We start from the raw sequence: 114,944 nt of genomic DNA, 5'->3' as shown, positions 1-114,944 counted from the left end.
GCGGGTGGTGGGGTTGGCGATGGTCTCCAGGTAGAGGAGCCGGGTGGTGGGCCGCAGGGCGGCGGCGACCTCCTCCGGGTCCGTGCCGGAGACGTGGCTGACCTCGACGCCCCAGCGGGCCGCGAGGTCGGTGAGCATCGCGTACGTACCGCCGTACAGGCAGCGCTGGGCGATGACGTGTCCGCCACCGTGGAGCAGGCCGAGGAGGACGGTGTTGATGGCGCCCATCCCGGAGGCGAAGGAGAGCGCGCCGGCGGCTCCCTCCAGGCGGGCGACGGCGTCCTCCAGGGTGCGGACGGTGGGGTTGCCCATGCGGCTGTAGAGGAAGGAGTCGCCGGAGCGCATGGAGTCGGCGAGGGCGTCGGCGGACTCGAAGGCGAAGACGTGGCCCTGGTGGAGCGGGACGCCGAGGGGCACGCTGCCGGTGACCTCGACCCGGGGCGGGTGGACGGCGAGGGTCTCGGGTCGCAGGCCGTCGGACGTGGCGGAGTGATCGCGTTCGCTGCTCATGGGGCCAGTCTCGGCGGGGGGTTCACCGGCTCCCAGGGCCAATCGCGCGGGAGTGGATTGGTTCGGGGCCCGGCCGGGGGCCGGTCGGAAGCGCGTCCGGCGCTCGTGCGAGGGTCGGGGGAGCCGGTTCGCGAAGGGGAGCGCCATGCACACCACCGTCACGCCTTTCACGTTGCGCCCGTGGCGGGAGGGGAAGGGGTACGGGCGGCGGTCCGGCTGGCGGGGCGCGTCGGTGGAGTTCGGCGAGGTCACGGTGGAGGTGCCGCTGCGGCAGACCGTGCCGGAGACGGTCGTCTCGGAGCTGCGGGGCGGCCTGCTGCCGGAGGCGTCGTACGAGACGCGGGGCGTCCACACGGACCTGATCCGGCTGCCGACGCTGAACCGGGCGACGCTCCGGCTCGGCGGCGCGCTCGTCCGCGTGGAGCGGAACCGCTTCGGCGTGACGGCCCGGCAGCGGGGTCTGCGGCTGCGGTACGGCGGCGACGACTACCGCCTGTGGGCGCGCGGCCGCCGCTCCTGGACGCTCGCCCGGCGGGCCGACGCGGAGGACCCGGGCGTCCGGGTGGAGGTGCGTGGGGCGGGGCGGCTCGGGCAGCGGCGCCTGGAGGTCACGGTGACGGGCCGGGCGCTCGCGGCGGACCTGTCGCTGGCCCTGGTCTTCGCGGGCGTGGACCGCGCGGCGCTCACCCGGGGCGGGGCGGTCCGCGCGGCCCTGGCGCGGGTCACGGGGTTCTGGGCGGAGACGCGGGCCTAGGAGCGCGCCGCGGGTCCTGCCGGACGGTCCTGACCGGATGTCCCGGGAGCCTGGCGGGGCTCGTACGCGACCCGGTCGATGGGGTCCTCGTGCGGGTACGCGAGCCGGGGCAGTCCTTCGACGGCGAGTTCGCCGCGCAGCCAGGCGAGGAGGACCCCGGTCAGGGTGCCGGTGAGCGGGGGGCCCACGCGCGCGTGGCGGGGGTCGATCGCGAGCGGCCAGGTCTCGGGGTCGTCGCCGTCGGCGAGCCAGCCGAGCTGGTCCCCGTCGATGCTGGAGGCGAAGGGCAGGAAGCCGCGGGGCTCGGGCCAGGCGGCCAGCGGATGGAACTCGGGGTAGTCGGCCCGCAGGGAGCGGTAGTTGTCGCCGTACCACTCGGCCCAGGGCGCGAAGTCGTACCGGTCGGCGCCCCAGGGGAGGGGGAAGCGCAGCCAGTCGCACCAGACGCCGCCGCCGTACGTCTCCATGAAGCGGACGTACGCGCTGGGCAGGGCCGTGCCGAGCTGGTCGTACGTCCACTCCCAGTCGCGCCCGCCGAGGTACGGCTCCGCGGGCGGCGGGACGAGGGCGGTGAGGGTGTCGAGGCCGGTGCCGCCGCCGGTGAAGGCGGCCCGCTGTTCCGGGGTCGGGGCGGCGCGGCGCGGCGGCGGGGTCCAGGCGGAGGTCACGTCCTCGGCGAGGGCGCTGCGGGCGAGGGTCCGGGGGAGGCCCTCGTCGACGAGGAGGGCCAGGGTGGGCAGCAGGGTGGTGCCGGGGCGGCGCCAGGGGTCGCCGCCCCGGCGCTCCTCGTGCGGGTCGTGGAGCACGACCGGCCACGCGTCGGGGTCGTCGGAGGCGCCGGTGTCCCAGAAGAGGGTGCCGGAGGTGCGGGTGGAGCCGAAGGGGAGGACGCCGGGCGCCGCCCGCCGGGACTCCTCGACCCAGCGGCCGTAGTCGAAGGTGCCGTGGCCGGCGCCGTACGGGGTCTGGATCCAGAGGCGTTCGCCGAGGTCGACCGGGCCGTAGGCGGTGGCGACCGCCTTGTAGTCGGCGGGCAGCCGGAGCCCAAGCCACTCCTCCACCGCGTCCCAGTCGACCGGTATCGCGGGTCCTGGGGGCGGTGGTCCGAAGAGCGCGGCGAAGGCGGTGACGGCGTCCCGGGGAGCGCCGCTCACCGGGCCCCGGCGCGGCGGGGCGCGGCGACGCCGAGGACGCGGTCCTTGAGGGCCGGGAACTCCTCGCGGATCGCGGCGGGCTTCGCCGGGTCCAGGACGACCCGCAGGGTCTCCTCGCCGGGGCCCGCCTCGGCCAGGACCTCGCCCCAGGGGTCGACGACCATCGAGTGGCCGGCCTGCTCGACGCCCGCGTGGGTGCCGGCCGTGCCGCAGGCGAGGACGTACGCCTGGTTCTCGACGGCCCGGGCCCGGGCGAGCAGCCGCCAGTGGGCGCGGCGGCGGGCGGGCCAGCCGGCGGGGACGACGAAGGCTTCGGCGCCGGCGTCGACGAGGCCGCGGAAGAGCTCGGGGAAGCGCAGGTCGTAGCAGGTGCCGACGCCGACGGTGAGGTGCGGCAGGTCGAAGGTGACCAGGTCCTCGCCGGCGGCCATGAGGACGGCCTCGCCCTTGTCGAAGCCGAAGCGGTGGATCTTGCGGTAGGAGGCGGCGAGTTCGCCGTCGGGCGAGAAGACGAGGGAGGTGTTGTAGAGGGCGCCGCCGGCGGCCTCGACGAAGGACCCGGCGTGCAGCCAGACCTCGGCGTCGCGCGCGGCGGCGGCCATCGCCTCGTAGGTGGGGCCGTGGAGGGGTTCGGACTCGGGCCCGAAGAGGTCGGCGGCGAAGGCGCCCACGGGCCACAGTTCGGGGAGGACGACGAGGTCCGCGGCCCCGTGCTCCTCCCGTACGAGGCGGGCCGCGCGGGCCCGCCGGTCGGCGACCGGTTCGTCCGGGTCTACCGCGATCTGGATCAGCGAGGCGCGCACACTACCACCGTCCTGGCGTTGAAGCCGTCAACACCGGCCTACGATCGTCACACGAAAGCACTGCCGGGGTGCTCCCGGGGAGCGTAACTTAGCGTCCGAGCCTCCCATTCCACTGTCGCCCAGTCGTGTTTTCAGCCCGCACCGAAGAACGTCGAGGGGTCCCGTGACCGTCCATCCCAGCCTCCAGAACTACGCCGACGCCTGGACCCACTCCATCGAAGCGATAGCCGAGCTGGTGCAGCCGCTCGTGGAGGGCGAGTGGAACCGGGCGACTCCGTGCCCGGGCTGGTCGGTGCGCGACATCGTGTCCCATGTGATCGGCATGGAGACGGAGATGCTCGGGGACCCGCGGCCGATCCACTCGCTCCCCCGTGACCTGTACCACGTGCGCACCGACTTCGCCCGCTACATGGAGGTGCAGGTCGACGTCCGCCGGCACCACACGGCGCCGGAGATGACCTCGGAGCTGGAGTACATCCTGATCCGCCGGGCCCGTCAGCTCCGCAACGAGAACCGCTCTCCCGAGCACGTCATCCGGGCCCCGCTGGGCGGGGAGCAGACCCTGGAGCAGGGCTACCGGCTGCGGGCCTTCGACACGTGGGTGCACGAGCAGGACCTGCGGGTGGCGCTCGGTGCGCCGGGGAACCTGGACTCGCCGGGGGCGCTCGTGGCGCGGGACCTGCTCCTGGAGGCGCTGCCGAAGGTGGTCGCGAAGGACGCGGGCGCTCCGGCGTCCTCGGCGGTCGTGGTGGACGTGACGGGGCCGGTGGAGTTCCTGCGGACGGTGCGGGTGGACGCGGAGGGGCGGGGTTCGATCGACGGGGCGCCTTCGCTGGGTCCGGCGGTGACGCTGGCGACGGACTGGGAGACGTACGCGCGGCTGGCGTGCGGCCGGGTCCGGCCGGCCGATGTGGCCGACCGGATCAAGGTGGAGGGCGACCAGGACCTGGCCGGGGCGATCCTCGACCACTTCGCGGTGACGCCGAACTAGAGAGCCGCGGTCTCCCTGGTGATGCCGGAGTGGAGAGCCGCGGTCTCCATGGCGACGCCGGAGTGGAGAGCCGCGCTCCCTATACCGGCACGTGGACGGCTTCCACGCGGCTGGCGACGAGGCGTTCGCGCTCGCGCCGGTGGGTGCGGGACTTGAGGCGGAGGATCTGGACGACGCCGAGGGCTTCGAGGACGAAGACCGAGGAGAACGCGATCCGGTAGTCGTCGCCGGTCGCGTCGAGCAGCACGCCGACGGCGAGCAGCGTCGTCATCGAGGCGACGAAACCGCCCATGTTGACGATGCCGGAGGCGGTGCCCTGACGCTCCGGCGGATTGGCCGGGCGGGCGAAGTCGAAGCCGATCATGGACGCCGGGCCGCAGGCCCCGAGGACCAGGCAGAGGGTGACGAGCAGCCACATCGGCGCGTGGTCGCCGGGGTACGCGATCGTGGCCGCCCACAGCAGGGCGGTGGCGGCGACCGTGCCGAGGGCGAGCGGGGCGCGGGCGCCGCCGTGCCGGGCGATGATCTGGCCGTAGGTGAGGCCGACGGCCATGTTGGAGAGCACGACGAGGGTCAGCAGCTCGCCCGCGGTGCCCCGGGACAGGCCCTGCGCCTCGACGAGGAACGGCAGCCCCCACAGCAGCAGGAACACCATCGCGGGGAACTGGGTGGTGAAGTGCACCCACAGGCCGAGCCGGGTGCCGGGTTCGCGCCAGGACTCGGCGATCTGCCGGCGGACGTAGGCGGCGCCCGCGTGGCGGACGGGGGCGGGCTCGTACCCCTCCGGGTGGTCCTTGAGGAAGACCAGCAGCAGGACCAGGACCAGGACGCCGGCGAGCGAGCTGCCGACGAAGGTGGTGGTCCAGCCGAGGCCGTGCAGGGCGCGGGAGAGGACGACGGTCGAGATCAGGTTGCCGGCCATGCCGATGAGGCCGGCGAGCTGGGCGATGAGCGGTCCGCGGCGGACCGGGAACCAGCGGCCGCCGAGCCGCAGGACGCTGATGAAGGTCATGGCGTCGCCGCAGCCGAGGAGGGCGCGGGAGGCGAGGGCCATCGGGTACGACGGGGAGAGCGCGAAGCCGAGCTGGCCGAGGGTGAAGAGGACGACGCCGAGGGCGAGGACCTTCTTGGTGCCGAGCCGGTCGACCATGAGGCCGACGGGTATCTGCATGCCCGCGTAGACCAGCAGCTGGAGTATGGAGAAGGTGGAGAGCGCGGAGGCGCCCACGTGGAAGCGGTCGGCGGCGTCGAGTCCGGCGACGCCGAGCGAGGTGCGGAAGATGACGGCGACGAAGTAGACGGCGACGCCGACGCCCCAGACGAGGGCGGCGCGCCGGCCGCCGGGCGGGTCGCCGGGGAGGGTGACGGCGGAGCCGTAGCCGTTGCGGGCCCCCTTGCGACCGTTCACCTGCCCTCACCCCGGACCAGGCTGCCGACGCGGCCGAGGTGGCCGCGGACCGCGGCGGCGGCGCCGTCCGCGTCGCCGGCCCTGAGGCGGTCGAGGATCTCGGCGTGCTCGGTGATGTTCTGGGCGACCCGGTCGGGGTGGGCCTGCATCACGGCGACGCCCATGCGGAGCTGACGGTCGCGGAGCTGGTCGTAGAGGCGGGAGAGGATCTGGTTTCCGGCGTGCTTGACGATCTCGGCGTGGAAGCAGCGGTCGGTGACGGCGACCTCCGCGAGGTCACCGGCGCCCGCCCGCCGCTGCTGCTCCTCCAGGAGCTCTTCGAGGCGGGCGAGGAGCGCGGGCGGCGCGGGGACGGCACGGCGGACGGCGAACTCCTCGACGAGGAGCCGGGTCTCGACGACGTCGGCGATCTCCTGGGCGGAGACGGCCAGGACGAGGGCGCCCTTCTTCGGGTAGAGCTTCAGCAGCCCTTCCATCTCCAGCTTGAGCAGCGCCTCGCGGACGGGAGTGCGGGACACCCCCACGGCCTGCGCCAGCTCCCCCTCGGTGAGCAGGGTCCCGCCTTCGTAACGGCGGTCGAGGACGGCCTGTTTGACGTGGCTGTAGACCCGGTCGGCGGCGGGCGGCTGCTTGAGCGCTGATGGCATGCGCACAGCATAGATACAACAGGGATGCGACAGACAGCCGCGTCCGCATCCTGGACTCCTTACATCCGGTTGCCCGCCCCGAAACGGAACATCCGGTGGTGGACGGATGCCACCACCGGATGTTTCACGTGAAACAGACCAACCGGGTCACTACGACCAGGTCATGAGCCGCTTCGGCTGCTCCAGGACCGCCGCCACGTCGGCGAGGAACTTGGAGCCCAGCTCGCCGTCGACCAGGCGGTGGTCGAAGGAGAGCGCCAGCGTGGTGACCTGACGCGGCTTCACCTTGCCCTTGTGGACCCAGGGCTGGAGCTTGATCGCGCCGACCGCGAGGATCGCGGACTCGCCCGGGTTGAGGATCGGCGTACCGGTGTCGACGCCGAAGACGCCGACGTTGGTGATGGTGAAGGTGCCGCCCTGCATCGCCGCCGGGGTCGTCCTGCCCTCGCGGGCGGTGGCGACCAGCTCGCTCAGGGAGCGGGACAGATCCGGCAGGGTCTGGGCGTGCGCGTCCTTGATGTTCGGCACGATCAGACCGCGCGGGGTGGCCGCGGCGATGCCCAGGTTCACGTAGTGCTTGAGGACGATCTCCTGCGCCGCCTCGTCCCAGGCCGCGTTGACCTCCGGGTTGCGGCGGACCGCGACCAGGACGGCCTTGGCGACGAGCAGCAGCGGGTTGATCCGCAGGCCGGCCATGTCCTTGTCGGCCTTGAGCTCCTCGACCAGCTTCATCGTGCGCGTGATGTCGAAGGTCACGAACTCGGTGACGTGCGGGGCGGTGAAGGCCGAGCCGACCATCGCCGCCGCCGTGGCCTTGCGGACGCCCTTGATCGGGACGCGGGTCTCCCGCGCCTCTCCCGAGGAGACGGCGGCGGGGGCCTGCGCCGGGGCGGCCGGAGCCGCGACCGGGGCCGGCGCGGCGGGGGCCGCCGGGGCTTCCGGGGCGACCGGGGCGGCCGCGCGGTGCACGTCCTCGCGGGTGATGACCCCGTCCGGACCGGTCGGGACGACCGAGGCCAGGTCCACGCCGAGGTCCTTGGCGAGCTTGCGCACCGGCGGCTTGGCCAGCGGACGCGGTCCTGCCGGAGCGTGGCCGTTCAGCTGCTCGGGGACCACCGCGACGGGGGCGGAGGCGGCCGGAGCGGCCTTGCGGGCCCGGCGCTTGGTGGAGCTCGCGGCCACGCCGTAGCCGACGAGGACCGGCTGGCGGCCCTCCGGCCGGGGCTCCGGCTCCGCCGCGGGGGCCGGGGCCTCCACGACGGGGGCGGCGGCCGGGGCCGGCACCTCGGCCGGCGCGTCGCCGCCGACGTTCACCGAGATGATGACCTGGCCGACGTCGACCGTGGTGCCCTCGGGGAAGACCAGCTCGTGGACGGTGCCGTCGAAGGGGATCGGCAGCTCCACGGCGGCCTTGGCCGTCTCGACCTCGCAGACGACCTGCCCGTCGGTGACGGTGTCACCGGGCTGGACGTACCACTTGAGGATCTCGGCCTCGGTCAGGCCCTCGCCCACGTCGGGCATCTTGAATTCGCGGATCGTCATCGTGCTCTCCTCAGTACGCCAGCGAGCGGTCGACGGCGTCGAGCACGCGGTCCAGGCCCGGCAGGTACTCCTCCTCCAGGCGCGCCGGCGGGTACGGCGCGTGGTAGCCGCCGACCCGCAGGACGGGGGCCTCCAGGTGGTAGAAGCAGCGCTCGGTGATCCGGGCGGCGATCTCCGCGCCGGAACCGAAGAACACCGGTGCCTCGTGGACGACGACCAGGCGGCCGGTCTTCTCGACCGAGGCCTGGATGGTGTCGAAGTCGAGCGGGGAGATCGAGCGGAGGTCGACGACCTCGACCGACTTGCCCTCCTCGGCGGCGGCCGCGGCGGCCTCCAGGCAGGTCTTCACCATCGGGCCGTAGGCCACCAGGGTGAGGTCGGTGCCCTCGCGGGCCACCCGGGCCTTGTGGAGCTCGCCGGGGATCGCCTCGGTGTCGAGCTCGCCCTTGTCCCAGTAGCGGCGCTTGGGCTCGAAGAAGATGACCGGGTCGTCGCTCTGGATCGCCTGCTGGAGCATCCAGTAGGCGTCGGAGGAGTTCGCCGGGGTGACGACCTTGAGGCCCGCGACGTGCGCGAAGAGCGACTCGGGGGACTCGGAGTGGTGCTCGACGGCGCCGATGCCGCCGCCGTACGGGATGCGGATGACGACGGGCATCTTCACGGTGCCGAGCGAGCGGGCCCGCATCTTCGCCAGCTGGGTGACGATCTGGTCGTAGGCGGGGAAGACGAAGCCGTCGAACTGGATCTCCACGACGGGGCGGTAGCCGCGCAGGGCGAGGCCGATCGCAGTGCCGACGATGCCGGACTCGGCGAGCGGGGTGTCGACCACCCGGTCCTCGCCGAAGTCCTTCTGGAGGCCGTCGGTGATGCGGAAGACACCGCCGAGCTTGCCGACGTCCAGGCCCATGACGACGACCTTGGGGTCGGTCTCCAGGGCCTTGCGCAGCGACTCGTTGAGCGCCTTCGCGAGGGGAAGCTTCTGCACAGCCATGATTACTCGGCCTCTCCGTTCGCGAAGGACGCCTGGTAGGCGGCGAACTCCGCGCGTTCCTCGTCGACGAGCGCGTGCCCGTCCGCGTACGTGTGGTCGAAGATCGCCATGTGCTCCGGGACCGGCATGGCGCGGACGACCTCGCGGACGTGCTTGCCGAGGGTCTCGCTCTCGGCCTCCAGCTCCTCGAAGAAGGCCGCGTCGGCGTGGCCCTCGTTCTCCATGTACGTCCGCAGGCGCAGGATCGGGTCCTTGGCCTCCCACGCCTCGCGCTCCGCGTCGCGGCGGTAGCGGGTCGGGTCGTCGGAGGTGGTGTGGGCGGCCATCCGGTAGGTGAAGGCCTCGACGAGCGTCGGACCCTCGCCGCGGCGGGCGCGCTCCAGGGCCGAGCGGGTGACGGCCAGGCACGCGAGGACGTCGTTGCCGTCGACGCGGACGCCGGGGAAACCGAAGCCGCGGGCGCGCTGGTAGAGCGGGACGCGGGTCTGCTTCTCGATGGGCTCGGAGATGGCCCACTGGTTGTTCTGGCAGAAGAACACGACCGGGGCGTTGTAGACCGCCGAGAAGACGAACGACTCGTTGACGTCGCCCTGGCTGGAGGCGCCGTCGCCGAAGTAGGCGAGCACGGCGGAGTCCGCGCCGTCCTTGGCGATTCCCATGGCGTAGCCGGTGGCGTGCAGGGTCTGCGAGCCGAGGACGATCGTGTACAGGTGGAAGTTGTTGCTGTTCGGGTCCCAGCCGCCGTTGTTCACGCCGCGGAACATGCCCAGCAGGTTGGTGGGGTCGACGCCGCGGCACCAGGCCACGCCGTGCTCGCGGTAGGTGGGGAAGACGTAGTCGTCGTCCCGCAGGGCCCGGCCGGAACCGATCTGGGCGGCCTCCTGGCCGAGCAGCGAGGCCCACAGGCCCAGCTCGCCCTGGCGCTGGAGCGCGGTCGCCTCCGCGTCGAAGCGGCGGGTGAGGACCATGTCGCGGTAGAGACCGCGCAGCTCCTCGGCGCTCAGGTCGATGTCGTAGTCGGGGTGCTGGACGCGTTCGCCCTCGGGCGTCAGCAGCTGAACGAGCTCGGGCTCCCCGGCCGGGGCCGGGGCGGCCTTCTTTGCGCCGGCGCTGGCGCCGGTGGTGCGCTTGGCGCCGCTGCTGCGTCGCGTCGTCTTGCGCGCGGCAGTGCTCTCCACGGTCACGTGCGTGCTCCTCCGTCGGTCCGGCCCCCGGGTTCGCCGGCAAGGCCAGTGCGGCTCTCCGCCTTATCCGTACCCTGCGCACGGGGTGGGTGCGACGCGGCCGGGGTCGGGCGTGACAGTTGTCCCGGCGAGCGCCGTCATAGGCACGTTACCCATTGCGCGGCATTCCTGCGAAACCCCACTTGACCTGCGATTTTGCTTGGATTTCCAAGTAAATCGAGAAAAGCGGAAGCTCGCCCAGGTCAGCGCGCCGAGCAGCGGCCCGACGTCGTCGTCGGAACATCCGGCACCGTAACCCGCGCACCCCGGGCACCGGAAGAGCCAATATGTGAGACTGACTGCGTGCGCGAAGAAGGAAAAATCCGGGTATTTCTGCTGGACGACCACGAAGTCGTCCGGCGCGGCGTCCACGAGTTGCTTTCCGTGGAGGACGACATCGAGGTGGTCGGCGAGGCCGGAACGGCGGCCGACGCCCTGGTCAGGATCCCCGCGACCCGCCCCGACGTGGCGGTGCTCGACGTGCGGCTGCCGGACGGCAGCGGTGTCGAGGTCTGCCGCGAGGTGCGCTCCCAGGACGAGTCGGTCAAATGTCTGATGCTGACCTCGTACGCGGACGACGAGGCGCTTTTCGACGCGATCATGGCCGGGGCCTCGGGTTATGTCCTCAAGGCCATTCGCGGCAACGAACTGCTGAACGCGGTCAGGGACGTGGCGGCCGGCAAGTCGCTGCTCGACCCGGTGGCGACGGCGCGGGTCCTGGAGCGGCTGCGGGACGGCAACAACCCGAAGGGCGACGACAAGCTCGCCCACCTCACCGAGCAGGAGCGCAAGATCCTGGATCTGATCGGCGAGGGCCTGACCAACCGGGCCATCGGCGAGCGCCTCCACCTCGCGGAGAAGACCATCAAGAACTACGTCTCCAGCCTGCTGTCGAAGCTCGGCATGGAGCGCCGTTCGCAGGCCGCCGCCTATGTGGCGCGGATGCAGGCCGAGCGGCACTGACCCGGCGGCGGGGCACCGGACGTCCGGTGTCCCGGCCGGAGGGAGCGGTCCGGGCCCGCGGCCGGCATTCGGGACCTACGTCCCCACCGGCGCGGGGCCGGGGCCCCTTTCCCGACGGGGTGCCGGTGGCGGAGAGTGGAACCATGTCCACCGAGGAGATCCGCGCCATCGAACTGCTCGGCCGTGCGTCGTACGGCCGGGTCGCCACGAGCATGCGGGCGATGCCCTTCGTCGCTCCCGCCCGGCACATCGTCTCCGACGGCAGCGTCCTGATCCGCATGCACGAGGGGCTGGGCTACCACCAGGCGTGCAGCGGCAGCGTCGTCGCCTACGGGGCGGACGACCTGGATCCGGAGTCCGGCACGCTGTGCTCGGTGCAGTTCACCGGCACCGCCGAGATCGTCGAGCCGACCGAGGACGAGCTGGCCGCCTTCGGCCCCGAACCGGTGAGCGTGGACGGCGAGCCCTTCGTCCCCGTCTACATGCGGATCGAACCCCAGTTCGTCACCGTGCACAGCATCGACTACGGCCCGGCGGCCGCCTCCGCACCGCGCCATCTTCACCACGCAGCGTGACCACGTGATCTAACATCTGCGGAGTGCCGCGCTCATCTGAACATTCCGCTCCTCCGGTCGGCGCCCTGCTGCGCCGCCACCCGCACGCCGGCGAGCCCCTGTCCTGCGTCCCCGTCACCGAGGGCCTGCTCAACCGCGGCTACCGCCTCGCCACCACCCGCGGCCGCTACTTCCTCAAGCAGCACCTCGACGCCCCCACCGCCGACCGGGCCACCATCACCCGCCAGCACCGCGCCACCCAGCGGCTGCACGCCCTCGGCCTGCCCGTGGCCCCGCCGCTGCCCGACAGCCGCGGCCGCACCGTCGCCGTCATCGACGGCCGCTGCTACGCCCTGCACCCCTGGGTCGAGGGCCGGCACCGCGACGGCGCCCAGCTCACCACCGGCGGCTCCCGCCGCCTCGGCGCCCTCCTCGGCCGCGTCCACACCACCCTCGACCGGGTCATGGAGCCCCCGCCGCCCGGCGACCGGCACGACAGCGCCCGCCCCGAGGACACCTTCACGGACATCGCCGAGCTGATCCGCCTCGCCCGCGCCCACCGCCCGCACGGCAGCTTCGACGCGCTCGCCGAGCACCGGCTGCGGGAACGGCGCCGGCTGCTCGCCCAGCACGCCCACCGCCGCCCTCCGGCGCCCGCCACGGCCGGCTGGGTGCACGGCGACTTCCACCCGCTGAACGTGCTCTACCGGGGCGCCGAACCGGCCGCGATCGTCGACTGGGACCGCCTCGGCGTGCGCCCCCGCGCGGAGGAGGCCGTCCGGGCCGCCGCGATCTTCTTCGTGCGGCCCGGGGGCGAGCTGGCGCTGGAGAAGGTGCGGGCCTACGCGCGCGCGTACCGGCGGGCCGCCGGCGCCGACGGCGCCGAGCTGGCGGCGGCGGTGCACCGGGTGTGGTGGGAGCGGCTCAACGACTTCTGGACGCTGCGCTGGCGCTACCAGCTGCACGACCACAGGGCCGACCCGCAGTTCCCCGCGGTGTCGGCCCTGGCCGTGTGGTGGACCCGGGAGTACGACGCCGTCCGCGACGCCTTCTCCGCCTGACGCCCGCCGCCCCCCGGGGAGGCGGCTACGGGGTGGATCCCGTGTCGCCCTCAGGGCCGCCGGTCGGCGGGGTGTCCGGGTCGCCGTTGTCCCCGCCGGTCGGGTCGGGCTCGCCGGTGGAGCCGCCGTCCGTCGGCGCGGTCGTCGTGCCGCCCGTCGGCGTCGGCGCGGTCGTCGGCTCGTCCGTCGGCGTGGGCGCCGTGGTCGGCTCGTCCGTCGGCGTGGGCGCCGTGGTCGGCTCCTGCGTGGGCGTCGGCGCGGTCGTCGGCTGCTGCGTGGCCGGAGGCCACGGGTTCTGCGTGGTGCCGCCGTCACCGCTCGTCGGCGGCTCGTACGTCTCCTCGGACGGCTCCTCGGACGGCGTGGGCTCCTCCGAGGCGGTGGACGGCGAGTTCGACACCGTCGTCGGCGTCGTGATCGGGTCCTTCTGCTTGTCGCCGCCCCCGGCCATCTGCACGGCGAAGACGACGCCGGCGACGATCGCGACCACAGCGAGGGCCGCGAACAGCACCATCCGGGTGCGCTTGCGCCCGTCGCCGCCGTCCTGGCCGCCGTAGCCGCCGTTCGTGCCGTAGCCGCCGGTGCCGCCCGTGCCGTCGTCGTACCCGCCGCCGTAGTAGCCGCCGTCGTCGGGGTTGGGCAGCGGGACGAGGCGGCCCTGCGCGGTCTCGCCGAGCGGCGGGTGCCCCATGGCGGTCGTCGCGGCCACGCCCTGGCCGGGCGTGTGCCCGCCCTCGTACACGGTCACCGGGCCGGTGCTCCAGGTGCCCGTGTGGCCGCCCTGCTGCTGGAGCATCTCCAGGCCGTACTGGATCAGCCCGCGCATCTCCTCCGCGCTCTGGAACCGGTCGTCCGGCTCCTTCGCGAGCGAGCGCATCACCAGGCCGTCGAGCTCCGGCGGCGTCGAGCCGCGGACCTCGGACGGCGGGACCGGGATGTCCTGCACGTGCTGGTAGACCACCGACAGCGGCGTCTCGCCCGTGAAGGGGGGACGCAGCGCGAGGAGCTCGTAGAGCAGGCAGCCGGTGGCGTACAGGTCCGAGCGGTGGTCGACGGCCTTGCCGAGCGCCTGCTCCGGGGAGAGGTACTGCGGGGTGCCCATGACCATGCCGGTCTGCGTCATCGTCGCCTGGGCCCCGTGCAGCGCGCGGGCGATGCCGAAGTCCATGACCTTCACGGCGCCGGTGTTCGTGATGATCACGTTGGCCGGCTTGATGTCGCGGTGCACGATGCCGTGCTGGTGCGAGTACGCCAGCGCCTCCAGGACGCCGGAGACGATCACGAGCGCCTGCTCGGGGCCGGGCGCCTCCGCGCTGACCAGCAGGTCACGGATGGTGCGGCCCTCGACGAGCTCCATCACGATGTACGGCACCGGGCGGCCGTCCACGACGTCCTCGCCGGAGTCGTACACCGCCACGATCGCGTGGTGGTTGAGGCCCGCGACCGACTGTGCCTCGCGGGTGAACCGCGCCTTGGAGACCGGGTCCTCGGCGAGGTCGGAGCGGAGCAGCTTCACCGCGACGGTGCGGCCGAGCCGTACGTCCTCGGCGGCGAAGACCTCGGCCATGCCGCCGCGCCCCAGACGGTGCGTCAGGCGGTAGCGGCCGTCGCCGACCACGCGGCCGAGTCCCCACGACTCCCCGCCGGCGCCCGGCACACCACCACCTGCGTCGGATCCGGGTTCCATGAGTCCTCGCCGTCGTCTGTGCGTGCCGTGTCCAGTCGTCACGCTACAGGCTTCGTACGACATCACGGTCCGCGATGACCGGCCATCCAACCCTTCTCGTGTACGCCTGTGCAAATTCCGTGAGTTTGGCCCCGCCCCCCGGCGGCGCGGGCCGTACGGAGGGTCACGGAACGGGCACGCGGCTTGACGTGTCAGGGGCCTCGGGCAGACTTGGCGCAGAATCGGCCGGATATCGAGGTCCGGCCGGAGACGACAGACCGACGCCGCGGGGCGCAGGGGGACAGCACACATGAGCCACGACGGCGCTCAGGGCGGCCGCTACGCGGGCGGTTCGGTCGCGAACGGCCGCTACCAGCTGCGCGACCTCCTCGGCGAGGGCGGCATGGCCTCGGTCTACCTCGCGTACGACAGCGCGCTGGACCGCCAGGTCGCGATCAAGACGCTCCACACCGAGCTGGGCCGCGAGGCCTCCTTCCGCGAGCGGTTCCGCCGCGAGGCGCAGGCTGTGGCGAAGCTCTCGCACACCAACATCGTCTCGGTCTTCGACACCGGCGAGGACACCCTCGACGGCGGCATGATGCCGTACATCGTCATGGAGTACGTGGAGGGGCAGCCGCTCGGCTCGGTCCTCGCCTCCGACGTCCGCCAGTACGGGGCGATGCCCGCCGACAAGGCGCTGAAGGTGACGGCGGACGTGCTCGCCGCCCTGGAGGTCAGCCACGAGATGGGGCTGGTCCACCGCGACATCAAGCCCGGCAACGTGATGATGACCAAGCGCGGCGTCGTGAAGGTCATGGACTTCGGCATCGCCCGCGCCATGCAGTCCGGCGTCACCTCGATGACCCAGACCGGCATGGTCGTCGGCACCCCGCAGTACCTCTCCCCCGAGCAGGCCCTGGGCCGGCCCGTGGACGCCCGCTCCGACCTTTATTCGGTCGGCATCATGCTCTTCCAGCTGCTGACGGGCCGTCTGCCCTTCGACGCGGACTCCCCCCTCGCCATCGCCTACGCGCACGTGCAGGAGGAGCCGGTCGCCCCGTCCTCCGTGAACCGCTCCGTGTCGCCCGCGATGGACGCGCTGGTCGCCCGCGCCCTGCGGAAGAACCCGAACGAGCGCTTCCCGAGCGCCGCGGCCATGCGCGACGAATGCCTGCGGGTGCTCTCCGCCGGCCAGTCCGCCGCCCCCGTGATCGTCCCGGGAGCCCCGGTCAGCAGCGGCTCGGGCGTCGGCTCGGCCGTCTTCCCGCCGGTCGGCCAGACCCCGCCGCCGCACCAGCCCGCCCCGCACGTCCAGCAGCCGTACCAGCCGCCGGCCCCGCAGCCCGGCCCGTACGGCCCCCCGACCCCGGCCCCGACGCCGATGCCCGGCCCCGCGTACGGCTACCCGCAGCAGGCGCCGACGCCGGCCCCCGGCTACCAGACCCCGCCGCCGGTCTCGTACGCGCCCGCGCCGACCTCCGCCCCGGCAGCCCCGGCCCCGCGCCGGAACATGCCGATGGTCCTCGGCGCGGTCCTCGTCGCCCTGATCGCCGTCGGCGGTGTGCTCATCGCCCTCAAGCCGTGGGAGAAGGAGCAGGACCCCACGGCGGGCGGCACCGGCGGCGTCACCGGCGCCCAGACCGGCGGCACCGAGCAGACCCAGACCGACAGCCCCGGCCACAAGGGCCCGGACCTGTCGAAGACGATCGACGTCAAGAAGTGCACCGAGCCGCGGGAGTCGAGCGACGACCCCGACAAGTTCGAGGTGCCGGACTTCACCTACAAGAACCTCGCCTCGGTGAAGGACTGCATCCGCGCGGCCGGCTGGAAGGTCAAGAAGCAGAACCCGACGGACGAGAACACCTACGGCGAGGACACGATCCTCGGCCAGTACCCGCCGGCCGGCGAGGACATCTCCCCGAAGGACGCCGAGTTCACGCTGGAGATCTCCACGGGCAACCCCCAGAAGTAACCGTGCCGGCAGCCCCGGAAGGGGCAGCCCGGATGCCGGAATCATCCCGGTATGTGACGCTGAGTCGGACAGCTCGGCGGCACGGCAGGGGAGGGTTTCCCGGTGACTCCCACACGCGGCGGGACCGACGGAAGCGGTGACGGCGGAAGCGGTGACCGCGGGACCGCCGGACACGGTGACGGCGACGGCGGACGCGGGACCGGCGGACGCGACGGCGGCGGAAGCGGTGGCAGCGGAAGCGGTGACGGCGTACGGCGGCGCGTGCGCGCGCGGGTGCTGACGCGTCTGCGCGGGCGGGTACCGGTGCGCGTACGGGGCCGGGCGCCGGCACGGACACGAGTGCGGGTACGGATGTCGGCAGGGGTCCCGGTACGGACACGAGTGCGGGCGCGGGTGGCGGCAGGGGTACGCGGGCGGGGCACCGGGCAGGCCCCCCGGTCCCGCGCCGCCCTCCGCCGGGCCGCGCTCGCCCCCGCCCTGGCCTGCGTCTTCACCCTGTACGGAGTCTCCGGCGCCCCCTTCGCCACGGCCTCGGCGCCCCCGGCCGGAGCCTCCGGATCCCCCGCCGGACGCGCCGCAGGCCCCGCGCGCGCCCCCGCCCACGGGCCCACCGCCGGGCCCACCGCGACGGGCGCGTCCGCCTCCGCCGTACCGTCCTCCTCCGCTTCCGCGCCGCCCACCGCGACCGGCGGGCCCACCGCGACCCGTCGGCCGGATACGGCCCCGGGCCCGGACGCCTCCGCAGGAACCGGCCGCCCGCCGGCCCCCGCCCCCACCGGAAGCGGCGTCCCCGGCACCACCGCGCCCGTCCCCACCACGACCGCCGGCCCCGCCGGCACCGCGCCCGCCGGGACGCGCGGCCCCCGCCCCGGCAAACCGGCCGACCGCACCACCGACGCCCCCGCGCCCACCGGCTCCCCCTCCCTCGCCGGCCGGCCCGCCGGCGAGGGCCACGCCCGGCCCGGCCGCCCCGAAACGGCCGCGCCCACGGAGAGCGGCGCCCCGGCCGACCCCGCGCGTGACAGAACCGCAACAGAATCCCCCGCCGTCGACCGCCTCCCCGAGGAGGAGGCCGAGGTACTCGGGGAGGAGCCGGCCGCCCGCCCCGAAGCGGCCCGCGCCAGCCGCCCCGCCGCCGCCCCGCGGCTCGCGGTGCGAAACTCCGCCACCGCCTCTGACCAGCGCGTTCCTCTGCTGACCCTCGGCGTGGGGCTGACCCTGATGGGCCTCGGCCTCGGCTTCCTCGGGCTGCGGCTGCGCCGCCGCTGACCCCTCGCCCCGCCCCGCCCGCTCCCTCCTGGGACGGACCCCCGGGTCCCCCTCACGATGGTTGTCGCCCTCGGCATACCCGGTATACATACTCGGTATGTCGATCCGCCACGGGCTTCTCGCCCTGCTCGAACACGGCCCCCGCTACGGCTCCCAGCTGCGCACCGAGTTCGAGTCCCGCACCGGTGCCACCTGGCCCCTCAACGTCGGCCAGGTGTACACCACCCTGGGCCGGCTCGAACGGGACGGGCTCGTCGGCCAGAGCGGCGAGGACGGCGCCGGCCACGCGCTCTACGCCATCACCGACGCGGGCCGCGCGGAACTCCGCACCTGGTTCGAGAAGCCCGTGGACCGCACCAGCCCCGCCCGCGACGAGCTCGCCATCAAGCTCGCCATGGCCGTCGGGGCACCCGGCGTCGACATCCGCGCGGTCATCCAGTCCCAGCGCCGTCACACCGTGAAGGCCATGCAGGACTACACCCGGCTCAAGGCCCAGGCCCTCGTCGCCCTCGAAGGCACCGGCTCCCACGAACGCGACGACGTGGCCTGGCTCCTCGTCCTGGAGCAGCTGATCTTCCAGACCGAGGCCGAGGCCCGCTGGCTCGACCACTGCGAATCCCGGCTGATCCGCCTCTCCGCCACCGCCCCCGCCACCGCTCCCGTCACCACCACCGAGCCCACCGCCGCCGCCTCCGCCGTCGTGGAGCCGGGACGCGGGCCGGGAGCCCCGCACGCGCCCGGCGCGAAGGCGGGCGGCGCGGGGGACGGGGGCGGGCCGGGGGGCCGGCGGGGGGCCGGGGCCGGGGGCCGGGCCCGCTGACCGAGGGCCCGCGCCCCGTACCGCACACACGTCTTCTTCCACACCGCTCGCATCCGTGCGCGGCCGTCCGCCGCCGCGCGCCCAAGGGGGACCCCTCCATGACCACACCGCTCGCCGCGCAGCCCGTGCTGCGCCTGCAGAACCTGACCCGGGTCCACGGGTCCGGCGCCACCGAGGTGCACGCCCTGCGCGGCATCGACCTCGACGTCCACCCCGGCGAACTCGTCGCCGTCATGGGCCCGTCCGGGTCCGGCAAGTCCACGCTGCTCACCATCGCCGGCGGCCTCGACACCCCGACGTCGGGACAGGTGATCGTCGAAGGCACCGACATCACCACCGCCGGGCTCAAGGAACTCGCCGCCCTGCGCCGCCGCAGCATCGGCTACGTCTTCCAGGACTACAACCTCATCCCCGCGCTGACCGCCGCCGAGAACGTCTCCCTGCCGCGCGAGCTCGACGGCATGTCGGCCCGCAAGGCCAGGGTCGAGGCGCTCGCCGCCCTGGAGGAGATGGGCCTCGGCCACCTCGCCGACCGCTTCCCCGACGAGATGTCGGGCGGTCAGCAGCAGCGCGTCGCCATCGCCCGCGCCCTCGTCGGCGACCGCCGCCTCGTCCTCGCCGACGAGCCCACCGGCGCCCTCGACTCCGAGACCGGCGAATCCGTCCTCGCCCTGCTCCGCTCCCGCTGCGACGCGGGCGCCGCCGGCGTCCTCGTCACCCACGAGCCGCGCTTCGCCGCCTGGGCCGACCGGGTCGTCTTCCTCCGCGACGGCGCCATCGTCGACCAGACCGTGCGCAGCGAGGCCGACTCCCTCCTGACGGGCCGGGTGGCGGACGCGTGAAGACCTGGCTCCACTCCTGGCGGGCGGCCGTCCGCATCGCCCGCCGCGACGCCTGGCGCGCCAAGGGCCGCAGCTCGCTCGTCCTCGCGATGATCGCCCTCCCCATCCTCGGGGTCAGCGCCGCCGATCTCACCATCCGCAGTTCCGAACTCTCCGTCTCCGAGCAGCTGGAGCGGTCCATCGGCGCCGCCGACGCCGTCTTCCGCGACCCCGGATTCGGCGGCGCGCCGGTCTTCCAGAGCCCCGAGGGCGACAACGTCTACCCGGCGAAGGAGGAGGAGAACGCCCCCTGGCCCAGCGGCTCCACCGACCCCTCCAAGGTGATACCGGCGGGTGCCCGCTGGATCACCGACACCCAGGGCGCCGCCAAACTGACCACCGTGCACGGCCTGCTCCAGACCGACGTGCGGGAGCTGAAGGCCGACGACCCGATCGCCCGGGGCATCACCACCCTCCTGGACGGCCACTACCCGCGGAAGGCCGACGAGGTGATCGCCACCTCCGCCTTCCTGGAGCAGAGCGGCCTCTCGATCGGATCGACCGTTTCCGCTCGCAATTTCGACCGGCCGTACCGGATCGTGGGCTCCTATGAACTGCCCGACAGCCTGAAGTCCGCGCAGATCACCGCGCTCCCGGGGGCGTTCCTCGCCCCGTACGGGAAGGCCGCGGAGAAGGCCGGCTCGCTCGCCCCCGGTTCCTCCACCAGCTACCTCGTGCAGCACGCCGGTGGTTTCACGTGGAACACCGTGAAGGAGATCAACGCCAAGGGCGTCAGCGTCGTCTCCCGGACCGTCCGGCTCGACCCGCCCGCCGACTCCGAGGTCCCGCTCTACCAGCGGCCCGACTGGCGCGACTACGAGTCCAGCGGCGGCGCCGACGCCATGCTCCTCGCCTCCCTCGCCACCGTCGTCGGCCTGGCGATGCTGGAGATCTGCCTGCTCGCCGGCCCCGCCTTCGCGGTCGGCGCCCGCCGCTCCCGCCGCCAGCTCGGCCTCGTCGGCGCCAACGGCGGCTCCCGCAGCCACATCCGCGCCATCGTGCTCAGCGGCGGCCTGGTCATCGGCGTCGCCGCGGCGGTCGTCGGCACGGTGCTCGCCGTCGTCCTCACCCTGGCCCTCCAGCCTTTCCTGGAGGACTTCATGGGGCAGCGGTTCGGCGCCTTCGACGTCCGGCCGCTCGAACTCCTCGGCATCGCGCTGCTCGCCGTCCTCACCGGTCTGCTCGCCGCGATCGTCCCGGCCGTCACCGCCTCCCGGCAGACCGTGCTCGCCTCGCTCACCGGCCGCCGCGGCGTCCGCTCCACCAGCAAGGTGCTGCCCGTCCTCGGCCTCGTGGCGCTCCTCGTCGGCGCGGCCATCGCCCTGTACGGCTCCGTCGTCACCGACCAGTTCATCATCGTGGCCGGCGGCTCGGCCCTCGCCGAGCTGGGCGTGGTCGCCATGACCCCCGCCATCGTCGGGCTCTTCGGCCGGGTCGGCCGCTGGCTGCCGCTCTCGCCGCGGCTGGCCCTGCGCGACGCCGTCCGCAACCGGGGCCGTACGGCTCCTGCCGTCGCCGCCGTCCTCGCCGCCGTCGCCGGCACCGTCGCCGTCGCCACGTACACCTCCAGCAGCGACGCCCAGTACCGGGCCGAGTACACCGCCAGCCTCCCGCACGGCGCCGTCTCCTTCTTCCAGATGGAGGACGGCGGCCGGGACGTCCCCGCCGTCGCCGACGCCGTCCAGCGCTACCTGCCGGTCGAGACCCGCGCCGACGTCTCCCGCGTCGCCGTCGGCAAGCCCGGCTGCCCGCCCTGGGGCGGCGGCGACGGCTGCGGCCAGTACGAGGTGATGGTGCCGCCCGCCAACGTGTGCCCGATGTGGGTCGCGACCACCGACGGCAGCGACCCGGCCGAGAAGTTCACCCCCCAGCAGCGCCGCACCATGCTCCGCGAGGACTGGCGCTGCAAGCAGAGCGACGGCGGCGGCGCCATGTACGTCGACGGTGGTCTCCTCGTCGGCGACGCCCGCCTCCTGAAGATCCTCGGCGTCACCGACCCCGCCGCCGCCCGGGCGCTCGCGGACGGCAAGGCCGTCTCCTTCAGCAAGCCGCTGCTGGCGAAGGACGGCACGATCGGCATCAAGCAGATCACCGACATGAAGGCCTACGAGAAGGCGACGGCGAGCAGCAAGCCGGCCCCCGGCAAGGTCTCCTCCGTCCCCGCCCACCTGGTGACCGGTGACCAGAAGACCTACGGCCTCCAGGTGCTGATGACCCCCGCGACCGCCAAGGCCGCCGGGCTCACCACCGTCCCCGTCGGCGCCTACTTCAGCACCGACCGGCTGCCCGGCACCGAGCAGCGGCAGAAGCTCGACGCCGAAGTCGCCAAGCTCGGCGCCGGGATCGACCTCACCGTCGAGGAGGGCTACGTCTCCGACGACAGCATCTTCCTGCTCGCGCTGACCGTCTTCGCCGGCCTGGTCACCATCGGCGCCGCCGGCATCGCCACCGGCCTCGCCCAGGCCGACGCGGAGGCCGATCTGAAGACGCTGGCGGCCGTCGGCGCCCCGCCGCGCGTGCGGCGCACCCTCAGCGGCTTCCAGTGCGGGGTGGTCGCGGCGATGGGCGTCGTCCTCGGCTCCCTGGCCGGACTGCTGCCCGCCATGGGTCTGCGGCTCACCGAGGAGCGCCAGCAGCTCCGCTTCCACGAGCAGGCCATCGCCGAGGGCTGGGGCGGCGACCTCACCCCGCCGTACGTGCCGATCGTGGTGCCCTGGGAGACGCTGGCGGCCCTGCTCGTCGCCGTCCCGCTGGGCGCGGCGCTGCTCGCCGCCCTGGTGACCCGGTCGAAGGGGGCGGTGGCCCGCCGCGCGGCGACCTGACGTCTTTCCGTGCCCCTATCGTGCCCGGGGAGGAGGGTGGATCACCCTCCTCCCCGGGCACACCTGGTGGTGAAGCACGCGTGCGAGAGAATGGCGGCATGGAGATGCCGAGGAATGACAGGTCGCAGGAGAGCCCCCAGGTCCTCATCGTGGGACAGGACGGGATGGCCCTCGGCGGCGCCCAGGGCGACGACGAACCCCGCGAGGTCCCGGTGACGGAAATGGTCGAGCAGCCTGCGAAGGTCATGCGGATCGGCAGCATGATCAAGCAGCTTCTGGAGGAAGTCCGGGCGGCGCCTCTCGACGAGGCCAGCCGGATCAGGCTCAAGGAGATCCACGCCAGCTCGGTGAAGGAGCTGGAGGACGGCCTCGCGCCGGATCTGGTCGAGGAGCTGGAGCGGCTCTCGCTCCCGTTCACCGACGAGGCCATCCCCTCCGAGGCGGAACTGCGCATCGCGCAGGCCCAGTTGGTGGGATGGCTGGAGGGCCTCTTCCACGGCATCCAGACGGCTCTGTTCGCCCAGCAGATGGCGGCCCGGGCCCAACTGGAGCAGATGCGGCGGGCCTTGCCCCCCGGCGCCTCGCACGACGACGACGAGGAGGGCGGCCACGGGCACGGCCGCGCGGTCGGCTCGGGACCGTATCTGTAAGGCACTTCCCGTACGTGACGGGCCCGGCGCACCACGCGTGCGCCGGGCCCGTCTCCGTGTGCCTCAGGGGGCCAGCAGCAGGACCTTGCCGACGTGGGCGCCGGACTCCAGGACGCGGTGGGCCTCGGCGGCCTCCGGCATCGGGAGCGTCCGGTCGACGACCGGACGGACCGTGCCGCCCTCGACCAGCGGCCAGACGTGCTCGCGGACGGCCGCGACGATCGCCGCCTTCTCCTCCAGCGGGCGGGCGCGCAGGGTCGTCGCCATCACGGCGGCGCGCTTGGCGAGCAGTGCGCCGAGGTTCAGCTCGGCCTTGACGCCGCCCTGGAGGCCGATGACGACCAGGCGGCCGCTCACGGCGAGCGCCTGGACGTTCCGGTCCAGGTACTTGGCGCCCATGATGTCCAGGATCACGTCCGCGCCGGCCCCGCCGGTGGCCTTGTGGAGCTCCTCGACGAAGTCCTGGGCGCGGTAGTCGATCAGCACGTCGGCGCCGAGTTCGGCGCAGCGGGCGAGCTTCTCCGGGCTGCCGGCGGTGACGACGACCTTCGCGCCGACCGCCTTGGCCAGCTGGATCGCCATCGTGCCGATGCCGCTGGCCCCGCCGTGCACGAGCAGCGTCTCGCCCGGGCGCAGGTGGGCGATCATGAAGACGTTGGACCAGACCGTGCAGGCGACCTCGGGGAGCGCGGCGGCCGTGGCCAGGTCGACGCCCTTCGGGACCGGCAGCAGCTGGCCGGCCGGGACGGCGACCCGCTCGGCGTAGCCGCCGCCGACGAGCAGCCCGCAGACCTCGTCGCCGACGGACCAGCCGGAGACTTCGGGGCCGAGGGCCGTGATCCGCCCGGCGCACTCCAGGCCCGGGTAGGGCGAGCTGCCGGGCGGCGGGTTGTAGAAGCCCTGCCGCTGGAGGACGTCGGCACGGTTGACGGCGCTCGCCACCACCTCGACGAGGACCTCGCCCTCGCCGGGCACGGGATCGGGCACCTCGGCCCAGACGAGGGCGTCGGGGCCGCCGGGTTCCGGAATCGTGATCGCATGCATGGCGGCGAGGCTACTCCCGGGCCCGTCCTCCGTCCGCTCAGTCCTCCGGCGGCGTGGTGAGCGGGGTGACCGGGGCGGCCCGGACGATGGTGATGACCCGGTCCGTGAGCTGGAGCGGGCTGGCCACCGGGTCGTCGTAGCCGAGCAGGCGGTGACCGCGCAGCACGCTCACCACCAGGTCGTCGGTCTCCCGGACGCTCCGGCCCGCCTCGGCCTTGGTGACCGGGCGCTCGACCAGGTCGAGGCCGGAGCCCTGCTGGATCAGGTCCTCCATGACCGTGCCCGCGCTGGGGCTGAGCACGGAGAGGCCGAGGAGCCGGCCGGCGGCGGAGGCGCTGGTGATGACCGCGTCGGCGCCGGACTGGCGGAGCAGCGGAGCGTTCTCCTCCTCGCGGACGGCGGCGACGATCTTGGCACCCTTGTTGAGCTGGCGGGCGGTCAGGGTGACCAGGACGGCGGTGTCGTCGCGCTGGGTGGCGATGACGATCTGGCGGGCGCGCTGCACCTCGGCCCTGAGCAGGACGTCGCTCCGGGTGCCGTCGCCGACGACGCCGACGAAGCCGTCGAGGTTGGCCGCCTCGATGACCTTCTCGGAGGGGTCGACGATGACGATCTGGTCCTTGCGCAGGCCGGTGGCGCAGAGGGTCTGGATCGCGGACCGTCCCTTCGTACCGAAGCCGACGATCACGGTGTGGTCGCGCAAGGTGGTCCTCCAGTGCTTCAGCCGGAATTCCTCCCGGGTCCGTTCGGTGAGGACCTCGAGGGTGGTGCCGACCAGGATGATCAGGAACAGCACGCGCAGGGGCGTGATCACCAGGATGTTGACGAGTCGCGCGGAGTCGCTGTACGGGACGATGTCGCCGTATCCGGTGGTGGAGAGGGTGACGGTCGCGTAGTAGGCGCAGTCGAGGAAGTCGACGGTGCCGTTGGCGTTGTCGTGGTAGCCGTCGCGGTCCGCGTAGACGATGAGGACCGTCAGGAACAGGACCCCGAGGGCCATGAGGAGACGGCGGCCGACCTGGCGGAGCGGGTCCACGTGCCGGCGGGGGAGCGCTACCCGCGAACCGGTGACCTTCTCGTCGGCATGGCGGGCCATGACATCACGGCTGGGAAGTTTCACGTGAAACATGCTCCTTGGGCGGGCGCCGCGGGCGACACGGGGGTCGGCGTCCCGGCCGGCGGCTCGGTCGGCCAGGGGAGGGCGAGCAGTTCGAGGCGCTGTCCGGACTCGGCTCCCCCGGGCGGGACCACGGCCATCGCGTCGGCGGCGGCGATACCGCGCAGCATGGCCGGTCCGTTGTAGCGCAGGGGCACGACGAGCCCGTCCCGGTGGACGACGGGGACGAGCCGGGTGTCGTGCGGGTGGCCCTGGACGCCGTCACGGAGGGGGGCGGAGGCCGGGGAGGCGGGGGCCGTGCCCTGTGGGGTGGTCCCGCCCGGCGCGGGGGCCGTGCCCGGTGGGGCGGTCAGCGCGGCCAGCAGGGGCGCGGCGAGGGTGAGGAGGCCGGAGACGGCGGCCAGGGGGTTGCCCGGCAGTCCGACGAGATGGCGGCCGGCGTCCAGCCGGGCCAGCAGCATGGGGTGGCCGGGGCGGACCTTCACCCCGTCGACCAGGAGGGTGGCGCCCGCCTTGTCGAGGACCCCGTGGACGTGGTCCACGGGCCCGGCGGCGGTGCCTCCGGTGGTGACGACGAGCTCGGCGGCGGACGTGGTGACCGCCTCGTGGAGCGCCTCCGCGTCGTCGCCGATCCGGCGGGTCGCCAGGACCTCGGCGCCCAGCGCCGTCAGCCAGGGCCCGAGCATCGGGCCGAGCGCGTCCCGGATCAGCCCCTCGTGGGGGAGCCCGGCCGTCAGCAGCTCGTCGCCGAGGACCAGGACCTCCACCCGGGGGCGCGCCAGCACGGCGGGCTCGTCGTACCCGGCGGCGGCGGCGAGGCCGAGGACGGCCGGGCCGACGAGGGACCCGGCGGGCAGCAGCTCGTCGCCGGTCCGGCACTCCTGGCCCCGGGGGCGGATGTCCTGCCCGGGCACGACCTCGCGGAGGGGGTGCAGCAGAACCGTTCCGTCCCCGGGCTCGGTGCGGGAGTGCTCGGCGCGGACGACGGCGGTGGCACCGGCCGGGACGCGGGCGCCGGTGGCGATCCGTACCGCCTCCCCGGACGCGAGGGCGGCGGCCCCGGCGTGCCCGGCGAGGACGGACTCCTCGCGCACCCTCCAGGGCCCCGGTCCCGCGACCGCCCAGCCGTCCATGGCGGAACTGTCGAAGGGGGGCAGGTCGGTGAGGGCCCGCAGCGGTTCGGCGAGGGTCCGGCCGAGCGCCTGCCCGAGCGGTACGCGGACGGGCGGGCGGCCCACCGCCGCAAGGGCCCCGGCTCCGGCACGGGCGGCGAGGGCGCGCGCCTCGGACCAGGGGGTGGCCCGGTGGTGCCCGTGCCCCCGCTCGGACGCGGGGGCCGGGGCGGGGGGAGTGGCGGGTTGTCCGGGGGTCATCCGGCCTCGTCCTGTTCCGCCTGCCCGGCCTGCTCGGCGGCCCACTGCCCGGCGAGGGCGGCTGCCTTGCGGGCGGCCTCGGCGACCGCCTCGGCCGGGTCCGTGCCGTCCTCGGCCGCCTTCGCCGCGGCGTAGCCGACGAGGAAGGTCGTCAGGGGCGCGGCGGGGCGGGCGACGCCGTGGGCGGCGTCCCGGGCCAGATCGAGCAGGGCGCCGGTGTCGACGTCCAGGTCGAGGCCCAGTTCGGTCTTGACTGCGGTGATCCATTCGTCCAGCACGGTTCCATGGTCCCTGATGCGGGCGCGGGCCGTGGCGATGTCCTCCCAGGTGTCGCAGTCGAAGGAGGCCGACGGCTCGTCAGGACCCGCCGGGACCCGGACGGTCCGCAGCCCGCCGGTGAGGAACCTCAGGGGGAGGCCGTCGAGGCCGCGGTGCGCGTGGCGCAGGCCGTCGAGCTCGCGGCGCAGGGGGCCGGTCCGGTAGACGGCGACGAGCGGCTGGTCGCGCCCGTCGGCATCGGTGAGGAGCGCGGCCTCGGCCCCGGGCCCGGCGTCGAGCCCGGCGAGCAGCCGCAGGACGGTCGCCTCGCCGAGGAACGGCAGGTCGGCGGAGAGCACGAGCAGGACGTCGGGGGCCGGCGCCCCGTCCCCGTCGCCGCCCCGCTCCCCGCCTTCGGCTACGGCTCCGTCCCGGAGCACGTCGGCCCCGGCGTCGAGGGCCGCCAGCGGGCCGCTGCCGATCCGCTCCTCGCGGGTCCAGTCGACGGGCCGGACCGTGGGGCGCGGGTCGCCGACGACCACGGTGCGGCGCGCCCCGGCGCAGGCGGCGAGCACCCGGTCGAGCAGGGCCCGGCCGCCGACCCGTACCCCTGGCTTGTCCACGCCGCCGAGGCGCCGTGCGGCGCCTCCGGCGAGCACGACGGCGTCATATGCGGTGGTCACCCCAGCAGTATGGGCCGCCGCCGTCCGCCGGTGCCCGGCCGCTCTCCTGTCGAGACGGACCGGGCCCGGGGCGCACCGGCGCGCGGCCCTCGCCGGTCAGACCGTGCGGAGGAGCACCGCCGGCTGTTCGACGCAGTCCGCGACGTACCGCAGGAAGCCGCCGGCGGTGCCGCCGTCGCAGACGCGGTGGTCGAAGGTGAGCGAGAGCTGCACCACCTGACGGACGGCCAGTTCGCCCTGGTGGACCCAGGGCTTGGGGATGATCCGGCCGACGCCCAGCATCGCCGCTTCGGGGTGGTTGACGATCGGCGTGGAGCCGTCCACCCCGAACACCCCGTAGTTGTTGAGGGTGAAGGTGCCGCCGGTGAGGTCGGCCGGGGTGAGGGTGCCCTGCCGGGCCGTCTCGGTGAGCCGGGCGAACTCCTCGGTCAGCGACTCGGCGGTCCGGGTCCCGGCGTCCCGGACCACGGGGACGACGAGTCCGCGCGGGGTCTGGGCGGCGAAGCCGAGGTGCACCGAGGGCAGCCGGACGATCTCCCGGGCGGCCGTGTCCACGGTGGCGTTCAGCTCCGGGAAGCGGGCCAGGGCGTGGGCGCAGATCCGGGCGAGGAGCGCGAGGAGCGAGATCTTCGGGCCGCCCGCCGCGTTCATCGCCGCCCGCGCGGCCATGAGTTCGGTGGCGTCGGCGTCCACCCAGCAGGTCGCGTCGGGGATCTCGGTACGGCTCCGGGAGAGCTTGTCGGCGACGGCCCCGCGCAGCCCGCGCAGCGGAATCCGCTCCCCGGCGGACGCGGCGGGAGCGACGGCCGGGACGGACACGGGGGGAACGGCGGGGGTCGCGGCCGGTGCGGTCGCCGCGGGCGCTTCGCGCGCGGTGAGGGCCCGCTCGACGTCGGCGCGGAGGATCAGGCCCTCGGGCCCCGAGCCGCGCACCTCCCGCAGGTCGAGGCCCCGGTCGCGGGCCAGCTTCCGCACGAGCGGGGAGATGACCGGGACCGGCCCCTCGGGCCCGGCGACGGCGACCGCCGCCGCACGCGCGGGTGCGGGAGCGGGGGCGGGTGCGGCTTCCGGGGCCGTCGCCCGGGCCGTGGGGGTGGGGCCGGCCGTCACGTTCGGCGTGGGGTTCGCGACGGCCGGGGACTGGGGGCGGATCCGGCGCCGCCGGGCCGCGGGGCCCGCCGTGCCGTAGCCGACGAGCACGTTGCCCGAGTACTCCGACGAGACGGCGGAATCGGCGGAGGGGGAAGCGGCGGAGGCGGCCCCGGCCGTCTCCGGCGTGGGCCCGGCGGCCGTCCCGGCACCGGCGGAGGCTCCGACGGCGACCGTCAGGAGCGGTGCTCCGACGGGCAGTTCGGTGCCCTCCTCGCCGAAGCGGGCGGTGACCACGCCCCCGTACGGACAGGGCACCTCGACCATCGCCTTGGCGGTCTCGACCTCGACGACCGGCTGGTCGATCGCGACGACGTCCCCGACGTCCACCAGCCAGCGGACGATCTCGGCCTCGGTGAGCCCCTCGCCGAGGTCGGGGAGCTTGAACTCCAGTACCTGTGCCATCAGTTCCCCGCCTCCCACTGGAGCCGCGCGACCGCGTCCAGGACCCGGTCGACGCCCGGCAGGTGGTGCCGCTCCAGCATCGGCGGCGGGTAGGGGAGGTCGAAGCCCGCGACCCGCAGCACCGGGGCCTCCAGGTGGTGGAAGCAGCGCTCGGTGACCCGGGCGGCGATCTCGGCACCGGGGCCGGCGAAGCCGCCGGACTCGTGGACCACGACCGCGCGGCCGGTGCGCCGCACCGACGCGGCGACGGTCTCGTCGTCGAAGGGCACGAGCGAGCGGAGGTCCACGACCTCCAGGTCCCAGCCCTCGGCGGTGGCCGCCTCGGCCGCCTCCAGGCAGACCGGCAGCGAGGGACCGTAGGTGATCAGCGTGGCGCTGGTGCCGGACCGGCGGACCACGGCCTTGCCGATGGGCTCCACGCGCGCGGGTGCCTCGGGCGACCAGTCGGACTTCGCCCAGTAGAGCCGCTTGGGCTCCAGGAAGACGACCGGGTCGTCGGAGGCGATGGCGGCCCGCAGCAGGCCGTAGGCGTCCTCGACGGTGGCCGGGGTGACCACGTGCAGTCCGGGGGTGGCCATGTAGTAGATCTCGGAGGAGTCGCTGTGGTGCTCGACGCCGCCGATCCCCCCGCCGTACGGCACCCGGATCACCATCGGCATCGGCATCGCGCCGCGCGTCCTGTTCCGCATCTTCGCCACGTGCGAGACGAGCTGCTCGAACGCCGGGTAGGCGAACGCGTCGAACTGCATCTCCACCACCGGCCGCAGGCCGTACATGGCCATGCCGACGGCGGCGCCGAGGATGCCCGCCTCGGCCAGCGGCGTGTCCGTGCAGCGGTCCTCGCCGAACTCCTTGGCGAGCCCGTCGGTGACCCGGAAGACCCCGCCGAGGGTGCCGACGTCCTCGCCCATGACGTGGACGGTCGGGTCCTCGGCCATCGCGTCGCGCATGGCGCGCTGGAGCGCCTGCGCCATCGTGGCCGGCTTGGTCCGGCCCGCCGCCTTGGCGGCCGCGCCGGTCGTCGCCGTCGTCATCGGCTCTCGCCCTCCGCTTCGAGTTCGGCCCGCAGCTGCGCCGCCTGCTCGCGCAGCTGCGCGGTCTGCTCGGCGTAGACGTGGGTGAAGAGGTCCATCGGGTCGAGCACCGGGTCGGCGTTCATCCGCTCGCGCAGGTCGGCCGCCATCGTCTCGGCGGCCTCGGCCGCCGCCCGGCGGCCCTCCTCGTCGAGCAGGCCCCGCGCGGTCAGCTCCCGCTCCAGGAGGAGCACCGGGTCGTGCGCCCGCCAGGTCTCGACCTCGCCGTCCGCGCGGTAGCGGGTGGCGTCGTCGGCGTTGGTGTGGGCATCGATCCGGTAGGTGATCGCCTCCACCAGGGTCGGGCCGCCGCCGCGCCGCGCGCGGGCCACGGCCTCGGTGAGCACCTGGTGCACCGCCACCACGTCGTTGCCGTCCACCAGGCGGCCCGGCATGCCGTATCCGACCGCCTTGTGGGCGAGCGAGGGGGCGGCGGTCTGCTTGGCGAGCGGCACGGAGATCGCGAAGCCGTTGTTCTGCACGAAGAAGACCACCGGCGCCTGCCAGACGGCGGCGAAGTTCAGCGCCTCGTGGAAGTCGCCCTCGCTGGTGCCGCCGTCGCCGACCATGGCGAGCGCGACCACGTCGTCGCCCTTCAGCCGGGCCGCGTGGGCGAGGCCCACGGCGTGCGGCAGCTGGGTGGCGAGCGGGGTGCACAGGGGCGCGATGCGGTGCTCGCGCGGGTCGTACCCGGTGTGCCAGTCGCCCCGCAGCAGGGTGAGGGCCTGCACGGGGTCGAGGCCGCGGGCGACGGCCGCGAGGGTGTCGCGGTACGACGGGAAGAGCCAGTCCCGCTCCTCCAGGGCGAGGGCGGCGGCGATCTCGCTCGCCTCCTGGCCGGTGGTGGACGGGTAGACCGCGAGCCTGCCCTGCTTCGTCAGGGCGGTCGCCTGGGCGTTGTACCGGCGGCCGCGGACCAGCTCCGCGTAGAGCCGGCGCAGCAGCGCGGGGTCGGCGTCGGCCACCGCGTCCGTGCCGAGCACGCGCAGCGGCTCGGTGTCGGGCAGCAGCGGGGCGGGATCGGTCCGCGGCCGCCAGGCGGGCGGCGGCGCGGACCGGTGGGCCGTCTCGGCGAGCGGCTCCTGGACTGTCGAACTGCGCTGTTGCAACGAGTCCACCTCCTCGTGGGAGCGGGCATAAGACCCGAAGGCGGGTGGCGCGGGTGTGGCGCGCCTCACCTACCGATTGTTCGGTCGTGGAGGCATTTTGGCTACAGGCACCTCCAGCCTGTGGACAAACGGTTCTCCACAGCCTGGGATAGAGGCAGGTCGTCCACCGGAGAGAGGCGGGGGGACATGACGGATGAACAAATGGCCGTCGCCCGGGGCGGGGCCCCGGACGAAACGGCGGGGGACGTGACGGGCGAGGTGCTGAGCGCTCCCCCGGACACGCCGGCGCACGCCCTCCCGGCACGGCCGCTGGACCCGATAGACCGGGACATCCTGCGATTGCTCCAGACGGACGGACGCGCCTCGGTGCGGTCCGTGGCCGAGCGGGTGCACGTCTCCCGGGCCAACGCGTACGCCCGGATCAACCGGCTCATCGACGACGGCGTGATCCGCGGCTTCAGCGCCCGGGTCGATCACGAGCGGGCGGGCCACGGCGCCTCCGCCTACATCACGCTCAAGATCGTCCAGAACTCCTGGCGCACCGTCCGCGAACAGCTCAAGGCGCTTCCGGGCGCCGCGCACATCGCGCTGGTCAGCGGCGACTTCGACGTGCTGCTGCTGGTGCACACCCCGGACAACAGGACCCTGCGCGAGCTGGTCCTCACCCGCCTCCAGGCGATCCCCGAGGTGCTCTCCACCCGCACACTCCTCGTCTTCGACGAGATGGACCTGAACGCCGACCCGAGGCCCTGAAAGGTCGCGCCGGGGCCCCGGCCCACGTCCCGGGGCCTCCGCCACCACGCCCCGGGGCCCCTTGAGGGGCCTGAGCACCGCCCCGGGACTTGAGGGCCTTGAGCACCGCCCCGGGCCCTGGAGCGCCGCCCCAGGGCTCTCAAGGCCCCCTGGACGCGACGAGGGCCCCGGGAGAACGTCCCGGAGCCCTCCCGCCCGCCGCACAAGGCCCTCACCGGCCCCGCACCGGCCCCTCAGCGCGCCTTCCGCAGCCCGTCGAAGGCCAGGTGGGCGACGGTCTCGGCGAGCTGGTCGCGCTCCGTCTGGTCCGGATGCGGCCGGTACCACTCCACCAGCGAGTTGATCATGCCGAAGAGGAGCCGGGTCGCGAGCCGGATGTCCACGTCGGCCCGCAGGTCGCCGTCGGCCGCCGCCCCCCCGAGCAGCTCGGCCACCCGGTGGTCGAACTCCCGGCGCCGCTCCATGGCCCACCGCTCGGTCGCGGTGTTCCCCCGCACCCGCAGCAGCAGCGTCACGTACGGCAGCTCCGATATCAGCACCTCGACGGTCCGCCGGGTCACGTACTCGACCCGCTCCACCGCCCGGCCGCGTACCGCGCCCGGCTCCTCCAGGATTCCGAAGAGCCCGTCGAGCGCCCGGCTGACCGCCCGCCGCAGCAGCTCCTCCTTGCCCGTCACGTGGTGGTAGATCGAGGACTTGGAGATCCCCGCCGCCTTGGACAGGTGCTCCATGGAGGTGCCGTCGTAACCGCGCTCGTTGAAGACCTTCACGGCGACCGAGAGCAGCGTCTCGGGCGTGTAGGTGTCACGTCTGGCGGTGGTCATGTCACTCGCCACCCATCTCGGTGTAGGTCCGGCGGTACAGCGCCAGGGAGGGTGCGTAGCGCCCGGTGGGCACCCGCGCGTGCAGCTCGTCGAGGACTTCGTGCGCCCACGAGGCACCGAGCCTGCGCCGCCACTCGAACGGTCCGACCGGGTAGTTGACCCCCAGCCGCATCGCGGTGTCGATGTCCTCGGCGGTGGCGACCCCCTTGGCGACGGCGTCGGCCGCGAGGTCGATCAGCATCGCCACCGTACGGGCGACGATCATCCCGGGCACGTCCCCGATGACGCTGACCCGCTTCCCGAGCGCCTGGAACAGGCCGATCGCCCCGCGCAGCGTCTCCCAGGCCGTGACCTCGGAGGCCGAGAGCGCCACCCTGGTCGCCGCCCGGTAGTCGAGGGAGAGGTCGAAGTAGACGACGTCGCGGAACTCGGCCGAGGTCTGGCCGTCGGCGAGCGCCAGCTGCCCGCCGCTCGGGAGCACGATGCGGGTGCCGCCGTCCTCCTCCGCCTCGTGGACGGTGATCCCGGCCTCGCGGGCCAGGACGATCAGCTCGCGGGCCGGGCCGAGGTCGCCCTCGACGGTGATCTCGGCGGGCGCCTGCGCCGGCGGGGCCAGATGGGCGGCCGGCCGCTCCGCGCCCTCCTCGTACGAGAACCAGCCGTGGCCGGTCTTCCGGCCGAGGCGGCCCGACTCGACCAGCCGCCGCTGCGCCAGCGACGGCGTGAACTTCGGGTCCTGGAAGAAGGAGTCCCACACGGAGCGGGTGACGGCCTCGTTGACGTCCTGCCCGATCAGGTCGGTCAGCTCGAAGGGGCCCATCCGGAAGCCGCCGCACTCGCGCAGCACCGCGTCGATGGTCGCCGGATCGGCGCCGCCCTCCTCGTACACGCGGAAGGCCTCCGCGTAGAAGGGCCGGGCGATCCGGTTGACGATGAAGCCGGGGGTGTCGGCGCAGCGCACCGGCGTCTTGCCCCAGGCCTTCATCGTCTCGTACGCGCGCGTGGCGGCGGTCTCGTCGGAGGCGAAGCCGCGGACGACCTCGACGAGGGGGAGCAGCGGCGCCGGGTTGAAGAAGTGCAGGCCGACGAAGCGGCCGGGCAGCCGCAGGCCGCCCGCGATGGCGGTGACGGAGAGGGAGGAGGTGTTGGTGGCGAGGAGGGCGTCGTCGCCGACGGTCTTCTCCAGGTCGGCGAAGAGCCGCTGCTTGACCGCCAGGTCCTCGACGATCGCCTCGACGACGAGGGCCGCGTCGGCGAGCTCCGCCAGGTCGGCGGCGGCGTGCAGGCGTCCGGCGGCGGCCTCGCGGTCGGCGGCGGCCATCCGCCCCTTCTCGACCAGCCGGTCCAGGCGGGCGCCGATCGCGGCGACGGCCTCGGCGGCCCGGCCGGGCGCGCTGTCGTAGAGCCGTACGGGATGGCCGGCGGCGAGCGCCACCTGTGCGATCCCCTGGCCCATGGTGCCGGTGCCGACGACGGCGACGGTCCTGTCCCGTCCGATCGCCCTGCCCGCGGCCCTTGCGTCGTCCATGGTGGCGCTCCCCCTGACGGTCCCGTTGGCGTGCGCGGCGGCGCCCCTGTCGGCGCTGCCTCCGGCGCCCGCGCCGGTGCCCTTGTCGGCGCTCGTCCCGGCGCTCGTTCCGGCGCTCATAGGAGTGATCCTCCCCGATGGGTTTTCCACAGGATCGACAGACCCCCTTGTCCCGACCGATCGTTCGGTTACTCTAACTCCGTAAGCGTCTCCCTGCCCAGCTCGACGAGGAGTTGGTCCATCCATGGCCACCGCCCAGCCGACCGCCGACCTTCTGGCCGAGAAGCACCGGTCCACGCTCGATCAGGCCCTCGCCACCATCCGCACCCGCGCCTACTGGTCGCCGTACCCGGAGCACCCGAAGGCCTACGGGGCGGACGGCTCACTGGACGCCGCGGCCGGCCTCGCCGCCCACGAGGCGGTGCTGAACGGCCGCTTCGACCTCGACCAGCCGGGCACCGACGGCTGGACCGGCGGCGAGATCTCGCCGTACGGCCCCGCGCTGGGCGTCGAGTACCCGCACGCGGACGTCGACGTGCTGCTGCCCGCGATGCGCGCCGGTCTGCCCGCCTGGCGGGACGCCGGGCCGGAGACGCGCGCCCTGGTCTGCCTGGAGGTCCTGGCCCGGATCTCGGCCCGCACCCACGAGTTCGCCCACGCGGTCATGCACACCAGCGGCCAGGCGTTCATGATGGCCTTCCAGGCCGGCGGCCCGCACGCGCAGGACCGCGGCCTGGAGGCGGTGGCGTACGCGTACGAGGAGCAGACCCGCACCCCCGCCGGCCGGGCCGCCTGGTCCAAGCCGCAGGGCAAGCGGGACCCGCTGGAGCTGAGCAAGGAGTTCACGCCGGTCGGCCGCGGCGTCGCCCTGGTCATCGGCTGCAACACCTTCCCGACGTGGAACGGCTACCCGGGCCTGTTCGCCTCCCTCGCGACGGGCAACGCGGTCCTGGTGAAGCCCCACCCGCGCGCGGTCCTCCCGCTGGCGCTGACCGTGAAGGTCGCCCGCGAGGTCCTCGCCGAGTCCGGCTTCGACCCGAACCTGGTGGCGCTGGCCACCGAGCGGCCGGGCGAGGGCATCGCCAAGACCCTGGCGGTCCGCCCGGAGATCCGGATCATCGACTACACCGGCTCGACCGAGTTCGGCGACTGGCTGGAGGCCAACGCCCGCCAGGCGCAGGTCTACACGGAGAAGGCCGGCGTCAACACGGTGCTGATCGACTCCACCGACGACTACAAGGGGATGCTGTCCAACCTGGCGTTCTCGCTGTCGCTGTACAGCGGCCAGATGTGCACCACCCCGCAGAACCTGCTGATCCCCCGGGACGGCATCGCCACCGACCAGGGCCCCCGGTCCTACGACGAGGTGGTGGCCGACCTGGCCGCCGCGGTCGGCGGCCTCCTCGGCGACGACGCCCGGGCCAACGCCCTGCTCGGAGCCCTGGTCAACCCGGACGTGAAGGCCCGCCTGGAGGCGGCCGCGAGCCTGGGCGAGGTCGCCCTGGCGTCCCGCGAGGTGCCCAACCCGGACTTCCCGGAGGCGGTCGTCCGCACCCCGGTCATGGTCAAGCTGGACGGCACCAAGCCGGACGCGGAGGCGGCCTACCTCTCCGAGTGCTTCGGCCCGGTCTCCTTCGCCGTCTCGGTCGACTCCACGGCGGACGGCCTGGAGCTGCTGCGGCGCACGATCCGCGACAAGGGCGCGATGACGGTCGGCGCGTACACGACCTCCGCCGACACCGAGCGGGCCGTGGAGGAGATCTGCCTGGAGGAGTCGGCGCAGCTCTCGCTCAACCTGACGGGCGGGGTGTACGTGAACCAGACGGCCGCCTTCTCCGACTTCCACGGCTCGGGCGGCAACCCGGCGGCGAACGCGGCGCTGTGCGACGGCGCCTTCGTCTCCAACCGCTTCCGGGTGGTCGAGGTGCGCCGCCAGGCCTGATCCGGCGGTCCGCCCGGAGTGCCGGTCCCTACTCGGGGGCCGGCACGTCCGCGTAGCGCTGGATCCACGCGTGCATGGCGATGGCGGCGGCCGCCCCGGCGTTGATCGACCGAGTGGAGCCGAACTGGGCGATCGAGCAGACCGTCCGCACGTGGCGGCGGGCCTCCTCGGTCAGTCCGGGGCCCTCCTGCCCGAAGAGCAGCACGCAGCGGCGGGGCAGCACGGTCCGCTCCAGCGGCACCGAGCCCGGCAGGTTGTCGATGCCGATGATCGGCAGGTCCTCGGCCGCCGCCCAGGCGGTGAGCGCCTCGGTGTCGGGGTGGTGCCGCACGTGCTGGTAGCGGTCGGTGACCATGGCCCCGCGCCGGTTCCAGCGCCGCCGCCCCACGATGTGCACCTCCTTGGCCAGGAAGGCGTTGGCGGTCCGCACCACCGATCCGATGTTGAAGTCGTGGCCCCAGTTCTCGACGGCCACGTGGAAGTCGTGCCGACGGGTGTCCAGGTCGGCGACGATCGCCTCCCGCGTCCAGTACCGGTACCCGTCCACGACGTTGCGCCGGTCGCCCCCGGCCAGCAGCTCGCGGTCGTAGCGCGGGTCCTCGGGCCACGGCCCGGGGTGCGGGCCGACGCCGATCTCGGGGCCGTACCCCTCGTCGTACTGGAGCGGCTCGGCCCCGGCCGGGGCGGGGTGTTCTTCGGTGGTGCTCACCCGACGAGGGTACGGGGAGCGGCCCCGCCGCCGGAGTCCCCGTCGGCGCCCCCGGCGGGCTGCCCGCCGGAGTCCCCGCCGACGGACGCCCGGGGCGCCTCCTCCGCGGGGCGCTGCGGGGGCAGCCCGGCCGCGGCGGGCCCGCGCCGCAGCAGCCGGTCGCGGCCCCGGGCCAGGCGCGCGCCGAGCCACACCAGGAAGACCGTGGGGAGGAAGACGGCGTCGGCGGCGATCATCGCCATCGAGAAGGCCGGCAGACCGAGCAGGAGCGCGATGCCCGCGTGCTCCAGCATCATCGCGACGAGCAGGACGTTCTTCACCTTGCGCTTGAACAGCGTGAACGGGAAGGCGACCTGCACGATCACCGTGCCGTAGCTGAGCAGCATGACCATGATCCCGCTGGAGGCGAGCAGCTCGGAGAGGGCCGGCCAGGGCGTGAAGTAGTCCAGGTGCAGCGGGTAGAAGAGGGCGGTGCCGTCCTGCCAGCGCGAGCCCTGGATCTTGTACCAGCCGGCGGTGGCGTAGATGAGGCAGACCTCGGCCATGAGGACCGTGAGCGCCGCGTTGTGGACGAGGTTCGCCAGCACGTCCAGGAGGACGCGGGGCTCGCCGGGCGCGTACTGCCCGACCAGCCACCACAGCCCCTGGCCCAGCCAGAGCACCCAGAGCAGCACGTAGATCCACCACTCGCCGGTGACCGGGCTGAACCAGGTCGCGGCGACCAGGAAACCGCCGAGGACGACCCAGAGGGCCGGGCCCGCGAGCTCGGTCCTCCCGGCGTCGCCCGTCTCGCCCCGGGCCGCCTCGCGGGCGGCCCGCCGGGCGTCCAGGGACCAGACCTGGCCGCAGCGGACCAGCGTGAGGTAGATCGAGACGAGGTGCACGACGTTGTCGCCGCCGTCGCCGAGGAAGACGGACCGGTTCTGCAGCGACAGCGCGCCGACCATGAAGACCACCGACACGGCCCGGGTGTGCCAGCCGAGGAGCAGCAGCACGGCGGCCACCACCGCCAGCCCGTAGACCACCTCGAACCAGAGCCGCCCGTCGGACCACATCAGGACCGTGAAGGCCCGGTTGTCGGCGATCAGCCGGCGGGCCAGGTCGAAGGACCAGGGGCCGTCGGGGCCGTACATCTCGTGCCGGTGCGGGAACTCCCGCACCAGGAAGAACAGCCAGGTCAGCGAGAAGCCGATCCGGACGATCGCGGTCTGGTACGGGCCCAGCGCGCGCGAGGTGACGGTCTGCGCCGCCCGGGCCAGCTTGCGGTCGAAGGGCACGCGCGCCGGAGCCGCGGCCGGTGCGGGGCTGGGGGCGGTCATCGGCTCGTCTCCGTACGGCTGCGGTCGGCGTCGGTGATGTCCCACCAGGGCATCAGGCGGCTGGAGGGCTCGGTGGAGCGCTTCTCGGTGCTCCAGTGCGGGGCGGGCACGGGCCGCGCGGTCCGCCGGAGCTGGATCCGCTCCACTGTCCCGCCGACGTCCGCGCGCGACGCGGGCCCCTCGATGCGGAGCAGCACGATGCGGCGCATGTACGCCTCCGAGAGCCGGCCCCGCACGCCCTTGGGGCGGCCCTCGTCGTCGTGCGCGTTGCCGTACCAGTCGATCGCCCGGCGCAGCTGGTTCTGCTGGGTGTGGCTGGGGAAGACGTTGCCCCGGATGTCCTCGACGTCCTGGGCGGTCAGGTCGATCCAGCCGGTGGTGCGGCGGGAGCCGTCGGCTCCGGCGACCTCGGCGCGGACCTGCACCGAGACGTTCTGCTGGAGCGGGTTGGGCGCGAAGAGCTTCCAGTTCTGCTCGAACTCGGGGTAGATCCAGTCGTCGACGGCCTGTCCGTGCCGCTTGGTGACCGTGTTCGACGGCGCCACGTGCAGGAAGACCATGCCCAGGTGCAGACAGGCGAGGACCGCCACGGCGGCGAGCGCCACCGCCGCCACCACCTGGTACGGCATGGACAGCGCCAGGATTCCCCCGGTCGGCCGCCGCTCCCCGCCGCCGTCGATGTGCGCGCTCATCCCACCCCGATCCCGGGCTTCCCGCCCCGATCCCGTCCCACCGGTGGCCCGCTCGTCTGCGCCTCGAACGGAGCAGGCGGTTATCCACAGGGTTGACACCATACGGGCCGCCGTCCCACCATTGAAGTCGTTCAACCGAACGATCGGTCGGTAGGGGGTCTGATGACCGCAGGGACGGCAGGGACGGCAGTGACCGCGGAAGCGCCCGGCACGGACGCCGCGGACGCGGCGGCACGGGCCGCCCGCGAGGCGGTGTTCGACGCCGCGGTCGCCGCCGACGAGCGCATCGAACCGCGCGACTGGATGCCGGAGGCGTACCGCGCCTCCCTCGTCCGCCAGATCGCGCAGCACGCCCACTCCGAGATCATCGGCATGCAGCCCGAGGCGAACTGGATCACCCGCGCGCCCTCGCTGCGCCGCAAGGCCATCCTCATGGCCAAGGTCCAGGACGAGGCCGGCCACGGCCTGTACCTCTACAGCGCCGCCGAGACCCTCGGCGTCAGCCGCGACGAGCTCCTCGACAAGCTCCACACCGGCCGCCAGAAGTACTCCTCGATCTTCAACTACCCCACCCTCACCTGGGCCGACGTCGGCGCCATCGGCTGGCTCGTCGACGGCGCCGCCATCACCAACCAGGTCCCCATCTGCCGCTGCTCCTACGGCCCCTACGCCCGGGCCATGGTCCGCGTCTGCAAGGAGGAGTCCTTCCACCAGCGCCAGGGATACGAAGCCCTGCTCACCCTCTCCCGCGGCACCGAGGCCCAGCACGCCATGGCCCAGGACGCGGTGGACCGCTGGTGGTGGCCGTCCCTGATGATGTTCGGCCCGCCGGACGACGAATCGACCCACACCGCGCAGGCGATGGCCTGGAAGATCAAGCGCCATTCCAACGACGAACTGCGCCAGCGCTTCGTCGACATCGCCGCCCCGCAGGCCGAGTCCCTCGGCCTCACCCTCCCCGACCCCGACCTGAAGTGGAACGAGGAGCGCGGGCACTACGACTTCGGCCCCATCGACTGGGCCGAGTTCTGGGACGTGCTCAAGGGCAACGGCCCCTGCAACGACCAGCGGATCAACCAGCGCCGCCAGGCCCACGAGGACGGCGCCTGGGTCAGAGAGGCCGCCGCGGCCTACGCGCGCAAGCACACCGGACAGCACGGGGAGGCACAGGCATGAGCAGCGACACTTGGCCCTTGTGGGAGGTGTTCGTGCGCTCCCGCCGAGGGCTCTCCCACACCCACGCCGGCAGCCTCCACGCCCCCGACGCCGAGATGGCCCTGCGCAACGCCCGGGACCTCTACACCCGCCGGATGGAAGGCGTCTCCCTCTGGGTGGTCCCCTCCGCCTCCATCACCGCCTCCTCCCCGGACGAGAAGGACCCCTTCTTCGAGCCGGCCGCCGACAAGCCCTACCGGCACCCGACCTTCTACGAGATCCCGGAGGGGGTGAAGCACCTGTGACCAGCACCGACACCACCGGCACCCCCGACACCACCGGCACGGCCACCGACCCGGCGGTCACCGCCGCCGCCCTCGCCCTCGGCGACGACGCCCTCGTCCTCGCCCAGCGCCTGGGGGAGTGGGCCGGCAGCGCCCCCGTCCTGGAGGAGGAGGTCGCCCTCGCCAACATCGCGCTCGACCTCCTCGGACAGGCCCGCGTCCTCCTCTCCCTCGCCGGCGACGAGGACGAACTCGCCTTCCTCCGCGAGGAGCGCGACTTCCGCAACGTCCAGCTGGTCGAGCAGCCCAACGGCGACTTCGCCCACACCATCACCCGCCAGCTGTACTTCTCCACCTACCAGCGGCTCCTCTACGCGGCCCTGGCCACCGGCGACACCCCACTGGCCGGCCTCGCCGCCAAGGCCGTCAAGGAAGTCGCCTACCACCAGGACCACGCCGAGCACTGGACCCTCCGCCTCGGCGACGGAACCGAGGAGAGCCACCGCCGCATGCGACAGGCGTGCGACGCCCTCTGGCGCTACACCGGCGAGCTCTTCCAGCCCCTCGACGGCCTCGGACTCGACACCACCGCCCTCGAAGCGGCCTGGCTGGACTCCGTCACCGCCGTCCTCACCCGCGCCGGCCTCCCCGTCCCCACCGGCCCCCGCACCGGCGCCTGGCGCGCCGGAGCCGGCCGCCAGGGCCTCCACACCGAGCACTTCGGCCGGATGCTCGCCGAGATGCAGCACCTCCACCGCAGCCACCCGGGGGCGACATGGTGACCACCGCCACCACCCCCCTGGAGGCGGAGCTGGCCCGGATCGCCGGCGCCGTCCCCGACCCCGAGCTGCCCGTCCTCACCCTCGCCGAACTCGGCGTGCTGCGCGGCGTCCACGTCACCGGCCCCGGCCGCGTCGAGGTCGCCCTCACCCCCACCTACACCGGCTGCCCCGCCGTGGAGACGATGTCCACCGACATCGAGCACGCCCTCCACGAACACGGCATCCCCGAGGTCACCGTCGTCACCGTCCTCGCCCCCGCCTGGTCCACCGACGACATCAGCGAGGAAGGCCGCCGCAAACTCACCGAGTTCGGCATCGCCCCGCCCCGCCCCCAGGGCCCCGCCGGCGGACCCGTCGCCCTCACCCTGGCCATCCGCTGCCCCCACTGCGGCTCCACGGACACCGAGCTCCTCAGCCGCTTCTCCTCCACCGCCTGCAAGGCCCTGCGCCGCTGCACCTCCTGCCGCGAGCCCTTCGACCACTTCAAGGAGCTGTAGATGTTCCATCCGCTCCCGGTGAGCAGGGTCGAGCGGCTCACCGACGACTCCGTGGCCGTCACCTTCGAAGTCCCCGAAGCCCTCCACGAGACCTTCCGGCACCGCCCCGGCCAGCACCTCGCCCTGCGCCGCACCGACGAGTCCGGCCAAGAGGTCCGCCGCACCTACTCGATCTGCTCCGCCGCCGCCCCGGCCGGCGAGCGGCCCGAACTCCGCGTCGGCATCCGCCTCGTCGACGGCGGCGCCTTCTCCACCTGGGCCCTCAAGGAACTCGCCCCCGGCCACACCGTCGACGTCATGGCCCCCACCGGCCGCTTCGTCCTCGACCCGCGCCCCGGGCACTTCGCCGCCGTCGCCGGCGGCAGCGGCATCACCCCGGTGCTCTCCATGGCCGCCACCCTCCTCGACCGCGAACCCGAGGCCCGGTTCTGCCTGATCCGCAGCGACCGCACCGCCGCCTCCACGATGTTCCTCGACGAGGTCGCCGACCTGAAGGACCGCCACCCGGACCGCTTCCAGCTCGTCACCGTCCTCTCCCGCGAGGAGCAGCAGGCCGGCCTCCCCTCCGGCCGCCTCGACGAGGAGCGGCTCGCCGCCCTCCTGCCCGCCCTCCTGCCGGTCACCGGCATCGACGGCTGGTTCCTCTGCGGCCCCTACGGCCTCGTCCAGGGCGCCGAGCGGGCCCTGCGCGACCTCGGCGTCGACCGCGCCCGCGTCCACCAGGAGATCTTCCACGTGGACGACGGCTCGGGCCCCGCGCCCGTCCCCACCGCCGACACCCCGGCCCACGCCACCCTCACGGCCACCCTCCACGGCCGCTCCGGCACCTGGCCCGTCGAGCGCGGCGAGACCCTCCTCGACACCGTCCTGCGCGCCCGCGCCGACGCCCCCTACGCCTGCAAGGGCGGGGTCTGCGGCACCTGCCGGGCCTTCGTCGTCGGCGGCGAGGTCCGCATGGACCGCAACTTCGCCCTCGAACCGGAGGAGACCGACGCCGGCTACGTCCTGGCCTGCCAGTCCCACCCGGCCACCCCCGACGTGGAGCTGGACTTCGACCGCTGAGCCAGCCCGCCCGGCCCGCCGGTCCCATTCCCTTCCGCTAGAACCTGTTCTATCTTGACGGCCCGTCAGCACAGTGCTGCCTGACGGGCCGCCGGACACCGAAGAACAGCAACGGACAGCAACGGAAGGGCAGGGCCATGGACTTCACGTTCACCGAGGAGCAGCAGGCAGCCGCGGAGACGGCCCGCACCGTCTTCGCCGACGTCGCGCCCGACGCCGTACCCAGCCCCTCCCTCACCCCGACCGCCGTCGCCGACGACCTCGACCGGGCCCTGTGGAAGCGGCTCGCCGCCACCGACCTCCTCGGCCTCCTCGTCGCCCCGGAGCACGGCGGCACCGGCCTCGACGCCGTCGCCCTCTGCCTCGTCGTGCGCGAATCCGCCCGGGTCCTGGCCCGCGTCCCCCTCCTGGAGACCGCCGCCGTCGCCCACGTCCTCCAGCACCACGCGCCGGCCGACACCGCCGCCGCGCTCCTGCCCGAGGTCGGCGCGGGCCGGCTCGTCCTCACCGCCGCCGCCCACGGCACCACCGGCCACGAGCCCGCCGAGCGGGCGGTCACCGCCCGCCCCGACGGCACCCACTGGATCCTCGACGGCACCACCGACCACGTCCCGTGGGCCCACCACGCCGACCTGACCGCCGTCCCCGCCCGCACCACCGACGGCCGCACGGTCCTCGCGCTGCTCCCCCGCGGCCACGAAGGACTCACCCTCGACGCCCAGTACGGCACCCACGGCGAACGCCTCGCCCGGCTACGGCTCGACGCCGTACGGCTCCCCGCCGACCGCGTCCTCGACTCCGCCGGCGCCTGGCCGGCGCTGCGCGCCCTGCTCACCACCGGCACCTGCGCGCTCGCCCTCGGCCTCGGCGAGCAGGTCCTCACCATGACCAGCCAGTACACCGGGAAGCGCGAACAGTTCGGCCACCCCGTGGCCACCTTCCAGGCCGTCGCCGTCCAGGCCGCCGACCGCTACATCGACCTCCGCGCGATGGAGGCCACCCTGTGGCAGGCCGCCTGGCGCGTCTCCACGGCCGCCGACGCGGCCCTGCCCGTCGAAGCGGACCTCGCCGTCGCCAAGATCTGGGCCTCGGAGGGCGTGCGCCGGGTCGTCCAGACCGCCCAGCACCTGCACGGCGGCTTCGGCGCCGACACCGACTACCCGCTGCACCGTTACCACGCGTGGGCCAAGTACCTCGAACTCTCCCTGGGCCCGGCCGCCGCCCACGAGGAGGCCCTGGGCGACCTCATCGCCGCCCATGCCCTGGACTGACCAGGAAGGGTACGACTCAGGCGACGAACCCGGGCCCGTTGTCCGCGACCACGGGACGCCCGGCGCCCTCCCAGGCCACCATCCCGCCGTCCACGTTCACCGCGTCGTAGCCCTGCTGCACCAGGTACTGCGTGACCTGCGCCGAGCGGCCGCCCACCCGGCACATCACATAGGCGCGGCCGCGCTCGGCGAGCACCTCTCCGACCTCGGCGAACCGCGCCACGAAGTCGCTCATCGGCACGTGCACCGCGCCCTCGACCCGTCCGGCCGCCCACTCGTCGTCCTCCCGCACGTCGAGCACCAGGGCATCGGCGGGGACGGACGCGGCGGGCACCGACGGCAGCGGGGCGAAACTCATGGGAACGACCTTCTCTCCTGTACGGCGGAACCGCCTCGACCTGGGAAAACCTACTGCACCAGCGTGGCCAGCTCGGCCTCCCGCTCGGACACCTGCCCGCGGAGCTGCTCGGCGATCTCCTCCAGGAGCCGGTCCGGGTCCTCCGGCGCCAGCCGCAGCATCGAGCCGATGGCGCTGTCCTCCAGCTCCCGCGCCAGCGCCGACAGCAGGTCCTTGCGCTGCGCCAGCCACTCCAGCCGCGCGTACAGCTCCTCGCTCTCGCTGAGCCGCTCCTCGGCCGGCACCGGGCCAGCCTCCCACTCGTCGGCGAGCTCCCGCAGGACCGTCTCGTCGCCCCGCGCGTAGGCGGCGTTCACGCGGGTGATGAACTCCTCCCGCCGCTTCCGCTCGTCGTCCTCCCGCGCCAGGTCGGGATGGGCCTTGCGGGCCAGCTCACGGTAGAGCCGGCGGACCTCCTCGCTGGGCCGCACCCGCTGCGGCGGCCGCACCGGCCGATCGGTCAGCATCGCGGCCGCCTCCGGGGAGAGCCCGTCGGAGTCGATCCAGTCGTCGAAGAGAGCCTCGACACCGGGCAGCGGCAGCACCGCGGCCCGCGCCTCCTGGGCCCGCCGCAGATCCTCCGGGTCACCGCTCCTCTCGGCCCGCGCCTCCGCGATCGACGCGTCCAGCTCGTCGAGCCGCGCGTACATCGGACCCAGCTTCTGGTGGTGCAGCCGCGAGAAGTTCTCCACCTCGACCCGGAAGGTCTCCACGGCGATCTCGAACTCGATCAGCGCCTGCTCGGCCACCCGCACGGCCCGCTCCAGCCGAGCCTCCGGCCGCTCGTCCCCGGCCCTCGACCCGGCTGCGGCTTCCGTCCCCGGCTCCGCTCCCGACCCACTCACCGACTCCGCCTTCGAATCCGGCTCCGGCTCCTGGCCCTGGTGCTGGTCCTCGCTCACGTTCACGCCCGCCCACGTCCTCGTTCCGGCCCGACCCCTCAAGCCTAGGTCCTCACCGGGGGCCCCTCCCCCCTCCCTCCCCTCCCCCTCCCCCCGTTTTCGTCGTGTCGTGCGGCAGGCCGGAGCCAGCAGCCCGCGTCCCGCCGTCAGACCCCGAGTTCCGCGGCCATGCGGCCGGTGCGGATCGCCGTGAGCAGGTCGGCGTGGTCGGCGGTGGTGCGGTCGGCGTAGGTGACCGCGAAGGCGGCCACGGCTTCGTCGAACTCCTCGTTCTTGCCGCAGTAGCCGGCTATCAGGCGGGGGTCGGCGCTGTGGGCGTGGGCGCGGGCGAGGAGCGCGCCGGTCATGCGTCCGTAGTCGTCGACCTGGTCGGCGGTGAGCGCGGCGGGGTCGACGCTGCCCTTGCGGTTGCGGAACTGGCGCACCTGGAAGGGGCGGCCGTCGACCGTGGTCCAGCCGAGCAGGATGTCGCTGACGACCTGCATGCGCTTCTGGCCGAGGACGACGCGCCGGCCCTCGTGGCCGGGTTCGGGGACGGCGAACCCGGCGGCGGGCAGGTGGGGCAGGAGCGCGGACGGGCGGGCCTCCTTCACCTGGAGGACGAGAGGTTCGCCGCGGTGGTCGAGGAGCAGGACGACGTAGGAGCGGGTGCCGACGCTGCCGGTGCCGACGACCCGGAAGGCGACGTCGTGGACGGTGTAGCGGGCGAGGAGCGGGCGGCGGTCCTCGGAGACGGTCTCCAGGTACGGGCCGAGGGCGGTGGTGACGGCCGCGGCCTCGGCGTCGGGCACCCGGCGCAGGACGGGGGGCGCGTCGACGAAGCGGCGTCCGCCGCCGTCGGTCTCGGCGACGGCCTCGGTGGAGCGGGCGGCGAACCGGGCGCTGGTGTTGTTGCGCGCCTTGGCGGAGACGCGCTCCAGGGTGCCGAGGAGGTCGCGGGCGTCGGTGTGGGAGACGAGTTCCTCGTCGGGTATCGCGTTCCAGGCGTCGAGGGCGGGGAGCCGGGCGAGGAGGCGCATGGTGCGCCGGTAGGCGCCGACGGTGTCGAAGGCGGCGGCCCGGCAGGTGTCCTCGTCGGCGCCGACGACGCGGCCGGCGAGGACGAGGGAGGTGGCGAGCCGCTTGAGGTCCCATTCCCAGGGGCCGACGACGGTCTCGTCGAAGTCGTTGAGGTCCATCACGAGCCGGCCGCGGGCGTCGCCGTAGAGGCCGAAGTTGGCGGCGTGGGCGTCGCCGCAGAGCTGGGCGGCGACGCCGGTGACGGGGGTGCCGACGAGGTCGTGGGCCATGAGGCCGGCGGAGCCGCGCAGGAAGGCGAAGGGGTTGGCGGCCATGCGGCCGACGCGGAGGGGGGTGAGCTCGGGAACCCGGTCGCGGCTGGACTCCTCGACGGCGCGGACGGCGTCGGGGCGTCCGGCGGGGAGGGTCAGCTCCGCGTGGGAGGAGCGGGGGGCGGTGGTGCGCAGCTGTTTGCCGACGGCACCGGGGGAGCGCTCCGTGGTGCCGCGCCGTACGAATCCGGGCACGTGCGGGATGCGCTGCCCGTCCGTTCCGCCACGCTGTCCCGGCACGACGGCCTGGATCTCGTCCATGGGACGACCTCCCCCGATGACTGGTCGGACGGTGGGTCCGACGACTTCCGGGGCTGACGGTACAGCCGGTCTTGATCGGCCGTCTCCCCCTGTGGACAACGGCCTGTGGAAAACAGCCGATCCCCTGGTCAGAGGGCCACCACCGGTCAGACGGCCACGGCCTCCTCCATCTCCTCCTCCCTCTCTTCCCTCTCCTCCTTCGTCTCGGCCGCTGCCTCTGCCTCCCGCTTCGTCTCCTTCCGCGACTGCCCGTGGGCGGCGGCCAGGGCGTTCCGCTTGGCCTCGGTGCGGCCGGCGAGGGTGACGAGGAGGATTCCGGCGAGGAACCAGAGGGCGAGGACGAGGACGTTGCCGCCGAGGCCGTGTCCGTCGAGGTAGACGTGGCCGCGGATGCCTTCGACGAGGCCGGCGCCGTTCCAGAAGGCGTGCAGGGAGCCGAAGAAGCCGGGCTGGAGCTCGGGGCGGTAGATGCCGCCGGAGCTCGTGAAGTTGAGCATGACGAAGAGGACCATCACGCCGAGCGTGGTCCACCGGCGGAGGTAGGTGTGGAGCCCGATGCCGATGAGGAGGACGCCGGCGGCGTAGAGCCAGGAGAGCGCCCAGACGCCGGCGAGGCCGTGGTCGACGAGGTGGAAGACGGGTCCGGCGAAGAGGGTGCCGATGAGGCTGACGACGAGGGAGGTTCCGGCGGCGAGCAGGGCGCGGATCCGCATGGGGAGGGCGGCTCCGGCGGCGCTGATGACGGCGACGGAGGCGTAGGCGCCGATGCTGACGGCGACGAGCAGGAAGAAGACGCCCTGGCCGGTGGGGTCGCCGGAGGCGGTGGGGGCGAGGTCGGTGACCTTGAGGGGGGCGTCCTGGCCGGCGGCGACCCGGGTGAAGACCTTCTCGACGGCCATGGCGCTGGTGTCGGAGGAGGCGGAGGCGACGAGGAGTTCGGGGTGGTCGCCGGGGATGTAGGCGCCGTAGCTGTCCTGCTGCCGGAGGGCGATGGCGGCGGTGGCGCGGTCGGGGACGGTGCGGACGTCGAGGGCGCCGTCGGCCTCGTCCTGGAGGGTCTGGGCGAGGACCTGGGTGGCGGGCCCGGAGCCGACGATGTCGACGCGCAGGTCGTGGGGCTGGGGGGCGTGGAAGGCGCCGAGGTAGGCGAGGCCCATGCCGAGGCACATGAGGAGGGGGGTGAGGAGGTGCCCGAGGACGTGCCGCAGGGCGCCGGCGGTGGGGTTCGGTCCGGTGGACACGTGACCTCCGAAGACGTTGGTTGGCTTTTACAACTAAAGAACCGTTGTACTATACAACCGAAAGTCCGTTCAGGGCGAGCGCGCCAAGGGAGCCCACATGTCCGACGCCGACACCGGAGCGACGCCCGACACGGCGCACGGGGCACCGCGCGAGGCGTCCGTGGACGTCATCCAGCGCGAGCTGACGGCCTTCGCACGCCGGGCCCGCGCCGCCGCGGCCCGGGTCCACCCGGAGATCCCGCTCGTCTCGTACACGCTCCTCGCCCACATCGCGGAGCAGAGCGGCTGCCGCGCCACGGATCTCGCGGCGCACTACCTCCTGGACAAGTCGACGGTCAGCCGTCAGCTGGGGGGCCTGGAGAAGCTGGGCCTGGTGGAGCGCCGGCCCGCCCCCGAGGACCACCGGGTGCAGGTGCTGCACCCCACGGAGGCCGGTCTCACCGTGCTCGCCGCCGCCCAGGCCAACCGTCTCGCCGCCTACCAGGAGCGCCTGCGGGACTGGTCGGGCGAGGACCTGGCCCGCTTCGCCGGCTACCTCCTCCGCTACAACGCGGCGGGCCCCGCCGATCTCCCCGACCCCCGCTGACCGCCCCACCGGCCGTCACGGGCGATCCTGACCGTCACGGCCGTCCCGGGCGGTCCCTGCGCTACAGCCCCGCGTCCCGGGCGAGCAGCGCCGCCTGGACCCGGTTCTCGCACTGGAGCTTGGCGAGGATCCGGCTGACGTAGGTCTTCACGGTCGCCTCGCTCATGTGCAGCCGACGGCCCGCGTCGGCGTTGGAGAGTCCTTCTCCGAGGACGGCCAGCACCTCCCGCTCCTTCTCGCCGAGTGCGGCGATCCGGCCGCGGGCCTGTTCGGCGCGTGCGGTCTCGCGGCCGGAGGCGAGCCGTTCGACGACGTGCCGGGTCGCCGCCGGCGAGAGGTAGGCGTCGCCCGCCGCCGCGGCCCGGACGGCCCCGATCAGTTCGGCGGGGGCGGTGTCCTTCAGCAGGAAGCCGGCACTGCCGTGCTCCAGCGCCCGCAGGACGTTCTCCCGCTCGCCGAAGGTGGTCAGGACGATCACCCGTGCCGCCGGTGCGGCCCTGCGCAGCTCCGGGAGGGCGGAGAGCCCGTCGAGGACCGGCATCTGGATGTCGAGCAGCACGACGTCGGCGGCGTGCGCGCGGGCCGCGTCGACGGCCTCGCGGCCGTTCGCGGCCTCCGCGACCACCTGGATGTCCGGATCGGAGTTGAGGATCATCCTGATCCCCGCCCTGATCAGCGGCTCGTCGTCGGCGACCACGACCTTGACGACCCGTCCGGGCCGTCCCGTCCGCTCTGACAGCACTGCGCCTCCCCCAACGCTCCGGTACGGGCCGCCGAGGCGCTACTGCCTCACGACGTACGACTTCTTCTCGATCAGCTTGCCGTCCTTGAAGCAGAACCGGAAAACGGGGTCCTCCTCGAATTCGTCGCCCATCTCGGTGGAGAGCACGACGAGGCAGGTGCTGCCCTCCGGTCTGGCGGGCCCTCCCTTGTCGGTGATCCCCAGCGCCGCGAGGGAGTCGGAACCGGGCAGCGAGGACCGGACGTCGGCCTCGGCCGTGCCGAGCGCGATCGACTCGTACTTCTCGGGCGTGACCATGTTCTCCTGGAAGGATCCGATGAGGTGGTAGAGGCCGAATCCGGCCGCGACGAGCAGGACGACGAGCGCCGCGAAGGCGATGCCGCAGCCGAGCGCGACCGATGCCCCGGTGCTCCGTTTCTTGCTCCCGTGCAGCGCCATCGCCAACTCCCGCTCCGTGAAGGTCCAGTCGGGATCTCCGGCCGGTACGGGACGACCCTTTCCGACGAGGGGCCTCGTCGACTGCTGCCGGAAGTCGTCGGCCGCATCGACCAAAGGCGCGGATTCGCCGGGCGGCGCGGAACCGTACGGCAGCATCCCGGCGACCCGGAACCCTCCGCCGTCGGCGGGTCCCGCGTGGCACATGCCGCCGACGAGCCGGGCCCGTTCGACGAGGCCAGCCAGGCCCTGGCCGCCGCTGACGACGCCCTCCGCAGGGCCGTCGGCCGGCTCCTCGTTGAAGATCTCGACGACGAACGTGTCGGGCTCGTAGCGCAGTTCGACGCTGATCGGGGCGCCGGGGGCGTACTTGTAGGCGTTGGTGAGCGCCTCCTGGGCCATGCGGTACGCGGCGTGCCCGGCGGCCGGCTCCAGGGGCCGCTCGTCTCCGCTGCGCCGCAGCGTGACGCGGGTGCCGGCCGCGCGTGCGGAGGCGACGAGCCCTTCGATGCCGGCGATCCCGCGGGCCGCCCGGCCGCTCTCGTCGCCGGCGGCCACCGGCCCGGTGTCGGGGTCGGGGGCCTCGGTGCCGTCCCGGAGTATGCCGACGACCTCCCGCAGTTCGTGCATGGCGGTCACGGACGCGTTCCGGAGCACGCCGACGACCTGCCGCTGCCGTTCGGTCAGCTCGCGGTCGACCTCCAGCGCGCCGGTCTGCACGGCGATCAGGGCGAGTTGGTGACCGAGGCTGTCGTGCATGTCCTGGGCGATGCGCTGCCGCTCCCTAAGACGGGCGTTCCGGCCGATCATCGCCCGCTCTCTCACCAGTCGTACGTTGCGCTCCTGGAGGGCGTGGAGGAGGGTGCGGCGCTGGGCCCAGTAGCGGTGCGCGAGGCCGGGCGCGAGGGTGGTGCCCAGGTAGTAGAGGGTCGCCATGAAGGCGAGGGTGAGCAGTCGCTGCCTGTCCCAGCTGACGAGCAGGGTGCAGCCGACGTTGAGGACGTAGGCCGCGACGTAGGCGTGCAGGGCCCGGCCGACACCGACGATGTGGCCGCCGGCGGACCAGCCGAGGACGAGCAGCAGCGCGCCGAGTCCGGGGACGGCGGGGGAGAGCGCGGCGGTGAGGACGAGCACGCCGGCGGGGAACCGGCGGCGCAGCAGCGACAGTACGGCGGCGCCGACGGCGACCGCGACGAGCTGGGGGCCCTCGCCGCCGAGCAGTTCCTCGGTGCCTGCGGCGAGCAGGGCGACGACGGCGGTGAGGGCGGTTTCCCCGACGGTCCTGCGCCGCGACCACTTCCCGGCGGGCGCGAGCCATCTCCACGCGGCGGCCGTCCTGGCCCCGATCCCGCGCCCGTCCCCCGTCTTCCCGTCCCCCGTCTTCCCGGCTTCCGTCCGTCCGGCGGCCGTCTTCCCGGCCTCCGTTCCCACCCGCGTCGCTTCCACGCTCGAACCCTAGGCAGCGGCGCGGCCCCGAGGCGTCCCTCTTTCGTCGCGGCCCGGAACGACGAAAGACGGGGTGTCACCTGTCCGGACAACGCGGAAGCCCCGTAGGTCTGGGACCTACGGGGCTTCCGTCTGGTGCGCGAGGGGGGAGTTGAACCCCCACGCCCTTTCGGGCACTGGAACCTGAATCCAGCGCGTCTGCCTATTCCGCCACCCGCGCATTGGGTGGTCTCCCGGTCTCTCACCTTTCGGTGCGAGCTCCTGGCGACATCTGAAGATTAGCACGTCGGAGACGGTGGATTCACATCCGTTGTTTCGGCCCCCCGCGAGCAGAACAGAGGAGAGGAGGAGAGGGCGTCGCCGCCCCTCCGGCAGAGACCGCGCGACAGACCGAGGAAGAGATCTTCGTCCGCCCTCCCCCCTCCTCCGCCCGGAGCGGAGGAGGGACCGGCCCGGGGATGCAGAGGCACAGAGGCGCAGAGGCGCAGAAGCACAAGGACAGACGGCCGGGGGGACGAAGGGACGGAGAGGCTCAGGGGTACAGAGGCGAAGGGCCGCAGGGCTGGAGGGGAGAAGTAAGGAGAAGAAGGAGAGAAGGGACACAGGGGAAAGAGGGGAGAGATGGGAGAGACAGGGGAGAAGCGGGAGGTTGCGGCGCCGGCCGCCCCGATGGACCCGCTCGCTCCCGCCCTCCGCCCCTCCTGTCGGACAGCCGCGTGCGGGACACTGTCCACAGGCCCCCTCTACGATCCCTGGGGGGAGGGCCTGTGAGAGGTGACACTCGTCCACAGGGCAGAGAAGGGGAACCAGCCGATTTCCCGACGCGTGGATACGATCAGTAAGCAGTACCAGGACGGCAACGACGGAGGAGGTGCCCCATGGGAGTCCTGAAGCGTTTCGAGCAGCGTCTCGAAGGTCTGGTCAACGGCACCTTCGCCAAGGTGTTCAAGTCCGAGGTCCAGCCGGTCGAGATCGCCGGCGCGCTCCAGCGCGAGTGCGACAACAACGCGCAGATCTGGAACCGCGAGCGGACCGTCGTCCCCAACGACTTCATCGTGGAGCTCAGCGCGCCCGACTACGAGCGCCTGAGCCCCTACTCGGGACAGCTGGGCGACGAGCTCGCCGGGCTGGTCCGGGACTACGCCAAGCAGCAGCGGTACACCTTCATGGGACCGATCAAGGTCCACCTGGAGAAGGCCGACGACCTCGACACCGGTCTGTACCGGGTGCGCAGCCGTACGCTCGCGTCGAGCACGTCCCAGCCGCAGCCGCACGGCGGGCAGCAGCACCAGCCCCACCAGCAGCAGGGACAGCCCCAGGGCGGCTACGGGTACCCCCCTCAGGGGCCCCCGCCCGGCGCTCCGCCGATGCCCCCCTCGCCGCCCGGCGGCGCGGGTCACCGGCCCGCCGGTGGCGGCCGTCCCCCGGCGCCCGGCGGTACCCAGGTGCGCCGCTGGATCGAGATCAACGGCAACCGCCACCAGATCTCCCGCCCGACCCTGGTCCTCGGCCGCAGCACCGACGCGGACGTGAGGATCGACGATCCCGGCGTGTCCCGCCGGCACTGCGAGATCCGGACCGGAACGCCCTCGACGATCCAGGATCTCGGATCCACCAACGGCATCGTGGTGGACGGGCAGCACACCACCCGCGCTACGCTCCGCGACGGCTCGCGGATCGTCGTGGGCAGCACCACCATCGTTTACCGGCAAGCCGAAGGGTGAAGCGGGGGCAATGTCAGAGCTGACCCTGACGGTCATGCGGTTGGGTTTCCTGGCCGTTCTGTGGCTGTTCGTCATCGTGGCCGTCCAGGTCATCCGTAGTGACCTGTTCGGCACACGGGTGACCCAGCGCGGTTCGCGCCGCCAGGAGGCGCGTCCCCAGCAGAGCGGGCGCCAACCGGCCGCTCCGCCGCAACAGCGCGGCCAGCAGCCGCAGCCGTCCGGCGGCGGCGGCCGGTCGCGGCGCGGCGCGCCGACCAAGCTGGTCGTCTCCGAGGGCACCCTCACCGGCACCACCGTCGCCCTCCAGGGCCAGACGATCACGCTGGGCCGGGCGCACGACTCGACGATCGTGCTGGACGACGACTACGCGTCCAGCCGGCACGCCCGGATCTACCCCGACCGGGACGGCCAGTGGATCGTCGAGGACCTCGGGTCCACGAACGGCACGTACCTCGACCGGACCCGCCTCACCACCGCGACGCCGATTCCGCTGGGGGCGCCGATCCGCATCGGCAAGACCGTCATCGAGCTGCGGAAGTAGTACGACAATGAGCGAGCTGACCGGAGCGACCGGAGGGTGGGCAGTGTGGGTCGAGACCGGCTGTACCCCGATGCAGCGGCGACAGGGCAGGTGGGCATGAGTCTGTCCCTGCGATTCGCCGCGGGCTCGCACAAGGGCATGATCCGGGAGGGCAACGAGGACTCCGGCTACGCCGGTCCCCGTCTCCTCGCGATCGCCGACGGCATGGGCGGCCAGGCCGCCGGCGAGGTCGCCTCCTCCGAGGTGATCTCGACGCTCGTCGTCCTCGACGACGACATCCCGGGCTCCGACATCCTCACCTCGCTGGGCACGGCGGTGCAGCGCGCCAACGACCAGCTCCGGATGATGGTCGAAGAGGACCCGCAGCTGGAGGGCATGGGCACCACGCTCACCGCCCTGCTGTGGACCGGGCAGCGGCTCGGCCTCGTGCACGTCGGCGACTCCCGCGCGTACCTGCTGCGCGACGGCGTCCTCACCCAGATCACCCAGGACCACACCTGGGTGCAGCGGCTCGTGGACGAGGGCCGGATCACCGAGGAGGAGGCCACCACCCACCCGCAGCGCTCGCTCCTGATGCGCGCGCTCGGCAGTGGCGACCACGTCGAGCCCGACCTCTCCATCCGTGAGGTCCGCGCCGGCGACCGGTACCTGATCTGCTCCGACGGCCTGTCCGGCGTGGTGTCCCACCAGACCCTGGAGGACACCCTCGCCAGCTACCAGGGCCCGCAGGAGACCGTGCAGGAGCTGATCCAGCTCGCGCTGCGCGGCGGCGGCCCCGACAACATCACGGTGATCGTCGCCGACGTCCTCGACGTCGACGGTGGCGACACCCTCGCCGGCCACCTCAGCGACACCCCGGTCGTCGTCGGCGCGGTCGCCGAGAACCAGCAGCAGCTGAACGACGGCGGCGCGATGCAGACCCCGGCCGGCCGCGCCTCCGGGCTCGGCCGCCCCGCCCCGCACCACCAGCCGCCCGCCGGCGGCTTCGGCCCGCCCGGCAGCGGCGACGACCACGGCTACGGCGGCCCGCCGCACGGCGCCTTCGACTCGTACACCGAGGACGACTTCGTCAAGCCGCGCCGCAAGCGCCGGTGGATCGGGCGCACCCTGATCCTGCTCCTCGCGCTCGGCCTGCTCGCCGGCGGCGCGTACGGCGGCTGGCGCTGGACCCAGACCCAGTACTTCGTGGGCTCCAACGCCGAGCACGTGGCGCTGTACCGGGGCATCAGCCAGGACCTCGCCTGGGTGAAGCTCTCGGAGGTCGAGAAGGACCACCCCGAGATCGAACTCAAGTACCTCCCCGCCTACCAGCGGAAGCAGGTCGAGGACACCATCGCGGGCGGCAGCCTCGCCAAGGCCCAGACGAAGATCTCCGAGCTGGCCGTGCAGGCCTCGGCCTGCAAGAAGACCGAAGAACGCCGCGTGGCCAAGGAGAAGGCCGACAAGGAGAAGGCGGCCGAGAAGCCGGCCGACGGCGCGGACGCCAAGCCCGAATCCAAGCCCACCACAGCCGCTCCGACCCCGGGTCCCACCCTCACCGCGGAGGAGCAGAAGCTGGCCTCGAACTGCGGCAAGCAGTAAGCACCCGTAGGGGGCCTTTCACCACCATGAGCGTTGTCACCAACACGACCACCATCGGCGCGATCGAGGCGCCGAGCCGCCGCAACACCGAGCTGGCGCTGCTCGCCTTCGCCGTCGCGATCCCGGTGTTCGCGTACCTCAACGTGGGGCTCGCGCTGGACGGCGAGGTGCCCTCCGGCATGCTCGGCTACGGGCTCGGCCTCGCGCTCCTCGCGACCGTCGCCCACCTCGTCGTCCGCAAGTGGGCGCCGTACGCGGACCCGCTGCTGCTGCCGCTCGCGACCCTGCTCAACGGCATGGGCCTGGTGCTGATCTGGCGGCTGGACCAGTCGCCGCGGCTGATCTCCCTGGCGAAGCGCAGCTACGGGGCCTTCAGCCCGTCCGCGCCGAACCAGATGATGTACTCGGCGATCGGCATCGCCATGTTCGTGGGCGTGCTGCTGCTGCTCAAGGACCACCGGGTCCTCCAGCGGTACACGTACATCTCCATGGTCGTGGCGCTGGTGCTCCTGCTGCTGCCGCTGGTCCCCGGCCTCGGGACGGACGTCTTCGGCGCCAAGATCTGGATCCGCATCGGCGGCTTCTCGATCCAGCCCGGTGAGTTCGCCAAGCTCGTCCTCGCCGTCTTCTTCTCCGGCTACCTGATGGTGAAGCGGGACGCGCTGGCCCTGGCCAGCCGCCGCTTCATGGGGCTCTACCTGCCGCGCGGCCGTGACCTCGGCCCGATCCTGACGATCTGGGCGGTCAGCCTCCTCATCCTGGTCTTCGAGAACGACCTCGGCACCTCGCTGCTGTTCTTCGGCATGTTCGTGATCATGCTCTACGTGGCGACCGAGCGGACCAGCTGGATCGTCATGGGTCTGCTGATGGCCGTCGCGGGCGCGGTGGTCGTCGGTTCCACGGCGAGCCACGTGCAGTCCCGCGTGGCGGCCTGGCTCGACCCCTTCGAGTGCCTCAAGACGGCTCCCGAGGGCTCGAACATGGCGTACGCCTGTGACCAGATGACGCAGGTGCTGATGTCCTTCGGCTCCGGCGGCATCCTCGGCACCGGCCTCGGCCAGGGCAACTCCGACCTCATCCAGTTCGCCGCCAACTCCGACTTCATCTTCGCCACCGTCGGCGAGGAGCTCGGTCTGACCGGCGTGATGGTCTTCCTGCTGCTGTACGGCCTGATCATCGAGCGCGGCATCCGCACCTCCCTCGCCGCCCGCGACCCCTTCGGCAAGCTGCTCGCGATGGGCCTCTCCGGCGCCTTCGCGCTGCAGATCTTCGTCGTCGCCGGCGGTGTGATGGGCCTCATCCCGCTCACCGGCATGACGATGCCGTTCCTCGCGTACGGCGGTTCGTCCGTGATCGCCAACTGGGCCCTGATCGGCATCCTGATCCGGATCAGCGACACCGCGCGCCGTCCGGCGCCCTCCCCCGCACCGAATCCCGACGCCGAGATGACCCAGGTGGTCCGTCCGTGAACAAGCCGCTGCGCCGGGTCGCGATCTTCTGCGGCCTGCTCGTCCTCGCCCTGCTCCTGCGCGACAACTGGCTCCAGTTCGTCCGTGCCGACGAGCTGAACGCCAACCCCAAGAACCGGCGCATCCAGATCGAGCGCTACTCGAACGAGCGCGGCAACATCATCGTCGACGGCAAGCCGATCACCGGCTCCGTCGACTCGGGCGACAAGTTCTACAAGTTCAAGCGGACCTACGCGGACGGCCCCATGTGGGCCCCGGTGACCGGTTACGCCTCGCAGGCGTACGACGCCAACCAGATCGAGAAGATCGAGGACGGCATCCTCACCGGCAACGACGACCGGCTCTTCTTCGACCGCACCCTCGCCATGTTCACCGGCGAGAAGAAGAAGGGCGGCGACGTCGTCACCACCCTCAACGGCGCCGCGCAGAAGGCCGCCTTCGAGGGCCTGGGCAACAACACGGGTGCCGTCGTCGCGATCGAGCCGTCGACCGGCAAGATCCTGGCGCTCGCGTCCACCCCCTCGTACGACCCGGCCTCCTTCGCCGGCTACTCCGACAAGGACGAGAAGGCCTGGGTCGGGCTGGAGAAGGACAAGAACAAGCCGAAGCAGAACCGCGCCCTGCGCGAGATCTACCCCCCCGGCTCGGTCTTCAAGGTCGTGACGGCCGCCGCCGCGCTGGAGTCCGGCAAGGTCAAGGACATCGACGCGGCGACCGACACCCCCGAGGGCTGGAAGATCCCGCTCTCCACGCTGCCGATGAAGAACCACTCGGGCGGCTGTGCCAACGCCAGCCTCAACGAGGCGCTGCGGGTCTCCTGCAACTCGGTCTTCGCCAAGCTCGGCGACGACGTCGGCGTCGAGAAGATGAACGAGATGGCGGAGAAGTTCGGCTTCAACGCCGAGCAGTTCACCCCGGTCCGTTCCGCCGCGTCGGTCTACGACAAGAAGGCCGACCGCGGTGGCAACGCGCTCTCCTCGATCGGCCAGTTCAACACCGCGACCACCCCGCTCCAGATGGCGATGGTCACGGCGGCGATCGCGAACGACGGCAAGCTGATGAAGCCGTACATGGTCGACCAGCTGCGCGCGCCGAACCTGGACGTGATCAAGCAGAACGAGCCGGAGCAGATGAGCCAGCCCGTCTCGCCGGAGAACGCCCAGAAGCTCCAGGCCATGATGGAGAACGTCGTCTCCAAGGGCACCGGCGCCAAGGCCGACCTGAACATGAACGGCGTGAAGGTCGGCGGCAAGACCGGTACCGCGCAGCACGGCGAGAAGAACGCCAAGCGGCCCTACGCCTGGTTCATCTCGTACGCCAAGACCGACCAGGGTTCCCCGGTCGCCGTCGCCGTGATCGTCGAGGACGCCGAGGGCGTCGGCCGTGAGGACATCAGCGGTGGCGGTCTCGCCGCGCCGATCGCGAAGGCGGTCATGAAGGCGGTCCTGAAGAGCCGCGGCTGATCTTGCGAAGGGCCGGTGCCCGCCAGGTACCGGTCACGTATCAGCTGCCCTCCGCGCGTGGTGCGGCTCTTCGGGGCCGGTACCGTATGCGCGGACAGCACACACCGCCGGACCACCCCAGGGTGCGGTCGGGACAGACGGAGAGGGCTGGATTAGCTATGGAAGAGCCGCGTCGCCTCGGCGGCCGGTACGAGCTGGGCTCGGTGCTCGGCCGTGGTGGCATGGCCGAGGTGTACCTCGCCCAGGACACCCGGCTCGGTCGCACCGTCGCCGTGAAGACGCTGCGGGCCGACCTGGCCCGTGACCCGTCCTTCCAGGCCCGGTTCCGCCGCGAGGCACAGTCCGCCGCCTCCCTGAACCACCCGGCGATCGTCGCCGTCTACGACACCGGCGAGGACTACGTCGACGGGGTCTCCATCCCCTACATCGTGATGGAGTACGTCGACGGCTCGACCCTCCGCGAGCTGCTGCACTCGGGCCGCAAGCTGCTGCCCGAGCGCACGCTGGAGATGACGGTCGGCATCCTCCAGGCGCTGGAGTACTCGCACCGCGCCGGCATCGTGCACCGCGACATCAAGCCCGCGAACGTGATGCTGACCCGCACCGGCCAGGTCAAGGTCATGGACTTCGGCATCGCGCGCGCCATGGGCGACGCGGGCATGACCATGACGCAGACGGCCGCGGTCATCGGCACGGCCCAGTACCTCTCCCCGGAGCAGGCCAAGGGCGAGCAGGTCGACGCCCGCTCCGACCTGTACTCCACCGGCTGCCTGCTGTACGAACTCCTCACCGTCCGGCCGCCGTTCATCGGTGACTCTCCCGTGGCCGTCGCCTACCAGCACGTCCGGGAAGAGCCGCAGCCGCCGAGCAACTTCGACGCCGAGATCACGCCCGAGATGGACGCCATCGTCCTCAAGGCGCTGGTCAAGGACCCCGACTACCGTTACCAGTCCGCCGACGAGATGCGCGCGGACATCGAGGCGTGCCTCGACGGGCAGCCGGTCGCGGCCGCCGCGGCGATGGGCATGGCGGCCCCGGCGTACAACGGCTACGGATACCCGCCGGAGGACCAGGCGACCACCGCGCTGCGGCAGGCCGACCCGGTGGGCCAGACCTCGATGATGCCGCCGGTCCCGCCGGACGGCGGGGGCTACGGCGGGTACGACGGCTACGACGACCGTCCGGACCGCCGGCGCGGCGGGCAGAAGAAGTCGAACGCCTCGACGATCCTGCTGGCGCTCTGCGGCGTCCTGGTGCTGGTCGGCGCGATCTTCATCGCCCGCTACCTCATGGACACCAACGACACCCCGCAGCAGACGCTGGTGCCCCCGCTGGTCGGCCAGACCATGGAGGAGGCGAAGCGGTCCGCGACCAACGCCCAGGTGCAGGTCGCGGAGGCGGGCAAGGAGCGCTGCGACCAGCCCACGGGCGCGATCTGCCGCCAGGACCCGGCCGCCGACGGCGCCGGCAAGATGGCGGTCAACGACACGATCCAGGTGTGGGTCTCCGAGGGCGCGCCGCTCGTCGAGGTCCCGGACGTCCAGGAGCAGTCGCTCCAGCGGGCCAAGGAGACCCTGGAGGGCAAGGGCTTCAAGGTCAAGGTCGAGGAGGAGGAGTCCGAGGAGGACCCCGGCACCGTGCTGCGGCAGAACCCGCAGAACGGCACCAAGGCCGAGAAGAACTCCGAGGTGACCCTCACCGTCGCCAAGCAGAAGCTGACGCAGCTGCCGGACGTTCGGAACCGCGACATCAGCCTGGCGCTCCAGCAGCTGAACGGCCTCCAGTTCACCAACGTGAAGCAGGAGGAGGTCGACAGCGACCAGCCGAAGGGCATGGTGCTGGAGCAGAACCCGGCGGGCCCGAGCAACCAGCCGCTGGACGTCGAGATCACGCTGAAGGTCTCCAAGGGCCCGCAGGTGACTCCGGTCACGATCCCCGGTGACCTGGCCGGCAAGACGCTGAAGGAAGTCCGGGACTGGTTCCAGAGCCAGGGCGTCTCGGTCGTGGTGGCCGGTGTCGACAAGGACGACGCCCGCGTCGTGCAGTCGGCTCCCGCCGGCGGGCAGACGGTCAACAAGGGCGGTTCGGTCACCCTGTTCACCGCGGACGTGGGCGGCGGCAACCCGGGCGGCAACGGCGGCCAGCCGGGCGGCGGCGGCGACAACAACGGTGACAACAACGGCGAGAACAACATCGGCGGCTGGTTCGACTAGCGGGCCGCCCCCGCGCGCGACGCGGAAACGGAGAGCCCCGGAGTCCTTCGCAGGACTCCGGGGCTCTCTCCTTGTGCGCGTCCTCCTCAGCGGAGCTCGGCCGGCGGGGTGCGGTCCGCGTCGACCTTCTCCGTGCGGGCCAGCTCTCCCCAGACGATGTACCGGTAGTCCGAGGTGTACATGGGGGTGCAGGTGGTGAGGGTGATGTACCGGCCGGGCTCGGTCCTGCCGGACTCCTCGGGGACGGGCTGGAGGACGTCCACGTTGTACTTCGTGGTCTCCGGGAGGGTCTTGTAGACCTTGTAGACGTACCAGGTGTCCTTGGACTCGAAGACGATCGGATCGCCGTTCTTCAACTTGTGGATGTTGTGGAACTTGGCGCCGTGGCCGTCCCGGTGCGCGGCGAGGGTGAAGTTGCCCTCCTTGTCCTGCGGGAGCGCCGACTTGACCGGCTCGGTGTAGTAGCCGGCGACGCCGTTGTTGAGGATCGAGCTGCCGGTGCCCCGCTTCACCAGGATCTCGTCGCCGCCGAAGGCGGGGACGTGGAGGAAGCCGAGCCCGCCCTTGGTGTCGAGCGCCCCGGGGCCCGGGTCGGCCCATTCGCCGCGGATCTGCGCGCCTTCCTTGTCGGCGGCACGGTCGGCGAGCACGTTCGTCCACCACAGCGAGTAGACGACGAAGAGCCCGAGCACGAGGCCGGCTGTGATGAGGAGTTCACCGAAGACGCTGATGAGCCCGGCGATCCGGTTGCGCGCACGTGACACTGGGTCGGCCCTCGTCCCTTCTGGAGGTGTGGGGTCTCAGCGTCTCTGATCAGCCGAGCGGCCCCATCCGAACCGTAGGGTCCGGTATGGGTGCTGTCCACCTGGGTGAGGAGGCGTGGGCGTGGAGGTGGAACCCCGCGCCCGGCGCTGCCCCTTGTGGTCGATGCCGGCCGGTGCCGGGTGTGCTGATCGTGGTCACGCCCTGGTGCCGGTGGGCTGCGCGGGGCGGTGGGTGCGGGGCCGGTGGGGCCGGTCTTGGAGCGGTCCGACCGGGCAGCCTCGGGGAGGGCGGTGTTGAGGTTCGACCGGCGCTGCGAGGCGTGCCGGATCTCCTCCGCCAGCCGTTCCGCCTTGCTGTTCAGGGTGGGGTCGGCGAGCGGCGCGTAGTGGTCGGACTGTCGGACTTGGAGCGCAGGTGCTCGCCGATACGGCGGAGCCGGTGCTGTTTGGCCGGCACACCACCGGCCCGGAACTGTCCGCCCGCCCCGAGCGCGGTGATCCGCCCGTCGCCGTGGAGCCGGACGGCGCCCGCGCTGAGGAGGGTGTTCAGGCCCCGGTCCACCCCGAGTGCGACCGCGTGCCCGGCGCGACGGGCCTTGGGTACGGGGTGACGGGGTGGGTGTGGGCGAGGTCGCCCCGGATTCTCCCGGCCTCGGTGCGCAGGGCGGGAAGGTGGAGCACCGCGTTCGCGGGCACCGTGGGCGGCAGCGTGATCGGGCGGGCCACCCAGGTCCAGTCCGCGTACGTCCGCGGAGCCGGCCGGGTCGGAGGCCGGATCCGCAGCAGCCCTCGATGTCCGCCCTCGGAGCGCTCGATCGTGGCCTGCTGGCCGCCGCACGCGGCGAGCAGCAGCATCCGGCCCAGGCGACGCAGCGCCATCCACGCCTTCGCCGGCAGCCCCCGGCCATCCGCTTCCACACCCGAGGCCAGCGCGTCCACGTCGGCGGCGTTCCCATGCTCCGACAGCAGCGCACCGGTCATCCCGGCCGCCAGATCGGCACGCCGGCCCAGACGTTCCGCGAGAACGGTGGGCGTGAGGACTTCGCCGGTCCTCTCCACCACTCCCCCCCGCCGGCGGTGCCGTCATCAGATCGACGACGCCATCGGGGAGAGGTCGCCTGTTCGATGCAGGAACCTGCGAACGACACGGGTCACGCTCGCCAGAGATCGCGAGGAGGGCACTTCAGCCCACGAGCGCGGTCGGCTTCCCCTTGCTGCGCGGGCGTTCCTCGACCAGCTTTCCCCAGACGATCATGCGGTAGGTGCTGGTGAACTCGGGCGTGCAGGTGGTCAGGGTGATGTAGCGGCCGGGTCCGGTGAAGCCGGAGCCCTTGGGGACGGGGTCGATGACGGAGATGTTCGAGGGCTCGGTCTGCGGGAGGATGCTCGCCATCTCGTAGGTGTAGTACGCGTCCTGGGTCTCGACCACGATCGGGTCGCCGGGCTTGAGGCGGTTGATGTAGCGGAACGGCTCGCCGTGGGTGTTGCGGTGGCCGGCGACCGCGAAGTTGCCCTGCTTGTCGGCGGGCATGGCGGTCTTGAGCTTGCCCTCGCCGTAATGGCCGACCATGCCCTTGTCGAGGACCTTGGGCTTGCTGATGCCCTCGGCGACGGGGACGACGACGTCCAGCTTGGGGATGTACATGATGGCGAAGCCCTCGCCGGGGGCGAAGACGTCCGGCTTGCTCTCGCCCTTGGCCCAGGTGTCCTCGATCTTCTCCTTGGCCTGGTTGGTCTCCTGGCCGGCGAGGACGTTGGTCCACCACAGCTGGTAGGCGACGAAGAGCAGCATGACGACGCCGAGGGTGATGAACAGCTCGCCGACGACGACGCCGACGCTGTCCTTGGCCGCCTTGGCCTCCCGGGCGGCGCGGCGGGCCTCGACCCGCGAGAGGGGCCGGCCGGCGGGGGTACCGGGGGCCGGTCCCGCGGCCGGGCGGCCCTTGCCGCGGCCCTGCTTCGCGGCGGCCCGGCGGCGCTCGGCCCGTCCGGGCCCGGGAAGGGGCTCCACGGGCGCCGGGGCCTCCTCGGCGACCTGGGGGAGCTCCCGCGTCCCCTCGGCCCCGTACGGCTCGCTCATGGGCTCGTGGACGGCTTCCTGGGGCGCCGCGTGCGGGACCTCGTGGACGGGAGCCGCGGTCTCGTAGCCGTAAGCGGGCCCGGGGCCGTGGTCGTACGAGCTCCCGGGAGCGGTCTCGTACGAGGTCCCGGCGCCGCTCTCGTACGAGGTCCCGGGTGCGGTCTCGTAGGGGGCTCCGGCGTCGTGCCCGTACGGCTGCCCGGCAGGGTACGGATACGGGTACGGGCCCTGCTGCTCATAGCCGTACGGGCCCTGCTGCTGGTGGTCGTACGGAGCCTGCTGTTCGTGGCCGTACGGAGCCTGCTGTTCGTGGCCGTACGGGTCCCGCTGTTCGTGGCCGTGGGGTCCGGGTCCGTGTTCCTGGGGTATCGGCTCGGCGCCGGGCTGCTCGGAGGCCCGGAACCACGGCGAGCCCGTGGTCACGCGAGGGCCTTGCCCACCACCGGCGCGAGACCCGCCGACCGGCCGACCGCTCCCTCGTCTCCGCACCGCGTCAGCCAGTTGGCGAGCATCAGGTGGCCGTGCTCGGTGAGCACCGACTCGGGGTGGAACTGGACGCCTTCGACGGGCAGTTCGCGGTGGCGGAGGCCCATGATGATGCCGTCCTCGGTCCGCGCGGTCACCTCGAGCTCGGCGGGCAGGTCGGCCGGCTCGGCGGCGAGCGAGTGGTAGCGGGTGGCCGTGAACGGCGAGGGGAGGCCGGCGAAGACGCCCTTGCCGTCGTGGACGACGGGCGAGGTCTTGCCGTGCAGCAGCTCGGGGGCGCGGTCGACGACGCCTCCGTAGGCCACGGCCATCGACTGCATGCCGAGGCAGACGCCGAAGACCGGCACCCCGGTGGCGGCGCAGTGCCGCACCATGTCGATGCAGACGCCGGCCTGCTCGGGGGCGCCGGGGCCGGGCGACAGCAGCACGCCGTCGAAGCCGTCCTGGGCGTGGCTCAGCTCCACCTCGTCGTTGCGGAGCACCTCGCACTCGGCACCGAGCTGGTAGAGGTACTGCACGAGGTTGAAGACGAAGCTGTCGTAGTTGTCGACGACGAGAATTCGCGCGCTCACTGGCCGTCCACCGTCACATCGTTGAACGGAAGCAGGGGCTCCGCCCAGGGGAACACGTACTGGAAGAGGACGTAGACGGTCCCGAGGACCAGTGCGAGGGAGATCAGCGCCCGCACGAACGCGTTCCCCGGCAGGTGCCGCCAGATCCAGCCGTACATGACGTCGTCGCCCCTTCCGTTCGTTACGGGCACCAGAGTACGGGTCGGTGGCGCCCTCGGGGGGAAGCTGTCCGAAGCCTGTGGACAACCGCCGGCGGGTGGTCCGCCCGGCGGGCTACGCGGCGGGCCTGGCGTGGTGGAGGTCGACCGCGCCGGTGTAGCCGGGGAGGGTCACGTCCTTGTGGTCGTCGACCTTCCAGCCGAGCCCGTAGGCCTTCACGTACAGCTGGTAGTTCTGGAGCGCCGGGGAGTTCGCGAGGGCCTTGTCGAGCTTCCCCCGGTCACCGATGGCGGTGATCTTGTAGGGGGGCGAGTAGACGCGGCCCTGGAGGATCAGGGTGTTGCCGACGCAGCGGACCGCGCTGGTGGAGATGAGCCGCTGGTCCATGACGCGGATGCCCCGGGCGCCGCCCTCCCAGAGGGCGTTGACGACGGCCTGGAGGTCCTGCTGGTGGATGACCAGGTCGTTGGCCTGGGGCTCCGGGTAGCCGGGCGCGGCCTGGGCGCCGGGCGGGGCGTCGTCGAGCGTGACGGTGAGGCCGGTGCCGGAGATCTCGGTGGTGCCGGCGGCGGCCTCCAGGGCCTTCAGGCGGCGGTCCTCGGCCGCCGTCGAGCCGTCGTCGCGGGCGGCGAGGGAGTCGACCTCGCCGCGCAGGGCGGCGGTGGACTCGTCGAGGCCGGCGTTCTTGTGGCTGCGTTCCTCGATGAGGTCCGAGAGCCTCAGCAGGGAGGCGTCCGTGCGGATGTTGGTGCCCTTGGCGGTGTTGAAGCTGGTCACGAAGAGCAGGCCCGCGAGGGCGAAGACGGCGAGGGTGAGGAGCCGGACGGGGCGCCAGCGGGTGGCCCGGTCCGGTCCGGCCGGGGGTTCGCCCGGAGTGCCGGCGGAATTGCTCAACGTACCCTGATCCCCTTCTGCGCCGCGGAACCACTACGCTAACGGACGCCCGGGGGGCGCAGTCGACCTGCTACGTCACATCCCGGCGACAGCCACAGTTCCCTGCGCGGTCACGCAGCGCATCGACAGGAGAGTCCCTCGTGCCGAAGTCACGGATCCGCAAGAAGGCCGACTACACGCCCCCGCCGGCGAAGCAGGCCGCCAACATCAAGCTGACGAACCGCAGCTGGGTCGCCCCGGTGATGCTGGCCCTGTTCGCCATCGGTCTGGTGTGGATCGTGGTCTTCTACGTCACCGACGGTTCACTTCCGATCGAGTCGATCCGGAACTGGAACATCGTGGTCGGCTTCGGCTTCATCGCCGCCGGGTTCGGTGTCTCCACACAGTGGAAGTGAGCGGTTTAGCGGCGCTTATCGGGTCCGCCCGCCTGCCGTCAAGCTCACCCCAGAGTTTATCCACAGCGTTGTGCACAGCACTGGATAACTTAAGAAGATCTGTGGATAACTCGCACCGGGTTGACACCGGTATGACTGCGATCGGCTTTCCACAGCAGAGCTGAGCCCCCTGCCTCCCGGGAGAAATCCCAGGTCAGAGGCAGGGGGCTTACTCGTTTTCCGTAAGGTGGGGAGAACTTGCCCACGCTGTGGATAACTCTGGGGAAAGCTCACTTCCCCAGCTCATCCACAGACCTGTGTACTCAGGTGAGCGCGAACGTGCGGCCCGCCACGACGCCCACGTCGATCAGCAGCAGTAGTCCACAGGCGCCGTACTGGATCAGCTCCCGGCGGGACCGGGGCGCCCGGACGAACACGTACGTCACCAGCGCGCCGGCCACCAGTCCACCCACGTGCGCCTCCCAGGAGATCCCCGGACGGGTGAACGTCATCAGCAGGGACAGGGCCACGAAGAGAGCCACCGGCCGCATGTCGTGACGCCGCCGCCGGGCCAGCACCGCCCAGGCGCCGATGAGGCCGTAGACGATCCCCGAGGCGCCGAGCGAGGGCTGGTTCGGCGCGGCGACCACATAGGCGAGGACGGAGCCGGAGAGGCCGGAGAGCAGGCACAGCAGCGCGTACCGGGACCGGCCCAGCTCGGGCTCGACGATCCCGCCGATCACCCACAGGCCGAGCAGGTTGAAGAGGATGTGCCACGGCTCCTGGTGCAGGACCGTGGAGGTGAGCAGCCGGTACCACTCGCCGGCCGCGACCCCGAACGGCTCTGCGAGCACCGGGTCGAAGAAGCCGATCAGATAGAGCTCGTCGACGAACCGGTCGCCGAGGACCAGCACCAGGCCGTAGACCAGGACGCAGACCCCGATGAGGATCTTGGTCACCAGCCGGTCGTCGGTCCTGACCCGGCCGCCCGCGAGCGTCCTGGCCTGGTTGGCGTCGGCCGCGTGCCCGGTGCCCGAGCCGCCGCGGACGCAGTCGGGGCACTGGAAGCCCACGGAGGCGGAGATCATGCACTCCGGGCAGATGGGCTTCTCGCAGCGGGTGCAGCGGATGCCCGTCTCGGTGCCGGGATGGCGGTAGCAGTGCGGCGTTCCGGACTGCGTGTCCATGGGCGGGGTCCCGTCCTTCCCGGTCAGCGCTGCTCGATCACCACGGACTCGACCACGACGTCCGTCAGCGGCCGCTGGGTCTGCGCGTCGGTGGGGACCTTCGCGATCGCGTCCACGACCGCCCGGCTCCTGGGGTCCACGACCTCGCCGAAGATGGTGTGCTTGCGGTTGAGCCAGGTCGCGGGGCCGACCGTGATGAAGAACTGCGAGCCGTTGGTGCCCGGCCCGGCGTTGGCCATCGCCAGCAGGTACGGGCGGTCGAACCACAGCTCGGGGTGGAACTCGTCCGGGAACTCGTATCCGGGGCCGCCCGTGCCGGTGCCCAGCGGGTCGCCGCCCTGGATCATGAAGTCGCCGATGACCCGGTGGAAGACCGTGCCGTCGTAGAGGGGGTCGGTGGAGACCCGTCCGGTGGCCGGGTGGGTCCACTCGCGTTCGCCCGAGGCGAGTTCGGTGAAGTTCCGCACCGTCTTCGGCGCGTGGAACGGCAGCAGGCGCACCTCGATGTCGCCCGCGCTGGTCTTGAGGATCGCGTACGGCATGGCCACGGTCCGCCTTCCCTCCCTGGTCGTGCGTCACGCCGCGGAACGGATCGCCTCACGCGTCCGCGGCCCTGGCGAGTCGATCCTCGCATGCCGGAGCGGCCCCGAACGGCCCGTTCGCATCCCCCGCATGCCCCGGATGCCAGCCCCGCATGCCGGACTTCGTCCCGGCAGGCATGATGCCGAAAAGGATGGAAAGGCGAAAAACCGACATCGCTCGCCACCGAGGAGGAGGAACCCGTGACTCGCATGGACAGCGTGCGCGCCGCTACGGATTCGGCGAAGGAAAGCGTCCTGCACGCCGCGGACGCGGTGGCGCCGTACGCCGGCACGGCCAAGGACCAGGCCGCGCACTATGCGCACGAGGCGCGGGTGCGGCTCGCACCCAAGGTGTCGAGTGCCGCTCGGCAGGCACGCGCGCAGGCGCGGGTGCAGTACGCGGCGTACGTGGCGCCGCACGTGCCGCCGCGGGTCGACGACGCCGCGCATCGCGCCGCGGCTCGGACCCGCTCGGTCGCCCATCAGGTGGCCGACTACACCGTTCCGCGTGTCGAGCACGCGGTCGCCGCGACCGGTCCCGTCCTGGAGGAGGCCGGGTCGCGTTCCACTGCCGCCTGGGCCGCGTTGCGCGGTCAGGTGACGCCGGACGACGTCCGGAAGATCGTGAGGAAGCAGGAGCGCCGGGCCAGGGCCGGGCGTCTCGTCAAGGGGCTCGCCGTGCTCGGCGTGCTGGTCGGCGGCGCGGTCGCCGCCTGGAAGTGGTGGGACAGGCAGGCCAACCCCGACTGGCTGGTCGAGCCGCCGGCTCCCACGGAGGTGGACGAGGGCTCGGGCATGCCGTCCGCGTCGGACGGGCTCTCGGGCGATCGGGCCGAGGCCGGTGCGCGGGTGGTCGCGGAGTCCGGGAGCGTCACGGAGTCCGGGACCGAGGTCGGGAGCGTGTCCGGGATCGAGCCGGAGCCTGAGCCTGAGCCGGGGGCCGGGTCCACGGAGCCGGACGAGCGCCGCTGATCGGCGGCCGGTCCGTTCATCCCGTTCATCCCGTTCGGGCCGTCCATCCGGTTCGAGCCATTCAGGCCGTTCAGTTCCTTGAGGCCGTTCAGTTCCTTGAGGCCGTTCATCCCGTTCGGCCGGTCGGTTCCGGACAGCCGGTCCGTTCCGGACGGGTCGGGTGCGGGGAGGGAGGCGTCGCGCTCTCTCCGCACCCTAGGCGGCCGTCGCGAGCGCCAGCCGGGTCAGCGTGGCCGGGTCGTTCGCGAGCGGCTCCGTGGCGGCGGAGCGGAGGGTGCGGGCGGCGGGCGAGGAGCCGTGCGCCTCGGCGCCGATGCGCTGCTTGATCGTGGGCGGCAGCGAGCCCCGGCGGACGGGCGCCCAGGGCTCCGCCCGCCTCTGCGCCACGACGGTCGCGGTGCGCTCCGCGGACGTACGGGCGAGGGGAGCGGCCGGCTCCTCGGGCTGGGTCACGGGGGCCTGGCCGTGGGCGGCGGCGGGGGCCGCCAGGCCGACGGAGGCGAGCAGGGCGAAGAGGACGGAGATGAATGCGGTCCAGAACTGCTTGACCTTGGCGGTGGCCATGGCCCCTCACTTTCGTGTGTTCGGCGTTCGACGGGCGCGTACGGAAAGGGATCCCCGCGCTCCCCGAACGGATCTGTCCGGGTTGCGCGCTTTACATACCTTTCTCATGATGTGTACGCACGCCGGGATCCGGCGGAGCGACGCCGCGGCCGCGCAGTTCTTCCGATGAACACCACCCGTCCGGCTCAGCGCCCGGGCGGCGCCCCTAGCTCAGCCGGCGCTTGAGGCAGCCGCTGAGCGGGGCCTCGACCAGCCGGTACACCAGGTACGACAGCACCAGCATCCCGGCCGTCGTCGCGCCGACGAGGACCCACGGGTGGACGCCCCGGGCCGAGAAGTGGCCGAAGACCTCCCAGCCGATGAACTCGTGCAGCAGGTAGAGGGGGTAGGTCAGCGCCCCCGCGACGGGCAGCCAGCGCCACTGGACGCCGGACAGCTTCCCTGTCGCGATCAGCGCCATGAGGCCGAAGATGACGGCGAGGACCGCGATCACCGGCCAGCGGGCCTGCCCTCCGACGCGGGAGACGTGCTCGAACTGCTCCACGGCGGGCGCGAGGGAGACGCAGAAGGAGAAGCCGACGATGCCGAAGAGGAGCAGGTTCGGGCGGAAGCGGTACATCAGGTAGAACGCCGTCCCGGCGATGAAGAACCAGCTGTGCTCGGGCATGACCAGGGTCCTCAGCGGCCCGGGACCGGCCTCGGTGACGAGGAGCGAGACGGCTCCCCAGACGCAGCAGAAGAGGACCACCCGCCGGTACGTCAGGCCGATCCCGACGAGGACGGCGAAGAGCAGGTAGAAGCGGATCTCCGCGAAGAGGGTCCAGTAGACCGCGTCCACGGGCCGGACCCCGAGCGGCTCCTGGAGCATGGTCAGGTTGGTGAGGACGTCGTACCCGGGGAGGCGCTGCCGCTCGCCCGGGATCAGGGCGAGGGTGACCGTGGTCGCGAGCACGGCGAACCAGTAGGCCGGGTAGAGCCGCACGACGCGGGAGACGAAGAAGGCCTTCAGCGGCCGGTCCCAGGCGCTCATGCAGATGACGAAGCCGCTGATCACGAAGAAGAGCTGGACGCCGAGGTAGCCGTACGAGGAGAAGCGGGAGACCCCGGGGAAGACCTCCTGGGCGGGGCGGTCCCAGGCCGCCGCGCCCAGGGCCGTGTAGTGGTAGGCGACGACCATGAGCGCGGCGCCGAGGCGGAGCCCGTCGAGGACGTACAGCCGCCCTCGCTTCCGCGAGGACGACGACGGGACCGGCGACGGGAGCGGCGACGGGGCCGGCGACGGGTCCGGGGACGGTTCCGGGGACGGGGACGGCGGGGCGGACCGCGGCTCCTGGCTCGCCGCTCGGTCCGCGGACGGCGCGGACTGCACCACGTTCGACACTCGGGAAGACCCCCACCTCGACATCGCCATCGCGCCACCCCGGGGCGGGCGGCGTCGGCGCGGAGCCGACCTCGGAAAGGCCGTGGATCACCACAAGGCGTGAACCTCGTGATTCAGAACTCGACAACCCTCTGACGACCCGGCACGCAGCAGTCGCCTGCCCCGGATCCCGCCCGCGACTTAGTGATCCGCGTCACACCCCGTCACAGCCGTCGCCCGCCCGGTGTCTTGAGGTCGAACCCCTGGAGGGGCCGGTACGGGACGAGGGAGAGACACCATGAGCGGGAACACCGAAGTGGTCGTGATCGGCGGCGGGTACGCCGGAGTCATGGCGGCCAACCGACTCACCGGGCGCGACGACGTGACCGTGACCGTGATCAACCCCCGTCCGTCGTTCGTCCCCCGCCTCCGCCTCCACCAGGTGGTCGGCGGCAGCCACTCCGGCGTGGTCCGGTACGAGGAGGTGCTGGCGGAGCGCGTCCGGCTGGTCGTCGGCTCCGTGGCCCGGATCGACGTCCACGCGCGCGTGGTCGTCCTGGAGTCGGGTGCCACGGTCGGCTACGACCGCCTGGTCTACGCGGTCGGCTCCACCGGCGCCCGGCCGGAGGTCCCCGGCGTGGCCGAGCACGCCCACCAGGTCGCCGAGCTGGAGTCGGCCGAGCGGCTGCGGACCGCCGTCGCCGCCCTGCCGGCCGGGGTCCCGGTCACCGTCGTCGGCGCCGGCCCGACCGGCATCGAGACCGCCGCCGAGCTCGCCGAGGGCGGCCGTCCGGTGACGCTGCTCTGCGGCGGGGTCCTCGGCCCCTACCTGCACCCCAGGGTCCGGCGGTCGGCCGCCCGCCGGTTCGCCGCGCTCGGCGTCACCGTGCTCGACGGCCCCGGCAGCAGGGTCACCGAGGTGACGGCGGAGGCCGTCCGCCTCGCCGACGGCCGCACGGTGACCGGCGGCCTCACCGTCTGGACCGCCGGCTTCGGCGTCCCGGACCTGGCCGTCCGCAGCGGGCTGAGCACCGACGCCGCCGGACGGCTGCTCACCGACGAGACCCTCACGAGCGTCGACGACGAGCGGATCGTCGCGGCCGGGGACTGCGCGGCCCCCTCGGACCTGCCCTTCCGGATGAGCGCCTACGTCGCCGGCTGCCTCGGCGCGCACGCCGCCGACACGGTGCTGGCCCGGATCGCGGGCGAGCGCCCCGCGCCGGTGGACATGGCGTTCAACGCGATGTGCCTCAGCTTCGGCCGCGGGACGGCGATTTTCCAGATCGCGCACAAGGACGACCGGGCGATGCGACTCTACGTCGGCGGGCGTGCGGGGGCGAGGCTCAAGGAGCTGGCCTGCACGCTCAGCGTCAAGCACCTGACCGAAGAGGCCCGCAAGCCCGGTGCGCACTCCTGGCCCAAGGGCGGCGAGCACCGGCCGCGGCGGCTGCGGGAGCGCGCGGTCCGCACGACGGACACCGCCGCGCGCGCGGTCTGACCCGGCGGACCGAGAAACGGGGAGACGGAACATGACCGGCGAACACACCACGGACCCGGCGACGGACGCCTTCGTCGCCCACCGGAACCTGCTCTTCACGGTGGCGTACGAGATGCTCGGCTCGGCGGCCGACGCCGAGGACGTCCTCCAGGAGACCTGGCTCCGCTGGACCGGCGTCGACCTGGAGCAGGTCCGCGACCGGCGGGCGTACCTCGTCCGCATCACCACCCGCCAGGCCCTCAACCGGCTGCGGACCGTACAGCGCCGCCGCGAGGCGTACGTCGGCCCCTGGCTGCCGGAGCCGCTGCTCACCGCGCCGGACGTGGCCGAGGACGTCGAGCTGACCGAGTCGGTGTCCATGGCGATGATGCTGGTCCTGGAGACCCTCACCCCGACCGAACGGGCCGTCTTCGTCCTGCGCGAGGTCTTCGAGGTGGGGTACGAGGAGATCGCGGCGGCCGTCGACAAGACCCCGGCGGCCGTCCGCCAGATCGCCCACCGCGCCCGCCGGCACGTCGACGCCCGGCGTCCCCGCACCACGGTCTCGGCCCGTGAGGCGCGGGCGGTCGTGGACTCCTTCCGGCAGGCGCTGGAGACCCGCGACCCGCAGGACTTCCTGGCCCTGCTCGCCCCCGACGTCGTCCTCGTCAGCGACGGAGGCGGGATCAAGCGGGCCGCGCTGCGCCCGGTCGTCGGCGCCGACAAGGTGACCCGCTTCTACCTCGGCGGCTCCCTCAAGCACGACGCCACGGTCACCACCGAGCCGACCGTCGTCAACGGCGCCCCGGCGCTCGCCGTGCTCCTCGACGGCGAGCTGGACGGCGTGATGGCGCTGCGCGTCGAGGACGGCCGGATCAGCGGCCTCTACTACGTCCGCAACCCCGAGAAGCTCACCCACGTCATGGCCGAGACCTCCCTCACCCTCCACTGACGCCCTCCCGCCCCCGGAAAGGACCCGGATGACACCCGGACCGAACCCCGTGACCGCGAAGCCCGTGACCGGGACCCCCGTGACCGGGGCCCCCGCGACCGCCCGGCCCGGCACCGCCTTCCACCGGACCGTCAGGGCCGCGGTCGCCCTCCAGACCCTGGCCCTCTTCTTCCAGGCGGGCACGGCCGGGGCCCTGCTCGTCTCCTCGCGGGGCGCGCTCCTCCACGACGTCGGCTCCCGGGTGATGTACGGCGCCTCGATGCTCTACGTGGTGGCCGCGGTGGTGGCCTGGCGGCCGGGCGGCGGCAGCCCCCGGCCGATCGCGTACGCCTCCGGCCTGCTGGTCCTCGCCTCGGTGCAGGTCGCCCTGGGCGTCGCCCACCTGCCGGCGTTCCACGTGCCGCTGGGCGTCGCGATGGTCGTCCTCAGCACCCTGGACCTGGCCCGCACCCTGACGGGTCCGGCCGGGACGCGGGCGCGCGAGGAGCCGCCACGGACCGCGTGACCCACGCGAAAAGCCCCTCCGCGCTGCGTACCCGCAGTTCGGAGGGGCTTTTCCTTCCGGTGGAGCCTAGGGGAGTCGAACCCCTGACATCTGCCATGCAAAGACAGCGCTCTACCAACTGAGCTAAGGCCCCGGAACGAGGACAGCGTACCGGTTCTCCCCCTGTCCCGGGCAAAAGGAGGGGACTCCCGAGGAACGACCACGCTCCGTAAGATGCTGACCGAGGTTCGCAGTGGCGAACCGCAGGGATGGGGAGAAGTGATGGACGCAGCGCAGCAGGAAGCCACGGCAAGAGCCAGAGAGCTTCAGCGCAGTTGGTACGGGGAGCCGTTGGGGGCGCTCTTCCGCCGGCTGATCGACGACCTCGGGCTCAACCAGGCCAGGCTGGCCGCCGTGCTCGGGCTCTCCGCGCCCATGCTGTCCCAGCTCATGAGCGGCCAGCGCGCCAAGATCGGCAACCCGGCCGTGGTCCAGCGCGTCCAGGCCCTCCAGGAGCTCGCCGTGCAGGTCGCCGACGGCAGCGTCAGCGCCGCCGAGGCCACCGACCGCATGGACGAGATCAAGAAGTCCCAGGGCGGCTCCGTCCTGACCGGCACCAGCGGCCAGACCACCAACGGATCCGGCGCCCCGACCGTGCGCCGCGTGGTCCGCGAGATCCAGTCGCTGTTGCGCTCCGTGGCCGCCGCGGGGGACATCATCGACGCCGCCGACTCCCTCGCCCCGGCCCACCCGGAACTGGCAGAGTTCCTCCGGGTGTACGGCGCCGGCCGCACCGCCGACGCGGTCGCCCACTACGAGGCGCACCAGAACTGACACGGCACACGCACGACTGACGACGGACGACGGGGAGCGGGCGCAGCGCGATGGGTGAGGTCTTCGCCGGCAGGTACGAACTGATCGACCCCATCGGGCGGGGCGGGGCCGGCGCGGTCTGGCGCGCCTGGGACCACCGCCGGCGCCGCTACGTGGCGGCCAAGGTGCTCCAGCAGAGCGACGCCCACACGCTGCTCCGCTTCGTCCGGGAGCAGGCGCTGCGGATCGACCACCCGCACGTCCTCGCCCCGGCCAGCTGGGCCGCCGACGACGACAAGGTCCTCTTCACGATGGATCTGGTCTCCGGCGGCTCCCTCGCCCACGTCATCGGCGACTACGGCCCGCTGCCGCCCCGCTATGTGTGCACCCTCCTCGACCAGCTGCTCTCGGGCCTGGCGACGGTGCACGCGGAAGGCGTCGTCCACCGGGACATCAAGCCGGCCAACATCCTGATGGAGGCCACCGGCGCGGGCCGTCCGCACCTGCGCCTGTCGGACTTCGGCATCTCGATGCGCAAGGGCGAACCCCGGCTCACCGAGACCAACTACGTGGTGGGCACGCCCGGTTACTTCGCGCCGGAGCAACTCCTGGGCGCCGAGCCCGACTTCACGGCGGACCTGTACGCCGTCGGCCTGGTCGCGCTCTATCTGCTGCACGGCACCCGGCCGGACTCGCAGGCCCTGGTGGAGCACTTCCTGGCCCATGGCACCCCGCCCGCGCCCGCCACCGTCCCGGAGCCGCTGTGGCAGGTGCTGGCCGGGCTGCTCCAGCCCGATCCGCAGGCCCGCTTCCGGACGGCCACGGGCGCCCGGAAGGCGCTGAACGCCGCCGTGGAGACGCTGCCCGAGCCGGAGGCCGGCGAGGAGCGGGTGGAGATCTCCGACCAGATCGGTCCGCTGCCGGCCGGCTTCGGCCCCGAGGGCCCGGCCGTCCGCCCGGTCCAGGACGCCCCGCCGCCGGTCCAGGACGCCCCGCAGGCCCCTCACACCCCGCAGGCCCCGCAGGTCCCGGCCGCCGCGCCCGCCCCCGTACCGCCCGCGCCGGCGTCCGTGCCCCAGGCGTACCGGGAGCCGTACCAGGCCCCCCAGAGCAATCCGTACCAGCAGTACCAGCCGGTGCCCGCGGCCTCCGAGACGGGCAGCTTCCATCTGCCCCCGCCGGTCGCCCATCCCGTGCCCCCCTTCGGTCCCTCCGCTCCGCACTCCCCTACGAATCCATACACCGCCCAGCCCGGCCGGGTTCCCGTCCACCACCCCGAGCCGACCCTGACGTCGTCCCCGGAACGACGTCCGGGACCGCCCCCGAAGGTGGCGGTCCCGGTACTGCTCCTCGCGCTGGTGTCGCTCGCGGTCGGCTTCTGGGCGCTGACCCAGGTCTGAGTCAGCGGGCCGCCCTGCGGGCCAGCAGCGTCCAGGCGCCGAGGCCGACCAGCAGGACGGTGCCGAGGCCGAGGCCGCCCGCCGCGACGGCCACCATCGTGGAATCGGTGGCGGCCGCCGCGCCCGTCGCGCCGTTCTTCGCGGCCTCCCTGTCGTCGGAGGTCACCTGGAAGACGCCGGGGTCGCCGTCGTACCCGGGGCCCGGCTTCCTGTCCCCCCGGACGATGGTCCGCAGGACCAGCGGCACCGGCTGGTCGCCGTACTCCTGGGCCATCTCCGGGCTGAGGGTGGCGGTGAGGTAGTACCAGCCGGCGAACCGCATGCCGCTCGTGGCGGTCTCGTACGAGGAGCGGTTCCTGTGGTCGACCGGCCGCTGCGGGTCGAGGGCGACCGTGGCGGGATCGCCGCTGAAGTTGACCGTCCGGAGGTCGACGAAGCCGCGCGCCGGGTTGTCGAGCCCGAGCGCGAGCGCGTAGCTCACCGAGTCGTCGCCCGCGTCGCTGCTGCCCAGCTCGGCACTGGCGAACAGCTGCTGGCCCCAGTCGAGGGGCACCCGCCAGAAGAGCGTCTGGCCGGGCCGGATGCTCGCCCGCCACTCGCCCGTGTCCAGGGAGACGGCGTCGTGGAAGCCGTTGCCGCCCTGGCGCTCCCTCGGCTCGCCGGCGACCGGGGCGGGCGTCCCCGAGGGCCAGGCGTCGGGCAGCTTGTCCGGGCCGTTCTGCTTCAGCAGCGGCTCGGTGACGTGCTGGAGCTCCAGTTCCCAGTCGTCCGGGGCGGAGGCGGCGTCCGACTCGCGCTCGACGACCGCGTAGTACGTGCCGGCCTCCTGGCAGGAGGAACCGTCCGGGTGGACGATCCGGCGCGCGTAGCCGGCCAGCGGCCGGACGTACTCGCCGGACCCGAAGTTGACGTCCTGGTAGCCGCAGTCGGTGCCTGAGCCGTCCTGGATGGTGATCTTGAAACCGTCGCCGTAGGCGACCTTCCCGCCCGGCTCGGGGACGGCGACCGCGGAGACGTACGAGTTCCTCAGCGTGTCCAGATTGAGCCGGTAGTAGAGCTTGCCGTCCTTCTTGAGGGTGTCCCGGTAGGTCTTGCCGGGCTCCAGCACCGACGCCAAGGCGCTGGAGGAGGCGCCCGCGATCCGCCGCGCCCCGGGGTCGAAGGAGTACGCGGGCGGGGGAGCGCCCTCGGCCGCCGACGCGGGCAGGGCGGTGAGCGTGCCCACCGCGGCAGCGGCCGTGAGGAGCGCCGCGACCTTCCGCGTCCCGGCCGCGGTCCTCCCCCGACGTCCGGTCCCGTCCCCCGCCGTGGCCCCCGCCTGCGTGCTCACGCGCTTCCCCTCGTCGTGTACGTCACCGTGCCCCGCCGCCGGCCGCCAGGGCCGCCGTGCCGGACCATCCTGCCCCGCTCGCGCCCCCGGTGTCCGCACCGGGGGCGGATTCGTCCCCGCCCTTCGCGCCCTCGGAGGCCGCCACGCGCGCGTGGCGCCCGTGGCGGGCCGTGGCGGCCCCTCGGGCGGCCTCGCGGAGGGAAAAGGCGCTGGAAGTGGCTCCCGGTCGTGAGGGCGGCCACGGCGGCCTCGAAGCCCGACGCGGTCGAGCACCCGCCGCGGCCGAGCACCCGTCACGAGGGCTCCGCCGGGCGCGGTCCCGGTGCCTCCGGCCGCCGTCGAGGGGATCCGCCCGCGCACGCTTGCCCGCGGTTTCGCTCACGCAATCCGGTGATTCGCTTCGGTGAACTCAGGGGCTTCGCGTCACGACGGGGAGCGGCCCGCGCCGCACGGGCCCGCACCAGGGCCGGAAACGCCGAGGTCCCGGCCGCGCGGTGCGCGCGGCCGGGACCTCGGTTCTCAGCTGGGGTGGGTCTCAGACACCGGAGCCGGACGGGACCGAGTCGGTCGCCTCCGTCCACAGGTCCTGCTCGGCGCGATCCGCCTGGATCTGGCGGTACACGAGGAGCCCGCCGATGGCGGCCAGTGCGACCAGGAGCAGCTTCTTCACCGCGCGACCTCGTCTTTCGTTGACGTAGGAGACTTCTGACGCCCACTCTACACATCGACCGATACCGATCGGTGACCTGTACGAGCGCCAAACCTCACACAACGAAATCGACCCGGACGGTGGAACCGTCCGGGTCGATCACTTCTGTGGGGCTAACAGGATTTGAACCTGTGGCCTCATCCTTATCAGGGATGCGCTCTAACCAACTGAGCTATAGCCCCGCCGCGCTTTGCGGTGTGTGTCCCGCGCGCTGACTCCTGAAGATTAGCGCACGTGGGGGCCAGTCCCAAAATCGCCCGGGCCGAAGGCCCCGGGAGACGCGCGGTCCGGCCCCCGGGCGCGCTACTCGTCCTCGGCGAGCGTGAGCTCGACGCCGCCGACGAAGCCGGCGGACAGGTTGTAGATGAACGCGCCGAGGGTCGCCAGCGCCGTCATCAGGACCACGTCGATCACCGCGATCACCGAGGTGAACATCAGGACCCTCGGCAGCGACAGGAAGGACTGCAGGTCGAAGCCGTTGGACTCGTTCGAGCCCGTGGCCTCGCTGATCGTCCCGCCGACCGTCGAGAAGACGCCCATGGCGTCCATGACCATCCACAGCACGGCCGCCGCGACGACCGTGCAGATGCCCAGCGCGATGGAGAGCAGGAAGCTCACCTTCATGACCGACCACGGGTCGGCCTTCGCCACCCGCAGCCGCGCCTTGCGGGTGCGGGGCGTGGTGCGTGCCCCGGTCCGCGGCCGGCGCACGGCTCCGGTGTTGCCGCCCCGCGCCTGGCCGGCCGGCGCCGGAGCGCCGTACGCCTGCGGCGGGTGGTACGGGCCACCCTGCTGCTGCGCGCCCTGGCGCTCGCCCGGCAGAGCCCCGTTGTAGGCCTCGTAGGGGGGCTGCTGCCCCCGAGTGTCCGTCACCGCACCCCCCTGGGAGTCCGTGGCCGAGCCACGGGCGCCGTACGCTCCAGCACCTGCAGAAGCTCCGGCAGCCGACGATCCGGCGCCCGTGGCTCCACTCACGCTCTACTCCTCGTGATCCCCGGCCGAGGGCTCCGTGCCCTCGACCGATGCCTCGGCCTCGGCTGCCTCGAAGGCACCCTCGGCGTCGTCGACCTCTTCGTCCTCGCTGCCGGCCTCGGCGTTCCGTGCGATGCCGACGACGGCATCGCGCTTGCCCAGATTGATCAGCTGGACGCCCATGGTGTCACGGCCGGTCTCCCTGACTTCGCTGACTCGCGTGCGAATCACACCGCCGGAGAGCGTGATGGCGAGGATCTCGTCGGTCTCCTCGACCACCAGCGCGCCCACGAGCGAGCCGCGGTCCTCCACGATCTTGGCGGCCTTGATACCGAGGCCGCCGCGGCCCTGGACGCGGTACTCGTCGACGGGGGTGCGCTTGGCGTACCCGCCGTCCGTCGCGGTGAAGACGAACGTACCGGGCCGGACGACATTCATCGAGAGCAGTTCGTCGTCCTCGCGGAAACTCATGCCCTTGACGCCCGAGGTGGCGCGGCCCATCGGGCGCAGCGCGTCGTCCGTGGCGGTGAAGCGGATCGACTGCGCCTTCTTGGAGATCAGCAGCAGGTCGTCCTCGGCGGAGGCCAGCTCGGCGCCGATCAGCTCGTCGGCGACGCCTTCGGCGCCGTTGTCGCGCTCGCGCAGGTTGATCGCGATGACGCCGCCGGAACGCGGCGAGTCGTAGTCCTTCAGCGCGGTCTTCTTCACCAGGCCGGAGCGGGTGGCGAGGACCAGGTAGGGCGCGGCCCCGTAGTCGCGGATCGCCAGGATCTGGGCGATCTGCTCGTCCGGCTGGAAGGCCAGCAGGTTGGCCACGTGCTGGCCGCGCGCGTCCCGGCCGGCGTCCGGCAGCTCGTACGCCTTGGCCCGGTAGACCCGGCCCTTGTTGGTGAAGAAGAGCAGCCAGTGGTGGGTGGTGGAGACGAAGAAGTGGTCGACGATGTCGTCCTGCTTCAGCTTCGTCCCGCGCACGCCCTTGCCGCCGCGCTTCTGCGAGCGGTAGTCCTCGGTCTTCGTCCGCTTGACGTAGCCGCCGCGCGTGATGGTGACGACGATGTCCTCTTCGGCGATGAGGTCCTCGATGGACATGTCGCCGTCGAAGGGCACCAGCTTGGAGCGCCGGTCGTCGCCGAACTTGTCGACGATCGCGGCCAGTTCCTCGCTGACGATGATCCGCTGCTTCTCGGGCGAGGCGAGGATCGAGTTGTACTCGTTGATCTTCGCCTGGAGCTCGTCGTGCTCGGCGATGATCTTCTGGCGCTCCAGGGCGGCGAGCCGGCGGAGCTGCATCTCCAGGATCGCGTTGGCCTGGATCTCGTCGATCCGGAGGAGGCCCATGAGGCCCTCGCGGGCGACCTCGACCGTGTCGCTGCGCCGGATGAGGGCGATGACCTCGTCGATCGCGTCGAGCGCCTTGAGGAGGCCGCGCAGGATGTGGGCGCGCTCCTCGGCCTTGCGCAGCCGGAACTTCGTCCGGCGGACGATGACCTCGATCTGGTGCGTCACCCAGTGGCGGATGAACGCGTCCAGGGAGAGGGTGCGCGGCACCCCGTCGACGAGCGCCAGCATGTTGGCGCCGAAGTTCGTCTGGAGGTCGGTGTGCTTGTACAGGTTGTTGAGGACGACCTTGGCGACGGCGTCCCGCTTGAGCACGATGACCAGGCGCTGGCCGGTCCGGGACGAGGTCTCGTCGCGGACGTCGGCGATGCCGCCGATCTTGCCGTCCTTCACCAGGTCGGCGATCTTCTGCGCGAGGTTGTCCGGGTTGACCTGGTAGGGCAGCTCGGTGACCACCAGGCACTGGCGGTTCTGGATCTCCTCGACCTCGACGACCGCGCGCATCGTGATGGAGCCGCGGCCGGTGCGGTACGCCTCCTCGATGCCCTTGCGGCCGACGACGAGCGCGCCGGTGGGGAAGTCGGGGCCCTTGATCCGCTCGATGAGCGCGTCGAGGAGCTCCTCGTGGCTGGCCTCGGGGTGGGCCAGGTACCACTGGGCGCCCTCGGCGACCTCGCGGAGGTTGTGCGGCGGGATGTTGGTCGCCATGCCGACCGCGATGCCGGCGGAGCCGTTGACCAGCAGGTTCGGGAACCGGGCCGGGAGGACCGTCGGCTCCTGGTTGCGGCCGTCGTAGTTGTCCTGGAAGTCGACGGTCTCCTCGTCGATGTCCCGGACCATCTCCATCGACAGCGGCGCCATCTTGCACTCGGTGTAGCGCATGGCGGCGGCCGGGTCGTTGCCCGGGGAGCCGAAGTTGCCGTTGGAGTCGACGAGCGGCATGCGCATCGACCAGTGCTGGGCGAGGCGGACGAGCGCGTCGTAGATGGAGGTGTCGCCGTGCGGGTGGTACGTACCCATGACGTCGCCGACGACGCGGGCGCACTTGTAGAAGCCCTTCTCGGGCCGGTAGCCGCCGTCGTACATCGCGTACAGCACGCGCCGGTGGACGGGCTTGAGGCCGTCGCGGACGTCGGGCAGCGCGCGGGACACGATGACGGACATCGCGTAGTCGAGGTACGAGCGCTGCATCTCGGTCTCGAGCCCGACGGGCTCGATCCGCAGCTGCGGGCCCTCTTCGTCGGTGGTCACGGGGGGGTTCTCGTCGGCCATTGCTGGTCGTCAGTCCTTTCGTACGGTCAGCTGGGACCGACTCAGATGTCGAGGAAGCGAACGTCCTTGGCGTTGCGCTGGATGAACGATCGGCGTGCCTCGACGTCCTCGCCCATCAGCACCGAGAACAGGTCGTCGGCCTGGGCGGCGTCGTCCAGCGTCACCTGGCCGAGGACGCGGTGTTCGACGTCCATGGTGGTGACGCGCAGCTCCTCGGCGTTCATCTCGCCGAGGCCCTTGAAGCGCTGGATCGAGTCGTCCTTGATCCGCTTGCCCGCCTGCTTGCCGAGCTCGACGAGCGCGTCGCGCTCGCGGTCCGAGTAGGCGTACTCGAAGTCCTCCCGGCCCCACTTGATCTTGTAGAGCGGCGGGCGGGAGAGGTACACGTGCCCGTGCTCGATCAGCGGCCGCATGAAGCGGAAGAGGAAGGTGAGCAGCAGGGTGTTGATGTGCTGGCCGTCGACGTCGGCGTCCGCCATCAGGATGATCTTGTGGTAGCGGAGCTTCTCGATGTCGAAGTCCTCGTGGACGCCGGTGCCGAAGGCGGAGATCAGCGCCTGGACCTCGGTGTTCTGGAGGATCTTGTCGATGCGGGCCTTCTCGACGTTCAGGATCTTGCCCCGGATGGGCAGGATGGCCTGGTACATCGGGTTCCGGCCGGACTTGGCGGAGCCGCCGGCGGAGTCGCCCTCGACGATGAAGATCTCGCACTTGGTGGGGTCGTTCGACTGGCAGTCGGAGAGCTTGCCCGGCAGGGAGGCCGACTCCAGGAGGCCCTTGCGGCGGGTGAGGTCGCGGGCCTTGCGGGCGGCCACGCGCGCGGTGGCGGCCTGGATGCCCTTGCGGATGATGTCCGCGGCCTCGTTCGGGTTCCGGTCGAACCAGTCCGTCAGGTGCTCGTGGACGACCTTCTGGACGAAGGTCTTCGCCTCGGTGTTGCCGAGCTTGGTCTTGGTCTGGCCCTCGAACTGCGGCTCGCCGATCTTGATCGAGATGATCGCGGTCAGGCCCTCGCGGATGTCGTCGCCGGTGAGGTTGTCGTCCTTCTCGCGAAGGAGCTTCTTCTCGCGCGCGTACTTGTTGACGAGCGTCGTCAGCGCGGCGCGGAAGCCCTCCTCGTGGGTGCCGCCCTCGTGGGTGTGGATCGTGTTGGCGAAGGAGTACACGCCCTCGCTGTACGACGAGTTCCACTGCATCGCGATCTCGGCGGAGAGCAGGCGCTCCTTGTCCTCGGCCTCGATGTCGATGACGGTCGGGTTGATCAGCTCGCCCTTGCGCGAGTTGAGGTACTTCACGAAGTCGACGATGCCGCCCTCGTAGTGGTACGTCACCGTGCGGGCGGCCGGCTCCGCGGCGGCCTCGGCGTCGGGGTCGTCGGCGCCGACCGTGGCCTTGGCGGAGTCGCGCTCGTCGGTGAGCGTGATCGTCAGGCCCTTGTTGAGGAAGGCCATCTCCTGGAAGCGGCGCGAGAGCGTCTCGAAGGAGTACTCGACCGTCTCGAAGATCTCGGGGTCGGACCAGAAGGTGACCGAGGTGCCGGTCTCCGAGGTCTCCTCGTGCTGCGCGAGGGGCGCGGTCGGGGCGCCCATCTTGTAGTCCTGGGTCCAGCGGTGGCCGTCGGTCTTGATCTCCACCGACACCTTGGTGGACAGCGCGTTGACGACGGAGACGCCCACGCCGTGCAGACCGCCGGAGACCGCGTAGCCGCCGCCGCCGAACTTTCCGCCCGCGTGGAGGACCGTCAGCACGACCTCGACGGCCGGCTTGCCCTCGGACTCGACGATGCCGACGGGGATGCCGCGGCCGTTGTCGACGACGCGGACGCCGCCGTCGGGCAGGATCGTCACGTCGATGGTGTCCGCGTGGCCGGCCAGGGCCTCGTCGACCGAGTTGTCGACGACCTCCTGCACCATGTGGTGCAGGCCGCGCTCGCCGGTCGAGCCGATGTACATGCCGGGGCGCTTGCGCACCGCATCCAGGCCCTCCAAGACCTGGATGTTGCTGGCGGTGTACTGGTTGTTCTCGTTGGGGTTGCCGGAATCGGCCACGAAGCGCCCTTTCTGGCACAGCACAGGCCGTGCTCCGGGCATAGGGGAGCCGGCTGCGTCGTTCGACAGTTCCGCAGTGTGGCGGGATTGTCTTCCAGTCTACCGGTACCGCTGACACTCATGGGGGTTTGCCGGTACCTGAATGCGCATGTGCCGCCCTCCGCGGCCCCGAGACGACTCCCCATATCCGGGCAGGGGCTCCAGGGGCCCCTGACGGCCACCTAGCGCTTCGGCCGGTGACGGCCCGTGGCGTCTCGTGGTGGAGCCTCGTCCCGAGGGGGCGGAACCGGCGGGCGCGGGCCCTCGCACGGCCTGCCGCACCCGCGCCGCGAGGGCCCGCAGCGGGGTCGGGGCCGGGACCGGCTCAGCCGTACGTGTCCCCGGGCCCGACCGATCCCGGCGCCCGCAGCGGGCCGAACCGCCGCGCTCCCGCACCGGGCCCCAGCACCTTGATCAGCCGTACCGTCCCGTGCCCGAGGTCCTCGTTCAGCCGGGCGACCAGCGTCGGCGCGAGCAGCCGCAGCTGCGTGGCCCACGCCGTCGAGTCGCACTGCACGGTCAGCACCCGCGCGTCCGGCTCCTCTTCGTACTTCACCGGTACGCAGTGCTTGGCCAGGTCCTCGCCGACGATCTGCGGCCACCGGCCCATGACCCCGCCGACGGCGGCCGGGGTCTCCCAGCCGCGCTCGGCGAGCAGCCGGTTGATCGCGGAGCCGAGGGCCATCGGGTCGCGCCCGTCGGCGCGCGCGCCGGAGCGCAGTCCGCCGCCGCGCCTGGCCTGGTTCTTCTGTTGCGCGGCCGCCCCGCGCGCGCGTGCCTGCTCCTTGGCGGCGCGCAGCGCGACCCGGGCGAGGTCCACGCCCGAGGGTTCGGGAGCCGCGGGCTTGTCCACAGGCTGTGGGGAAGTTTCGCCGGGTACGCCGCTCATACGCGCTCCACCGTCCCTCCGGCCACCGCGTACCGCGTCCCGGCCAGCACCTCCGGCACGTCGTCGTCGACGGCGGCCGTCACCAGCACCTGCTCGCCGTGGGCCACCAGCTCCGCCAGCCGCTCGCGCCGGCGCGCGTCCAGCTCGGCGAAGACGTCGTCGAGGACCAGGACCGGCTCGTTGCCCTCGGCGCGCAGCAGGTCGTACGAGGCGAGGCGGAGCGCCAGCGCGTACGACCAGGACTCGCCGTGGCTGGCGTACCCCTTGGCCGGCAGGTCGCCGAGGCGCAGCAGCAGCTCGTCGCGGTGCGGGCCGACCAGGGTGACCCCGCGCTCGATCTCCTGCTTGCGGGCCTCCTCCAGGGCGGCGATCAGCTGCTCGTACAGCTCCTCGCGGGTGTGCCCGGTGCCGGGGGCGGAGGGGCGGTACTCCAGCAGAATCGGTCCGCCGCCGGGCGCGAGCTGTTCGTACGCCTTGTCCGCGAGCGGCTGGAGGGTGTGGACGAGATCGAGCCGCTGGGCGAGCAGTTCGGCTCCGGCCCGGGCCAGGTGCTGGTCCCAGACGTCGAGTGTGGACAGGTCCATGCCCCGGCCGCCGTGGCGGCGGGCCATGGCGGCGGACTTCAGCAGGGTGTTGCGCTGCTTCAGCACGCGCTCGTAGTCGGAGCGCACGCCCGCCATGCGGGGCGCGCGCGCCGTGATCAGCTCGTCGAGGAAGCGCCGGCGCTCGCCGGGGTCGCCCTTGATCAGCGACAGGTCCTCGGGCGCGAAGAGCACGGTCCGCACGATTCCGAGCACGTCACGGGGTTTGACCTGCGAGGACCTGTTGATGCGGGCGCGGTTGGCGCGGCCCGGGTTGAGCTCCAGCTCGACCAGCTGGGAGCGCTCGCCCTGGGTGACGGCGGCGCGGATGACGGCGCGCTCGGCGCCCATCCGCACCAGCGGGGCGTCCGAGGCGACGCGGTGGCTGCCGAGGGTGGCGAGATAGCCGACGGCCTCGACGAGGTTGGTCTTCCCCTGGCCGTTCGCCCCCACGAACGCGGTGACGCCCGGGTCGAGGGACACCTCGGCCCGGGCGTACGAGCGGAAGTCGGCCAGCGAGAGGTGCGTGACGTGCATGGTGGGCGCCGGCCTTCCCCCGGTCGCTGCGCACCGGGTGGTGCACAGCCTGTGGATTGCTACTTCTTCTCGACCGCGTGGCCGCCGAACTGGTTGCGCAGCGCGGCGATCATCTTCATCTGCGGCGAGTCGTCCTGCCGGGACGCGAACCGCGCGAACAGCGACGCGGTGATCGCCGGCAGCGGTACGGCGTTGTCGATGGCGGCCTCGACGGTCCACCGGCCCTCGCCGGAGTCCGACGCGTAGCCGCGCAGCTGGTCCAGGTGCTCGTCCTCGTCGAGGGCGTTGACCGCGAGGTCGAGCAGCCAGGAGCGGATGACCGTGCCCTCCTGCCAGGAGCGGAAGATCTCGCGGACGTTCTCCACGGAGTCGACCTTCTCCAGCAGCTCCCAGCCCTCGGCGTAGGCCTGCATCATGGCGTACTCGATGCCGTTGTGGACCATCTTCGCGAAGTGGCCGGCGCCGACCTTGCCGGCGTGGACGGCGCCGTACGGGCCCTCGGGCTTGAGCGCGTCGAAGACGGGCTGGACCTTCGCGACGTCCTCGGCGGAGCCGCCGTACATCAGGGCGTAGCCGTTCTCCAGGCCCCAGACGCCGCCGGAGACACCGCAGTCGACGAAGCCGATGCCCTTGGCGGCGAGCTCCTCGGCGTGCTTCTCGTCGTCGGTCCAGCGGGAGTTCCCGCCGTCCACGACGATGTCGCCGGGGGAGAGCAGCTCCGCCAGCTCGTCGACGGTGGACTGGGTCGCCGCACCGGCGGGGACCATGACCCAGACGACGCGCGGACCCTTGAGCTTGCCCACAAGCTCTTCGAGGCTGTGGACATCGGCGAGGTCCGGGTTGCGGTCGTATCCGATGACGGTGTGGCCTGCGCGGCGGATGCGCTCGCGCATGTTGCCGCCCATCTTGCCGAGACCGACGAGACCGAGCTCCATCAGAGTGTTCCTTAAGCGTCGTGTGCGGTTCCTACCCGGGTCCGAGCCTACGCCCGGACCCGGCCGCACACCTGTGGGGTCAGCCGCTCAGTCGAACCCCTCGGAGCACAGGTCAGCCGCTCGGCCGAGGAGCACCTCAGCCGCTCAGCCGCACCGGCGTACCTCGCCACCCGGGGGGCGACCCCCGGACCCCCGGCAGAGGGTCAGCCGCTCAGCCGCACCGGCATGATCAGGTACTTGTAGGCCTCGTCCGCCTCCGCGTCCACGGCCGGGCGGCCGCTCAGCAGCGCCGGCTTGGTGGAGGTCGTGAAGGAGAGCTGGGCGACCGGGGAGTCGATCGCGCTCAGGCCGTCCAGCAGGAAGGTCGGGTTGAAGGCGATCGAGATGTCGTCGCCGTCCAGCTGCGCGTCGACCCTTTCCACAGCCTGTGCGTCGTCGCTGGAGCCGGCCTCCAGGATGAGCACGCCCTGCTCGAAGCTGAGGCGGACCGGGGTGTTGCGCTCGGCGACCAGGGCCACGCGCTTGACGGCCTCCACGAAGGGGGCGGTCTCGATCACCGCGACCGAGTTGAACTCGGTGGGGAAGAGCGTGCGGTACTTCGGCAGGTCGCCTTCGAGCAGACGGGTCGTGGTGCGGCGGCCCGCGCCCTCGAAGCCGATCAGGCCCTCGCCCTTGCCGGAGCCGGAGAGCGCCAGCGTGACGGTGTCGCCGCTGGTGAGCGCCTTCGCGGTGTCCAGGAGGGTCTTCGCGGGCACCAGGGCGACCGCGGAGGCGTCCGGGGACTCCGGCTTCCACAGGAACTCGCGGACCGCGAAGCGGTAGCGGTCGGTGGAGGCCAGGGTTACCGTGTCGCCCTCGATCTCGATGCGCACACCGGTGAGGACGGGCAGCGTGTCGTCCCGGCCGGCGGCGATGGCCACCTGGGCGGCGGCCGCGGCGAAGACCTCGCCGGGGACGGTGCCCGTCGCGGTGGGCATCTCCGGCAGCGCCGGGTACTCCTCCACAGGGAGGGTGTGGAGAGTGAAGCGGGAGGAGCCGCAGACCACGGTCGCCCGTACACCGTCTGTGGAGATCTCCACCGGACGGTTGGGGAGGGCGCGGCAGATGTCGGCGAGGAGGCGGCCGGAGACGAGGACGGTGCCGTCCTCCTCGACCTCGGCCTCGACGGAGACGCGGGCGGAGACCTCGTAGTCGAAGCTCGAGAAGCTCAGCGCGCCGTCCTCCGCCTTCAGCAGGAGGCCGGCGAGCACAGGCGCCGGCGGACGGGCCGGAAGGCTGCGGGCCACCCACGCCACCGCCTCCGCGAGTACATCGCGCTCCACCCGGATCTTCACCGGAACCGCCTCCTGCTTGTTGCTGGCTCTTCGTCGACTGCGGGATCCAGTCTGACGTACGCCGCCGACACTCGGTGCGGCTCGGGGTCAAGTCGTGACGAGAGCGGCTCGGGGCTCCGGCGCCGAGTTGTGCACAGGCCCCGCTTCAAAGCGATTCCCGGGCTAACTATGAGTGGCAGTAGTAGTAGGGCCTGTGGAAACCGTGGATAACGTCGTCCACGCAGGTCAGAGCCGGTTTTTTGTCCACTGCCCCTGTGGGTGGAACCAGTGGAAAACCACGGTTCTCTGTGGACACCGGAAAGTTCTGCACACCCCATACACAGGCGAGGGGGAGTTCTCCCCAGCGCTGTCCCCAGCTTTCCCCAGGTTCCCCACAGCCCAAACGTCTCCCTTGGTGTGACGCCTTTCACTCCAAGCGGTGAGAGGGGGTGTTTTGTTGCCGAACAGTGGACAGCGGTGTGGAGAAGCTGTGGGCAACAGGCTCGTGCCTGTGGGCAGCCGGTGGACAACTCTCCGGGCCCCCTGTGGACGAAGGATTCATCCACAGCCTGTGGAAAACAGTTGCCAACAAATCCACACCCCCCTGAGCTGGAGCGATGGCCGGTCGTCGGCCTCGCCTGTGGACACGATCCGGATAACTCGACAGTCCCCACCCTGTGGACGGGAGATCATCCCCCAATCTGTGGAGAACCCGCCACCGAAACGGAGCAATCGAACACAGCGGCCCGGCTCCTGACGGATGCTCGCCACGTCGGCGGCCCCGCGGGAACGCCGAAGGGCGCTCCAGGAGGTGTCCCGGAGCGCCCTTCGATCCATCCACAGCCGCTGTACCGCCGCCGCACGGTGGCTGCGGGGCGCGGGTCTGTGGCGTGGAGCGGCTGTACAACGGCGGTGGAGCGGTCGTGCAACGGCTGTGGAGCGGTCGTACGGAGCCGCTGTCAGCCGTTCTTGATGCGGTTGGTCAGCTCGGTGACCTGGTTGTAGATGGAGCGCCGTTCCGCCATCAGGGCGCGGATCTTCCGGTCCGCGTGCATGACGGTCGTGTGGTCGCGGCCGCCGAACTGCGCGCCGATCTTCGGCAGCGACAGGTCCGTCAGCTCCCGGCACAGGTACATGGCGATCTGGCGGGCCGTCACCAGCACGCGGCTGCGCGAGGAACCGCAGAGGTCCTCCACCGTCAGCCCGAAGTAGTCGGCCGTGGCCGCCATGATGGCCGGCGCCGTGATCTCCGGCGACGAGTCCTCGCCGCCCGGGATCAGGTCCTTGAGGACGATCTCGGTCAGCCCCAGGTCCACCGGCTGCCGGTTGAGGCTCGCGAAGGCCGTCACCCGGATCAGCGCGCCCTCCAGCTCGCGGATGTTCCGCGAGATCCGGGAGGCGATGAACTCCAGTACCTCCGGCGGGGCGTTCAGCTGCTCCTGCACCGCCTTCTTGCGGAGGATCGCGATGCGCGTCTCCAGCTCCGGCGGCTGCACGTCGGTGGTGAGTCCCCACTCGAAGCGGTTGCGCAGCCGGTCCTCCAGGGTCACCAGCTGCTTGGGCGGCCGGTCCGAGGAGAGCACGATCTGCTTGTTCGCGTTGTGCAGGGTGTTGAAGGTGTGGAAGAACTCCTCCTGCGTCGACTCCTTGCTCGCGAGGAACTGGATGTCGTCGACGAGCAGGATGTCCACGTCGCGGTAGCGCTTGCGGAAGGCGTCGCCCTTGCCGTCGCGGATCGAGTTGATGAACTCGTTGGTGAACTCCTCGGAGCTCACGTACCGCACGCGCGTGCCGGGGTAGAGGCTCCGCGCGTAGTGCCCGATGGCGTGCAGCAGATGGGTCTTGCCCAGCCCCGACTCGCCGTAGATGAAGAGGGGGTTGTACGCCTTCGCCGGCGCCTCGGCCACCGCGACCGCGGCCGCGTGGGCGAAGCGGTTCGAGGAACCGATGACGAAGGTGTCGAAGAGGTACTTGGGGTTCAGCCGCGCGTGCGGCTCGCCGGGCCCGCCGGAGCCGGAGCCCGTACCGGAGCCGCCGAGGGAGCCCTGGCCGACGCCGGGCCCCACGCCCTGGCCGCCCGGGCCGGGACCGGGGCGCGGACCGGCGCCCGGGGGCTCGGGAACCTCGGAGCGCTCGGGCCGCTGCGGCTGCTCGTAGCCGCGGGAGGGCTCGTCGTAGCGCGGGCGCCCGGACGGCTCAGGGGCGGCCGGGCCGGTGTACGGGGCGCGCTCCGGGAAGCCGCCGAGGCGCGGCTGCTGCCAGGCGAGGTCCTCCTGGGACCGCGGCCAGGCGCCCGGCTCGGGGCGCGGCTGCTGCTGGTAGTCCGGGTAGGCGGGGCGCGCCGTGGGCAGCCCGTCGTCGGGCAGCGCGCGGTGACCGTACGCGTCGTACTTCTCGTACGGCTCGGGCTGCGGACGCTCGTCGTAGCGCGGCTGCGGCGGCCGGCCGGGGGAGGGCACGGGGGGCGGCTCGCCGACGGAGTCGTCGACGGTGATCGCGATCCGGATCGGGCGGCCGCACTCATGGCTGAGGGTCTCGCTGATCAGGGGGGCCAGCCGGCCCTCCAGGACGCGCTTGCCCCATTCGTTGGGGACGGCGAGCAGCGCGGTGTCCGCGACCAGCGCGAGCGGCTGGCAGCGCTCGATCCACTGCTTGTCCTTGGGCTCGATGCCCTGCTGTCCTTCTCCGAGCAGCTGGTCGAGCACGCGTGGCCACACTGCGGCAAGATCGGCAGGTACGTCAGCCACGGGGCACGCTTTCTCGCAGGTCCCACGAAGGTGTGGTTCTCGGGACGATAAGAACAGAACGGAAGAGTTAGTCGAGTCCAGCCACGGTAGTCGGGGCGGCTGACGTGGTTCAAGTTGTTGTCCACAGCCTGTGCACAAGCGACCCCTCCGCCGGGTCGGTTTGACCGGATGGCGTAACCGCGCGTACCGTAACCAGGTCGAGTTGTCGATGGCTGCTGCCGCCTGCCTCCGATGGGCGAAGGTCACCGTAGTGTGGCTGTGAAGCGGTGCACTCGGGCGTATTGCGAGCTACTCGTGGGCGCACGGTGACAGCCAGGCGATGTCCCGCCACCACCCGAATCATTTCTGGAGCCCCCGAGTGAGCAAGCGCACCTTCCAGCCGAACAACCGTCGTCGCGCGAAGACCCACGGTTTCCGCCTGCGCATGCGTACCCGTGCCGGCCGCGCCATCCTGGCGAACCGCCGTGCCAAGGGTCGCGCGAGCCTGTCCGCCTGATCCACCTAAACAGGTCATGACGTGCTGCCTACCGAGAATCGGCTGAGGCGGCGCGAGGACTTCGCAACCGCGGTACGTCGAGGACGCCGGGCCGGTCGCCCCCTCCTCGTCGTCCACCTACGTAGCGGTGCAACGGACCCGCACGCGCCTGGGGAGAGCGCTCCCCCGACGCGTGCGGGTTTCGTCGTGAGCAAGGCCGTGGGCGGTGCGGTCGTCCGCAACCAGGTGAAGCGTCGTCTGCGCCACCTCGTCCGCGACCGGCTCTCCGCGCTGCCCCCCGGTAGCCTGGTGGTCGTACGGGCGTTGCCCGGAGCCGGTGACGCCGACCACGCCCACCTGGCCCGCGACCTGGACGCCGCCCTCCAGCGGCTGCTGGGAGGGGGTACGCGATGAAGTACCCGTTCCTCGCCCTCATCAAGCTGTACCAGTGGACGATCAGCCCGCTTCTGGGCGACGTCTGCCGGTACTACCCGTCGTGTTCCCACTACGGATTCACGGCCATAGACCGGCATGGCGCGATCAAGGGCATCGCCCTGACCGCCTGGCGCATCCTGCGGTGCAACCCGTGGTCGCCCGGCGGTGTGGACCATGTCCCCCCGCGGAAGCGTCCGCGCTGGCACGAGATGCTCAGGAACGCGCTGCGCGGCGACAAGGGCGGGATCTCCGCCGAGACGAGCCCGGCCGCAGAGACCTCGCCCAATGCTCAAGGAGCCTGATTAGTGGACACGATTGCCAGTCTGTTCAGCTTCATCACCTGGCCCGTTTCCTGGGTCATCGTCCAGTTCCACAAGTTGTACGGGGCGATCTTCGGCCCCGACACGGGCTGGGCCTGGGGCCTGTCGATCGTGTCCCTCGTGGTGCTGATCCGCATCTGCCTGATCCCGCTCTTCGTGAAGCAGATCAAGTCGACGCGGAACATGCAGGCGCTCCAGCCGAAGATGAAGGCGATCCAGGAGCGCTACAAGAGCGACAAGCAGCGTCAGTCCGAAGAGATGATGAAGCTGTACAAGGAGACGGGCACCAACCCGCTCTCCTCGTGCCTTCCCATCCTCGCCCAGTCGCCGTTCTTCTTCGCCCTGTACCACGTGCTGTCCAACATCGCGTCGGGCAAGGAGATCGGTGTCCTCAACCAGAACCTGGTCGACAGCGCCCGTGAGGCGCACATCTTCGGCGCCCCGATCGCGTCGAAGTTCATGGACTCCCCCGAGGCCGTCGCGGCCCTCGGCGCCTCGCTGACCGACGTCCGCATCGTCACCGCGATCATGATCGTCCTGATGTCGGCCTCGCAGTTCTTCACCCAGCGCCAGCTGATGATGAAGAACGTCGACCTCTCGGTGAAGACCCCGTACATGCAGCAGCAGAAGATGCTCATGTACATCTTCCCGGTGATCTTCGCCGTCATGGGCATCAACTTCCCCGTCGGTGTCCTCGTCTACTGGCTGACCACCAACGTGTGGACCATGGGCCAGCAGATGTACGTGATCAACCAGAACCCGACCCCGGGCAGCAAGGCGCAGGACTCCTACCTCCAGCGCCTGCTGAAGAGCGTCACGCAGCACGGTGAGATCCGCAGCCGTCGCCACAAGGCCGTCGTCAAGGCGATCGTCGCCAAGGGCTCCGACCGCAACGAGAACGAGCGCCGCTTCATCGGCGGTCTCGCCAAGGCCGGCTTCGCCGCCCAGGCCGACGGCAGCGTGGTGAAGAGCGACGCCGCCGTGGCCGAGGCCGAGGGCACCGCCGCCCCCAAGCGGCAGCAGCCCAAGCGCCAGACCAAGGCCCAGCGCCAGGCCGCCGCCCAGGCGAAGGCCGACGAGGCGGTCGAGGAGACGGCGGAGGAGTCCGCGGGCGAGGCCGCCCAGGACACCGAGCCGAAGACCTCGCTGGAGAAGAAGCCCGAGACGCCCGCCAAGGGCGGCCCGCAGGGCGGCCGCAGCCGCGCCAACTCCGGCAGCTCCCGCCAGCGCAAGGGCCAGCAGCGGCCCAAGCACCCGTCCTCCAAGAAGTAGAAGCGTCCACGTAGCTAGAAGGAGTCCATCCGTGACGGAAGGCACCACCTCCGCCGCCGAGGGTGGCGACACCCTGACCCGCCTGGAGCAGGAGGGTGAGATCGCGGCCGACTACCTTGAGGGTCTGCTCGACATCGCCGACCTCGACGGCGACATCGACATGGACGTCGAGGCGGACCGGGCCGCGGTCTCGATCATCAGCGACTCGCACAGCCGCGACCTGCAGAAGCTCGTGGGCCGGGACGGCGAGGTGCTGGAGGCGCTCCAGGAGCTGACCCGCCTGGCCGTGCACCGGGAGACCGGTGACCGCAGCCGCCTGATGCTCGACATCGCCGGCTTCCGCGCGCAGAAGCGCACGGAGCTGGCCCAGATCGGCGCCAAGGCCGCGGACGAGGTCAAGTCCTCCGGCCAGCCGGTCAAGCTGGACCCGATGACCCCGTTCGAGCGCAAGGTCGTGCACGACGCGGTCGCCGCCGCCGGTCTGCGCAGCGAGTCCGAGGGCGAGGAGCCGCAGCGCTTCGTCGTCGTCCTCCCTGCCTGACCCCTCTCATCGCGTCGGCCCCGTCTGTTCGCAGACGGGGCCGATCTTTGTCAGCCTGATAGTTCAGCCACTCAGCCACCACAGTGCGCTCGCACGTACGCGTGCGGTACGGAAGGACGGTCCCCGTGACGGAGGCAGCGGAGCTCCCCGAGGCGCCGGAACAGGCGCGGAAAGTCTTCGGCGAGTACTTCCCCGAGGCCGTGCGGTACGCGGAGCTGCTCGCGGACGCCGGTGTGAAGCGGGGGCTCATCGGCCCTCGTGAGGTTCCGCGGCTGTGGGAGCGCCACCTGCTGAACTGCGCCGTCCTCTCGGAGGTCGTTCCCGAGGGCGTCACGGTCTGCGACGTCGGCTCGGGTGCCGGCCTGCCCGGCATCCCGCTGGCCCTGGTGCGGCCCGATCTGAAGATCACGCTCCTGGAGCCGCTCCTGCGCCGCACGAACTTCCTCCTGGAGGTCGTGGAACTGCTCGGCCTCGACCACGTGACCGTCGTGCGGGGCAGGGCCGAGGAGATGCTCGGCAAGTTCCCGCCGGTGCATGTCGTGACCGCCCGTGCCGTGGCGCCCCTGGACCGGCTGGCCGGCTGGGGCGTTCCGCTGCTCCGCCCCTACGGCGAGATGCTGCTGCTGAAGGGCGACACCGCGGAGGAGGAGCTCGACGGGGCACGCTCGGCGCTCGCCAAGCTGGGTGTGGTGGAGACTTCGGTGCTCCAGGTAGGCGAGGGGATCGTCGACCCGATGTCCACGGTGGTCCGGGTCGAGGTCGGCGAGAGCCCGGGCGGGGTGCGCTTCGCCGCCAAGCGGGCCAAGGCCGCCCGGACGAGCAAGACCCGCCGACGCCGCTGAGCGTCGCATTCGTCCGCTTTCACGGAGTGTCGAACGGTCCCGGCAGGGCCGCAGGGGCATCGTGTTTCACGTGAAACATCGCTCACTGCTCCAGGGGATCATCAGCCGCGGGCGCGCGGCGGCCACCCCCCGGGACCGCAGACCCCGTGTGAAGCCACCCGCGAGGGTTACGGAGTTTTCCACAGAGGTGGATTCACCCACAGATCCACCGACCTCGCTGGTTCCGGACCCCGAAGGCATGGCAGGCTCTTCCCATCGCGAGCTTGATGCCGAGGAGAGTGAATCCTTGCGGTCCGACGCCAACATCGCGGGACCGATGACCGATCCGGTCCCCGGTCCCCGAACCGAATCGGCTGGGGAAGATGTTTCACGTGAAACGCTGCCCCCGATGGACGACACCCCCATTGGCCGTGCTGCCCAGCTGGCCGTAGAGGCGCTGGGGCGCGCCGGGGAGGGACTGCCCCGTCCCGAGCAGACCCGCATCATGGTGGTGGCCAACCAGAAGGGCGGCGTGGGCAAGACGACCACGACGGTCAATCTGGCGGCCTCCCTGGCGCTGCACGGCGCCCGGGTCCTCGTCATCGACCTGGACCCGCAGGGCAACGCCTCCACGGCGCTGGGCATCGACCACCACGCCGACGTCCCCTCGATCTACGACGTCCTCGTCGACAGCAGGCCGCTCTCCGAAGTGGTCCAGCCGGTCCTGGACGTCGAGGGTCTCTTCTGCGCCCCGGCCACGATCGATCTCGCCGGTGCGGAGATCGAGCTGGTGTCGATGGTGGCGCGCGAGAGCCGGCTCCAGCGGGCGATCCAGGCGTACGAGCAGCCGCTGGACTACGTCCTGATCGACTGCCCGCCCTCCCTCGGCCTGCTCTCGGTGAACGCCCTGGTGGCGGGCGCCGAGGTGCTCATCCCGATCCAGTGCGAGTACTACGCGCTGGAGGGCCTGGGACAGCTCCTGAAGAACGTCGACCTGGTCCGCGGGCATCTCAACCCGACGCTCCACGTCTCGACGATCCTGCTGACCATGTACGACGGCCGGACCAGGCTCGCCTCCCAGGTCGCCGAGGAGGTCCGCACCCACTTCGGGCAGGAGGTGCTCAGGACCAGCATCCCGCGGTCCGTCCGCATCTCCGAGGCCCCCAGCTACGGCCAGACCGTGATCACCTACGACCCGGGCTCCAGCGGGGCCCTGTCGTACATCGAAGCGGCGCGCGAGATCGCCTACCGGGGCGTCGCCGTCCACTACGAGCCCCAGCAGCACGGCCGCGTGGGGCACCAGAACAACCAGCACAGCATGGCGGAGGAACTTCAGTGAGCGACCGACGTAGGGGACTGGGACCGCGGGGGCTCGGCGCGCTGTTCGCCGGTGCTCCCCAGGACCAGCAGGCGCCGGAGGCCGGTGCCGTCTCCACGCTCCCCGGGAGCGGTGCGGCACGCCTGTTCCCCCAGGGCGTCCCGCAGTCCGAGCCGGTGCTGGCACCGGCGGAGCCCGAGCCGGCACTGGTCGCCGGGGCGTACTTCACCGAGATCCCGATCGGTGACATCACCCCCAACCAGCACCAGCCGAGGAAGGTCTTCGACGAGGACGCTCTCGCCGAGCTGGTCACCTCCATCAACGAGGTCGGCCTCCTCCAGCCCGTGGTCGTGCGCAAGATCGAGGGCGGGCGCTACGAACTGATCATGGGCGAGCGGCGCTGGCGAGCCTCCGACGAGGCCGGCCTGCAGACCATCCCGGCGATCGTCCGGGACACCGACGACGACAAGATGCTCCTGGACGCCCTCCTGGAGAACCTGCACCGGGCCCAGCTGAACCCGCTGGAGGAGGCCGCCGCCTACGAGCAGTTGCTCACCGACTTCAGCTGCACCCACGACCAGCTCGCCGACCGGATCGGTCGCTCGCGCTCGCAGGTCTCCAACACCCTGCGGCTGCTGCGGCTCTCCTCGGCGGTGCAGCGTCGGGTCGCCGCCGGAGTGCTCTCCGCCGGGCACGCCCGCGCCCTGCTCGGCGTGGAGGACCCGGAGGCCCAGGACCAGCTGGCGCAGCGGATCGTCGCCGAAGGACTCTCGGTGCGGACGGTCGAGGAGATCGTGCGGCTGATGAGCTTCGAGGAGCCCGCGGTCACCAAGGCGAAGAAGCCCCGGGCCGGCGCTCGGGTCTCGCCGGTCTTCTCCGACCTGGCCACCCGTCTCTCGGACCGCTTCGAGACCCGGGTGAAGGTCGACCTGGGGCAGCAGAAGGGCAAGATCGTCGTCGAGTTCGCCTCGGTGGAGGACCTCGACCGGATCCTCGCGACGCTGGCCCCCGGTGAGAACAAGGTCATGGACCAGCTGAAGGCCGACCAGGAGTGGGAGCAGGGCGAGGAGGAGTAGCCCTCCCTCGCAGTCCCCAGGGCGGGGAGCGTTCCGGGTGTCACCGGGAGGCTCCCCGCCCTTTGCCCGTGTGCGGTGTCGCCCCGAAAGTCCGATGGATACGATTCCGAGAGCCGTATCCGTGCTCGGTGGCCGCCCGGCGGCCAGGGAAGCGAGGGCAGCCGTGGGGCGTCGGCTCGTACCGCTCACGCTGGACAATCTTCCGCACCTCCCGAAGCGCTGCCGCTCCTGCGTCTTCTGGGAGCTCGATCCCGTGAGCGGAGAGGCCGCGGTGAAGGCGGCCCGCGCGGAGGCGGAGAAGGAGGCGTGGATCTCCGCCGTCCTGCTGGAGTGGGGCTCCTGCGGCCGGGTCGTCTATGTGGACGAGGTGCCGGTCGGGTACGTCCTCTACGCTCCCCCGGCCTATGTGCCCCGGTCGACGGCCTTCCCCACGAGCCCCGTGGCGGCCGATGCCGTCCAGCTGATGACGGCCTGGATCATGCCGGAGTACCAGGGGCAGGGGCTGGGCCGGGTGATGGTGCAGACCGTCGCCAAGGACGTGCTGCGGCGGGGGTTCAAGGCGATCGAGGCGTTCGGCGACGCCCGCTGGAAGGAGCCGGCCTGCGTGCTGCCGGCCGATCACCTGCTCGCGGTCGGCTTCAAGACCGTACGCCCGCACCCCTCCTTTCCCCGTCTCCGGCTGGAACTGCGGACGACGCTCTCCTGGAAGGAGGACGTCGAGCTGGCCCTGGACCGGCTGCTCGGCGCGGTGCAGAAGGAACCCGCGCTCCGGCCGCTGTGACTTCCGAACGCGGAACGGCCCGCCCCGGGAGAGGGGCGGGCCGTTTCACGTGAAACAGCGTGGGGTCACTTCGCCGAGACGAAGGGCTCCAGGTCACGCAGGATGGCCGCCTTCGGCTTGGCGCCGACGATGGTCTTCACGACCTCGCCGCCCTGGTACACGTTCAGCGTCGGGATGGACATGACGCCGTACTTCGCGGCCGTGGCCGGGTTCTCGTCGATGTTGAGCTTCACGATCTCGATCTCGCCGTGCTCGGCGGCGATGGCCTCCAGCGACGGGGCGATCTGACGGCACGGGCCGCACCAGGCGGCCCAGAAGTCCACCAGGACGGGCTTGTCGCTCTTGAGGACGTCCTCTTCGAAGGAAGCGTCGGTCACGTTCTTCAGGGCGCCGGCCACGGCGGCCTCCTTAACTTCGCGGGGTGTGGGTGAAGGGAGCTCGGGTCAGACCGCGGGGGTCTCGGCCAGCTTCTCGCTGTCGGCGAGGGCGGCCAGGAAGCGCTCGGCGTCGAGCGCGGCGGAGCAGCCGGTACCGGCGGCCGTGATGGCCTGACGGTAGGTGTGGTCGACGACGTCACCGGCACCGAAGACGCCCGTGAGGTTGGTGCGGGTCGACGGGGCGGCGACCTTGAGGTAGCCCTCCTCGTCGAGGTCCAGCTGGCCCTTGAACAGCTCGGTCCGCGGGTCGTGGCCCACGGCGATGAAGAGACCGGTGACCGGCAGCGCGCTGGTCTCGCCCGTCTTGGTGTTGCGCAGGGTCAGACCGGAGAGCTTCTGCTCGCCGTGGATCTCGGTGACCTCGTTGTCCCAGGCGAACTTGATCTTCGGGTCGGCGAAGGCGCGCTCCTGCATGGCCTTGGAGGCGCGCAGGGTGTCACGGCGGTGGACGATGGTCACCGACTTGGCGAAGCGCGAGAGGAAGGTCGCCTCCTCGATCGCGGTGTCGCCGCCGCCGACGACGGCGATGTCCTGGTCCTTGAAGAAGAAGCCGTCGCAGGTGGCGCACCAGGAGACGCCGCGGCCGGAGAGAGTGTCCTCGTTCGGCAGGCCGAGCTTGCGGTGCTGCGAGCCGGTGGTGACGATGACGGCCTTGGCGCGGTGCACGGTGCCGGCGGTGTCGGTGACGGTCTTGATGTCGCCGGTGAGGTCCACGGCGACGACGTCGTCCGGGACGAGCTCGGCGCCGAAGCGCTCGGCCTGCGCCCGCATGTTGTCCATGAGGTCCGGGCCCATGATGCCGTCGCGGAAGCCGGGGAAGTTCTCGACCTCGGTGGTGTTCATCAGGGCGCCACCGGCGGTCACGGCGCCTTCGAAGACCAGCGGGTTCAGCGACGCTCGGGCCGTGTAGAGCGCAGCGGTGTAACCTGCGGGCCCGGAGCCGATGATGATCACGTTACGGACGTCGCTCACGGGTTTCTTCCTCGTCTCTGCGGACTGCCTACTGCCTACGGGGCGGTGTCTCGGTCACTCTCACCCCACCCAACGGATCCTAAGGGGCGAGCATTCCCGAGAGCGCCGCGCGGCGCGTGCGTGAGACGAACCGTGAGACGGCGGCGGGACGCGGCGGTGCTCAGGGCTTCGGGTAGGAGGCCGTTCGGAGCAGCTTCGCCGGTGTGTTCCCGGTGCAGGAGGCGTCGACGACGTACGCCTGCACGCGGTCGCCGTCGGTCCGGTCGGGGAGGACGAGGAGATAGGCGGAGGCGCCCTCGTACTCGCCGCGCTCGGAGGCGAGGACGGCCTCCTGGCGCCCGGTGCCCGCGAGGACGCACGGGGGGAGGGCGCCGTCGCTGTTCCGCTGGGCGGTGCCGACGTTCCCCGTTTCCTCGGCCGTGAGCGACTCGGGTCGATCCGCCTTCGGCGCGCGGGCGGAGGGGTTCCCGTCGGCGAGCAGGCTCTCGACCCTGTCCTCGACCGATTCTCCGGAGAAGGTGTTCAGGGACGTGCTGGTGGTCGTGTCGGCCGCGACGCCGTGGGTGTCCGCGCCGTTCTGGGAGAGCGCGTAGAGGCTGTACGCGCAGACGGCGGCGACCAGCGATCCGGCGATGCCGGAGAGGACGGCGATCCGGCGGCGGGTGCGGCCGCGTCCGGGGCCGGTGGCCGCCCGGGGAGCCGGAGGGCGCCCGCCGGACGGGCGGGCCTTGGGGGCCGGGGGGACTGTTTCACGTGAAACCGCGGGTTTGGCGGACGTTGTTTCACGTGAAACGGGCCGGGTGGATTCGGGCGCGGTGGCGTCGAGGAGTGCCTCGGCCGCGAGGGCGGCGTCGATCCGGCCGGCGATCTCGGCGGGCATGCGCGGCGGCCCGGGCAGGGTGCCCAGGAGGCCGCGGATCTCCTCAAGGGAGCTGCGGACGTCCGCGCAGAGGGCGCAGCCGTCGAGGTGCCGGCGGACCGTCGCGGAGCGGCTCGGGGAGAGCAGGCCCTCGGTCAGGTCGGAGATCTCCGAGACGTCCGGGTGCTGTGCGGCGTCGGCCTTCTCGGTCGTGTTCACGCGCCCCCACCTCCACCCTTCACAGCAGCTGGATCAGTCGGTCCGGTTTCCGTCGGCTCCGACACCGGTGGGACGGATGCCCCCGGCGTCCGGTTCCTTCCCCCTTCGGGGGGCTCGTTACCCACGGTGTCCACGCGCAGATGAGTGAGCATCGGCAGCAGCCGGGCCCGCCCGCGCGCGCAGCGGCTCTTCACGGTGCCCGTGGGAACGCCGAGGATACGGGCGGCCTCGGCGACCGGGTATCCCTGCATGTCGACGAGGACGAGCGCGGCGCGCTGGTCGGGGGCGAGCGTCGCGAGGGCGGCGAGCAGCTGCCGGTGGAGGTCCTGGCGCTCGGCGGGGGCCTCGGCGGACTCGTGCGGTTCGAGGAGCTGCTCGAAGCGGGCGGTGTCGTCCACGGGCGAGGTGCGTCGGGTGGCGCTCTTCCGGAGGCGGTCCAGGCAGGCGTTCACCGTGATGCGGTGCAGCCAGGTCGTGACGGCCGATTGGCCCCGGAAGGTGTGGGCGGCCCGGAAGGCGGACAGGAGGGCGTCCTGGACGGCGTCGGCGGCCTCCTCGCGGTCCCCCAGGGTGCGGAGCGCCACCGCCCACAGTCGGTCGCGGTGGCGCCGTACGAGCTCACCGAAGGCGTCCGGGTCCCCGGCGACATGACGGGCCAGGAGTTCCCGGTCGTCTGCGGCGTCTATCGGACGGTCCAACGGTGTGCCCCCTCCCCTGTCGTCAGCCCATGACCTTGACTTCGGTCAGCTGGCCGCGGAACTCGCCGTTGGTGAGCGGCAGTTTCGTCAGCCAGACCAGAACGTAGCGGGTCGTGACGGGCTTGGTGAGCTTGGCCTTCACCTGGCTGCCGGCCCTGGACACCTGAGTCGTGAACCCCTCCGGCCCGGACGGTGCCGTGGAGGCGCCGTCCGGTGCCGTGCGGATCTCCACCGAGGTGTGTCCCACGAACGACAGGTCGACCTCACTGACCTTCTGGGCCGTGCCCAGGTCCAGCACCAGCCCGACGCCGGACTTCAGGTTGCCGAAGTTCTCGCTGGTGTAGTTCAGCGTGTGCCAGAAGGTGCTCGTGTCCCCGTCGAAGGCGTTCTTCACGGCTTCGGGGTTCTCCGCGCCGCTGCCCTTGGGGAGCGGATCGAAGTCTTTGGCGGACACGATCGTGACCGGCTTCGGCGGCTCCGGCTTCTCGTCGACCGGAGGCTGGACGATCTGCGGCTCCTCCTTGGACTCCTGGGGGAGGAGACGGTCGGCGATCTGCCAGCTTCCGAGGCCCAGCGCGGCGATGAGGAGGGCGCCGACCGCCCACTTCAGCGCCTTGCCCGTGCGGCTCTCCAGCGGCGCCGGCGGGACCGGCAGGGGCTGGGTGGGCACGGGGCGCGGCTGCGGGCGTCCGTACGTGCCCTGCTGGTACGTGGTGCGCTGGTACTGGGCGGGCGGGGGGAACTCCGGCTCCGGCGGCTTGACGCGGGGCATCGCGGCCACGGCCTTGGCGAGTTCGTCCGGCGTGGTGCAGGGCGGCTCCTGACGGGACGCCGTGGCCCCGTCGTTGGCGAGGGCGCGCATGGCGATCTCGGAGAGGCCCCGGTGGACGCCGGCGCGGACCTGGTCCGGCGGGATCAGGCCGACGCCCTTGGGCAGCCCGGAGAGGCCGTAGGCGTCGCTCTCGTACGGCCAGCGCTGGGTGAGCGCCGCGTAGAGGAGGGCGCCGATGGCTTCGGTGTCGGTGCGCTGCGGCCGGTCGGCGGTGATGCCGCGCAGGGCGGCGTTCACCGCGAGGCCGCGGATGCGGTACTGGCCCGTGGAGCTGCGCAGGACGGCGCTCGGAGTGAGCCGCAGGTGCGCCAGGCCCTCGCGGTGCGCGGCGGCCATGGCCTGGGAGATCTGGGCCACGAGCTGGTAGGCCTCGTGGGCCTGGAGCGGGCCGTCGGCGAGGAGCGCGGTCAGCTCGGTGGCGTCGGGAAGCCACTCGTGGACGACGTAGACGAGGTCGTTCTCCTCGACCGCGTCGAGGACCTGGACGAACCGGGGGTCTCCGAGGAGGGCCGCCGAGCGGGCGGCGGCCAGGACGGAGCGGGCGCGTGGATGGTCGGCCGGCAGCAGGTGCACGCCGACGGCGCGCCGCAGCTTCTCGTCGACGGCGCGCCAGCTGCTGAAGCCGTCCAAACGGGTGACGCACTCCTCCAGCCGGTAGCGCCGCGCCAGTTTGTGGCCGCTGTGCAGCTCGGGTGGAGCGAGGGAGGGCTGTTCGCCGTTCTTCCGTTCGACCGCCTTCTGCTCGGGGGACCCGGTGGGCTCCTCCGCCGTCTTCCGTTCTTCCGCCACCCCGTCGGTCGCGGCCGTGTCCGCCTGCGCGGTCAGCGGGTCGTCACCGCTGTTGTCGGCCACGTCGACGGCAGCCGTGCTACGTTCCGCCACCGTCGTTCCTGCCTCCCCATCCGTTGCGCCACATCCAACAGCCAAGCCAATTGTGCCCACAGTCGGACGCTATGCACGACACACGGGTCCCCCCGATGGTTGCCCCGGGGTGGGGATCAGCGTCCCAGGCGGCCCCGCACCATGCCCACGAGGGTGTTCAGTTCGGTGATCCGCATGCGGCGCGCGGCGACGAAGAAGACGCCGAGGAGCACCGCTCCGCCGACGACGAGCGCGACCAGCGAACCGAGGGCGCCCTCGCCGAGCAGCTTCAGCAGGCCGAAGCCGACGGCTCCGGCGACGACCGCGGCCGGCAGGGAGGCCATGCAGAGGCGGGCGTAGGTGCGCAGCACGTGCGCGCCGTCCAGGTCGCCGCCGAGGCGGTTGCGCAGCCGGCGCCAGGCGATGCCGACGCCCACGGCGTAGGCGAGGCCGTAGGAGGCGGCCATGCCGACCACGGCCCACTGGGCGGGCAGCAGGACGTAGCAGAGGGCGGAGGCCGCCGCGTTGACGGCGGCGACGATGACCGTGTTGTAGAAGGGGGTGCGGGTGTCCTCGTAGGCGTAGAAGCCGCGGAGGACGACGTACTGCACCGAGTAGGGGATCAGGCCGAGGCCGAAGGCCATCAGGATGAAGCCCATGCCCTGGGCGGCCTCGACGCCGCTGGAGGCGTACAGCAGGGTGCACATCGGGACGCCGAGGGCCAGGAAGGCGAAGGAGACCGGGACGATGGCGACGGCGGAGTTGCGCAGGCCCTGGGAGATGTCGTCGCGGACGGCGCCCGGGTCGTCGTCGCTGGCGGCGCGGGAGATCCGGGGCAGCAGGGCGGCCATGACGGAGACCGTGATGATGGCCTGCGGCATGCCCCAGATCAGCTGGGCGTTCGAGTACGCGAGGAAGCCGGCGCCGTTCTTGCCGGACTCCTCGCCGGCCGCGGTGGCGAGCTGGGTGACGACCAGGACGCCCGCCTGGTTGGCGAGGACGAACAGGACGGTCCACTTGGCGAGCTTGACGGTCTTTCCGAGGCCGTGGCCCTTCCAGTCGAAGCGGGGCCGGAAGCGGAAGCCCGTCTCGCGCAGGTACGGGATCATCGCCAGCGCCTGGACGACGAGGCCGAGGAGGGTGCCGATGCCGAGCAGGCGGATGCCCTCGTCGGGGATGGTCTGCACGCCCATGTGGGACTCGGCGGAGGTGCCGTAGACCCAGATGAACAGGCCGAAGGTGATGATCATGACGATGTTGTTGAGGACCGGGGTCCACATCATCGCGCCGAACTTGCCGCGTGCGTTGAGGATCTGGCCCATCACCACGTGCACGCCCATGAAGAAGATCGTGGGCAGGCAGTAGCGGGCGAAGGTCACCGCGACGCTGTTGGCGGCGGCGTCGTCGGCGATGGTGTTCGACATCAGCCGGATCAGGACGGGGGCCGCGAAGACGGCCGCGACGACGATCAGGCCAAGCGCCACCATGACGAGGGTGAGCAGGCGGTTGGCGTACGCCTCGCCGCCGTCCTCGTCGTTCTTCATCGAGCGGACCAGCTGCGGCACGAAGACCGAGTTGAGGCCGCCGCCGACGGTGAGGATGTAGATCATCGTCGGCAGGGTGTACGCGATGGTGAAGGTGTCGCCGAGCAGCGCGGCGCCGAGGGCGCCGGTGATGACCAGGGAGCGCACGAAGCCGGTGAGCCGGGAGACCAGCGTGCCGGCGGCCATCACGGCGCTCGACTTCAGCAGCCCGGAGGCGCGGCCGCCCTTCTTCGGCGCGGGGGCGGGCAGCGGGTCGGGCTCCGCGGCCGGGGCGGGCACCTGGCCCTGCTGGTCGCGGTAGAGGTGGGCGAAGGCGTCCTGCTCGGGCCGCTCCTCCTCGCTCGCCCGGGTCACCAGGTCGTCGACGCCGGTGAACTGGACCGTGCGGGCGTCGTCGCCGTACGGGAGGTGGCGGGAGGGGCCGTCGGGCTCGGGCGCCGGGGTCTGGGCCCAGACCCGGGGGTCCGGGGCGTGCTGGGGCGCGGCCGGCTGCTGGTAGAGCGGCTGCGGTTCCTGGTACGTGCCCGGCGGGGGCGGCGGGTGGGCGGCGCGGTCGTAGAGCGCCTCGCCCACGGGGTCCTGCGCGGACAGGTCCTGGGCCCGGTACGGGTCGTGGGCGTAGGCGTCCTGGACGTAGGGGTCCTGGGCGTACGGGTTCTCGGGGTGCGCGGACGGGTCCTGCGGCTGGGCCCCGTACGGGCTCTGCGCGTACGGGGTCTGCGGCGGGTACCCGGTCGGGGTCTGCGGCGGGTACTCGGGGTGCTGCCCCTGCGGGAGCGGCTGTCCGTCCGGCCCGGTGGGGGGAACGGGCATGCCGCCGGACGGTGCGGCGCCGCCCGCACCCTGGCCGCGGTCAGCGTCGTACGGCGCGTTCATGGTTACCCCACCTCATCGTCCCCGGCCGACCGGCCACGACATCGCTCAACGGTCCACTTTCTCACCCGGGCCCGACGGGTCGCCGCTTTCGGAGCCGGTGTCCGTGTCCGGGTCACTCGGGTGCCCGGCTCCGTCCGCCGTGCCGTCCGCGGTGGTGTCCTTCGTGGAAGGGGCCTCGCCGGCGCCGGCGAGGGGGCCCTCCGGGCTCTCCGTCCCGGCCCCGGCCCCGGTCTCCGCCCCGGTCTCCGCCTCGGTCTCCGCGCGGGCCTCGGCCTCGGCGGTGCGGGCGGCGAGGCGCTTGCGCTGGCTGTACATGCGGACGCCGGCGAGGACGAGGAGCAGCACGCCGCCGGCGATGACGAGCATCACGGTCGGGGTCATCTCGGAGACCTTCACGGAGAAGGTCATCTGGGAGCCGTAGGGGGTGCCGTCCACCGTGTACAGCTGGGCGGTCATGGAGACCTGGCCGTTGGCATTGGCCGAGGCGGGGAACTTCACCGACTGGCTGTGCCCGGCGCGGACCGTGATGGGCAGGTCGGCCGAGGTCTCGCCGTCGACCTTCAGCCGGGTCCCGTTGCTGGAGGTCAGCCGCAGGACGAGCCCCTTCACGTCCTGGAGCAGCTTGTTCTGCACGGTGACGGGGATGGTGGCGCTGCGCCCCGAGAGGGTCAGGTCGGACTTGTCGACGAGCACCACGCTCTTGGTGAGGCGCTGGAGGACGTCCTGGACGTCGACGCGGTAGATCGCAGCCTCGGCCGCCCGGCCGCGCCAGGAGGTGGACATCTCGCGGTTGATCGCGGTGCCGACCGGCGGGACGACCCGGGTCGCGTCGGAGAGGATGACCTTGAAGTCGTCCAGCTCGTCGCCCGTGCTCTTCATGTCGCGGAAGGCGTCCACCGGCAGCTCGCCGCCGCGGAGCTTCTTCGGGTACTGCCCGGCGCGCGGCACCGTCCGGGAGGCGTCGGGGTCGGGCTTGGCCGCCGCCGCGGCGACCAGGTCGAGCGGCTCGGTCCAGCGCTTGGCGCCGAGTCCGCGTACGGCCGCCGCCATCGCCTGGGCCTGGGACACGCTCGGCTGCCGCTGCGGGGCGACCACGACGCTGCGCCGGTCCTGCGGCTGCTCCAGGGTGATCGCGAGGGTCTGCGCCAGGAACTCCTGGACGGCGAGCGTCGAGGTCTCGGCCCGGACCATGTCGCCCTGGAAGGCGGTCGACAGTTCCGCGTCGCTGACCACCGCCGTGGTGCCGCCGCCGAGGGGGCGGGCCGCGGTGGGGGTGTAGGACAGGTCGTCGTCCTGGATGCTGTCGCTGCGGGCGATCACCTTGCGGGCGCCGGCCGAGGTCGCGACCGCCATGATCGAGGGGTCGACGGCGCCTTCGACGGGCCAGGCGAAGTCGGTGGACGGCTGGACGTGGAGGATCGTCTCGACCGTCGGGCCCGCCAGCTGGGTCGCCGACTGGAGGTGCTTCAGCGAGCCGGGGACGGCCTTGCCGCGGTGGGCGAGGGAGGCGAGGTCGGGGTCGGCGAAGGGCAGCGCGACCACCTTGCGGCCCTGCACCGCCTTCTCCAGCTGGCCGAGCCAGCGCTCGGCCAGCTTGCGGTTCGCATCGGTGCCGGCGGCGTGCCCGGTGCCGTCCTTGATCCGGTAGCCGTTGGCCATGGCGTCGACCGAGGCCAGCAGGTCCGGGTCGATCACCCAGGTGACCGGGAGGTCCTTGCCCAGGGTGACCATCTCGTCGAGCCGGCCGCCCGGGCGGAGTTCCTCGGCCAGGTCGTCGTCCTGGAAGACGGGGGTCTGCTGGTCGTCCGAGGCGGTGTCCGCCGAGATGTGGGCCGAGGAGATCAGCGGCCACAGGTAGGTGAGCTGGGTGCGCTTGGCGGTCGGCTCGGGCTGGTACGGCAGGAAGGTCCGCTCGATGCCGAGGACGCGGTCCCAGCGCGCGTCCGAGGTCTGCCCGGTGAGGGAGACGCCCAGCTGGTAGACGCCGCCCTCGTCGTCGAGGTCCAGCTCGGAGACGGGTACGGAGATCCGGAAGTCGCGGGGGACGCCGACGGGCAGGCGGGCGATGTCGATCTCGGGGGCGTCCAGCGGCTGCGGGTCGCTGTCGGAGCGGAAGCCCTTCCGCCGGGCGACCTGGTCGATCTCGCTGCGGCTGTCCATCCGGGGGCCGACCCGCAGGTTCACCGTCGCGTCGGTGATGACCCGCTTGCCGCGGTTGGTCAGGGTGCCGGTGACAGTGACGGTGTCCCCTTCGACCGGTGCGCTCGGCGTCAGCGTGTCGATCGACACATCGACCGTCCGGGAGACCGGGGCCTCCTCCGCGGCCTGGGCCGGCGAGGCCGAGGGGTTCTGGAGCAGGCCGGCGAGGAGGGGCGCCCCGACGGCGACGGTGAGGGTGCGCCGCAGCCATCGGCGGGCAGGTGAGGGACCGGTTCCCTGGAAAGCTGCCGCCTCAGCCACGCGTTCGCCCGTCCTCGTCGTTGTCGGTGGTGCCCGTGATGCCAGTGGTGCCCGGTTGCTGTGTCCAGGCATGGTAACGAGGCACGGAGGGGCCGAGTGCCGGGGAGTCCTCCAGCCGATGACGCCGGAGGAGGCCGTTTTCACAGGAACCCCACAGACGGCTCCTGGCCGGGCGGGAGCGGGCACGGGAAAACGGGGGCGTCGGGGCGGGGCGGGGCACGTACCCTTTTCTGTTGTGCCGAACGCCAACGAAGACACCCCGACCGAACCGAGCCAGGTGCAGCACCGCGCCGTCAGCGAACTGCTGCGTGTGGCCCCTGTCGCCGACGACCTCGCCCGCCGCTTCCAGGAGGCCGGATTCCGCCTCGCCCTGGTCGGCGGCTCGGTACGGGACGCCCTCCTCGGTAGGCTCGGCAACGACCTGGACTTCACCACGGACGCCCGCCCCGAGGACGTCCTGAAGATCGTCCGTCCCTGGGCCGACGCCGTCTGGGAGGTCGGGATCGCCTTCGGCACCGTCGGCTCGCAGAAGGACGGCTACCAGATCGAGGTCACGACGTACCGCTCCGAGGCGTACGACCGCACCTCCCGCAAGCCCGAGGTCTCCTACGGCGACTCCATCGACCAGGACCTCGTCCGGCGTGACTTCACCGTCAACGCGATGGCCGTGGCCCTCCCCGAGAAGGAGTTCATCGACCCGCACGGTGGCCTGGACGATCTCGCCGCCCGGGTCCTGCGCACCCCCGGCACGCCCGAGGAGTCCTTCTCCGACGACCCGCTGCGGATGATGCGGGCGGCCCGTTTCGCCGCTCAGCTCGACTTCGAGGTCGCCCCCGAGGTCGTCACGGCGATGACGGAGATGGCCGACCGGCTGGAGATCGTCTCCGCCGAACGCGTCCGGGACGAGCTGAACAAGCTGCTGCTCTCGGCGCACCCCCGCAAGGGGCTCGGCCTGCTCGTCGAGACCGGTCTCGCCGAGCACGTCATTCCCGAGCTGCCCGCGCTGCGGCTGGAGAGCGACGAGCACCACCGGCACAAGGACGTGTACGAGCACTCCCTGACCGTCCTCGACCAGGCGATCGACCTGGAGGAGGACGGACCCGACCTGGTGCTCCGGCTCGCCGCGCTCCTCCACGACATCGGCAAGCCGCGCACCCGCCGCTTCGAGAAGGACGGCCGGGTCTCCTTCCACCACCACGAGGTGGTGGGCGCGAAGATGACCAAGAAGCGCATGACCGCGCTGAAGTACTCGAACGAGATGATCAAGGACGTCTCGCGTCTCGTGGAGCTGCACCTGCGCTTCCACGGGTACGGGACGGGCGAGTGGACCGACTCGGCCGTGCGCCGCTACGTCCGTGACGCCGGCCCGCTGCTCTCGCGCCTCCACAAGCTGACCCGCTCGGACTGCACCACGCGCAACAAGCGCAAGGCGTCCGCGCTCTCCCGTGCCTACGACGGCCTGGAGGACCGCATCGCCCAGCTCCAGGAGCAGGAGGAGCTGGACTCGATCCGTCCCGACCTCGACGGCAACCAGATCCAGCAGATCCTGGAGATCAAGCCGGGTCCCGCCGTCGGGCAGGCGTACAAGTTCCTGCTGGAGCTGCGGCTGGAGAACGGCCCGATGGAGTACGAGCAGGCCGTCGCCGCGCTCAAGGAGTGGTGGGCGGCGCGCGACTGACCGCGCGCCGGTGTTTCACGTGAAACGGCGCGTCGGCTGTTTCACGTGAAACATCACCGGGCGTCCCGCCCGCCGCGCAGGAGCAGCGCGATGCCCGCGTACCCCGCCGCCACCAGCACGATCAGCAGCGGGGAGCGGCCGTCTGGCGGCAGCATCAGGGCGGCGACCCCGGCCGCCGCCACGAAGGCGACGTTGAACAGCACGTCGTAGAGCGAGAAGACCCGCCCCCGGTAGGCGTCGTCCACCTGGGTCTGCACCACCGTGTCCGTCGCGATCTTCGCTCCCTGGGTGATGAGCCCCAGGACGAAGGCGGCGACGAGGAAGGGCGCGGGGGTGAAGGACAGGGCGAGCGTCGGGACGAGGACGGCGGCAGCGGCCGAGCACAGGACCATCCAGCCGAAGGGCCCGAACCGTCCCACGGCCCAGGGTGAGAGGACGGCGGCGGCGAAGAAACCTGCGCCCGAGGCGGCCACGGCGATCCCCAGGAGCCCCAGCCCCTCGGACTCGGTGGTGCTCCAGGCGTACCGGCAGAGCATCAGCACGGTCACGAGCAGGGCGCCGTAGCAGAAGCGCATCAGCCCGACCGCGGTGAGCGCCCGGGCGGCCGGCCGGCGTTCGGCGAGGTGGCGGAGTCCGGCGGCGAGGCCCCGGGCGGTGGAGGCGAGCGCCGTGGAGAGCCGGGCCGGCACCTGGTCCGGGTCGGGGCCGAGCAGTTCCCGGGCGATCCGCAGAGAGGCGAGGGCGGCGCAGAGATAGAGGGCGGCACCGACGGCTACCACGGCCGCGTCGGAGCCGTCGGCGAGCAGCCGGACGCCGAAGGCGAGTCCGCCGCCGACGGTGGCGGCGAGGGTGCCCGCGGTGGGCGAGAGCGAGTTGGCCACGACGAGCCGTTCCTCGTCGACGACCCGGGGCAGGGCGGCGGAGAGCCCCGCGAGGACGAAGCGGTTGACGGCCGTGACGGAGAGGGCGGAGGCGTAGAAGAGCCAGTCGGGGACCGGGGCGAGGACCAGCACGGCGGTCCCGCCGGCGAGCAGGGCGCGGAGCAGGTTCCCGTAGAGGAAGACCTGGCGGCGCTGCCAGCGGTCCAGGAGGACCCCGGCGAAGGGGCCGACGAGGGAGTACGGGAGCAGGAGCACGGCCATGGCGGAGGCGATGGCGGCGGGCGAGGCCTGTTTCTCGGGGGAGAAGACGACGTACGTGGCCAGGGCGACCTGATAGACCCCGTCGGCGCACTGGGAGAGCAGCCGGACGGCGAGCAGGCGCCGGAAGTCGCGCAGGCGCAGCAGTACGCGCAGATCACGTACGACGGACATGGCAGCAAGACTCACACACGGCGAGGGTCCCCGGGCAGTGCCGCGGGGACCCTCGTCAGGTGAAGCGCGTCGGACCTCGGAAGGTCAGCGCTCGACCTCGCCCTTGATGAACTTCTCGACGTTGGCCAGGGCCTCGTCGTCGAAGTACTGGACCGGCGGGGACTTCATGAAGTACGAGGACGCGGAGAGGATCGGGCCGCCGATGCCGCGGTCCTTGGCGATCTTCGCGGCGCGCAGGGCGTCGATGATGACACCGGCCGAGTTCGGGGAGTCCCAGACCTCGAGCTTGTACTCCAGGTTCAGCGGGACGTCGCCGAAGGCGCGGCCCTCGAGGCGGACGTACGCCCACTTGCGGTCGTCCAGCCAGGCCACGTAGTCCGACGGGCCGATGTGGACGTTCTTCTCGCCCAGCTCGCGGTCCGGGATCTGCGAGGTGACGGCCTGCGTCTTCGAGATCTTCTTGGACTCCAGGCGCTCGCGCTCGAGCATGTTCTTGAAGTCCATGTTGCCGCCGACGTTGAGCTGCATGGTGCGCTCGAGACGGACGCCGCGGTCCTCGAAGAGCTTGGCCATCACGCGGTGCGTGATGGTGGCGCCCACCTGGGACTTGATGTCGTCGCCGACGATCGGGACACCGGCCTCGGTGAACTTGTCGGCCCACTCCTTGGTGCCGGCGATGAAGACCGGGAGGGCGTTGACGAAGGCGACCTTGGCGTCGATGGCGCACTGGGCGTAGAACTTCGCCGCGGCCTCGGAACCGACGGGCAGGTAGCAGACGAGGACGTCGACCTGCTTGTCCTTGAGGACCTGGACGACGTCGACCGGCTCCTCGGCGGACTCCTCGATGGTCTGGCGGTAGTACTTGCCCAGGCCGTCGAGGGTGTGGCCGCGCTGGACGGTGACGCCGGAGGCGGGCACGTCGCAGATCTTGATGGTGTTGTTCTCGCTGGCGCCGATGGCGTCCGCGAGGTCCAGGCCGACCTTCTTCGCGTCGACGTCGAAGGCGGCGACGAACTCGACGTCACCGACGTGGTAGTCGCCGAACTGGACGTGCATCAGGCCGGGCACCTTGGTCGCCGGGTCGGCGTCCTTGTAGTACTCGACGCCCTGCACCAGCGAGGCGGCGCAGTTGCCCACGCCGACGATGGCTACGCGAACCGAACCCATTCCGGTTGCTCCCTGTTGTGATCGTGGAAGCCCTGCTGAGGCAGGGTTTCACTTGGCGGTGTCGTCGGACGGATCCGGCCGGGTACTGCCCCCGTGCCGGGGCAGGCCGCCCGTCTCTCCAGAATCGTTGTCGTGCGGAGCGTCGGTGCCGGGCCGCTGGTCGCGTCCCGCCCGCTCGCTCTCGATGAGCTCGTTCAGCCAGCGCACTTCGCGCTCCACGGACTCCATTCCGTGGCGCTGGAGCTCAAGCGTGTAGTCGTCGAGTCGCTCGCGCGTCCGAGCCAGCGAGGCGCGCATCTTCTCCAGGCGCTCCTCCAGCCGGCTGCGGCGGCCTTCGAGGACCCGCATCCGCACCTCGCGCTCGGTCTGGCCGAAGAACGCGAAGCGGGCGGCGAAGTGCTCGTCTTCCCAGGCATCGGGGCCGGTGTGGGAGAGGAGCTCCTCGAAGTGCTCCTTACCTTCCGGGGTCAACCGGTAGACGATCTTGGCCCGGCGTCCTGCGAGTGACGAGGCGAGTGCCTCCTCGGGGGCGCTGCCCGGTTCCTCGATCAACCAGCCGCTGGCGACCAGCGTCTTGAGGCAGGGGTAGAGCGTCCCGTAGCTGAACGCGCGGAAGATGCCGAGCGAGGTGTTGAGGCGCTTGCGCAGCTCGTAGCCGTGCATCGGGGCTTCACGCAGCAGGCCGAGAACGGCGAACTCGAGGATGCCGGAGCGTCTGCTCATGTGTCGCCTTCCTCCGTCCTGCGGTTCGCCTCGGAAATCTTTATGCCGTGCTGATGTATCGACTCGATACATCAGCACGATAGAACGGCCCGAGAGGTCCGACAAGTGGACGTGCCGTGACCGGCGTCACATCGTCAATTCACAGCGTGCGACTTGCCTGATTTGGGGGGAACTCCGGCGCAAGAGAGGTTTTGGCCGTGCGTAGTCTGTGCGGCATGCACACCACCGGGAACCAGGAGCCGCGCTGGGGCGTCAGTGCAGCGGGTGACCGGCTGCGGTACGAAAGGGGCCTTCGATGGGCTCCGGGCGTCCGCATTTCGGGGGGACCGGAACTCAACTGCCGCTTCCAGGCGTACGCGCCTGCCCGAGGAGTAGTCGTTCGATGAGCGAGCACCGTCGCAGGATGCCGTCGCAGGAGCCGCCGACGGGCGGCCGCGCGGCGGCACGACGCGCCGCCCAGCAGCCGGCCGGCCGCAGGTCGGCCCCGGCCCATGACCCCGGTACGGGGACGCCTCCGTACGGATCGCCGGCCCCTTACGGGTCCTCCGATGCGTACGGGTCGTCCGGTTCCTACGGGTCTTCCTCCTCCCACGGGGAGGAGGCACGTCCTTACGGCGGCCGCGCGGAGGCCCGGCGGGCCGCCCAGCGGGGCGGTCGCCGCCGCGCGCCCGCGGCCGGCCCCGGCGGACCGAGCGGTCCCGGCGGCGGTGGCCGCCGCGGCGGAGGCGGCGGGGGCGGCCGCGGTGGCGGCCCGGGCGGGCCTCCGCCCGGCAAGAAGCGCATGATCGACTACCCGCGGTTCGGCAAGCACGGCTGGCGCCGCTGGATGCCGTCGTGGAAGCTCGTCACGGGAACGTTCCTGGTCTTCTTCGCGCTCATCATGGGCGGCTCGGTCATCGCGTACTCCAAGGTGACCATCCCGAACGTGGCCGACGCCGCGACCTCCCAGAACAACATCTATTACTGGAAAGACGGCTCGCGCATGGTCGCGACCGGCGCCGGCCAGAACCGCCAGATCGTCGGCATCGAGCAGATTCCGATGGTCATGCAGGAAGCCGTCATCTCGGCGGAGAACAAGACCTTCCGTACCGACTGGGGCGTCGACCCCATGGGCATCGGCCGCGCCGTGTGGAACATGGCGAAGGGCGGCGAGACCCAGGGCGGCTCGACCATCACCCAGCAGTACGTGAAGAACGGCCTGCTCAACGACCAGTCGCAGACCCTGTCCCGGAAGGTGAAGGAACTCTTCATCTCCATCAAGGTCGGCAACGAGGTCGACAAGCGCGACATCCTGGCGGGCTACCTCAACACCGCCTACTACGGCCGCAACGCCTACGGCATCCAGGCCGCCGCCCGCGCCTACTTCGACAAGGACGCCAAGAACCTCAACGCCTCCGAGTCGGCCGTCCTCGCCTCCGTGCTGAAGGGCGCCACGTACTTCGACCCGGCCGGCTACCCCGAGGTCGACCCCAACGCCACCCCCCAGAAGAACCTGGAGCGGCTCACCATCCGCTGGTCCTGGATCCTCGACGAGATGGTCAAGGACGGGAAGATCCCGGCGGCGGAGCGGGCGAAGTACAAGACCCTTCCGAAGATCCAGAAGCCGAAGCAGGACGCGCAGCTGGGCGGCCAGATCGGCTACCTGGTCGCCACCGCGAAGGCCAACTTCCGCAGCAAGTACGACATCAGCGAAGAAGCCCTGAACCTCGGCGGCTACGAGATCCACACCACCTTCGACAAGAAGAAGGTGGACGCCATGTCCGAGTCGGTCAAGAAGATCTACGACGAGTACATCGACGAGAAGAAGCGTCCGAAGGACGACACCCACGTCGAGTTCGGCGGTGCCTCCGTCGACGTCGAGACCGGTGCCATCGTCGCCCTCTACGGCGGCCAGGACGCGACCAAGCACTACACCAACAACGCCGACACCACCGGCGCCCAGGTCGGCTCGACGTTCAAGCCCTTCGTGCTCGCCGCCGCGATGAAGGACGGCGTCCGCGACCCTAAGGGCGAGAAGGTGCAGGACGCTTCCACACGCACGCTGGTCGACCCCGACAAGAGCCGCTACAGCGGCAAGGACGACCTCAAGGTCCGCACCTACACGGGTGAGATCTGGCACGACGAGAACGGGAAGGAGTGGAAGCAGGACAACGAGGGCGACCAGAGCTACGGCAACATCAGCCTGCGCCGCGCGATGATCGTCTCCGCCAACTCCCCCTTCGTGCAGCTCGGCATGGACGTCGGCATCGACAAGGTGCGCGAGGCGGCCGTCGCCGCCGGTCTGCGCCCCGACTCCCTGGTGAAGGGCGAGGTCCCCTCCTTCTCCCTCGGTATCTCCAGCCCGAGCGCGATCCGCATGGCCGGCGCGTACTCCACCTTCGCCAACGAGGGCGTGCGCAACGAGCCGTACTCGGTCACCAAGGTGGTCAAGGGCGGCCAGGTCATCTTCCAGCACAAGGAAGACCCCAAGCAGGCGTTCTCCTCGGCCGTCTCCTCCAACGTCACCGACGTGCTCCGCAGCGTCGTCGAGGACGAGGACGGCACCGGCAACAACGCGGCCATTCCGGGCCGCCACGTGGCCGGCAAGACGGGTACCACCGACGACAACATGTCGGCCTGGTTCGTCGGCTACACCCCCCAGCTCTCGACGGCGATCGACATGTACCGCTTCGACGACGACGAGACCAAGGAAGGCCGCGAGTTCCTGGAGATGTACGGAACGGGTGGCCAGGACTCGATCCACGGCTCGTCCTTCCCGTCCCAGATCTGGAACGACTACATGACGGACGCCGTCGCGGACCTGCCCGTCGAGAAGTTCCCCAAGCCGGAGAAGCTGCCCGACGCCAAGGCGGTCTACGGCGGCGGCGCCACGCCGAGCCCGACGGCCACCCCGACGCCGACCGAGACGGCGACGCCGACCGAGACGGCCACCACCGCTCCGACGACGACTCCCCCGGCGACGCCCACCGACTCGGGCCGTCCGACCACCAAGGAGCCGAAGCCCGGCAAGACCACCTGCAGCATCTGGGACAGCTGGAACTGCGACACCACGGGTGGCGGGGACGGCGGCAACACCGGCCAGCCGACGGATCCGACACCGACGGACACGGGCACGTCACCACCGCCGACCACGACGGAGCCCGGCGGCCCCGGGAACGGCAACAACAACGGTGGCGGCGGCGAGCCGAGCGACGGGTCCACCGGAGGCGGCAGCCTCTTCGACTGAGGTGGCCGGGGTCCCGGCCCGTGAGGGCGGGTCCCGGCCGGGTGAGGGCCGCCGCGGCCCGCTCCGTACAGCACGTACGGAGCGGGGGCCGGGGGGCCGTAGTGTTTAAAGTGTAAAAAAGATGGCCGGGGGGGCCGGTTTCGCCCCCGGGGCGGGCGGGTTTCGCAAT

Annotated in this window: 102 protein-coding genes and 3 tRNA genes (1 of these 105 running past the window's edge); 44 read left to right on the top strand and 61 right to left on the bottom strand. The window is 72.1% G+C overall.

Features of this window, described 5'->3' with window-relative positions; genetic code table 11:
- A protein-coding gene (locus tag ACF1ED_RS26955) for a trans-sulfuration enzyme family protein (RefSeq protein ID WP_391764675.1) crosses the window boundary here: on the bottom strand, positions 1-510 show its beginning. 708 nt of this gene lie to the left of the window's left edge; the window shows 510 of its 1,218 coding nt (coding positions 1-510); the start codon lies at positions 508-510; its stop codon lies beyond the left edge, outside the window.
- A gap of 145 nt (positions 511-655) precedes the next feature.
- Between ACF1ED_RS26955 and ACF1ED_RS26950 the strand changes: the two genes are divergently transcribed.
- Complete coding sequence (locus ACF1ED_RS26950) at positions 656-1,264, top strand: hypothetical protein (RefSeq protein WP_391764673.1); 609 nt, start codon at positions 656-658, stop codon at positions 1,262-1,264.
- On the opposite strand, the gene ACF1ED_RS26945 is transcribed toward ACF1ED_RS26950, so the two are convergent.
- Together ACF1ED_RS26945 and ACF1ED_RS26940 are read right to left on the bottom strand one after the other, a co-directional pair.
- A complete protein-coding gene (locus tag ACF1ED_RS26945; protein ID WP_391764671.1) occupies positions 1,261-2,418 on the bottom strand; it encodes an SMI1/KNR4 family protein in 1,158 nt (385 codons plus the stop codon). The two genes, ACF1ED_RS26950 and ACF1ED_RS26945, sit on opposite strands and share 4 nt — an antisense overlap.
- Positions 2,415-3,221: a carbon-nitrogen family hydrolase gene (locus ACF1ED_RS26940; RefSeq protein WP_391764669.1), complete on the bottom strand. Its 807-nt coding sequence runs from the start codon at positions 3,219-3,221 to the stop codon at positions 2,415-2,417. Before ACF1ED_RS26940 ends, ACF1ED_RS26945 begins: the two co-directional genes overlap by 4 nt.
- Positions 3,222-3,384: 163 nt before the next feature.
- Between ACF1ED_RS26940 and ACF1ED_RS26935 the strand changes: the two genes are divergently transcribed.
- Entirely contained in the window at positions 3,385-4,212 is an 828-nt protein-coding gene (locus ACF1ED_RS26935) for a maleylpyruvate isomerase family mycothiol-dependent enzyme (protein WP_391764667.1), read from the top strand.
- A 79-nt stretch (positions 4,213-4,291) separates the two neighbouring features.
- Here ACF1ED_RS26935 and ACF1ED_RS26930 read toward each other — a convergent pair whose 3' ends face one another.
- From ACF1ED_RS26930 to pdhA (ACF1ED_RS26910), 5 genes are all read right to left on the bottom strand, one after another.
- Positions 4,292-5,620, bottom strand: a complete 1,329-nt coding sequence (locus ACF1ED_RS26930; RefSeq protein WP_391764665.1) for a nitrate/nitrite transporter — start codon at positions 5,618-5,620, stop codon at positions 4,292-4,294.
- Positions 5,617-6,267, bottom strand: coding sequence for a GntR family transcriptional regulator (locus tag ACF1ED_RS26925; RefSeq protein WP_391764663.1), 651 nt, complete (start codon positions 6,265-6,267; stop codon positions 5,617-5,619). Before ACF1ED_RS26925 ends, ACF1ED_RS26930 begins: the two co-directional genes overlap by 4 nt.
- A 150-nt stretch (positions 6,268-6,417) precedes the next feature.
- Positions 6,418-7,809 carry a dihydrolipoamide acetyltransferase family protein gene (locus ACF1ED_RS26920; RefSeq protein WP_391764661.1) on the bottom strand — a complete coding sequence of 464 codons (1,392 nt, stop codon included), beginning with the start codon at positions 7,807-7,809 and terminating at the stop codon, positions 6,418-6,420.
- A gap of 10 nt (positions 7,810-7,819) precedes the next feature.
- Entirely contained in the window at positions 7,820-8,800 is a 981-nt protein-coding gene (locus tag ACF1ED_RS26915; RefSeq protein WP_360321808.1) for an alpha-ketoacid dehydrogenase subunit beta, read from the bottom strand.
- A 2-nt stretch (positions 8,801-8,802) separates the two neighbouring features.
- On the bottom strand, positions 8,803-9,984 hold the full coding sequence (gene pdhA, locus ACF1ED_RS26910) for a pyruvate dehydrogenase (acetyl-transferring) E1 component subunit alpha (protein WP_391764659.1): 1,182 nt from the start codon (positions 9,982-9,984) through the stop codon (positions 8,803-8,805).
- 342 nt (positions 9,985-10,326) lie between these two features.
- Between pdhA (ACF1ED_RS26910) and ACF1ED_RS26905 the strand changes: the two genes are divergently transcribed.
- The 3 genes from ACF1ED_RS26905 (at position 10,327) to ACF1ED_RS26895 (ending at position 12,601) form a co-directional block, all read left to right on the top strand.
- Positions 10,327-10,986, top strand: coding sequence for a response regulator (locus ACF1ED_RS26905; RefSeq protein ID WP_391764657.1), 660 nt, complete (start codon positions 10,327-10,329; stop codon positions 10,984-10,986).
- Positions 10,987-11,129: 143 nt separating this feature from the next.
- The gene (locus tag ACF1ED_RS26900) at positions 11,130-11,561 is read left to right on the top strand and encodes a pyridoxamine 5'-phosphate oxidase family protein (protein ID WP_391764655.1); all 432 of its coding nucleotides are present in this window, start codon (positions 11,130-11,132) and stop codon (positions 11,559-11,561) included.
- Between the two features lie 23 nt (positions 11,562-11,584).
- Positions 11,585-12,601, top strand: a complete 1,017-nt coding sequence (locus ACF1ED_RS26895; RefSeq protein ID WP_391764653.1) for a phosphotransferase — start codon at positions 11,585-11,587, stop codon at positions 12,599-12,601.
- 25 nt (positions 12,602-12,626) lie between these two features.
- Here ACF1ED_RS26895 and ACF1ED_RS26890 read toward each other — a convergent pair whose 3' ends face one another.
- Positions 12,627-14,288 (bottom strand): protein kinase, encoded by a 1,662-nt coding sequence (locus tag ACF1ED_RS26890; RefSeq protein WP_391764651.1) that lies wholly within the window; start codon positions 14,286-14,288, stop codon positions 12,627-12,629.
- A gap of 289 nt (positions 14,289-14,577) precedes the next feature.
- Between ACF1ED_RS26890 and ACF1ED_RS26885 the strand changes: the two genes are divergently transcribed.
- The 6 genes from ACF1ED_RS26885 to ACF1ED_RS26860 all read left to right on the top strand — a co-directional run bounded on the left by ACF1ED_RS26885 (position 14,578) and on the right by ACF1ED_RS26860 (position 22,681).
- Positions 14,578-16,239 (top strand): protein kinase, encoded by a 1,662-nt coding sequence (locus ACF1ED_RS26885; RefSeq protein ID WP_391764649.1) that lies wholly within the window; start codon positions 14,578-14,580, stop codon positions 16,237-16,239.
- A 393-nt stretch (positions 16,240-16,632) separates the two neighbouring features.
- Entirely contained in the window at positions 16,633-17,508 is an 876-nt protein-coding gene (locus ACF1ED_RS26880; RefSeq protein WP_391764647.1) for a hypothetical protein, read from the top strand.
- 97 nt (positions 17,509-17,605) lie between these two features.
- On the top strand, positions 17,606-18,328 hold the full coding sequence (locus ACF1ED_RS26875) for a PadR family transcriptional regulator (protein WP_391764645.1): 723 nt from the start codon (positions 17,606-17,608) through the stop codon (positions 18,326-18,328).
- A gap of 98 nt (positions 18,329-18,426) precedes the next feature.
- Positions 18,427-19,170: an ABC transporter ATP-binding protein gene (locus ACF1ED_RS26870; protein ID WP_200424944.1), complete on the top strand. Its 744-nt coding sequence runs from the start codon at positions 18,427-18,429 to the stop codon at positions 19,168-19,170.
- Entirely contained in the window at positions 19,167-22,031 is a 2,865-nt protein-coding gene (locus ACF1ED_RS26865; protein WP_391764643.1) for an FtsX-like permease family protein, read from the top strand. The genes ACF1ED_RS26870 and ACF1ED_RS26865 overlap by 4 nt, the downstream gene beginning before the upstream one ends.
- A 98-nt stretch (positions 22,032-22,129) precedes the next feature.
- Entirely contained in the window at positions 22,130-22,681 is a 552-nt protein-coding gene (locus ACF1ED_RS26860) for a bacterial proteasome activator family protein (protein WP_391764641.1), read from the top strand.
- Positions 22,682-22,744: 63 nt separating this feature from the next.
- Here the strand turns inward: ACF1ED_RS26860 and ACF1ED_RS26855 are convergent, their stop codons facing one another.
- From ACF1ED_RS26855 to pdhA (ACF1ED_RS26825), 7 genes are all read right to left on the bottom strand, one after another.
- Positions 22,745-23,725, bottom strand: a complete 981-nt coding sequence (locus ACF1ED_RS26855; protein ID WP_391764639.1) for an NAD(P)H-quinone oxidoreductase — start codon at positions 23,723-23,725, stop codon at positions 22,745-22,747.
- Positions 23,726-23,762: 37 nt separating this feature from the next.
- The gene (locus ACF1ED_RS26850) at positions 23,763-24,854 is read right to left on the bottom strand and encodes a potassium channel family protein (protein WP_391764637.1); all 1,092 of its coding nucleotides are present in this window, start codon (positions 24,852-24,854) and stop codon (positions 23,763-23,765) included.
- Positions 24,842-26,215, bottom strand: coding sequence for a molybdopterin molybdotransferase MoeA (locus ACF1ED_RS26845; protein WP_391764635.1), 1,374 nt, complete (start codon positions 26,213-26,215; stop codon positions 24,842-24,844). Before ACF1ED_RS26845 ends, ACF1ED_RS26850 begins: the two co-directional genes overlap by 13 nt.
- Positions 26,212-27,156 carry a DUF6457 domain-containing protein gene (locus ACF1ED_RS26840; protein ID WP_391764633.1) on the bottom strand — a complete coding sequence of 315 codons (945 nt, stop codon included), beginning with the start codon at positions 27,154-27,156 and terminating at the stop codon, positions 26,212-26,214. Before ACF1ED_RS26840 ends, ACF1ED_RS26845 begins: the two co-directional genes overlap by 4 nt.
- A gap of 96 nt (positions 27,157-27,252) precedes the next feature.
- Positions 27,253-28,710 carry a dihydrolipoamide acetyltransferase family protein gene (locus ACF1ED_RS26835; protein WP_391764631.1) on the bottom strand — a complete coding sequence of 486 codons (1,458 nt, stop codon included), beginning with the start codon at positions 28,708-28,710 and terminating at the stop codon, positions 27,253-27,255.
- On the bottom strand, positions 28,710-29,744 hold the full coding sequence (locus tag ACF1ED_RS26830; RefSeq protein WP_391764629.1) for an alpha-ketoacid dehydrogenase subunit beta: 1,035 nt from the start codon (positions 29,742-29,744) through the stop codon (positions 28,710-28,712). Before ACF1ED_RS26830 ends, ACF1ED_RS26835 begins: the two co-directional genes overlap by 1 nt.
- A complete protein-coding gene (gene pdhA / locus ACF1ED_RS26825) occupies positions 29,741-30,892 on the bottom strand; it encodes a pyruvate dehydrogenase (acetyl-transferring) E1 component subunit alpha (RefSeq protein ID WP_391764627.1) in 1,152 nt (383 codons plus the stop codon). The genes ACF1ED_RS26830 and pdhA (ACF1ED_RS26825) overlap by 4 nt, the downstream gene beginning before the upstream one ends.
- Before the next feature lie 186 nt (positions 30,893-31,078).
- Here pdhA (ACF1ED_RS26825) and ACF1ED_RS26820 point away from each other — a divergent pair, with 186 nt between their 5' ends.
- A complete protein-coding gene (locus ACF1ED_RS26820; RefSeq protein WP_391764625.1) occupies positions 31,079-31,645 on the top strand; it encodes an Lrp/AsnC family transcriptional regulator in 567 nt (188 codons plus the stop codon).
- A gap of 233 nt (positions 31,646-31,878) precedes the next feature.
- On the opposite strand, the gene ACF1ED_RS26815 is transcribed toward ACF1ED_RS26820, so the two are convergent.
- Positions 31,879-32,469, bottom strand: a complete 591-nt coding sequence (locus ACF1ED_RS26815; protein ID WP_391764623.1) for a TetR/AcrR family transcriptional regulator — start codon at positions 32,467-32,469, stop codon at positions 31,879-31,881.
- A gap of 1 nt (position 32,470) precedes the next feature.
- Entirely contained in the window at positions 32,471-33,997 is a 1,527-nt protein-coding gene (locus ACF1ED_RS26810) for a 3-hydroxyacyl-CoA dehydrogenase (RefSeq protein WP_391764887.1), read from the bottom strand.
- Positions 33,998-34,241: 244 nt separating this feature from the next.
- On the opposite strand from ACF1ED_RS26810, the gene paaN reads away from it, so the two are divergent.
- Positions 34,242-35,939: a phenylacetic acid degradation protein PaaN gene (gene paaN, locus ACF1ED_RS26805; RefSeq protein ID WP_391764621.1), complete on the top strand. Its 1,698-nt coding sequence runs from the start codon at positions 34,242-34,244 to the stop codon at positions 35,937-35,939.
- Between the two features lie 28 nt (positions 35,940-35,967).
- Here the strand turns inward: paaN and ACF1ED_RS26800 are convergent, their stop codons facing one another.
- From ACF1ED_RS26800 to ACF1ED_RS26790, 3 genes are read right to left on the bottom strand one after another with little or no spacing between them, the layout of a single operon-like run.
- Entirely contained in the window at positions 35,968-36,648 is a 681-nt protein-coding gene (locus ACF1ED_RS26800) for a TrmH family RNA methyltransferase (protein WP_391764619.1), read from the bottom strand.
- The gene (locus ACF1ED_RS26795) at positions 36,645-37,967 is read right to left on the bottom strand and encodes an HTTM domain-containing protein (RefSeq protein WP_391764617.1); all 1,323 of its coding nucleotides are present in this window, start codon (positions 37,965-37,967) and stop codon (positions 36,645-36,647) included. Before ACF1ED_RS26795 ends, ACF1ED_RS26800 begins: the two co-directional genes overlap by 4 nt.
- Positions 37,964-38,659, bottom strand: coding sequence for a DUF5819 family protein (locus ACF1ED_RS26790; RefSeq protein WP_391764615.1), 696 nt, complete (start codon positions 38,657-38,659; stop codon positions 37,964-37,966). Before ACF1ED_RS26790 ends, ACF1ED_RS26795 begins: the two co-directional genes overlap by 4 nt.
- Positions 38,660-38,821: 162 nt before the next feature.
- Between ACF1ED_RS26790 and paaA the strand changes: the two genes are divergently transcribed.
- The 6 genes from paaA to ACF1ED_RS26760 all read left to right on the top strand — a co-directional run bounded on the left by paaA (position 38,822) and on the right by ACF1ED_RS26760 (position 43,710).
- Complete coding sequence (paaA, locus tag ACF1ED_RS26785; protein ID WP_391764613.1) at positions 38,822-39,835, top strand: 1,2-phenylacetyl-CoA epoxidase subunit PaaA; 1,014 nt, start codon at positions 38,822-38,824, stop codon at positions 39,833-39,835.
- Positions 39,832-40,119, top strand: coding sequence for a 1,2-phenylacetyl-CoA epoxidase subunit PaaB (gene paaB / locus ACF1ED_RS26780; RefSeq protein WP_043229098.1), 288 nt, complete (start codon positions 39,832-39,834; stop codon positions 40,117-40,119). Before paaA ends, paaB begins: the two co-directional genes overlap by 4 nt.
- Complete coding sequence (paaC, locus tag ACF1ED_RS26775; RefSeq protein ID WP_391764611.1) at positions 40,116-40,880, top strand: 1,2-phenylacetyl-CoA epoxidase subunit PaaC; 765 nt, start codon at positions 40,116-40,118, stop codon at positions 40,878-40,880. The genes paaB and paaC overlap by 4 nt, the downstream gene beginning before the upstream one ends.
- Positions 40,874-41,377, top strand: a complete 504-nt coding sequence (gene paaD / locus ACF1ED_RS26770; RefSeq protein ID WP_391764609.1) for a 1,2-phenylacetyl-CoA epoxidase subunit PaaD — start codon at positions 40,874-40,876, stop codon at positions 41,375-41,377. Before paaC ends, paaD begins: the two co-directional genes overlap by 7 nt.
- Positions 41,378-42,439 (top strand): 2Fe-2S iron-sulfur cluster-binding protein, encoded by a 1,062-nt coding sequence (locus ACF1ED_RS26765; protein WP_391764607.1) that lies wholly within the window; start codon positions 41,378-41,380, stop codon positions 42,437-42,439.
- Positions 42,440-42,576: 137 nt separating this feature from the next.
- Positions 42,577-43,710, top strand: a complete 1,134-nt coding sequence (locus ACF1ED_RS26760; protein WP_391764605.1) for an acyl-CoA dehydrogenase family protein — start codon at positions 42,577-42,579, stop codon at positions 43,708-43,710.
- A 16-nt stretch (positions 43,711-43,726) separates the two neighbouring features.
- On the opposite strand, the gene ACF1ED_RS26755 is transcribed toward ACF1ED_RS26760, so the two are convergent.
- The 4 genes from ACF1ED_RS26755 to ACF1ED_RS26740 form a co-directional block, all read right to left on the bottom strand.
- Positions 43,727-44,068 (bottom strand): rhodanese-like domain-containing protein, encoded by a 342-nt coding sequence (locus ACF1ED_RS26755; RefSeq protein WP_351844966.1) that lies wholly within the window; start codon positions 44,066-44,068, stop codon positions 43,727-43,729.
- Between the two features lie 50 nt (positions 44,069-44,118).
- The gene (locus ACF1ED_RS26750; protein ID WP_391764885.1) at positions 44,119-44,952 is read right to left on the bottom strand and encodes a J domain-containing protein; all 834 of its coding nucleotides are present in this window, start codon (positions 44,950-44,952) and stop codon (positions 44,119-44,121) included.
- Between the two features lie 203 nt (positions 44,953-45,155).
- Entirely contained in the window at positions 45,156-46,601 is a 1,446-nt protein-coding gene (locus ACF1ED_RS26745; RefSeq protein ID WP_391764603.1) for a DUF2252 domain-containing protein, read from the bottom strand.
- 146 nt (positions 46,602-46,747) lie between these two features.
- Positions 46,748-47,842, bottom strand: coding sequence for a hypothetical protein (locus ACF1ED_RS26740; protein WP_391764601.1), 1,095 nt, complete (start codon positions 47,840-47,842; stop codon positions 46,748-46,750).
- Between the two features lie 97 nt (positions 47,843-47,939).
- Between ACF1ED_RS26740 and ACF1ED_RS26735 the strand changes: the two genes are divergently transcribed.
- Positions 47,940-48,428: a MarR family winged helix-turn-helix transcriptional regulator gene (locus ACF1ED_RS26735; protein ID WP_391764599.1), complete on the top strand. Its 489-nt coding sequence runs from the start codon at positions 47,940-47,942 to the stop codon at positions 48,426-48,428.
- Positions 48,429-48,489: 61 nt separating this feature from the next.
- Here the strand turns inward: ACF1ED_RS26735 and ACF1ED_RS26730 are convergent, their stop codons facing one another.
- From ACF1ED_RS26730 to ACF1ED_RS26720, 3 genes are all read right to left on the bottom strand, one after another.
- Positions 48,490-49,170: a response regulator gene (locus ACF1ED_RS26730; protein ID WP_391764597.1), complete on the bottom strand. Its 681-nt coding sequence runs from the start codon at positions 49,168-49,170 to the stop codon at positions 48,490-48,492.
- 39 nt (positions 49,171-49,209) lie between these two features.
- Complete coding sequence (locus ACF1ED_RS26725) at positions 49,210-51,051, bottom strand: sensor histidine kinase (protein WP_391764595.1); 1,842 nt, start codon at positions 51,049-51,051, stop codon at positions 49,210-49,212.
- Between the two features lie 133 nt (positions 51,052-51,184).
- Positions 51,185-51,271 (bottom strand) — tRNA-Leu (locus tag ACF1ED_RS26720).
- 658 nt (positions 51,272-51,929) lie between these two features.
- On the opposite strand from ACF1ED_RS26720, the gene ACF1ED_RS26715 reads away from it, so the two are divergent.
- The 6 genes from ACF1ED_RS26715 to pknB all read left to right on the top strand — a co-directional run bounded on the left by ACF1ED_RS26715 (position 51,930) and on the right by pknB (position 60,042).
- Entirely contained in the window at positions 51,930-52,775 is an 846-nt protein-coding gene (locus tag ACF1ED_RS26715) for an FhaA domain-containing protein (RefSeq protein ID WP_391764593.1), read from the top strand.
- A gap of 10 nt (positions 52,776-52,785) precedes the next feature.
- A complete protein-coding gene (locus ACF1ED_RS26710) occupies positions 52,786-53,316 on the top strand; it encodes an FHA domain-containing protein (protein WP_391764591.1) in 531 nt (176 codons plus the stop codon).
- A 96-nt stretch (positions 53,317-53,412) separates the two neighbouring features.
- Positions 53,413-54,897, top strand: a complete 1,485-nt coding sequence (locus ACF1ED_RS26705) for a Stp1/IreP family PP2C-type Ser/Thr phosphatase (RefSeq protein ID WP_391764589.1) — start codon at positions 53,413-53,415, stop codon at positions 54,895-54,897.
- Between the two features lie 26 nt (positions 54,898-54,923).
- Positions 54,924-56,366 (top strand): FtsW/RodA/SpoVE family cell cycle protein, encoded by a 1,443-nt coding sequence (locus ACF1ED_RS26700; protein ID WP_043222782.1) that lies wholly within the window; start codon positions 54,924-54,926, stop codon positions 56,364-56,366.
- On the top strand, positions 56,363-57,829 hold the full coding sequence (locus tag ACF1ED_RS26695) for a peptidoglycan D,D-transpeptidase FtsI family protein (RefSeq protein WP_391764587.1): 1,467 nt from the start codon (positions 56,363-56,365) through the stop codon (positions 57,827-57,829). Before ACF1ED_RS26700 ends, ACF1ED_RS26695 begins: the two co-directional genes overlap by 4 nt.
- A gap of 158 nt (positions 57,830-57,987) precedes the next feature.
- Positions 57,988-60,042: a Stk1 family PASTA domain-containing Ser/Thr kinase gene (gene pknB, locus ACF1ED_RS26690; protein WP_391764585.1), complete on the top strand. Its 2,055-nt coding sequence runs from the start codon at positions 57,988-57,990 to the stop codon at positions 60,040-60,042.
- 86 nt (positions 60,043-60,128) lie between these two features.
- On the opposite strand, the gene ACF1ED_RS26685 is transcribed toward pknB, so the two are convergent.
- The 7 genes from ACF1ED_RS26685 to ACF1ED_RS26655 all read right to left on the bottom strand — a co-directional run bounded on the left by ACF1ED_RS26685 (position 60,129) and on the right by ACF1ED_RS26655 (position 64,997).
- On the bottom strand, positions 60,129-60,806 hold the full coding sequence (locus tag ACF1ED_RS26685; protein ID WP_391764583.1) for a class E sortase: 678 nt from the start codon (positions 60,804-60,806) through the stop codon (positions 60,129-60,131).
- Positions 60,807-61,164: 358 nt separating this feature from the next.
- Positions 61,165-61,368 (bottom strand): hypothetical protein, encoded by a 204-nt coding sequence (locus tag ACF1ED_RS26680; protein WP_391764581.1) that lies wholly within the window; start codon positions 61,366-61,368, stop codon positions 61,165-61,167.
- On the bottom strand, positions 61,353-61,787 hold the full coding sequence (locus ACF1ED_RS26675) for a hypothetical protein (RefSeq protein WP_391764579.1): 435 nt from the start codon (positions 61,785-61,787) through the stop codon (positions 61,353-61,355). The genes ACF1ED_RS26680 and ACF1ED_RS26675 overlap by 16 nt, the downstream gene beginning before the upstream one ends.
- A 202-nt stretch (positions 61,788-61,989) precedes the next feature.
- Entirely contained in the window at positions 61,990-63,309 is a 1,320-nt protein-coding gene (locus ACF1ED_RS26670; protein ID WP_391764577.1) for a class E sortase, read from the bottom strand.
- On the bottom strand, positions 63,306-63,944 hold the full coding sequence (locus ACF1ED_RS26665; RefSeq protein WP_391764575.1) for an aminodeoxychorismate/anthranilate synthase component II: 639 nt from the start codon (positions 63,942-63,944) through the stop codon (positions 63,306-63,308). Before ACF1ED_RS26665 ends, ACF1ED_RS26670 begins: the two co-directional genes overlap by 4 nt.
- A complete protein-coding gene (locus ACF1ED_RS26660) occupies positions 63,941-64,135 on the bottom strand; it encodes a hypothetical protein (protein WP_158983227.1) in 195 nt (64 codons plus the stop codon). Before ACF1ED_RS26660 ends, ACF1ED_RS26665 begins: the two co-directional genes overlap by 4 nt.
- An 82-nt stretch (positions 64,136-64,217) precedes the next feature.
- A complete protein-coding gene (locus ACF1ED_RS26655) occupies positions 64,218-64,997 on the bottom strand; it encodes a DUF881 domain-containing protein (protein WP_391764574.1) in 780 nt (259 codons plus the stop codon).
- A gap of 140 nt (positions 64,998-65,137) precedes the next feature.
- Between ACF1ED_RS26655 and crgA the strand changes: the two genes are divergently transcribed.
- Positions 65,138-65,392 (top strand): cell division protein CrgA, encoded by a 255-nt coding sequence (crgA, locus tag ACF1ED_RS26650; RefSeq protein ID WP_030493743.1) that lies wholly within the window; start codon positions 65,138-65,140, stop codon positions 65,390-65,392.
- Between the two features lie 302 nt (positions 65,393-65,694).
- Here crgA and ACF1ED_RS26645 read toward each other — a convergent pair whose 3' ends face one another.
- Both ACF1ED_RS26645 and ACF1ED_RS26640 read right to left on the bottom strand, forming a co-directional pair.
- On the bottom strand, positions 65,695-66,558 hold the full coding sequence (locus tag ACF1ED_RS26645; protein ID WP_391764572.1) for a rhomboid family intramembrane serine protease: 864 nt from the start codon (positions 66,556-66,558) through the stop codon (positions 65,695-65,697).
- Between the two features lie 23 nt (positions 66,559-66,581).
- Positions 66,582-67,100, bottom strand: a complete 519-nt coding sequence (locus tag ACF1ED_RS26640; RefSeq protein WP_391764883.1) for a peptidylprolyl isomerase — start codon at positions 67,098-67,100, stop codon at positions 66,582-66,584.
- A gap of 240 nt (positions 67,101-67,340) precedes the next feature.
- Here ACF1ED_RS26640 and ACF1ED_RS26635 point away from each other — a divergent pair, with 240 nt between their 5' ends.
- The gene (locus ACF1ED_RS26635) at positions 67,341-68,111 is read left to right on the top strand and encodes a DUF5324 family protein (RefSeq protein WP_391764570.1); all 771 of its coding nucleotides are present in this window, start codon (positions 67,341-67,343) and stop codon (positions 68,109-68,111) included.
- A gap of 195 nt (positions 68,112-68,306) precedes the next feature.
- Here the strand turns inward: ACF1ED_RS26635 and ACF1ED_RS26630 are convergent, their stop codons facing one another.
- Positions 68,307-68,675: a DUF6344 domain-containing protein gene (locus ACF1ED_RS26630; protein WP_391764568.1), complete on the bottom strand. Its 369-nt coding sequence runs from the start codon at positions 68,673-68,675 to the stop codon at positions 68,307-68,309.
- 205 nt (positions 68,676-68,880) lie between these two features.
- Positions 68,881-70,056 (bottom strand): acyltransferase family protein, encoded by a 1,176-nt coding sequence (locus ACF1ED_RS26625; RefSeq protein WP_391764566.1) that lies wholly within the window; start codon positions 70,054-70,056, stop codon positions 68,881-68,883.
- A 277-nt stretch (positions 70,057-70,333) separates the two neighbouring features.
- Here ACF1ED_RS26625 and ACF1ED_RS26620 point away from each other — a divergent pair, with 277 nt between their 5' ends.
- The 3 genes from ACF1ED_RS26620 to ACF1ED_RS26610 are packed head-to-tail and all read left to right on the top strand — an operon-like array spanning position 70,334 to position 72,969.
- Positions 70,334-71,533: an NAD(P)/FAD-dependent oxidoreductase gene (locus ACF1ED_RS26620; protein WP_391764564.1), complete on the top strand. Its 1,200-nt coding sequence runs from the start codon at positions 70,334-70,336 to the stop codon at positions 71,531-71,533.
- A 31-nt stretch (positions 71,534-71,564) separates the two neighbouring features.
- Positions 71,565-72,464 carry an RNA polymerase sigma-70 factor gene (locus ACF1ED_RS26615; protein WP_391764562.1) on the top strand — a complete coding sequence of 300 codons (900 nt, stop codon included), beginning with the start codon at positions 71,565-71,567 and terminating at the stop codon, positions 72,462-72,464.
- A 28-nt stretch (positions 72,465-72,492) separates the two neighbouring features.
- Positions 72,493-72,969 carry a hypothetical protein gene (locus ACF1ED_RS26610; RefSeq protein WP_391764560.1) on the top strand — a complete coding sequence of 159 codons (477 nt, stop codon included), beginning with the start codon at positions 72,493-72,495 and terminating at the stop codon, positions 72,967-72,969.
- A gap of 60 nt (positions 72,970-73,029) precedes the next feature.
- Here the strand turns inward: ACF1ED_RS26610 and ACF1ED_RS26605 are convergent.
- Positions 73,030-73,102 (bottom strand) — tRNA-Ala (locus ACF1ED_RS26605).
- Positions 73,103-73,230: 128 nt separating this feature from the next.
- Here ACF1ED_RS26605 and ACF1ED_RS26600 point away from each other — a divergent pair.
- Positions 73,231-73,782, top strand: coding sequence for a helix-turn-helix domain-containing protein (locus ACF1ED_RS26600; RefSeq protein WP_391764558.1), 552 nt, complete (start codon positions 73,231-73,233; stop codon positions 73,780-73,782).
- Positions 73,783-73,832: 50 nt separating this feature from the next.
- On the top strand, positions 73,833-75,161 hold the full coding sequence (locus tag ACF1ED_RS26595; RefSeq protein WP_391764557.1) for a protein kinase: 1,329 nt from the start codon (positions 73,833-73,835) through the stop codon (positions 75,159-75,161).
- 1 nt (position 75,162) lies between these two features.
- Here ACF1ED_RS26595 and ACF1ED_RS26590 read toward each other — a convergent pair whose 3' ends face one another.
- From ACF1ED_RS26590 to dnaA, 11 genes are all read right to left on the bottom strand, one after another.
- A complete protein-coding gene (locus ACF1ED_RS26590) occupies positions 75,163-76,491 on the bottom strand; it encodes a hypothetical protein (RefSeq protein WP_391764555.1) in 1,329 nt (442 codons plus the stop codon).
- Between the two features lie 535 nt (positions 76,492-77,026).
- Entirely contained in the window at positions 77,027-77,161 is a 135-nt protein-coding gene (locus ACF1ED_RS26585) for a DLW-39 family protein (RefSeq protein ID WP_208809277.1), read from the bottom strand.
- Between the two features lie 147 nt (positions 77,162-77,308).
- Positions 77,309-77,382, bottom strand: a tRNA-Ile gene (locus ACF1ED_RS26580).
- Between the two features lie 121 nt (positions 77,383-77,503).
- Positions 77,504-78,175 (bottom strand): DUF3566 domain-containing protein, encoded by a 672-nt coding sequence (locus tag ACF1ED_RS26575; RefSeq protein WP_391764553.1) that lies wholly within the window; start codon positions 78,173-78,175, stop codon positions 77,504-77,506.
- 3 nt (positions 78,176-78,178) lie between these two features.
- Positions 78,179-80,782 (bottom strand): DNA gyrase subunit A, encoded by a 2,604-nt coding sequence (gene gyrA, locus ACF1ED_RS26570; protein ID WP_391764551.1) that lies wholly within the window; start codon positions 80,780-80,782, stop codon positions 78,179-78,181.
- Positions 80,783-80,823: 41 nt separating this feature from the next.
- Entirely contained in the window at positions 80,824-82,854 is a 2,031-nt protein-coding gene (gyrB, locus tag ACF1ED_RS26565) for a DNA topoisomerase (ATP-hydrolyzing) subunit B (protein WP_391764549.1), read from the bottom strand.
- Between the two features lie 340 nt (positions 82,855-83,194).
- The gene (locus tag ACF1ED_RS26560; protein WP_391764547.1) at positions 83,195-83,758 is read right to left on the bottom strand and encodes a DUF721 domain-containing protein; all 564 of its coding nucleotides are present in this window, start codon (positions 83,756-83,758) and stop codon (positions 83,195-83,197) included.
- Positions 83,755-84,876, bottom strand: a complete 1,122-nt coding sequence (gene recF, locus ACF1ED_RS26555; RefSeq protein WP_391764545.1) for a DNA replication/repair protein RecF — start codon at positions 84,874-84,876, stop codon at positions 83,755-83,757. Before recF ends, ACF1ED_RS26560 begins: the two co-directional genes overlap by 4 nt.
- 59 nt (positions 84,877-84,935) lie before the next feature.
- On the bottom strand, positions 84,936-85,811 hold the full coding sequence (gnd, locus tag ACF1ED_RS26550) for a phosphogluconate dehydrogenase (NAD(+)-dependent, decarboxylating) (protein WP_391764543.1): 876 nt from the start codon (positions 85,809-85,811) through the stop codon (positions 84,936-84,938).
- 203 nt (positions 85,812-86,014) lie between these two features.
- Complete coding sequence (dnaN, locus tag ACF1ED_RS26545; protein WP_189953483.1) at positions 86,015-87,145, bottom strand: DNA polymerase III subunit beta; 1,131 nt, start codon at positions 87,143-87,145, stop codon at positions 86,015-86,017.
- 938 nt (positions 87,146-88,083) lie between these two features.
- The gene (dnaA, locus tag ACF1ED_RS26540) at positions 88,084-89,871 is read right to left on the bottom strand and encodes a chromosomal replication initiator protein DnaA (RefSeq protein ID WP_391764540.1); all 1,788 of its coding nucleotides are present in this window, start codon (positions 89,869-89,871) and stop codon (positions 88,084-88,086) included.
- A 358-nt stretch (positions 89,872-90,229) separates the two neighbouring features.
- Between dnaA and rpmH the strand changes: the two genes are divergently transcribed.
- From rpmH to ACF1ED_RS26495, 9 genes are all read left to right on the top strand, one after another.
- A complete protein-coding gene (gene rpmH, locus ACF1ED_RS26535; RefSeq protein WP_015659252.1) occupies positions 90,230-90,367 on the top strand; it encodes a 50S ribosomal protein L34 in 138 nt (45 codons plus the stop codon).
- A gap of 21 nt (positions 90,368-90,388) precedes the next feature.
- Positions 90,389-90,760 carry a ribonuclease P protein component gene (gene rnpA, locus ACF1ED_RS26530; protein WP_043222725.1) on the top strand — a complete coding sequence of 124 codons (372 nt, stop codon included), beginning with the start codon at positions 90,389-90,391 and terminating at the stop codon, positions 90,758-90,760.
- Positions 90,757-91,083 (top strand): membrane protein insertion efficiency factor YidD, encoded by a 327-nt coding sequence (gene yidD / locus ACF1ED_RS26525; protein WP_030493766.1) that lies wholly within the window; start codon positions 90,757-90,759, stop codon positions 91,081-91,083. The genes rnpA and yidD overlap by 4 nt, the downstream gene beginning before the upstream one ends.
- Before the next feature lie 3 nt (positions 91,084-91,086).
- The gene (gene yidC, locus ACF1ED_RS26520; protein WP_391764538.1) at positions 91,087-92,373 is read left to right on the top strand and encodes a membrane protein insertase YidC; all 1,287 of its coding nucleotides are present in this window, start codon (positions 91,087-91,089) and stop codon (positions 92,371-92,373) included.
- 31 nt (positions 92,374-92,404) lie between these two features.
- Entirely contained in the window at positions 92,405-92,914 is a 510-nt protein-coding gene (locus ACF1ED_RS26515) for a protein jag (RefSeq protein ID WP_391764536.1), read from the top strand.
- 125 nt (positions 92,915-93,039) lie between these two features.
- Positions 93,040-93,756: a 16S rRNA (guanine(527)-N(7))-methyltransferase RsmG gene (gene rsmG, locus ACF1ED_RS26510; RefSeq protein ID WP_391764535.1), complete on the top strand. Its 717-nt coding sequence runs from the start codon at positions 93,040-93,042 to the stop codon at positions 93,754-93,756.
- Positions 93,757-93,994: 238 nt separating this feature from the next.
- Complete coding sequence (locus ACF1ED_RS26505; protein ID WP_391764533.1) at positions 93,995-95,074, top strand: ParA family protein; 1,080 nt, start codon at positions 93,995-93,997, stop codon at positions 95,072-95,074.
- Positions 95,071-96,129, top strand: a complete 1,059-nt coding sequence (locus ACF1ED_RS26500; RefSeq protein ID WP_391764531.1) for a ParB/RepB/Spo0J family partition protein — start codon at positions 95,071-95,073, stop codon at positions 96,127-96,129. The genes ACF1ED_RS26505 and ACF1ED_RS26500 overlap by 4 nt, the downstream gene beginning before the upstream one ends.
- A gap of 163 nt (positions 96,130-96,292) precedes the next feature.
- The gene (locus ACF1ED_RS26495; RefSeq protein WP_391764529.1) at positions 96,293-96,910 is read left to right on the top strand and encodes a GNAT family N-acetyltransferase; all 618 of its coding nucleotides are present in this window, start codon (positions 96,293-96,295) and stop codon (positions 96,908-96,910) included.
- A 65-nt stretch (positions 96,911-96,975) separates the two neighbouring features.
- Here the strand turns inward: ACF1ED_RS26495 and trxA are convergent, their stop codons facing one another.
- From trxA to ACF1ED_RS26460, 7 genes are all read right to left on the bottom strand, one after another.
- Positions 96,976-97,308 (bottom strand): thioredoxin, encoded by a 333-nt coding sequence (gene trxA / locus ACF1ED_RS26490; RefSeq protein ID WP_351853495.1) that lies wholly within the window; start codon positions 97,306-97,308, stop codon positions 96,976-96,978.
- A 45-nt stretch (positions 97,309-97,353) separates the two neighbouring features.
- On the bottom strand, positions 97,354-98,319 hold the full coding sequence (gene trxB / locus ACF1ED_RS26485; protein ID WP_387270156.1) for a thioredoxin-disulfide reductase: 966 nt from the start codon (positions 98,317-98,319) through the stop codon (positions 97,354-97,356).
- Between the two features lie 160 nt (positions 98,320-98,479).
- Positions 98,480-99,397 (bottom strand): hypothetical protein, encoded by a 918-nt coding sequence (locus ACF1ED_RS26480; RefSeq protein WP_391764526.1) that lies wholly within the window; start codon positions 99,395-99,397, stop codon positions 98,480-98,482.
- Positions 99,394-100,095, bottom strand: coding sequence for an RNA polymerase sigma factor SigM (gene sigM, locus ACF1ED_RS26475; RefSeq protein WP_391764524.1), 702 nt, complete (start codon positions 100,093-100,095; stop codon positions 99,394-99,396). The genes ACF1ED_RS26480 and sigM overlap by 4 nt, the downstream gene beginning before the upstream one ends.
- A gap of 22 nt (positions 100,096-100,117) precedes the next feature.
- Positions 100,118-101,809, bottom strand: coding sequence for a protein kinase family protein (locus tag ACF1ED_RS26470; RefSeq protein WP_391764522.1), 1,692 nt, complete (start codon positions 101,807-101,809; stop codon positions 100,118-100,120).
- A 116-nt stretch (positions 101,810-101,925) separates the two neighbouring features.
- Positions 101,926-104,208, bottom strand: a complete 2,283-nt coding sequence (gene murJ / locus ACF1ED_RS26465; protein WP_391764520.1) for a murein biosynthesis integral membrane protein MurJ — start codon at positions 104,206-104,208, stop codon at positions 101,926-101,928.
- Between the two features lie 45 nt (positions 104,209-104,253).
- Positions 104,254-106,668: a DUF6049 family protein gene (locus ACF1ED_RS26460; protein ID WP_391764518.1), complete on the bottom strand. Its 2,415-nt coding sequence runs from the start codon at positions 106,666-106,668 to the stop codon at positions 104,254-104,256.
- Positions 106,669-106,903: 235 nt separating this feature from the next.
- On the opposite strand from ACF1ED_RS26460, the gene ACF1ED_RS26455 reads away from it, so the two are divergent.
- Positions 106,904-108,346, top strand: coding sequence for a CCA tRNA nucleotidyltransferase (locus tag ACF1ED_RS26455; RefSeq protein WP_391764516.1), 1,443 nt, complete (start codon positions 106,904-106,906; stop codon positions 108,344-108,346).
- A gap of 53 nt (positions 108,347-108,399) precedes the next feature.
- Here the strand turns inward: ACF1ED_RS26455 and ACF1ED_RS26450 are convergent, their stop codons facing one another.
- The 3 genes from ACF1ED_RS26450 to ACF1ED_RS26440 form a co-directional block, all read right to left on the bottom strand.
- Entirely contained in the window at positions 108,400-109,659 is a 1,260-nt protein-coding gene (locus tag ACF1ED_RS26450; RefSeq protein ID WP_391764514.1) for an MFS transporter, read from the bottom strand.
- 84 nt (positions 109,660-109,743) lie between these two features.
- A complete protein-coding gene (locus ACF1ED_RS26445) occupies positions 109,744-110,826 on the bottom strand; it encodes an inositol-3-phosphate synthase (protein ID WP_200425002.1) in 1,083 nt (360 codons plus the stop codon).
- A 48-nt stretch (positions 110,827-110,874) separates the two neighbouring features.
- Complete coding sequence (locus ACF1ED_RS26440; protein ID WP_030753872.1) at positions 110,875-111,549, bottom strand: PadR family transcriptional regulator; 675 nt, start codon at positions 111,547-111,549, stop codon at positions 110,875-110,877.
- Positions 111,550-111,931: 382 nt separating this feature from the next.
- Between ACF1ED_RS26440 and ACF1ED_RS26435 the strand changes: the two genes are divergently transcribed.
- Positions 111,932-114,775 carry a transglycosylase domain-containing protein gene (locus ACF1ED_RS26435; RefSeq protein WP_391764511.1) on the top strand — a complete coding sequence of 948 codons (2,844 nt, stop codon included), beginning with the start codon at positions 111,932-111,934 and terminating at the stop codon, positions 114,773-114,775.
- Positions 114,776-114,944: the final 169 nt, after the last annotated feature.

Origin of the sequence: Streptomyces sp. NPDC014656 (genome assembly GCF_043084305.1) — a bacterium.
GTDB lineage: Bacteria > Actinomycetota > Actinomycetes > Streptomycetales > Streptomycetaceae > Streptomyces.
This window is presented reverse-complemented; position numbering and strand designations above follow the sequence as displayed.

Bases quoted from the DNA above. Each gene is read 5' to 3' on its own strand.
- ACF1ED_RS26700 (WP_043222782.1), top strand. From the start codon at position 54,924: ATGAGCGTTGTCACCAACACGACCACCATCGGCGCGATCGAGGCGCCG.
- ACF1ED_RS26435 (WP_391764511.1), top strand. From the start codon at position 111,932: ATGAGCGAGCACCGTCGCAGGATGCCGTCGCAGGAGCCGCCGACGGGC.
- ACF1ED_RS26715 (WP_391764593.1), top strand. From the start codon at position 51,930: ATGGGAGTCCTGAAGCGTTTCGAGCAGCGTCTCGAAGGTCTGGTCAAC.
- ACF1ED_RS26810 (WP_391764887.1), bottom strand. From the start codon at position 33,997: ATGGACGACGCAAGGGCCGCGGGCAGGGCGATCGGACGGGACAGGACC.
- recF (WP_391764545.1), bottom strand. From the start codon at position 84,876: ATGCACGTCACGCACCTCTCGCTGGCCGACTTCCGCTCGTACGCCCGG.
- ACF1ED_RS26765 (WP_391764607.1), top strand. From the start codon at position 41,378: ATGTTCCATCCGCTCCCGGTGAGCAGGGTCGAGCGGCTCACCGACGAC.
- ACF1ED_RS26760 (WP_391764605.1), top strand. From the start codon at position 42,577: ATGGACTTCACGTTCACCGAGGAGCAGCAGGCAGCCGCGGAGACGGCC.
- ACF1ED_RS26815 (WP_391764623.1), bottom strand. From the start codon at position 32,469: ATGACCACCGCCAGACGTGACACCTACACGCCCGAGACGCTGCTCTCG.
- ACF1ED_RS26920 (WP_391764661.1), bottom strand. From the start codon at position 7,809: ATGACGATCCGCGAATTCAAGATGCCCGACGTGGGCGAGGGCCTGACC.
- pknB (WP_391764585.1), top strand. From the start codon at position 57,988: ATGGAAGAGCCGCGTCGCCTCGGCGGCCGGTACGAGCTGGGCTCGGTG.
- ACF1ED_RS26620 (WP_391764564.1), top strand. From the start codon at position 70,334: ATGAGCGGGAACACCGAAGTGGTCGTGATCGGCGGCGGGTACGCCGGA.
- ACF1ED_RS26795 (WP_391764617.1), bottom strand. From the start codon at position 37,967: ATGACCGCCCCCAGCCCCGCACCGGCCGCGGCTCCGGCGCGCGTGCCC.
- murJ (WP_391764520.1), bottom strand. From the start codon at position 104,208: ATGAACGCGCCGTACGACGCTGACCGCGGCCAGGGTGCGGGCGGCGCC.
- ACF1ED_RS26610 (WP_391764560.1), top strand. From the start codon at position 72,493: ATGACACCCGGACCGAACCCCGTGACCGCGAAGCCCGTGACCGGGACC.
- ACF1ED_RS26855 (WP_391764639.1), bottom strand. From the start codon at position 23,725: ATGCATGCGATCACGATTCCGGAACCCGGCGGCCCCGACGCCCTCGTC.
- ACF1ED_RS26890 (WP_391764651.1), bottom strand. From the start codon at position 14,288: ATGGAACCCGGATCCGACGCAGGTGGTGGTGTGCCGGGCGCCGGCGGG.
- ACF1ED_RS26705 (WP_391764589.1), top strand. From the start codon at position 53,413: ATGAGTCTGTCCCTGCGATTCGCCGCGGGCTCGCACAAGGGCATGATC.
- paaN (WP_391764621.1), top strand. From the start codon at position 34,242: ATGGCCACCGCCCAGCCGACCGCCGACCTTCTGGCCGAGAAGCACCGG.
- ACF1ED_RS26640 (WP_391764883.1), bottom strand. From the start codon at position 67,100: ATGCCGTACGCGATCCTCAAGACCAGCGCGGGCGACATCGAGGTGCGC.
- ACF1ED_RS26755 (WP_351844966.1), bottom strand. From the start codon at position 44,068: ATGAGTTTCGCCCCGCTGCCGTCGGTGCCCGCCGCGTCCGTCCCCGCC.
- paaB (WP_043229098.1), top strand. From the start codon at position 39,832: ATGAGCAGCGACACTTGGCCCTTGTGGGAGGTGTTCGTGCGCTCCCGC.
- ACF1ED_RS26835 (WP_391764631.1), bottom strand. From the start codon at position 28,710: ATGGCACAGGTACTGGAGTTCAAGCTCCCCGACCTCGGCGAGGGGCTC.
- ACF1ED_RS26595 (WP_391764557.1), top strand. From the start codon at position 73,833: ATGGGTGAGGTCTTCGCCGGCAGGTACGAACTGATCGACCCCATCGGG.
- ACF1ED_RS26600 (WP_391764558.1), top strand. From the start codon at position 73,231: ATGGACGCAGCGCAGCAGGAAGCCACGGCAAGAGCCAGAGAGCTTCAG.
- ACF1ED_RS26915 (WP_360321808.1), bottom strand. From the start codon at position 8,800: ATGGCTGTGCAGAAGCTTCCCCTCGCGAAGGCGCTCAACGAGTCGCTG.
- ACF1ED_RS26850 (WP_391764637.1), bottom strand. From the start codon at position 24,854: ATGTTTCACGTGAAACTTCCCAGCCGTGATGTCATGGCCCGCCATGCC.
- ACF1ED_RS26870 (WP_200424944.1), top strand. From the start codon at position 18,427: ATGACCACACCGCTCGCCGCGCAGCCCGTGCTGCGCCTGCAGAACCTG.
- ACF1ED_RS26845 (WP_391764635.1), bottom strand. From the start codon at position 26,215: ATGACCCCCGGACAACCCGCCACTCCCCCCGCCCCGGCCCCCGCGTCC.
- yidD (WP_030493766.1), top strand. From the start codon at position 90,757: ATGAAGTACCCGTTCCTCGCCCTCATCAAGCTGTACCAGTGGACGATC.
- ACF1ED_RS26885 (WP_391764649.1), top strand. From the start codon at position 14,578: ATGAGCCACGACGGCGCTCAGGGCGGCCGCTACGCGGGCGGTTCGGTC.
- ACF1ED_RS26445 (WP_200425002.1), bottom strand. From the start codon at position 110,826: ATGGGTTCGGTTCGCGTAGCCATCGTCGGCGTGGGCAACTGCGCCGCC.
- gnd (WP_391764543.1), bottom strand. From the start codon at position 85,811: ATGGAGCTCGGTCTCGTCGGTCTCGGCAAGATGGGCGGCAACATGCGC.
- ACF1ED_RS26710 (WP_391764591.1), top strand. From the start codon at position 52,786: ATGTCAGAGCTGACCCTGACGGTCATGCGGTTGGGTTTCCTGGCCGTT.
- ACF1ED_RS26505 (WP_391764533.1), top strand. From the start codon at position 93,995: ATGGCAGGCTCTTCCCATCGCGAGCTTGATGCCGAGGAGAGTGAATCC.
- ACF1ED_RS26440 (WP_030753872.1), bottom strand. From the start codon at position 111,549: ATGAGCAGACGCTCCGGCATCCTCGAGTTCGCCGTTCTCGGCCTGCTG.
- ACF1ED_RS26450 (WP_391764514.1), bottom strand. From the start codon at position 109,659: ATGTCCGTCGTACGTGATCTGCGCGTACTGCTGCGCCTGCGCGACTTC.
- ACF1ED_RS26830 (WP_391764629.1), bottom strand. From the start codon at position 29,744: ATGACGACGGCGACGACCGGCGCGGCCGCCAAGGCGGCGGGCCGGACC.
- ACF1ED_RS26790 (WP_391764615.1), bottom strand. From the start codon at position 38,659: ATGAGCGCGCACATCGACGGCGGCGGGGAGCGGCGGCCGACCGGGGGA.
- paaD (WP_391764609.1), top strand. From the start codon at position 40,874: ATGGTGACCACCGCCACCACCCCCCTGGAGGCGGAGCTGGCCCGGATC.
- ACF1ED_RS26860 (WP_391764641.1), top strand. From the start codon at position 22,130: ATGGAGATGCCGAGGAATGACAGGTCGCAGGAGAGCCCCCAGGTCCTC.
- ACF1ED_RS26820 (WP_391764625.1), top strand. From the start codon at position 31,079: ATGACGGATGAACAAATGGCCGTCGCCCGGGGCGGGGCCCCGGACGAA.
- ACF1ED_RS26950 (WP_391764673.1), top strand. From the start codon at position 656: ATGCACACCACCGTCACGCCTTTCACGTTGCGCCCGTGGCGGGAGGGG.
- ACF1ED_RS26560 (WP_391764547.1), bottom strand. From the start codon at position 83,758: ATGAGCGGCGTACCCGGCGAAACTTCCCCACAGCCTGTGGACAAGCCC.
- ACF1ED_RS26925 (WP_391764663.1), bottom strand. From the start codon at position 6,267: ATGCCATCAGCGCTCAAGCAGCCGCCCGCCGCCGACCGGGTCTACAGC.
- ACF1ED_RS26735 (WP_391764599.1), top strand. From the start codon at position 47,940: ATGTCCGACGCCGACACCGGAGCGACGCCCGACACGGCGCACGGGGCA.
- ACF1ED_RS26675 (WP_391764579.1), bottom strand. From the start codon at position 61,787: ATGACCGGTGCGCTGCTGTCGGAGCATGGGAACGCCGCCGACGTGGAC.
- ACF1ED_RS26900 (WP_391764655.1), top strand. From the start codon at position 11,130: ATGTCCACCGAGGAGATCCGCGCCATCGAACTGCTCGGCCGTGCGTCG.
- ACF1ED_RS26615 (WP_391764562.1), top strand. From the start codon at position 71,565: ATGACCGGCGAACACACCACGGACCCGGCGACGGACGCCTTCGTCGCC.
- ACF1ED_RS26745 (WP_391764603.1), bottom strand. From the start codon at position 46,601: ATGGACGAGATCCAGGCCGTCGTGCCGGGACAGCGTGGCGGAACGGAC.
- gyrA (WP_391764551.1), bottom strand. From the start codon at position 80,782: ATGGCCGACGAGAACCCCCCCGTGACCACCGACGAAGAGGGCCCGCAG.
- ACF1ED_RS26875 (WP_391764645.1), top strand. From the start codon at position 17,606: ATGTCGATCCGCCACGGGCTTCTCGCCCTGCTCGAACACGGCCCCCGC.
- ACF1ED_RS26630 (WP_391764568.1), bottom strand. From the start codon at position 68,675: ATGGCCACCGCCAAGGTCAAGCAGTTCTGGACCGCATTCATCTCCGTC.
- ACF1ED_RS26645 (WP_391764572.1), bottom strand. From the start codon at position 66,558: ATGGACACGCAGTCCGGAACGCCGCACTGCTACCGCCATCCCGGCACC.
- paaA (WP_391764613.1), top strand. From the start codon at position 38,822: ATGACCGCAGGGACGGCAGGGACGGCAGTGACCGCGGAAGCGCCCGGC.